Source organism: Pseudomonas sp. FYR_7, from assembly GCF_043106155.1.
In the GTDB taxonomy this organism is placed as follows: domain Bacteria; phylum Pseudomonadota; class Gammaproteobacteria; order Pseudomonadales; family Pseudomonadaceae; genus Aquipseudomonas; species Aquipseudomonas parafulva_B.
This window is the reverse complement of the sequence record NZ_JBICMI010000047.1, coordinates 1-115343: the sequence shown is the minus strand read 5'-3', so window position 1 is coordinate 115343 and position 115343 is coordinate 1. Positions and strand designations below refer to the sequence as shown.

Sequence of the window (115343 nt, the reverse complement as noted above, 5' to 3'; positions counted from 1 at the left end):
GCTCGACCCGCACGGTGGTTTCGACCCCCTGCTGGGCGAGCGCATGCGCCGCGTGCTGCCCTATGTAGGCACAGGGGCCGACGGCACGCGGCGGCGCCTGCGCATCATCACCAACATGGGGGCGGCCAACCCACTGGGCGCGGCCAGTGAAATCCGCCGCATTGCGGCTGAACTCGGTATGCCTGGTATCAAGGTAGCGGCGCTGACCGGCGACGATGTGCTCGCCACCTTGCAGCAACGGCCCGAACAGACCCTCGACAACGGCGCCACCCTGGCTGAGCTCGGCGACCGGTTGATTTCAGCCAACGCTTATGTGGGCGCAGCAGGCATTGTGCAGGCCTTGCAGGCCGATGCCGACGTTGTGGTCACTGGCCGGGTGGCCGATCCGTCGCTGTTTCTCGCGCCGCAGCTGTTCGAGTTCGGCTGGCGCGAGGACGACTGGACGTTGCTCGGGCGCGGCACCCTGGTTGGGCACCTGCTCGAATGCGCAGGGCAGATCAGTGGCGGCTACTTCGCCGATCCCGGTGTGAAGGAGGTGCCCGACCTCGACCGCCTCGGTTTCCCACTGGCCGAAATCGATGCAACGGGCCATGCGGTGATCAGCAAGGTGGCCGGTTCCGGCGGGCGCATTGATACTTCTACCTGTACTGAGCAACTGCTGTACGAAGTCCATGACCCGGCCGCTTACCTTACGCCCGATGTGACCGCTGATTTCAGCCAGGTGGCGTTTCAGGCCCTGGCCCAGGATGAGGTCCGGGTGCAGGGCGCTGATGGGCGCGCGCGCCCGGAGGCGTTGAAGGTGTCGGTGGGTTTTCTCGACGGTTGGATCGGCGAAGGGCAGATGTCCTATGGCGGCCCTGGTGCAGTAGCCCGCGGGCGCCTGGCCGAAGCCATCGTACGCAAGCGACTGCAACTGACCGGTGTGGCCTGCGAGGACATCCGCAGCGATCTAATTGGCGTCAGTGCCCTGCACGGTGATGACCTGGGCCAGCGCGCCCAGGGCGAACCCTGGGAGGTGCGGCTGCGTGTGGTGGCGCGCTGCGTCTCCAAAAGCGATGCGGTGCGCATCGGCAACGAGGTGGAAACCCTTTATACCAATGGTCCCTATGGCGGCGGTGGGGCGAGCAAGTCGGTGCGTCAGGTAGTGGCGGTGGCTTCGCTGTTGCTGCCCAGGGACGCGGTGACCTTGCAGGTGCATCTGGAGGAGATGGCATGAGTACCCCGACAAAACTGCGGGACATAGCCCACAGCCGTACCGGCGACAAGGGCGACACGTCGAACATCTCGGTAATCGCCTTTGATTCTGCTGACTACCCGCGCCTGGCCCAGTGGCTCACGGTAGCGCGCGTCACGGCCCACTTTGCCGAACTTCTGGACCCGGCAGGGCCCCCCGTTCGCCGGTACGAGTTGGCGCAGCTCGGGGCGTTGAACTTCGTGCTGCCCGGGATCCTGCGCGGTGGTGTGACCCGATCGCTGGCGTTGGATGCCCATGGCAAGGCGCTGGGGGCGGCACTGCTGGACCTCGAACTCTGACAAGGGGTTGGCCTGCGGCGTGCGCGGTGATCAAGCTCGGCCCCCGCGTTGCGCACCTTGAGTTGATCAAAAGCTAGGCTGTCATGACTTAATTGACGTGGTCCATGCGGTGTCTGCGACAATATGTCCAGCACTGCGCCACGCTCAAACCGGCGAGCCAGACACCGCGCCCACAAGGCAGCAGGCGTGGCGGCCATCATTGACTGAAATCAGGCCCCTAAATTTCCATCGCGTTAATGGCAGATGGCCTACGCTGTGCTTTGTCTGGGTTGATTCGCGCCTTATCTGCTCTGTGACAGGGACTCCATGAAGGGACATCGCACTCAAGAAGCGCCCAAGCTACTCGGGCTCACCTGGCCATTCATCGCCGTGGTGGTTTTCCAAGTCGCCCTTGGTAGTCTCAGCCTCTACACGCTTTCTGCCGTGCGTGCCTACGTGGCGGGCGAAAGCTTGTGGTCCAAAGCGCAAAAAGACGCCATCTACTACCTCAACCTGTACGCCACCACCCGCGACGAAGCCACCTATGGCCGCTATCAGCAGGCCATCGTGGTGCCCCAGGGCGATCACCGCGCGCGCAAGCTCATGGATCAGTCGAGTCTGGACCTGGAGGCGGTCCGTCAGGCCGTCCTGCAAGGTGGCAACCACCCCGACGACGTGGAACGCATCATCTGGTTCTACCGTCACTTTCGCACCGTCAGCTACCTGCAGACAGCCATCAATTACTGGGACATCGGCGACGACTACCTGGCCAAGCTGAACGTGCTGGCCGGGGAGATGCATCAGCGCTTCGCCAGCGGGCCGGTCGATGAGCAGGTGATCCGTGCCTGGAAAAGCCGCATTGCCACCATCAACGAGGGGGTGACGCCGGCTGCCAAGGCCTTCAGCGATGCCCTGGGCGAGGGGTCGCGTGTCTTGCTGCGGGTACTGCTGATCACCAACCTGCTGACCGCGATGATCCTGATCACCATCGCCTGGCGGCGCTCCAGCAAACTGCTGGCCCAGCGCCAGGCGTTTGCCAACGCGCTGCAGGAGGAAAAAGAGCGGGCGCAGATCACCCTGCAGGCTATTGGTGATGCGGTGATCACCACGGATGTGGAGGGCTTGATCGGCTACATGAACCCGGCGGCCGAGCAACTGACCCACTGGCAGGCCGCCCAGGCGCTGGGCCTGCCGTTGTCTGCACTGTTCACCCTGGTGGACGAGCACGATGTGGACGAGGGCCGCAGCCTGGTGGAACAGGTGCTCAGTGGCAGTTTGAAAGGCGGTGCCGAACATGCGCGGCTGATTCAGCGCCTGGACGGCAGTACGGTGTCGATCAATCTGGTGGGCTCGTCCATCGTCAACGACGGGCAGGTCAATGGCATCGTGCTGGTGCTGCACGACATGACTCAGGAGCGCCAGTACATCGCCAACCTCTCCTGGCAGGCCACGCACGATGCACTGACCGGCCTGGCCAACCGTCGCGAGTTCGAATACCGACTGGAGCAGGCGCTCAATGCGCTGGCGCGCCAGCCTGGGCGGCATTCGCTGATGTTCCTGGACCTGGACCAGTTCAAGCTGGTCAACGATACCTGTGGGCATGCCGCCGGGGACGAGCTGCTTCGGCACATCTGCGCCGTGCTGCAATCGGGCCTGCGTGAAGGCGACACCCTGGCGCGGCTAGGGGGCGATGAGTTTGGCGTGCTGCTTGAGAACTGCCCGTCCGAGCAGGCGGAGCGGATTGCCGAGCAGCTACGCCAGACGGTCCAAAGCCTGCATTTCGTGTGGAAAGGGCGGCCGTTCGTGACCACCGTCAGCATCGGCCTGGTGCATATCGCCCAGGCCCCCGGCACCCTCGAGGCGTCGCTGCGGGCAGCAGACATGGCCTGCTACATGGCCAAGGAAAAGGGGCGCAACCGGGTGCAGGTGTACCACGCCGATGACAGCGAGCTGTCCATTCGTTTTGGCGAGATGGCCTGGATTCAGCGCTTGCACGTGGCCCTGGAAGAGAACAGGTTCTGTCTGTACGCCCAGGAAATCGCGCCGTTGAAGGCCTTCGAGGGGCCTGGCCACATCGAAATCCTGTTGCGCCTGCACGATGAAAGCGGGCGCACCATACTGCCCAATAGCTTCATCCCGGCCGCCGAGCGCTATGGGTTGATTACCGCGCTTGATCGCTGGGTGGTGCGCAACGTCTTCATCATCATCCGCCAATGCCTAGATGCCGGCCACCAGGGGCCGCTATCGACCTGCGCCATCAACTTGTCCGGTGCCAGCATCGGCGATGACAAGTTCCTCGAGTACCTGCAGCGCCTGTTCGCCGAATATGCTATTCCTCCGCGCATGATCTGCTTCGAGATCACCGAAACCAGCGCCATTGCCAACCTGGGCAGCGCCATCCGCTTCATCAATGAGCTAAAAGGCCTGGGTTGTCGTTTTTCACTGGATGATTTCTGTGCTGGCATGTCATCGTTCGCCTACCTCAAGCATCTGCCCGTCGACTTTCTCAAGATCGACGGCAGCTTCGTCAAGGACATGCTGGACGACCCGGTGAATCGAGCCATGGTCGAAGTCATCAACCATATCGGCCATGTCATGGGCAAGCGCACGATTGCAGAATTCGTGGAAACACCCATGATCGAGCAAGCGTTACAGGAAATTGGTGTCGATTATGCCCAGGGCTATCTGATCGAGCGGCCCCTGGTATTTACCTGTGACAGTCTGCATCGCCAACGGATTGCCGCCCGGCCTCTGTTGCAGCGGGCACCTGGCACGTTTCGTTAGTTAGCTGGAAATCACAAGGAACAAGGAGTAGACAGTGATTGATGCATTCGTTCGTATCGGGCCATTGATGGACCCGGCCAGTTACCCCAAGTGGGCCCAGCAACTGCTTGCCGATTGCCATGAGAGCAAGCAGCGGGTGGTTGACCATGAGGTGTATCGACGTCTGCGTGACGGCAAGTTGAAGCAAGCGACCATTCGCCAGTACCTGATCGGTGGCTGGCCGGTGGTGGAGCAGTTCTCGTTGTACATGGCCCATAACCTCACCAAAACCCGGTATGGCCGGCACCCAGGCGAGGACATGGCGCGGCGCTGGTTGATGCGCAATATCCGCGTGGAGCTCAACCATGCCGACTACTGGGTGAACTGGGCCCACGCCCACGGCATTCACCTGCACGACCTGCAGGCCCAGGATGTGCCGCCCGAGCTCAATGGCCTCAACGATTGGTGCTGGCGTGTGTGTGCCACGGAAAACCTGGCCATTGCCATGGCCGCCACCAACTACGCCATCGAAGGGGCCACCGGGGAGTGGTCGGCGGTGGTGTGTTCCACCGACACCTACGCGATGGGCTTTCCGGAAGAGCAGCGCAAGCGGGCCATGAAGTGGCTGAAGATGCACGCGCAGTATGACGACACCCACCCGTGGGAGGCGCTGGAGATCATCTGTACGCTGGTAGGCGAGAACCCGAGCATGGCCTTGCGCACTGAGTTGCGCCGAGCCATCTGCAAGAGCTATGACTGCATGTACCTGTTCCTGGAGCGGTGCATGCAGCTTGAAGTCACCCAGCACGAGCGGGCGAGCCCGGCGTTGGCGGCGGGGTGATTGCGCGGCTGTCGTGATGCAGGCCCCGCCCATCGCTGGCACCTCGGCGATGGGCGGGGAGACGAGTGCACATGCACAACGCTGTGTCAGGTAGGCCAGCCCATCACTGGGCGTTGAATGCCTGCCCGTTCACATCCTTGCTGTCAGGCCCCATCAAGTAGAGGTAGACCGGCATGATTTCCTCAGGCAGCGGGTTGTCCTGAGGGTTCTCGCTCGGGTAGGCCTGCGCGCGCATGGCCGTACGCGTCGCGCCCGGGTTGATGCTGTTGGAGCGCACCGGCGCCACCCCTTCGAGCTCGTCTGCCAGGGTCTGCATCATGCCTTCGGTGGCGAACTTGGAGATGCCGTAGGCGCCCCAATAAGCGCGGCCCTTGCGCCCGACACTGCTGCTGGTGAACACCACCGAAGCATCTTCGGACTGCTTGAGCAGCGGCAGCAGGGTGCTGGTGAGCATGAAGGTGGCATTGACGTTGATGTGCATGACGCGCATGAAGTTGTCGCCCGACAACTGCTCCATGGGCGTGCGTGGGCCGATGATCGAGGCGTTGTTGAGCAACCCGTCCAGGCGCCCGAACTGTTCCTCGATCATGACCGCCAGCTCGTCGTACTGATGGGCGAGGGCGGTTTCCAGGTTGAACGGGATCACCACAGGCTGGGGGTGCCCGGCCGCTTCGATCTCGTCATAAAGCGCATTCAGGTTCGCTTCGGTCTTGCCGAGCAGCAGCACCGTGGCGCCCAGGGCAGCGTAGGCCTTGGCCGCGGCGGCGCCGATGCCGCGCCCGGCACCGGTGACCAGGATGACCCGGCCTTTGAGCAGGTCGGGGCGGGCAGTGTATTCGAACATGTCAGATCCTTAGGCGTTAGCGGTGATCAGCAACCACAGAGGGCGCCGTCGATGACTTTACGCAGGTCCTGCGGGCTGTCCACCACCACATCGGCACCCCAGTTGTTGGGGTTGTCCTCGGGATGGATGTAGCCGAAGCGTACCGCTGCGGTGCGGGTGCCGGCATCGCGGCCGGATTCGATATCGCGCAGATCGTCACCGACGAACAGCACGCTGGCAGGGTCCAGCGCCAAGGTTTTGCAGGCCAGGATGAGCGGCTCGGGGTCGGGCTTGCTGTTCTTTACATGATCCGGGCAGATCAGCAAGGCCGAGCGTTCAGCCAGCCCCAGGCGCTGCATGATCGGCTCGGCGAAGCGCACAGGCTTGTTGGTGACCACGCCCCACAACAGCTTGCCTCGCTCGATGTCCTCCAGCAGCTCGGCCATGCCGTCGAACAGGCGGGTATGCACGGCGCAGTCGCGCTGGTAGCGCTCCAGGAACTCCAGGCGCAAGGCTTCGAAACCTTCGGCCTGCGGGTCCATGGCGAAGGTGGCGGCCACCATGGCGCGTGCACCCCCGGAGATCACGCCCCGAATCAGCGCGTCGTCGACGACCGGCAGGCCTCGATCGGTGAGCATGGCCTGGCAGATGGCGATGAAGTCGGGCGCCGTGTCCAGCAAGGTGCCGTCCATGTCGAAGAGTACCGCTCGCAGGCGCATGCTTATTCCTCGCGCAGGGTCTGGATCATGTAGTTGACGTCCACATCGCTGCTGAGCTTGTAGTGCTTGGTCAGCGGGTTGTAGGTCAGGCCGATGATGTCCTTGACCTCAAGGCCGGCGACGCGGCTCCAGGCACCCAGCTCGGAAGGGCGGATGAATTTCTTGAAGTCGTGGGTGCCGCGCGGGAGCATCTTGAGGATGTACTCGGCGCCGACGATGGCCAGCAGGTAGGCCTTGGGGTTGCGGTTGATGGTGGAGAAGAACACCTGGCCGCCTGGCTTGACCATGCGGTAGCAGGCGCGGATCACCGATGAGGGGTCAGGCACGTGCTCGAGCATCTCAAGGCAGGTGACCACGTCGAAGGCACCGGGCATTTCTTCGGCCAGGGCCTCGGCCGTGACCTGACGGTATTCGACCTCCACACCCGATTCCAGCTGATGCAGGCGGGCGACGGCCAGGGGCGCCTCGCCCATGTCGATGCCGGTCACCGAAGCGCCGCGCAGGGCCATGGCTTCGCTGAGGATGCCGCCGCCGCAACCCACGTCCAGCACGTTCTTGCCAGCAAGGTGGGCGCGCTCGTCGATCCAGTTGACGCGCAGCGGGTTGATATCGTGCAGCGGCTTGAACTCGCTCTCGCGGTCCCACCAGCGGTGGGCCAGCGCTTCGAATTTTGCGATTTCAGCGCGGTCGACGTTGCTCATTGAACAGTCCTCAGAAACGTGGGAATCAGCTTCACGTGGCAAGCTGCAAGGTGCATGACATACAGACGGTGGCGTTGGCCCAAGCGTTCGCACGGCGTCAGGCTTGTCTTGTCAGACGCCATGAGCCTTTTGCCCGCAGAGCTTGCGGCAGCTTTCTGTGCGTGGCCTGGCAGGCCCACGCCAGAGAGCGGGCGTTGGTGGTGCTTCGGCCAGCGGCTCTGTGCCCAACCTTGCTTGTGCTGCCGGGTGTCTGCGGCGCGCAGCTTGCGCTCGAAAAGGCCGAAGTATACCCGAGCGCTCAGGGCGCCGGGTCGCTATAATCGCCGGCTTTTGATACGCGAACGACGGGGAGAGGTGATGCGCGAGCAACTTATGGCGGCCGAGAAGGTGACCGGAATCCGCTGGCAGGGCGGCGTTCTGCATCTGCTCGACCAGCGCCTGCTGCCATCCCAGGAGCACTGGCTGGCCTGCGACACGGTCGCGCAGGTGGCCACCGCCATTCGCGACATGGCCGTGCGTGGCGCATCGGCCATCGGTATCGTGGCGGCGTATGGGCTGGTCCTGGCCGCCGAGGAGCGCCTGGCCGAAGGGGGCGACTGGGAGATGGACCTTGAAGAGGATTTCATGCTCCTGGCCGAGGCGCGCCCTACCGCAGCCAACCTGTTCTGGGCCCTGAACCGCATGCGCGAGCGCCTGCAACGCCTGCGTCCCGGCGAAGATGTGCTGGGCGCACTGGAAGCCGAAGCGCTGGCCATTCACGAAAGCGATCGCGAGGCCAACCTGACCATGGCCCAGCACGGCACCGAGCTGATCCGTCGGCACCAGGGCAATGCCCAGACGCTGCTGACCTATGGCAATGCCGGGGCCTTGGCCAGCGGCGGTTTCGGAACGGCGCTGGGTGTGATTCGCGCAGGCTTTCTGGAAGGGATGGTGGAGCGGGTCTATGCCGGGGAAACTCGCCCGTGGCTGCAGGGTTCGCGGCTCACGGCCTGGGAGCTGGCCAACGAAGGCCTGCCGGTCACCCTGTGCGCCGATTCGGCCCTGGCGCACCTGATGAAGACCAAGGGCATCACTTGGGTCGTGGTCGGCGCTGATTGCATCGCTGCCAACGGAGATGTGGCCAGCAAGATCGGTACCTACCAACTGGCGGTCAGCGCCATGCACCATGGTGTGCGCTTCATGGTCGTGGCCCCGAGCAGCAGTATCGACCTGAACCTGGAAACGGGCGACGACATCCCGCTTGAAGAGCGCGAACCGGATGAACTGCTCGACTATGCCGGCACTCGGGTGGCGCCGCAGGTGGAGGTGTTCAATCCGGTCTTCGACGTGACCCCGGCGGACCTGATCGATGTGATCGTGACCGAGCGCGGCATCATCGAACGCCCGGATACGGCCAAGCTGGCGCAGATGATGTGCCGCAAGCGTTTGCACTGAAAGGCGATACAGCAGTTGCGTTGCGCTCGACTGCCGGGCGTGGCCCTCTGCAGGCGTTTTTCCATGCCTGGGCGCCCCTGCCGGGCACGCTGTCGAACGCGGGCCTGGTGGTGCTCGCGGCTACCTTGCACCACGGCGCGGGCCCCTTGGCCTGGGCATGAATTCGCGGCCCGGCTGGCCGCTTGCCGCATCTCCCACTACCCCTGCCGTTGTGGTAATATCCGGCAGTTTCCAAGACCCCGCTGTGCGGCGGTCTTCATTGCGCAGATCCATGGCACAACTCATTGATTTGTCGTAAGTCGTCGCGGGCGAGTGCACTGCGGCGGCGAGCTTCGTTCGGCCCTTGATGGCGCTGCGAAGTTTCACCAGAAAAAGGAATCAGGCTTCTCATGGGCGAACTGGCCAAAGAAATCCTCCCGGTCAATATCGAAGACGAACTGAGACAGTCTTACCTCGACTACGCGATGAGCGTGATTGTCGGGCGAGCGCTGCCCGATGCGCGTGACGGCTTGAAGCCCGTGCATCGCCGCGTTCTCTTTGCGATGAGCGAACTGGGCAACGACTGGAACAAGCCGTACAAGAAATCCGCCCGTGTGGTCGGTGACGTGATCGGTAAGTACCACCCGCACGGCGACACTGCGGTCTACGACACCATCGTGCGTATGGCCCAGCCCTTCTCGCTGCGCTACCTGCTGGTCGACGGCCAGGGCAACTTCGGTTCGGTGGACGGCGACAACGCCGCGGCCATGCGATACACCGAAGTGCGCATGGCCAAGCTGGCGCATGAGCTGCTGGCCGACCTGCACAAGGAAACCGTCGACTGGGTGCCCAACTACGACGGCACCGAGCAGATCCCGGCGGTCATGCCGACGCGTATTCCCAACCTGCTGGTCAACGGTTCCAGCGGCATCGCCGTGGGCATGGCCACCAACATTCCGCCGCACAACCTGGGCGAAGTCATCGATGGCTGCCTGGCGCTGATCGATAACCCGGACGTCACCATCGATGAGCTGATGCAGCACATTCCCGGTCCTGACTTCCCTACCGCCGGCCTGATCAACGGCCGCCAGGGCATCATCGAGGCCTACCGCACCGGCCGTGGCCGCATCTACATGCGTGCCCGCTCCCAGATCGAAGACATCGACAAGGTGGGCGGTCGCCAGCAGATCGTCGTGACCGAGCTGCCGTACCAGTTGAACAAGGCGCGTCTGATCGAGAAGATCGCCGAACTGGTCAAAGAGAAGAAGATCGAGGGCATCACCGAGCTGCGCGACGAGTCCGACAAGGACGGCATGCGCATCGTCATCGAGCTGCGTCGCGGCGAGGTGCCGGAGGTGGTGCTCAACAACCTGTACTCGCAGACCCAGCTGCAGAGCGTGTTCGGCATCAACGTCGTCGCCCTGGTCGATGGCCGTCCGCGGCTGCTCAACCTCAAGGACCTGCTCGAAGCCTTCGTGCGCCACCGCCGCGAAGTGGTTACCCGGCGCACCGTGTTCGAACTGCGCAAGGCGCGTGAGCGCGGCCACATCCTTGAAGGCCAGGCGGTTGCGCTGTCCAACATCGACCCGGTCATCGCGATGATCAAAGCCTCGCCCACGCCGTCCGAGGCCAAGGAAGCCCTGGTGTCCACCGCCTGGGAATCGAGTGCCGTGCAGGTCATGGTCGAACGTGCCGGCGCCGAGTCGTGCCGCCCGGCCGACCTGCCTGAACAGTATGGCCTGCGCGACGGCAAGTACTACCTCTCGCCAGAACAGGCTCAGGCCATCCTTGACCTGCGTCTGCACCGCCTAACTGGCCTGGAGCACGAGAAGCTGCTGGCCGAGTACCAGGAAATCCTGGAACAGATCGGTGAGCTGATCCGCATTCTCAACAGCGCCGAGCGCCTGATGGAAGTCATCCGCGAAGAGCTCGAAGCGATTCGCGCCGAGTACGGCGATGCCCGTCGCACCGAAATCCTCAATGCCAGCCACGACCTCAACTACGGCGACATGATCCCGGAAGAAGAGCGTGTGGTGACCATTTCCCATGGCGGGTATGCCAAGACCCAGCCATTGTCCGCCTACCAGGCCCAGCGCCGTGGCGGCAAGGGCAAGTCGGCCACCGGCGTGAAGGACGAGGACTACATCGAGCACCTGTTGGTGGCCAACAGCCACGCTACCCTGCTGCTGTTCTCCAGCAAGGGCAAGGTGTACTGGAAGAAGACCTACGAAATCCCCGAGGCGTCCCGCGCTGCCCGTGGTCGCCCGCTGGTCAACCTGCTGCCGCTGGAAGAGGGTGAGCGCATCACCGCCATGTTGCAGGTCGATCTTGAAGCCTTGCAGCAGAACGCCGACCTCGAAGAAGAACTCGAAGACGCCGATGACACCGTGCTCGAAGGCGAGCTGGTCGAAGTGGAGGAAGTGGACGAGGAAGAAGGCGACACCCCCGAGTGGGCGGCAGAGCCTACCGGCGCTTACATCTTCATGGCCACCGCCTCCGGCACCGTCAAGAAGACGCCGCTGGTCCAGTTCGCCCGTCCTCGCTCCAACGGCCTGATCGCCCTGAAGCTCAAGGAAGGCGACACCCTGATCGCGGCGGCCATCACCGATGGCGCCAAGGAAGTCATGATGTTCTCCGACGCCGGCAAGGTCATCCGCTTTGCCGAGAGCGTGGTGCGCGAAATGGGCCGTACCGCCCGTGGCGTGCGCGGCATGAAGCTAGGCAAGGGCCAGCAGATCATTTCGATGCTGATCCCGGAGTCCGGCGCGCAGATCCTCACCGCGTCCGAGCGTGGCTATGGCAAGCGTACCCCGCTGTCCAAGTTCCCCCGTCGCGGCCGTGGCGGCCAGGGCGTGATCGCCATGGGTACCAAGGGGCGCAACGGTTTGCTGATCGGCGCCATCCAGGTGCAGGAAGGTGAAGAAATCATGCTGATTTCCGATCAAGGCACATTGGTGCGTACCCGGGTCGGCGAGGTGTCCAGCCTGAGCCGGAACACCCAGGGCGTGACGCTGATCAAGCTGGCCTCCGACGAGACGCTGGTGGGCCTTGAGCGTATTCAGGAGCCGTCTGAGGAAGAGCTCGATGCGCTCATCGAGCTGGACGAGGAGGGCGTGGAGGCCCAGGCTCCTGACGAGCAAGATGCGGCGGGCGCCGAAGAGGCCCCGCAAGAGTAAGTGCGCTGAACCCGAACGGGGCGACCAAGGTCGCCCCGTTTGACTGATCAAGCCAGGCATTTGGCCTGCAAGGGCCCCAAGCAGGCCTGGGCCACCGAATTACGATGTTGTTCTATTTGGCAGAGCGAGAGTGGATGTGAGCAAACGAGCCTTTAACTTCTGCGCAGGCCCTGCCGCGCTTCCTGATGCCGTGCTGCAGCGCGCCCAGGCCGAGATGCTGGACTGGCACGGCAAGGGCCTGTCGGTCATGGAAATGAGCCACCGCAGCGACGACTACGTGGCCATCGCCGAGAAGGCCGAGCAGGACCTGCGTGACCTGCTGTCCATCCCCTCCAATTACAAGGTGCTGTTCCTGCAGGGCGGCGCCAGCCAGCAATTTGCCGAAATCCCGCTCAACCTGTTGCCAGAAGACGGCACCGCCGACTACATCGAGACCGGTATCTGGTCGAAAAAGGCCATCGAGGAAGCGCGCCGCTTCGGCAACGTCAACGTGGCTGCCAGCGCCAAGCCCTACGACTACCTGGCCATTCCTGGCCAGAACGAGTGGAACCTGACCGCCAACGCGGCTTACGTGCACTATGCGTCCAATGAGACCATCGGTGGCCTGCAGTTCGACTGGGTGCCACAGACCGGCGATGTGCCGCTGGTGGTGGACATGTCCTCCGACATTCTCTCGCGCCCCATCGACGTGTCGCAGTTCGGCCTGATCTACGCAGGTGCCCAGAAGAACATCGGCCCTAGCGGGCTGGTGGTGGTGATCGTGCGGGAAGACCTGCTGGGCCATGCCCGCAGCAGTTGCCCGACCATGCTCGATTACAAGGTCTCGGCAGACAATGGCTCGATGTACAACACGCCTGCGACTTACGCCTGGTACCTCTCAGGCCTGGTCTTCGAGTGGTTGAAGGAGCAGGGCGGCGTGGACGCCATGGAGCAGCGCAACCGTGCCAAGAAAGACTTGCTGTACGGGTTCATCGATGCCAGCGCGTTTTACAGCAACCCGATCAGCGTCAATGCCCGGTCGTGGATGAACGTCCCGTTCCGCCTGGCCGACGAACGCCTGGACAAGGCCTTCCTGGCCGGTGCCGACGCCCGTGGTTTGCTCAACCTTAAGGGCCACCGGTCGGTTGGAGGCATGCGTGCATCCATCTACAACGCCCTGGGCCTGGATGCGGTTGAAGCCCTGGTGGACTACATGGCTGAATTCGAGAAGGAGCACGGTTGATGTCCGAGCATGAACTGCAGGCGCTGCGTGTGCGCATCGACAGCCTCGACGAAAGGATTCTTGAGCTGATCAGCGAGCGTGCTCGCTGCGCTCAGGAAGTGGCCAAGGTCAAGACCGCGTCGCTGGCCGAGGGCGAGGCGCCGGTGTTCTACCGTCCCGAGCGCGAGGCTGCCGTGCTCAAGCGCGTGATGGAGCGCAACAAGGGGCCATTGGACAACGAGGAAATGGCGCGGCTGTTCCGCGAAATCATGTCCTCGTGCCTGGCACTGGAAGAGCCGCTCAAGATCGCTTACCTGGGCCCTGAAGGTACCTTCACCCAGGCCGCCGCCATGAAGCATTTCGGTCATGCCGTGGTCAGTCGTCCGATGGCGGCCATCGACGAGGTGTTCCGCGAAGTGGCAGCCGGGGCCGTGAACTTCGGCGTGGTGCCGGTGGAAAACTCCACCGAAGGCGCAGTCAGTCACACCCTCGACAGCTTCCTCGAGCACGACATGGTGATCTGTGGCGAAGTGGAGCTGCGTATTCACCACCACCTGCTGGTGGGCGAGAACACCAAGACCGACAGCATCAGTCGCATCTATTCCCATGCCCAGTCATTGGCCCAGTGCCGCAAGTGGCTCGATGCCCATTACCCCAACGTCGAGCGTGTGGCGGTGTCGAGCAACGCCGAGGCTGCCAAGCGCGTCAAGGGTGAGTGGAACTCGGCGGCCATCGCAGGCGACATGGCGGCCAACCTGTACGGCCTGACCCGTCTTGCCGAGAAAATCGAGGACCGTCCGGACAACGCCACGCGATTCCTGATGATCGGCAACCAGGAAGTGCCGCCCACCGGGGACGACAAGACGTCGATCATCGTCTCGATGAGCAACAAGCCCGGTGCACTGCACGAGTTGTTGGTGCCGTTCCACCAGAATGGTATCGACCTGACCCGCATCGAGACCCGGCCTTCGCGCAGTGGCAAGTGGACCTATGTGTTCTTCATCGACTTCGTCGGCCATCACCGCGATCCGCTGATCAAGGCGGTGCTAGAGCAGATCAGCCAGGAGGCGGTGGCGCTGAAAGTGCTGGGGTCTTATCCGAAGGCGGTGCTTTGACGCGCAACCTTCCGGGTCGGTGCACGGCCCCGTAAGTCCTCATGGACTGCCTCGATTTTCGTACAGGGTTCATACCAGTGGTAAAAGCAGCAAACACCAAACCCGCCCCGATCATCGACCGCCTGGTAGTGGTCGGCCTCGGTCTGATCGGTGGCTCGTTCGCCAAAGGCCTGCGTGAAAGCGGCCTGTGCCGCGAAGTGGTCGGCGTCGACCTCGATGCGCCGTCGCGCAAGCAGGCCGTTGCCCTGGGCGTGGTCGACCGCTGCGAAGAGGACCTGGCCACGGCCTGCCTTGGCGCCGATGTGATCCAACTGGCCGTGCCAATTCTAGCCATGGAGAAAGTTCTGGCGCGCCTGGCCCGGCTCGATCTGGGTGAGGCCGTGATCACGGACGTTGGCAGTGCCAAGGGCAACGTCGTGCGCGAAGCGCGTTCGGTGCTTGGCGAGCGCTTGTCGCGTTTCGTGCCTGGCCACCCCATCGCTGGCTCCGAGCAGAGCGGGGTGGAGGCGTCCAACGCCAGCCTGTTCCGTCGGCACAAGGTCATCCTCACGCCGCTGGCCGAAACCGACCCTGCAGCGCTGGCCTTGGTCGATCGCCTGTGGCGTACGCTGGAGGCTGACGTTGAGCACATGCCGGTCGAGCGCCATGACGAAGTGCTGGCCGCGACCAGCCACTTGCCACACCTGCTGGCCTTCGGGCTGGTCGATTCGCTGGCCAAGCGCGATGAAAACCTGGACATCTTCCGGTACGCTGCGGGAGGTTTTCGCGATTTCACGAGAATCGCCGGTAGCGACCCGACCATGTGGCATGACATTTTTCTTGCCAACCGCGACGCTGTCCTGCGCACACTCGATACATATCGCAGTGATCTCGACGCCCTGCGCGACGCGATCGCTGAAGGGGACGGGCACCAGCTGCTGGGTGTTTTCACCCGCGCTCGGTTTGCCCGCGAGCATTTCAGTAAAATCCTGGCCCGCCGGGCCTATGTGGACGCTATGAACGCCAACGATCTGATTTTCCTGGCCCAACCCGGTGGCCGCCTGAATGGGCGAATCCGCGTACCGGGCGACAAGTCGATTTCCCATCGCTCGATCATGCTCGGCTCGCTGGCCGAAGGCACCACCGAGGTCGAGGGTTTTCTCGAAGGTGAAGATGCCCTGGCGACCTTGCAGGCTTTTCGCGACATGGGCGTGGTCATCGAAGGCCCTCATCAGGGCCGCGTGACCATTCATGGCGTCGGCCTGCACGGCCTTAAGCCACCGCCTGGCCCGCTGTACGTGGGCAACTCAGGTACCTCGATGCGCCTGCTGTCGGGCCTGCTGGCCGGCCAGTCGTTCGACGTCACCATGACCGGCGACGCCTCGCTTTCCAAGCGCCCGATGAACCGGGTGGCCAACCCGCTGCGCGAAATGGGGGCTGTGGTCGAGACCGGTCCGGACGGCCGTCCGCCGCTGACCATTCGTGGCGGCAGCAAACTCAAGGCGCTGACCTACACCCTGCCGATGGCCAGTGCTCAGGTCAAATCCTGCCTGCTGCTGGCTGGCCTGTACGCCGAAGGCAAGACCACCGTCACCGAGCCTGCGCCGACCCGTGATCACACCGAGCGCATGCTGCGCGGCTTCGGCTATTCGGTCGAAACCAACGGCCCGGTCGCTTCGCTGCAAGCTGGCGGCAAGCTGACCGCGACTCGCATCGAAGTGCCAGCGGACATTTCGTCGGCAGCGTTCTTCCTGGTGGCGGCGTCCATTGCCGAGGGTTCGGAGCTGGTGCTCGAACATGTCGGCATCAACCCCACCCGTACCGGCGTCATCGACATCCTGCGCCTTATGGGTGGCGATATCACCCTGGAAAACCAGCGTGAAGTCGGTGGTGAGCCGGTGGCCGACCTGCGCGTGCGCGGTGCCAAGCTCAAGGGCATCGATATCCCTGAAGAGCTGGTGCCGCTGGCCATCGATGAGTTCCCCGTGCTGTTCGTTGCCGCTGCCTGCGCTGAAGGGCGTACCGTGCTGCGCGGTGCCGAAGAACTGCGGGTTAAAGAGTCCGACCGCATCCAGGTGATGGCCGACGGCTTGATCACCCTGGGCATCCAGTGTGAGCCCACCCCCGATGGCATCATCATCGACGGCGGGCAACTGGGCGGTGGTGAGGTGCACGGGCACGGTGACCACCGCATCGCCATGGCCTTCAGCGTCGCATCGCTGCGCGCTAGCGCGCCGATTCGTATCCATGACTGCGCCAACGTCGCCACCTCGTTCCCCAACTTCCTGTCGCTGTGCGCTGAGGTTGGCATCCGCGTGGCCGAAGAGGATAAGTCGTGAGCACCTTGACGCCGGTCATCACCATTGATGGACCCAGTGGTTCCGGCAAGGGGACCGTGGCCGGTCTGATGGCACGCGAGCTGGGTTGGCGGCTGCTGGATTCGGGCGCGCTGTACCGTCTGCTGGCCTTCAATGCCAGCAACCACGGCGTGGACCTGACCAATGAGGAACTGCTGACCCAACTTGCCGCCCATCTGGATGTGCAATTCATTGCCGCCGAGCCCGGTAAACTGCAGCAGATCATTCTCGAGGGTGAGGATGTCAGCAACGTGATCCGCACCGAAACCGTCGGTGCCGGCGCTTCGATGGTCGCTTCGCTGCCTGCGGTGCGTGATGCACTGCTGGTGCGCCAGCGCGCCTTCCGCGAGGCGCCAGGCCTGATCGCCGACGGTCGTGACATGGGCACGGTGGTGTTTCCGGACGCGCCGCTGAAGGTGTTTCTCACCGCCAGTGCCGAGGAACGTGCCCGCCGCCGTTACCTTCAGTTGAAGGGCAAGGGTGAAGATGTTAGTCTGTCGAGTCTGCTGGATGAGATTCGTGCGCGTGACGAGCGCGACACCCAACGTGCAGTGGCCCCGCTAAAACCTGCGGCCGACGCCATTCAGTTGGACTCAACCGAGTTGTCCATCGAGCAGGTGTTGCAACGTATCAGGAGCGAGCTCGCCTTGCGCGATCTCCTCTGATAACCAGGAAGGCAGGCAGGGGCACCAGTCAACGTCCTGCCCGCTTTCCTTTATCTAAACGAAACCCACATTGTCTGGAATGTGGCGATGGGCGTCTGTTTCGCCCGAATCTACAGGAATTAAAATGAGCGAAAGCTTTGCAGAACTCTTTGAAGAAAGCCTGAAAACCCTCAATCTTCAGCCGGGTGCGATCATCACCGGTATCGTTGTCGACATCGACGGCGACTGGGTTACCGTACACGCTGGCCTGAAGTCCGAGGGCGTCATCCCGCTCGAGCAGTTCTACAACGAAGCTGGCGAGCTGACCATCAAGGTCGGTGACGAAGTGCACGTTGCGCTGGACGCGGTCGAAGACGGCTTTGGCGAAACCAAGCTGTCCCGTGAAAAAGCCAAGCGCGCCGAGTGCTGGATTGTTCTGGAAGCAGCTTTCGCCGCCGAAGAAGTGGTCAAGGGCGTTATCAACGGTAAGGTTAAGGGCGGCTTCACTGTCGACGTTAACGGCATCCGTGCGTTCCTGCCGGGCTCCCTGGTTGATGTCCGCCCAGTGCGCGACACCACCCACCTGGAAGGCAAAGAGCTGGAATTCAAGGTCATCAAGCTCGACCAGAAGCGCAACAACGTTGTCGTTTCCCGTCGCAGCGTGCTGGAAGCCGAGAACTCCGCCGAGCGCGAAGCCCTGCTGGAAACCCTGCAGGAAGGCCAGCAAGTCAAAGGTATCGTCAAGAACCTCACCGACTACGGCGCATTCGTGGACCTGGGCGGTATCGACGGCCTGCTGCACATCACCGACATGGCTTGGAAGCGTATCAAGCACCCATCGGAAATCGTTAACGTTGGCGACGAAGTCGACGTACGCGTTCTGAAGTTCGACCGCGAGCGCAACCGCGTTTCGCTGGGTCTGAAGCAGATGGGCGAAGATCCGTGGGTAGCTATCACTGCCCGTTACCCAGAAGGTACTCGCGTACAGGCTCGCGTAACCAACCTGACCGACTACGGCTGCTTCGCTGAGCTGGAAGAAGGCGTTGAAGGTCTGGTACACGTTTCTGAAATGGACTGGACCAACAAGAACATCCACCCGTCGAAAGTCGTTCAGGTTGGCGACGAAGTGGAAGTCATGGTTCTGGACATCGACGAAGAGCGTCGTCGTATCTCCCTGGGCATCAAGCAGTGCAAGTCCAACCCATGGGAAGACTTCTCCGGCCAGTTCAACAAGGGTGACAAGATCACCGGTACCATCAAGTCGATCACCGACTTCGGTATCTTCATCGGTCTGGACGGCGGCATCGACGGTCTGGTTCACCTATCCGACATCTCCTGGAACGAAACCGGCGAAGAAGCCGTACGTCGTTTCAAGAAGGGCGACGAGCTGGAAACCGTCATCCTGTCGGTCGATCCAGAGCGCGAGCGCATCTCCCTGGGCATCAAGCAGCTGGAAGACGATCCGTTCTCCAACTTCGTTGCTGTCAATGACAAGGGCGCTATCGTCAAGGGCATCGTGAAAGAAGTTGACGCCAAAGGTGCCATCGTCACCCTGGCCGACGACATCGAAGCCACTCTGAAAGCTTCCGAAATCAGCCGTGACCGCGTTGAAGACGCGCGTAACGTTCTGAAGGAAGGCGAAGAGATCGAAGCCAAGATCATCAGCGTTGACCGCAAATCGCGTGTCATCAGCCTGTCGATCAAGTCCAAGGACGACGCTGAAGAGCGTGAAGCCATCCAGAGCCTGAAAAACGCTCCGGAAGCGGCTGCCGATACCACCATGGCTGCGCTGCTGCGCGAAGCAATGGCCAAGCAGAACTGAGTTCTGTTTGATCGGTAGAAAGGGCGACCCTCGGGTCGCCCTTTTTTATGGGCGTTATCTGCGCCTGCTTGGGGTGTGACCCTACGTGTTTCGTGGTTGAACTCGCTTGCCTCAACCCGCTAAGGTCCCGACCTTGATTTTCGAGAGACAACCATGGGCTATCTGATCATCGTCGCGCTTATCCAGGCGTTCTCTTTCAGCTTGATAGGCGAGTATCTGGCCGGTCACGTCGACAGTTATTTTGCCGTGCTTGCCCGCGTGGTGCTGGCGGGCTTGGTCTTTCTGCCGTTGACCCGATGGCGGCAAGTAGAACCGCGCTTTGTGCGCTCGATGCTGCTGATAGGCGCCTTGCAGTACGGCATCACCTACGTGTGCCTTTACTTGAGCTTTCGCGTGCTCAGCGTACCCGAGGTGTTGCTGTTCACCATTCTTACACCGCTGCACGTGACTCTGATCGAAGACGCCATGAATCGGCGGTTCAACCCATGGGCGCTGGTGGCAGCGCTGGTGGCTGTGGCCGGAGCTGCGGTGATTCGCTTCGACAGCATCAGTGGCGAATTTTTCATGGGCTTCCTGTTGCTGCAGTTGGCCAACTTCACGTATGCCGCGGGCCAAGTGTTGTATCGGCATCTAGTTGCCCGGTTCCCCAGCGACCTGCCGCACTATGCACGGTTTGGCTATTTCTACCTGGGGGCGCTGTTGGTGGTCCTACCGGCGTTCGTGTTGTTCGGCAACAGCGCACACCTGCCCAGCACCCCGGTGCAATGGGGCGTCTTGGTGTTTCTGGGGCTGTGCCCCACGGCGCTGGGCCTGTACTGGTGGAACAAGGGGGCTTGCCTGGTATCGGGTGGCACACTTGCCGTCATGAACAACCTGCACGTGCCGGTGGGGCTGCTGCTCAACCTGCTGATCTGGAATCAGCATGAACCGCTTGGACGGCTTCTGGCAGGCGGTGCCATTATTCTGGGATCTGTATGGCTAAGCCGTTTCAGTGGACGGGCACAAGCTCCGATGCCCGGCAAAGCCTGACATGCATACCGTTTTCGTGATTGTTGCACCGATCTTCGCCTTGATCATCGTCGGCTACCTGTGCCGCCGCACCAACAAATTGGGCGACAAGGCGGCGGCCGAAATCAACAAGATGGTGGTCTGGTTGTGCCTGCCGGCCTTGCTGTTCAAGGTCACCGCCACGGCCACCTGGGCCGAAATCTGGCACCCTGGGTTCATCGCCGCATTTGGCGCCGGGGCGCTGGGGATGTTTGCGATTACCCTGCTGTGGCGGCTGCGTGGCGGCCATGGATTAGTGGCGTCGAGCATCGATGGGCTGAGTGCCGGCTACGCCAATACCGGCTACATCGGCATTCCCTTGTGCCTGCTGCTGTTCGGTCAGCCTGGCTTGCAGCCAGCGCTGATTTCGTCGTTGATCGTGGTCTGCCTGGTATTTGCTCTGTCGCTGATGTTGATCGAGATCGGCTTGCAGGATGAGCCCGAGGTCGGCCGCGCCGTGGGCCTGGTGCTCAGGGCACTGGCCAAGAACCCGCTAGTCGTCGCGCCGCTGGCAGGTGCAGCGTGGGCCATGACCGGGCTGGGGCTGGCCGAACCGGTGATGCACTTGCTCGACATGCTCGCATTGGCCACCACGCCCTGTGCATTGGTGTCGCTCGGAGCATTTCTGGCAGAGAAACAGCCGCGCGCACAGGCCAGCCCCTGGCCGCTGGTAGTGTTGAAATTGGTCGGCCAGCCGGCGCTGACGTGGGTGCTGGCCTACAAGGTGTTTCACCTGCCCGAGATGTGGGCCGCCTCGGCCGTGCTGCTGGCCGCGCTGCCCACCGGTACTGGGCCGTTCATGCTGGCGGAGTACTACAACCGGGATGCGGGGTTGATATCCAGGACCATTCTCTGGTCAACGGTAGTCTCGCTGCTCACCTTGACGGCGCTGCTGTACATATTGGGGTATGCGCAGTGAATGAGCGATTCAAACGTTTACAGATTCGGGTCGCGTTCAGCAAGACGCTGGCCGGGCCCAGAACGCTGAGGTGAGGCGCTGGTCCAGAACGCCTCACCGACATCGCTACTGGACCGTCGGGCAGGCCGCTAGCGCGCCAGCAGCCAGATCATGACCACCACGATTACCACGCCAGCCACGATCATCCAGCGGGACCGGCTGTGTTCCCGTGGCTGCGTCTGGGCGTGTGGCCGGGTGTGCGTCTGCGCCTTGTCAGGTTCAGCGAATCGCGCCTGCTGGGCAGGGGCTTGCGGCGCTGCCAGCGGTGCCTCTTCCCCGCGCAACAGTCGCATCAGTCGCGGCCATCCTGCCTGCTCGGCCAATTGCAACGGCGTTTGCCCCAACGGGTTGAGCGCCGAGGTGTCGGCCCCGTGCTCAAGCAGAGCACTCACCACCGGGTAGTTGCCCGCCAACGTCTCGCGGTGCAGCAGCAACCAACCGCCCTCATCGGGATCGGTGACCATGGCAGGGTGTTGCACCAGTGCATCGTGCACCTGCGCCACCATGTTCACGGCCATGGGATGGTCAGCCTCTTCCAGCTGCTTGAGCGCTTGTGCGTCGGCCGGCGTATCCAGAGCCCGCGAGAGCAACACCTGGGATTGCCCTTTGGGCGCCGGTACGAGCGCCACGAAGCCGGGCTCAGCAAATTGCAGGCCCCAGGCCGCATCGTGTTCAGCACGTTCGGCTGCGGGCATCTCGCTGCGCATCGCATCGATGGTGAAGCCTCCATAGACCTCGCCGGCAGACACGTACATCCAGTCGGTGAGCGCCGAAAACGGCAGCGTCACCCGCTGCGATGCATCGAAGCCCGTGGCCCATTCCGGTTCGTTGAGCAGCACGCCGCTGATCGAGACGCCGTCGAACGCCACCTCGCTGAGCCACATGTTCTCCACGGTTGGCAGTTCCGGATCATCACCGTGGACCGGAAAAGCCATCTTCACGGCGGCCATGTCCAGGCCCTTGATAATCCGGCGTGCCTCCCAGGAAAGCTCGCGCCAGAAAAACTTGAACGTGGCCTGCGCATTGGCGATGGCGGTTTGAAGGGCAGGGCTGTTGTCGTCGGCCGGGTAGATGATTTGCTCGGTCATAGGGTACATCCGTGTGAGTGCGTGTTGATGACGTAGGGTATTAAGGTCATCAGACCGAAGAGCACGGGGCTGGTTCGCGCGTCATGCACGCGTGCTCGACGACAGCATCAGCCCTCTGGGTAAACGCCTTTCAGCGCACGTGGGCCCGCACTTTTTCACGGAAGCTGCTTTCATAAGCCTCTTGCTGTCTGACCCTTTCGGCGAGAGTGGGCAGCAAAGTGCGAGCGATGACGATAATGCCGTCGCGGTCCCCGATGATGGCATCTCCAGGGTGGCAGACCACATTACCGCAGGCGACCGGAATGCCCACCTGGCCAGGGCCCCACTTTGAAGGGCCGGCCGGGTTTACCGCCCGGGCGTAGACCGGCAACCCCATGCTGTCGAGTTCTTCGACATCACGTACCGCGCCGTCGATGACCACCGCGGCAACCTGCTTGGCCAGACAGATCTCCCCCAGCAAGTCACCGAACACCGAGCGGTTCACTTCACCGTTGCCATTGATGACCAATACATCTCCGGGACGTGCTTCGTCCAAGGCCCGGTGGATCGCGAGGTTGTCCCCCTCGCGTGTGTTCAGCGGCAAGATGGTGCCGAAAAACACAGGCCTGCCCGCGGTGTGGCGAATCGCTGAAGCCATCATGCCCATGCGCTGGAGCACATCGCCGATGAGTGCCACAGGATAGTGTGAAATTTCCTCTATCAATGTCAGATCAGCCCTTTCCCAACTTGCATTCACACTGATCGACTCATCGGACACATTGATGAACATTGGCTATCTCCAGTTGTAAATAGGCTCAGCTGAACGACTTCGGCACAGGTTGGTTGACCGGGTGCGCAGGCGCTTTGCCTTCGAAGACGGCGGCAATCGCCTCCAAGGCGCTCATGCCGACGCGCAACAGCGATTCCTCCGTCTGGCCGGCCACGTGGGGGGTGACGATCAGGTTTGGTGTGTTGGCAATGTCTGGCGTGACGTGGTCGAACGGTTTGATCATGTCGATGTTCTCCGCAGCGAGGACATCGGTGCCGGCACCTGCAAGCTTGCCGTTGTTAAGGGCATCGATCAGTGCCTGCTCGTCCACCACGCCGCCACGGCTGGTGTTGATCAGTACCGCGCCATCTTTCATCTTCGCGAATTCAGATGCTCCAATCAGGTTGCGCGTGGTTTCCAGCAGGGGTACATGTAGGCTTACCACATCAGCCGTGGACAGCAGGGTATCGAAGTCGACCCAGCGACTGTCCGAGCTTAGGTCGATGCGCGGATCGGTAAAGATCACGTTCATTCCGAAGGCTTCAGCTACGGGTGCAACGCTTGAACCTATGTTGCCAAACCCCACCAGGCCCAGTGTGCGACCCTCGAGCTCGACGCCGGTAAGTGCAAGGCGGTCTTCAGCCCAGACCCGGTTGCGGGTTTGCTCGCAAGCCAGCGGTAGCTTGCGGCACAAGCACAGGAGTAATGCGAAGACATGTTCGATCACGCTGCGCTGGTTTGCCCCTGGGGTGTTCGTGACCCAGACACCATGGTCGGCGGCTGCTTCGTAGTCGACGTTGTCGTAGCCGGCGCCATGGCGCGCAACGATCCGCAGCTTCGGCGAACCCGCGATCATGTCCGCGCTGATGTGCCCACCCCGCAAAAACACGGCATCGACCTGAAGACGAATTTCTTCGTAATCGATGGCATTGGGGCCGTAGCCCAGGCGTACCTCTCCGATGGCCGAAAGGCGGGAGAGGATGGTTTCGTGAATGGGACTGGTGACGTAGATAAGCGGCATGCTGGAGTACTCAGGCGAATTGATGTTTTTTGGCGTCGGCGTTGCCGTGATTGCGGACGGTCCACAACACGACCAGGCCGAGAAGACCAGCGCCGCTCAGGATGAAGGCGGGGGCTGTAGAGTTGCCGGTGGCACCGATCAGCCACGTGGCCATGAAAGGCCCGATGCCGCCGCCGATGACGGCGCCCACGCTGTGACCAAAGGCGACGCCGGTGTGGCGTACGTGTGTAGGGAAGAACTCAGGCATGACCGAATACGTGCCCGCCAGGCAGAGGGCATATGGGATCATCCCTAGGGCCAAACCGGCCATGGCGAGGGTGATCTGGCCTTGTTGCATCAGCAGGAACGATGGCACAGAGAGCAGCGCGTAGCCGAGATAGGCCAAGCGCAGCACGGCTTTACTGCCGATGATCGAGCCCAGGTGGCCTGCCAGCGGGATCATCAGTGCTGCAAAGCTGACCGCCACAAGAACGATGGTGGACGCTTGACCCTTGGAGTAGCCAAGGATCGAGCTGAAGTAGGCGGCGATGAAAACGGTGCCGATATAGGTGCCAATGTTCTGCACCAGGGAGATCATCATGACTTTGGTGAGCGGGCGCATATAGTCACGCACCAGCTCAGCGAAAGGAGCACTGTGGACGTTGTGCTCGTCGGCTTTTTTCGACTCGAACTCCGGGCTGTCCTCGATACCAAGGCGCATCCACAGGCCTATGATTCCCAGCGGCATGGCCAGCAGGAACGGAATGCGCCAACCCCACTCAGCCATCTGCGGGTCGGTCAGCCATGCAGCCGCAAGGCCCGCGATGGCTGCGGCCAGGCCTTTGCCGAACTGGGCAATCGATGGCAGGAAGGAGATGTAGAGTGAGCGACGATGAGTGGGAGCCCACTCGCGGATATAGCTGGCCGCGCCGCCGATTTCTCCACCGGCCGAAAACCCCTGCAGCATACTAAGTACGACGAGAAGGATGGGCGCCCAGACGCCGATCTGTGCGTAGCCAGGCAGCAGGCCGATAAGCGTCGCGGCCGCACCCATCAAGGTAATGCTGGCAATCAGACTCGTTCGACGTCCGACCTTGTCGCCAAGCCAGCCGAACGCCACTGCACCGAGTGGGCGCACGAGAAATGCCGAGCCGAAGACCAGGAAGGTATTGAGCAGGCCGGTGGTCGGGTCGTCCGATGGGAAGAAGACCAAGGCCAAGGTCGCGGCAAGGTAGCCGTAGATGCTGAAGTCGTAGTACTCGACGAATGTGCCGAATACGGCTGCGGCAGTGGCCTTCTTGGCTTTCGTCTTGCGTTCGATGCCAGGCTCGGGCATGGCAACAGGCTCTGTCAGCGTATTGTTGTTATTCATGACGTTACTCCAGTGGAGGATCACTAGTATTTCAAAAAATGGGACAGTGTCCTGTTTTGTTTTTTCAAGAATCCGTGCACTCAGCCTGGTTGTCAACGGGCAGCGATTGCTCTGCAGCTCGAAACCGGCACAAAATGGGGCCTTTCCGATGCCCAGCAAGCCGAACAAATGTCTAACGCGCCTTTTGAACATGCGGCTTCCAGAGCCCCCGCAGCCACGTCCAGTCACGGTCGAGTGATCGAGGTGCTCGATGCGCTGGTCAGACGAGTGGATGGCGAAGCTTGGGGCGTCAGGGAGCTGGCCAGCGCCCTGAAGGAAAGCCGAAGCACCATCAACCGCATCCTGGTGGCCTTGGTTGAGCGGGGCTTTGCGGTTGAGGAAGGGGTGGGAAAGTACCGAGTCGGCCCACGTTTAAAGGTCCTGATGCACGCCTTGAATCACCGCAGTGCACTACTGGATAGGGCGCGGGTCGTGCTCGATGGCTTGGCCGACAGTGCCAGGCGGGCAGCCTTGCTGTCGGTGTATGCCCCACACCTGAACGGCTATTACGTCCTGCACTGCGGCGAGGCGCCGGCAACCCTGTTCTTCAAACCTAGGAACGGCAGCCTTTTTCCTTTGGCGTTCGGCGATATCGGTCGAGCCTTGGGTGAACACCTTTGCAAGCACCCAGGGCAGGGTGATGACTCGGCACGCCCCGCGTCCAAGCACCCGCTGCAAGGCATCGCCGAATCCGAGTTTCCTCCGGCTGCTGCGGTGGTCGTCAGGCAACTGGCACAGGGGCTTGTGATTGCGCTGTCGCTTCACGACCTTGGCGGTGTCGATGATAAGGCGTGGCGTTCTCCAACCACGACGCTTGAAGTGGCTGCCGAGCGCTTGTCACTGGCGTTCACGGAGGCGGACAGCAGTGAACCCGAAGTGCTCACCGACGGCGATACCTCTACCGTTGCCCGACTCGAGAGGCTGTTGCAGTTAGTCTGCGCTGAGCCCAACGGCTACCGATATTCGTCAGGGATGGCCGCGCAACTGCACTGCAATTGGGCAACTGCAAGGAAGATTATCGAATCCGCCTCCTCGCAGTACTTGATTCATACCGATGAAAAAGTGATTTATCCCGGCGCGCGTCTATACCAATGGGCCGCGTTGCTGGGCAGTGAAAAGTGTTCCCCGGTACAGCTCTGCAAGGCCATTGTTGATGCCCTTGTAAAAGAAACGGGAGAGACGATTGCATGCCTCTCGTACGATGGCATCACCTCAAAAGCCCAATTCATGGAGGTGATTCAAGGCTGGCGGCCTATCCAGTACAAACTCGAAACGGGGGTGGATGTTCCGCTTTATGCAGGGGGCGCCGGTAAAGCTGTGCTCGCCTATTTGCCTGCAACGGTCGCTGATGAGTTGAAGTTGGAGAGGATTACCGATGCGACGATTACTTCACACGCCACGTTACGGGCCGACCTGCACTCAATCAGGGCGCGGGGGTGGTCAATGGGTGACGGCGAAAGGGTTCTCGGCGCGTTCGGTATTGGGGTTCCATTCTTCATTGATGGGCAGGTTGCGGGCTCGATCTCTGCCACGATTCCTCAGTATCGAAAAGAGGAATGCGACGTACCGGCCCTGGTAGAGAAAATGAAGGTGGCCTCCAGGCGCATAGGCCAGCTGCTTTCGTTGGTGAAGTAAGCCGAGTCGCCAGGCCCTGTACAGGTATTACGTTTGAAGTGTTCATGCGCGGACTTGGCATGCCGCACCAAGCGGTACGCAGGGATGCGCACCGACTGGTATCAGCCTGATGACCATGGCCAAGCTCAATGGCGTTGCGCAGCAGCTGCGGTCTTATCAAGCCTCGCTCATTTCCTCAACCCGCCGCGACATCGGCGCCTGTACGGGCGCAACATGCCCGGCCAGGCCAACGCGCATATCGTTGCCACTGGGCTGCTGATACAAGCTCAACCCAAACTCCGGCAACACCGCCAGCAGGTAATCGAAAATATCCCCCTGAATGCGCTCGTACTCGGCCCACACCGTGGTGGTGGTGAAGCAGTAGATCTCCAGCGGCACGCCTTCTGCCGTGGTCTGCATCTGGCGGACCATGCAGGTCATGTTCGCGTGTACGTCCGGGTGGTTTCTCAGGTAGGCCAGTGCGAAGGCGCGGAAGGTGCCGATGTTGGTCAGCTTGCGCCGGTTGGCCGAGAGTTCCGCCACCGGCCCCAAGGCTTCGTTCCAGCTTTGCAGCTCCTGACGTTTGCCGGCCAGGTAGTCACCCAGCAGGCGTACCTGACTCAGGCTCTGCTCCTCTTCACGGGTCAGGAAACGGACCCCGGCCGCGTCGATGAACAGGCTGCGCTTGATGCGCCGGCCGCCTGATTGCTGCATGCCACGGTAGTTGCGGAACGATTCGCTCATCAGGCGCCAGGTGGGGATGGAGACGATGGTCTTGTCGAAGTTCTGCACCTTGACCGTGTGCAGGGTAATGTCCACCACATCGCCATCGGCGCCGACCTGGGGCATTTCGATCCAGTCGCCGACGTGCAGCATGTCGTTGCTGGTCAGCTGCACGCTGGCCACGAATGACAAGAGCGTGTCCTTGTACACCAACAGCAGCACGGCTGACATCGCGCCCAGGCCTGACAGCAGTAGCAACGGTGAACGGTCGATAAGGGTGGCGACGATAACGATGGCCGCAAAGATCCACAGCATCATCTTGGCCAGTTGCACATAGCCCTTGATGGAGCGTGTGCGGGCGTGCTCGGTGCGGGCATAGATGTCGAGCAGGGCATCGAGCAGGCACGACAGGGCCATGGTCATGAACAGCAGCGTGAAAGCCAACGCCAGGTTGCCCAGAAAGTGCTGGGCGGTGTCGGACAACTCTGGCACCAGCTTGAGCCCGAACTGCAGGACCAGCGACGGTGTGGTCTGCGCCAGGCGGTGGAAAACCTTGTTGTGCCGCAGGTCGTCGAGCCATTTCAGGGCAGGCTGGCGTGCCAGCAGGCGAGCGCCGTGCAGCACCAGAAAGCGCGCCAGGCGTCCTAGAATCAGCGATATCACCAGCAGTACGGCCAGGCCGATGGCGGCGTGCAGCATGGGGTGTTGGTCGAGGGTACCCCACAGGTCGAGGGAGTCGCGCCAGAAGCGTTGGATGTCCATGGGCTTGCTTACAGTCTTGTTGCCAAACGAGGCGTTATTAGAACGCGGATGGGCAGCCCCATGCCAAAAGAAATTCGGCTAAATCGCTAGAAAACGTTACCCTATGCAGCTGATTTCCGTACTTGCCTGAGGTTACCTCCGTGTTCTCCCAATTCGCCTTGCACGAACGCCTGCTCAAAGCCGTGGCCGAGCTTAACTTCGTCGAGCCTACCCCGGTGCAGGCCGCCGCCATTCCCCTGGCGCTGCAAGGGCGGGACCTGCGTGTCACCGCGCAGACCGGCAGTGGCAAGACGGCGGCGTTCGTTCTGCCGCTGCTCAATCGTCTGGTCGATCTGCGCGAGCGCCGTGTGGAGATTCGCGCGCTGATCCTGCTGCCCACCCGTGAGCTGGCACAGCAGACCCTCAAGCAGGTGCAGCTGTTCTCGCAGTTCACTTACATCAAGTCGGGCCTTGTAACCGGCGGCGAAGACTTCAAGGAACAGGCCGCCATGCTGCGCAAGGTGCCGGACGTGCTGATCGGCACGCCGGGCCGTTTGCTCGAGCAGCTCAACGCCGGCAACCTCGACCTGTCCCACGTCCAGGTGCTGATTCTGGACGAAGCCGACCGCATGCTCGACATGGGCTTTGCCGAGGACATGGAACGCCTGTGCAAAGAATGCGAAAACCGCGAGCAGACCCTGCTGTTCTCGGCCACTACCGGCGGCGCGGCGTTGCGCGACATGATCGGCAAGGTCCTGAAAGACCCTGAGCACCTGATGCTCAACAGCGTATCGCAGCTGGCCGAGGGCACCCGCCAGCAGATCATCACGGCCGACCATGACCAGCACAAAGAGCAGATCGTGCAATGGCTGCTGGCCAACGAAACCTTCGACAAGGCGATCATCTTCTCCAATACCCGCGCCATGGCTGACCGTATCTATGGCCACCTGGTCGCCAAGGACGTCAAGGCATTCGTGCTGCACGGCGAGAAGGACCAGAAAGACCGCAAGCTGGCCATCGAGCGCTTCAAGCAGGGCAGCTCCAAGGTGCTGGTCGCCACCGACGTGGCCGCGCGCGGCCTGGACATCGACGGCCTGGACTTGGTCATCAACTTCGACATGCCACGCAGCGGCGATGAATACGTGCACCGTGTGGGTCGTACCGGGCGCGCCGGGGGCGAAGGCCTGGCGATCTCGCTGATCACCCATAACGACTGGAACCTGATGTCCAGCATCGAGCGCTACCTCAAGCAGCAGTTCGAGCGCCGGGTCATCAAGGAAGTCAAAGGCACCTATAGCGGGCCCAAGAAAGTCAAGGCGTCTGGCAAAGCTGCCAGCACCAAAAAAAAGAAGACGGACAAGAAAGGTGGCGACAAGAAGGCCAGCGCCAAGCGCAAGCCTACGGCCAAGCCAAGGGCCAACGCACCGTTGACCAGCTCCGATGGGCTCGCGCCGTTGAAGAAGCGCAAGCCGTCGGCCGAGTAAGGCCGGGTGCCTGTGCCAGGGCAGCGCTCAGCGCCGCCCTGGCAGCTACCGTCCTGGCGTCATCCTGCCTTTTTTTCGGCCGCTTTCAATTCCTTGATACGCGTGTCGATCAACTGACACTTGTCCGGCAAGTCCTTGCTGGCGGTGCCCAATTGCATGCCTTGCAGTTCCTCATTCATTTCCTTGGCCTTCGTCGGATTCTGTTCGGTCAGTTGAGCCACCAGCCCAGCCAGTTCCTCGCGTTTTTGCGTCGCTTCTTCGGGCGTGCATGCCCAGGCGGGCAACGCGCTGAACAGTGTGACCAGGCATGTGATACGCAGCAGTGGTTTCATCCTTTGCTCCTCCGGCGTGGTTGATGGACGGTTGAGGCGCGGCGAGCCGATTGGTTCACGATCAGGGATAAGTGGCCAGGGTTCGGTGTGGCTTATTGCAGCTAAAGCACGTGACCTCCAGGCCATTTGCGCGGAACGTGCGCAGATTTGAAAGGTCCCACACCTGTGTACATCCTCGACGCACACCAGGAGGTAATCGCATGCGTACCATCTACAACTGGGACCTGATCGAACGCTTGTTGCATGAAGTGCAGAACGGCAGTGGGCAGAATTTCACGCCCCGCCCTTATGCCGAAGCGCACGCCGCTGACCTGGCGGCCAAGGGTGAACCCGTCGGTGACCTGGATCGCCTCAAAAGCCAGGCCTGCGAATACGAGAAGCTGCTTCTGGAGCGAGGCTATATTCAAAGCCGCCCGGAAGAGGAGGGTGGAAACGGCGAGAACTTCGTGCTGACCGAGCGAGGGTCGCGCCTGATGAGCCTGATCGACAGCAGCATTCCAGGCTTCGAACACCCGCGGCAAGTGCTGGATGATCAGGATGATGCGCTGGATGAAAGCACCTTTGAACACGTCTCGTCCAAGGCGCAGATTGCCGGTGGTGCCATTTAAAGCTGGCCAGCGAGGCATGCGTGAATTGATAATCCCGTGTCCCTTTTTTCAGGTGAATCACTGCGCATGCCTTTGCACCGTCTCGAGGTCCGCCGATGAGCGTGGCCCGCAAGAACCCCGATGCCTTTGCGTTTCAGGTCATGGTGGTGCTTTGCCTGATCTGGGGCAGCCAGCAGGTGCTGATCAAAACGGCCGCCGTGGACATTGCCCCAGTGATGCAGGCAACCCTGCGCAACTGCATCGCTGCGGTGCTGGTCGGGCTGATGATACTGTGGCGCGGCGACTGGAAACAGGTAGGGGGGACTTGGCGAGCAGGTGTGTTGGCGGGCGGATTGTTCGGACTCGAGTTTCTGTTCATCGCCGAAGGACTCAAGCTGACCACGGCCGCTCACATGTCGGTGTTCTTGTACACAGCGCCCATCTTCACCGCCCTTGGCCTTCATTTCATGCTGCCCAGCGAACGGCTGAGACTGTTGCAATGGCTAGGCATACTGCTGGCGTTCGCGGGCATTGCACTGGCCTTTGTGGGTGGGACCTCATGGGCCGAGATGGACGGGCGCACCTTGCTGGGGGATGCCTTTGGGGTACTCGCCGGCTTGGCATGGGGCGCGACCACGGTCGTAGTCAGGGGGTCGCGGCTTTCCGAGGCACCAGCAACCCTTACCCTGTTCTATCAGCTAGCGGTAGGTTTTGTCGGCTTACTGCTCATTGGGCTGATCACGGGGCAGGCCGGCGATGTGGTCATGACGCCGCTGGCGATTGGGAGCGTGTTGTTCCAAGGCGTAATCGTCTCGTTCATCAGTTACCTGACTTGGTTCTGGCTGCTGCGCAAGTACCTGGCATCGAACCTGGCTGTGTTTTCATTCATCACGCCCCTGTTCGGCGTCACCTTCGGAGTGTTGATCCTGGGCGAACCGCTGACCGTGAACTTCGTGCTTGGCGCTGTGCTGGTGCTCGTGGGCGTGGTTCTGGTAAGTGCCGAACCCTGGGTACGGCAGCAACTGCGCAAATGGGTCGGGTAAGGCCAGAACCTAGCAGTAACATAGGGAAACGATTGACGATGCCAGGAAATCCCCCAAGCGGCTTGATCGGCGTCACAATCACCCCCATGTGTAAGATCAGACGTAGGCGTCAGCCCATACATGCGGCTATGATCTGTATAAGGCAACGCCAAACTGATTCGCCGATAGGCTTACCCGTAAAGGGGGCATTATGAATAAAGCACTGTACAACTGGCTCCACGACCTCGGGGTTGCCTTGGGTTTGATTCCGCCGCCCTTGCAGCCGGTGCCCATCCCGACTGATGAAAAGCAGCGCCCCCGTCAGCCACGCCGCCGCTGAGCGAGCAAAGGCCGCTCTACCTTTCGGGGCAGAGCGGCTTCTTTGTTCCAATTAGGCGTTTTTGTTCCTTGGCGCACCCGCTCTAGGGCTCTGGCTGTTCATAGCAGCCTTCGGCAGCACTGATCGAGCCCTGCTTCTCCCTCAGTGATATCCCCTTTTCGCCCACTCATCCCCGCCCTTTGCGACCTGTTTCAGCCTGCTGCGACACTGGCGTAAACATTGCGTTGATGTATTTCGTCAGGATGCAATAATTTCCTGCGGCTACGGCCTCCTATTTGAAAGCGCTCTGCTACATATCAACTTTGCGCCTACTTTTCTCCCATTTTCATCCTGCAAGGATCGCCGAAGATGCGCACGAACTTGCCCGTCACCGAGCATGAAAGAACCTTCCCCGGTGACCAGCGCCTGATCTCGACCACCGATCTCGATAGCCGAATCACCTACTGCAACGAAGCGTTCGTGGCCATCAGTGGCTTCACTTATGACGAACTGGTAGGTCAGCCCCACAATTTGGTACGTCATCCGGACATGCCCGCCGCGGTGTTTGGCCATATGTGGGACACCATCAAGCAGGGCAAGCCCTGGATGGGTATCGTCAAAAACCGAGCAAAGAACGGTGACTATTACTGGGTCAGTGCCTACGTCACACCCATCTACGAACAAGGCCGCGTCAGTGGTTACGAGTCAGTGCGTTCAGTGCCCAGCCGCGCGCAGATCGCCCGTGCCGAGCGCCTGTATGCCCGCCTGCGCAGTGACCGTGCGCCGTTGCCGTGGGTAGCACGTGTGGGCCAACGCCTGGGGACTGGCTGGCCGCTTGCCGCCGCCGGAGCGCTATCGGCGTTCGCCTACGCCAGCCTGCCGGCCTACGCTGCACTGGCGGTATTGATGACCAGCCTGCTGCTGGCCTGGTACGTCATCGAGCGCCAGCACAGCCAAGCCATACAGCGCACGTTGGCTGCACACCCCAGGGCCTTCACCAGCCCGCTGGTGGCGCTGACCTATAGCGCCAGCCCCGGGCTGCATGGGCAAATGGATCTGGCCATTCTGAGTGAAGAAGCGCGCTTGCAAACCGCCTTGACCCGGCTTGAGGATGCAGGCGTGGGGGTAAAGGACCGGGCTTCACAATCCTCTAAACTGTCAGACACACAGGCCTTGATGCTTGACCGTCAACGCAGTGAAACGGATCAGTCCGCCACTGCCATCGCCGAGATGGCGGCAACCATCCAGCAGGTCACGCAGAACGTCCAGAGCACGGCCCATGCCGCCGGCGACGCCGATCAATTGGCTCAGCGCGGCAGTGAGCTGGCCCAGCAGAGCCTGCATGCGATGGACAGCATGAGCGATGCGGTCAGTGATATTGGCCAGGCCGTCAACGCACTCGCCCAGCAGACCCAGTCCATCGGCAGCGTGGTCGATGTGATCACAGCCATTGCCGAGCAGACCAACCTGCTGGCACTTAACGCTGCCATCGAAGCGGCCCGTGCGGGAGAGCAGGGGCGGGGGTTTGCCGTGGTGGCCGACGAGGTCCGTTCGCTGGCCCAGCGCACCCGCACTTCGACCGAGGAAATTCATCAGATCATCGCCACCCTGCGCGCGGGCACCGAGCGGGCAGTGAGCTCCGCCGGCCACGGCGAGCGCATCGCGCGCGACAGCAGGCAAAGCGTTGAGGCCGTGCAGAACGCGCTGGTCGGCATCGCCCAGGCGGTCAGCAGGATCACAGGCATGAGCCAACAGATGGCTGCTGCTTCCGAACAGCAAAGCCATGTGGCTGAAGACATCAACCAGCAGATCACGCGCATCGCCCAGTTGTGCGACCAAAGCGCTGGGCAGGCACGGCAAGGCGCGCAGATCAGCCAGGACCTCGAACGCATGGCCGACTATCTCTACGGCCTGGCCGAGCGCTTCAATCGCTGATCGCCCACACCTGCGCGGGGCACGCTTTGGGCTGAAGGCGTGCCGGTTGATCTGCGGTTCTGTGGCACACTGCGCGGCCAAGGAGACCTCATGTCCAGACCCCGCTGCGAGCGCTGCCTGCGCCCCCTCGACCATTGCCTCTGCGCCTTGATACCTGCGATCGGCAGCAGGACCCGCGTGTTGCTGTTGCAGCACCCAAGCGAAGCGTCCCATGCGCTGAACACGGCTCGCCTGGCAGCGCTAGGCTTGATCAATGCGCAGCTGCACGTGGGTGAGGTATTCGACGACCTGGACCGATGGCTGGCAATGCCGGGTTACCGGCCAGTGGTGTTGTTTCCGGGCGAGGGGGCGCAAGCGCTCGGGCCTTACACGCAGACCGACGACACACCGTTGTTGCTGGTCGTGCCGGACGGTACCTGGCGCAAGGCGCGCAAGCTGATGTATCTCAATCCGCTGCTGGCGGCTCTGCCGAAGGTCACCTTGGGGAATGTGACGCCGTCACGCTATCGTCTGCGCAAGGCGCCCGAGGCAGGCGCGCTTTCGACCATCGAGGCGGTGGTGCAGGCCTTGAACGTGCTGGAGTACCCTGCCAGCTTCGACGCGGTGCTGGCGCCGTTCGAGGCCCTGATCGAAGGGCAGATCCAAGCCATGGGTGCCGGCACCTACGAGCGCAATCATCACAAGGATACAGGGGCGCCCTGAGCGACGCCCCGGTCTGGTCAGCGCATCTCGGGCAGATGAGCTTCAGTGCGCACTTCGGTGGCTGCGTAGGCGTCAGGCGGTAGCGAGATGCGCTGCTTGCTCAACAGCTCGCCCATGGTGGCCAGTACCCGGTAGCGGGAATAGGCTTCAGTGTAGCGCACCTCGGTGTAGCGACGGTCCGCGTTGTACAGCTCGTTCTCACTGTCGAGCACGTCCAGCAGGGTACGTTGGCCCAGACCGAACTGGTCCTGGTAGGCGGCGCGCACCCGTTTGGTGGTGTCGGCGTACTCGCGCGCGGTAGGCAGCTGCTTGCTGGCGTTGTTCAAGGCGTTCCAGGCCAGGCTCAGGTTTTCGGTCAGCTCGCGCAGTGCATTGTTGCGAATGTCCATGGCCTGGTTGATCTTGTGCGCGTCGGAGTTCAGGCGGGCCTTGTCGCTGCCGCCGCGGAACAGGTTGTAGTTCATCTCAACGCCTGCCTGCCAGTCGTTGTTGCTGTGGCCTTTTTCACCGCCGGTATTGTTGTTGGCACCGGTGGCCAGAATGGCATCAAAGCGCGGGTAGAAGGTCGACTTGGCAACCTTGTACTGCTCTTCGGCGGCGTTCACGTCCGCCTGGGCCGACTTGATGTAAGGGTTGTTCTGGCGCATGCCTTCGCGTGCTTCTTCCAGCGTTGCTGGCATTTGCACGGCGACCGCTTGCGGATCTTCCAGCTCATCCGGTACACGGCCCACGACACTGAAGAAGTTGGCTTCGGCATCGGCCAGGTCCACCTCGGCGGTATCGAGGTTGTTCTCCGCCAGGGCGCGACGAGCACGGGACTGGTCCAGGTCAGCTGTACTGCCGACACCCCGTTCGTTGCGCAGGCCGATCTGGTCGTTCACCCGCAGGTGGGCTTGCAGGTTGTTCTTGGCCAGGCTTACCAGTTCGCGGCGCTTGAGCACTTCCAGGTACACCTCGATGGCGCGCAAGGCAACGTCCTGAGCCACTGCCTGGGTGTAGTACGCACGGGAGGTGGAGACCGCTTGGGTGCGGCCCACTTCGCTGGAGGTGTTGAAGCCATCGAAGATCATCTGCCGCAGGCGCAGGTCGGCCTGGGAATAGTTGAGGGTTTCCTTGCCACGTCGTCCGTCAGTACCACGCGTGTTGGCGTTGTCCGAGCGCTGGCGACCGTAGCCCGCTACCAGGTCGACGGATGGGTAGTAGCCGCCGCGGGCGAACTTCACATCTTCATCGGCAGACAACTTGCTGTTGCGGTTCGAGCTGACCTGGGGGTGGTAGTCCACAGCGCTTTGGACAGCTTCGGTGATCGACATCGCCTGCACGTGGGCACTTGCCAGAGCCAACAGCAACGCACTGGTGATGGGGTTCAAAAGACGCATGGGTACCTCTCCCTGATCCTGGGTTTTCCTACAAATCGCCAAAAAAATGACTATATTCCGATGCCGTATAGTGTTGCAGGTTTTTAAGCCCACAGCTAAGTACATTCATTGAGATGAGTAAGAAGATTTATTCATATCAACGTGCCATGTTCGACATTAATTGTCTAACGCTGAGAAGGGGAGCTGCTGACTCAGATGCCATCAAGCGCTGTCGAGGGGGCGCAAAGTGGCGGCTGCAAGCAGTTCCAGAACGAATCTAGATAAAAGAATGGTGGGGTAGGCCAAATTGATATTTGGCGACAAATTATTGTCACTTAGGCGGTGTGTAGGTTTTTTGCCGAAGAATGTAGAACGTTACACCCACCGCACTGGCCAGCATGAACAACCGTGCCCAGGGAAACGGAACCAGATAGCAGGAAACGGCGATGCTCAACCACATCAGGCCTATGGCATAGGCCTTGGCTTTGAGGGGCATACCCTCGCCGCCTAGGTAGCCCCGGATCCAGGGCCCCAGGCGAGGGTGGTTGACCAACCAGTCGTGAAAGCGTGGCGAGCTGCGGGCAAAACACGCCGCTGCCAGCAGGAGAAACGGCGTGGTCGGCAGCACCGGCAGGAAGATGCCAACCACGCCCAGCGCCACGCTCAGCCAGCCGATGGCCAGCAGCAGGTAGCGCATGCCCGGCTTAGTGGTGACGGGGCTTGAGCAGGGCCGGTTTCTCTTCCGGGGCATGCAACAACAGGAACAGCGCGGTCAGGGCCTCGGGAATCTGCACGATCATGTCGTCCTGAAGGCTGGCGTTGCTGGCGATGTCGGCAAATTCAGGCTGCTCGTCGAACAGGCCCGAACCGACCATGATCGGCAGCAGCATTTCGCTCACTTCCTCTTCGGCATTCTCGAACCAGGCTTCCTCGCGCAGGAAGACCCCTTCCATGAAACCGATGCACCAGCCGCGCAGGTCGGAGTCGTCAGGGTCATCGCCCAGATCCAGGTCGCAGGGCAGCTCGAACTCGTCATCACTTGCCAACTGGCGCGCGATATGGCCTTTGAGGGCAACCAGCGTGGCCTCGATCTCGACGCGCTGGGCCTCGCTGGCGTAGTGCGGTTCTTCGGCGAACAAGGCGTCGATCCATTCGCGCTCGGGCACCTCTTCGGCGTTGATCGACAAGGCAGTGAGGTAGCCGTGGGCGGCGACATAGTCCAGCGCTTCTTCGTGCAGCTCGTCGGCGTCGAGGAAGGCTTGCAGGCGGGTCAGTTGCTCGGCGAAGGACATTACGGGGCTACCTTGGGAATAAACGATACCGAATTCTAGCACCTTGCAGCGTCAGCGGGGCAAAGACACGCCCATCGCAACGGTGCCAGTGCAGGGAGCGGGTGCGGTATACTTGGCGGTTTCCAGCCCAGGGCCCACCGTTGTCGGGCCGTTGGCAAAAACCGCTTACGCATTCGGCGTGTGCGGCGCGGGTTTTTCGTCCAGCCTGTAGCGGGGTGGTACGGCGTTTTTGGAGTTGCACATGCTCGAACAGGCTCAGCGCGTTCTCAAGGACATCTTCGGCTACGACAGCTTCCGAGGGCGCCAGGCAGCGATCATCGAATGCGTAGCCAATGGTGGCGATGCCCTGGTGCTGATGCCCACAGGTGGCGGCAAGTCGCTGTGTTTCCAGGTCCCGGGGTTGCTGCGCCCAGGCCTGACCGTGGTGGTGTCGCCGTTGATCGCACTGATGGACGACCAGGTCGCCACGCTCGATGAACTGGGGGTGTCGGCCGCTGCCCTGAACTCCACGCTCAATGCCGAGCAACAACGGGAACTGGCTGGGCGCCTGCGCCGCGGCGAGGTGAAGATGCTCTACCTGGCGCCAGAGCGCCTGGTGCAACCGCGCATGCTCGATTTTCTGCGCGACCTGGACATTTCGCTGTTCGCCATCGACGAAGCCCACTGCGTGTCCCAGTGGGGCCACGATTTTCGCCCCGAATACTTGCAACTGGGCCAACTGGCCGAGCTGTTCCCGCATGTGCCACGTATTGCGCTCACCGCGACCGCAGACATGCGTACCCGGGAAGAAATCGTCCAGCGCCTGCATCTGCAAGGGGCCGAGCGCTTCCTCTCGAGCTTCGACCGGCCGAACATCTTCTACCGCATCGTCCCCAAGGAAGCGCCCCGCAGGCAGCTCATGGCGTTTCTGGGCGAACGCCGTGGCAACGCTGGCATCGTCTATTGCCTGTCGCGCAAGAAAGTCGACGAAACCGCTGCGTTTCTCTGCGACCAGGGCTTCCCCGCGCTGCCTTACCACGCCGGCCTGCCGGCTGAGACGCGCTCGGCCAACCAGCATCGGTTCCTCAACGAAGAAGGGCTGATCATGGTCGCGACCATCGCCTTCGGCATGGGCATCGACAAGCCCAACGTGCGTTTCGTCGCGCACCTGGACCTGCCAAAGTCGCTGGAAGCCTACTATCAGGAAACCGGTCGTGCCGGTCGTGACGGCCTGCCTTCGGACGCTTGGATGGCGTACGGCTTGCAGGACATGGTCATGCTCAAGCAGATGCTGCAGAACTCCGAGGGTGACGAGCGCCACAAGCGCATCGAACAGCACAAGCTCGACGCAATGCTTGCCTTGTGCGAGGAGACACGCTGCCGACGCCAGACCTTGCTGGCGTACTTCGATGAGACGCTGGAACAACCCTGCGGGCACTGCGACAACTGTGTCGACAACGTGCAGACGTGGGATGCCACCGAGCCCGCCCGCCAGGCATTGTCAGCAGTGTTTCGCACCGGCCAGCGCTATGGCGTGGGGCATCTGGTGGACGTGCTGCTGGGCAAAAGCACCGAGAAAGTGACTAATTTCGGTCATGACAAGCTGTCGGTGTTCGGCGTCGGCAAGGCGCTGGCCGAGGCCGACTGGCGCTCGCTGTTCCGCCAACTGGTAGCCCGTGGCCTGGTCGACATCGACCTGGAAGGCTACGGCGGCCTGCGCCTGTCGGACAGCTGCCGCCCGCTGCTGCGCGGCGAAGTCACGTTGCAACTGCGCCGTGATCTGAAACCGCAAACCGTAGCCAAGGCCTCGTCTTCTGGCGGCAGCCCGGCGAGCCAGTTGGTGCGTGCAGAAGAACGCGAATTGTGGGAAGCGCTGCGCACCTTGCGCCGCAAGCTTGCCGAAGAGCATCGCGTCCCGCCTTACGTCATCTTCCCGGACTCCACCTTGCTTGAGATGCTGCGCAGCCAGCCGGTGACCCTGAGTGACATGGCGCAGGTCAGCGGTGTCGGCGCCCGCAAGCTGGAACGCTACGGGCAGGCATTCCTGGAAGTGCTCAATGGCAGCGGCGGCACCCCCGAGGCGCCGAAGGTGGTACTGGACTTGCGTCATGAACTGGTCAGCTTGGCCCGCGCTGGCATGACGCCGGCGCAGATCGCCGGTCAGCTCGACTGCACTGAAAAGAACGTCTACAGCCTTCTGGCTGAGGCCTTGGGGCGTCAGGAGCTTAACCTTGAACAGGCGCTGGACCTGCCGGAAGATCTTCTGTCGGAGATCCAGGATGCCTTCCTCGACGGCGAAGGCGAATTGCCACCCGTTTCCACCATTGCGCCGTTGTTCGGATCGCGTGTGCCAGACGGCGTCCTGCACTGCGTGCGCGCCGCCTTGGCGGCTGAGTTCGAGCTGTGACAGTGCGCGCTACCGGCTCGGCCCGAGCGGTTTGCTGATCCGTGTCACGCCAGCGCACATTTACCCTGCAGCAGCGCATCCCCACGGCTTGCCTCGTCGGGCTGCGCATGATTAGCTGCCTAACAATTAGAACTGTTCGACGAGTCGCTTTATGCCCCTGACTGACAATCAACACCGCTTCGGCATGCAGCTTGCCCAGATGTCCCGTGGTTGGCGCGCCGAGCTTGATCGCCGTCTGGCCGGCCTCAACCTGTCACAGGCGCGGTGGCTGGTGCTGCTGCACCTGGCACGGTTCGAGGAAGCGCCCACCCAACGCGAACTGGCGCAGAGCGTCGGCGTGGAGGGCCCGACCCTGGCGCGTTTGCTCGATAGTCTCGAAGGGCAGGGGCTGGTGCGTCGCCAGGCCGTTGTCGAAGACCGGCGGGCCAAGAAGATCCTGCTGTGCCCCCCAGCCAAGCCCCTGATCGAGCAGATCGAGACCATCGCCAATCAGCTACGCATCGAGCTTTTCACAGGCGTCGATGAAGCGGACCTTGAGGTCTGCATGCGGGTCCATGCCAAGATTCTGAGCAACCTGGAAAAGCCCTGATCCACCGTTTGCGAGGCGCATCACCATGACCGAGCCAAAGCCTGAAGTCGTCATCACCTATTGCACCCAGTGCCAGTGGCTGCTGCGTGCCGGCTGGCTGGCCCAGGAGCTACTCAGTACGTTTGGCCAGGACCTGGGGCAGGTGGCCTTGCAGCCGGGTACCGGCGGCGTTTTTCGCATCACCTGCGATGGCGTGCAGGTGTGGGAGCGCAAAGCCGATGGCGGCTTCCCTGAAGCAAAAGTGCTCAAGCAACGCGTACGCGATCAGATCGATCCACAGCGCGACCTGGGTCACAACGACCGCTAACCGCCCCGGCCGTGTCGATATTGTAGGCCGGCGCCTTGGCGTCAGAGGCGCACCTTGCCCAGCAGCACGTCCCTGAACATCGCGAAGTCGCCTAGCAAGCTATAGAAGGGATAGGTGAAGGTCGCAGGCCGATTCTTCTCGAAAAAGTAATGCCCTACCCAGGCCAGGCCGTAGCCGACCACGGGCACCGCCAGCAGCAGCATCCACTCGCCGCTGCCGATGGCGTAGGCCAGCAGGGCAATGACCAGGCTGGTGCCCACGAAGTGCAGGCGGCGGCACGTGGGGTTGCTGTGTTCACCGAGGTAGTAGGGGTAGAACTCGGCGAAGGTTCGGAATTGCGCTGTGCGGTCCATGACACTGCTCCGGAAGATTGACTGGGAATGATAGACACGGCGTGGAGCCTGATTCGAGTCTAGAGTCACTGACGAGGCGTACCAGTGACAATAGGCGCCAATTGAGTATCCTTGGGGTTCACCGCAGGAGCGGTCAGCATAAGAAGCGTGCCATGAGCGAAAGAACCACCTCCGCCAGCTGGGCATCTGGAATCGTCAAGGCGCTGGAGCTCGAAGGGCTCGATTGCCAGGCCATGTTCAAGCAGCTGGGGCTGGATTTCACTGCTCTCGACGATCCGGATGCGCGCTTCCCGCAGGACGCCATGACCCGGCTCTGGCAACTGGCGGTGGAGCTATCAGGCAATGAAGCAATCGGCCTGAACATGGCGCGCGTGGTCAGGCCGGCATCCTTTCATGTGGTGGGCTACGCGCTGATGTCCAGCCGCACGCTGGCCGAAGGCTTCGCACGGCTGGTGCGCTATCAGCGCATCATCGCCGAGAGCTCTGACTTGAGCTTCATCCTCACCCCCGAAGGCTATTCGCTGATCCTGACCGTGCACGGCGACCACCTGCCGCCCACCCGGCACAGTGCCGAGGCGTCGCTGGCCTGCGCCCTGTCGCTGTGCAAATGGCTCAGCGGCCGGCCGGTCCAGCCGCGACGGGTGCTGATACAGGGGCCGCCGCCCAAGCACCTGGAACCCTACAAAGTGGCCTTTCATTCCCCACTGATCTTCAATGCGCCCCATGATGCCCTGGTGTTCGAGCGGGCTGACATGGAGGCGCCACTGCCCACAGCCAACGAAGCCATGGCCGTATTGCACGACCGGTTCGCCGGTGAATACCTGGCACGCTTCTCGGAGACCCGCGTGACCCACCGGGTGCGCCAGGTGCTGTGCCGCATCCTACCCCAGGGCGAGCCCAAGCGTGAAACCCTGGCACAGGCGCTGCACCTGTCCCAGCGCACCTTGCAGCGCCGGTTGCAGGATGAGGGCACCAGCTTCCAGGCGTTGCTCGACGATACCCGGCGCGAACTGGCCGAACAGTACTTGGCCCAGCCCAACATGACCCTGCTGGAAACCGCCTACCTGCTTGGCTTTGCCGACCCTAGCAACTTCTACCGGGCCTTTCGCCGTTGGTTTGGCGTCACGCCCAGTGAGTACCGGGCTCGCCTGGGCACCGATATCGACGGAGTCAGTGACGCCAGAAAGCCGGCATGCACAACACCAGCACGGTGATGATTTCCAGCCGGCCCAGCAGCATGCCGCCGGCCAGGATCCACTTGGCGGCGTCGGGCAGCTTGGCGTAGTTACCCGACGGCCCGATCACTTCGCCAAGGCCCGGGCCCACGCCGGACACCGTCCCGGCCGCGCCGGTCAGGGCGGTCATCCAGTCGACCCCCAGCAGTGACAGCAGCAACGCCATCACGCAGATGGTGATGGCGAAGAAGAATGAAAACGTGAGGATCGAGCGTACGATTTCTTCGTCGAGGCGGTGCCCGTTGTACTTCTGCTTAATCACTGCCCGGGGGTGAATCAACTGGTTGAGGTTGGCCTTGAGCAGGATATAGGCCACCTGAAAGCGGAAGATCTTGATGCCGCCGGCCGTCGAACCGGAACACCCGCCCACGAACCCCAGGTAGAAGAACAGCATCAACGAAAAGTTGCCCCACAGACTGTAGTCACCCAACGCAAAGCCTGTGGTGGTCACGACCGAGGTCACGTTCAGCGCGACGTGCCGCAAGGCATCGAGCCAGTGCAGGTTGGTGGTGTACCAGTACCAGGTGCCCAGGATCACCCAGGTCGCCACCAGCATGCCCAGCAAGCCCTGCACCTGTTGATCGCGGATCAGGGCCCCGCGGTTGCCGCGCAACGTGGCCACGTACAGGGTGAACGGCAGGCTGCCGAGGATCATCACCACCACGGCCACCCAGTGCACGGCGGGCATGTCCCACTTGGCCAGGGACTGGTCGGAGGTTGAAAAACCGCCGGTGGAAATCGCCGACATGGCATGGTTGATCGCATCGAACGGGCTCATGCCGGCCCACCAGAACGCCAGGGCACCGAAGATGGAAAAGCCGACATAGACCCCGACGATGGACTTGGCGACCATGTGCGAGCGCGGCATCACTTTCTCGGAGCGGTCCGAGGATTCGGTCTGGAACAGCCTCATGCCACCGATGCGCAGCAGGGGAAGAATGGCCACCGCCATGGCGATGAAGCCAATACCGCCCAGCCAGTGCAGCATCGAGCGCCACATCAGGATGCCGGGCGACATGCTGTCCAGGCCGCTGAGTACGGTAGCGCCGGTGGCGGTGATGCCCGACATGCTTTCGAAAAACGCATCGGTGTAGCTGATGTGCTGCGTAAGCAGAAAGGGCAGGGCAGCGAACACGCACACCACCACCCAGGAGCACACCGTCAACAGGTACATGTCGCGTGGACGCAGGTGCACGTGTTCCGGCCTGCCGGGCACCACCAGCAGCAGGCCCGCCACGAAGGTGATCAGGCTCGACCAGAGAAAGGACGGCAGGTCGCGGGTGTGTTCGAAGATCACCAGGGTGGCCATGGGGACAGCCATGCCCACGGCGAGCGTGATGAGGAAGATGCCGATGATGAAACCAATGATCCTTAGGGTCGGCAACGCCATGTGTTCTGCTCGGGCTCGAAACGGAAGGGCGCCATTCTACCTGTGGGGCGCAAAGGCTCAAGGCCAAGCTGCATCTTCATGCTGCAGGCCCTGGATGAGGTCGTGCTTGCAGCCTGGCGTCGGCCCCTTGAGAATGGCCGCACATTCATGTTCCAGGAGGGTAGCCGATGGAGGCTCTCGACGCATTGCTCAACCGGGTTTCGGTCCCGCGCCTGACCGACCCTGCGCCCAACGATGCCCAGCGTGAGGCCTTGTTCCAGGCTGCGCTGCGCGCCCCGGACCACGGTCAACTACGCCCTTGGCGCTTTCTGACTATCGAAGGACCGGCACGCGAGCGGTTGGGTGAGCTGTTCGCCAGCGCAGTCCAAAAGCGCGGCGATGCCAGTGAGGCTGCGTTGAGCAAGGCCCGCGCCATGCCGCTACGCGCGCCCTTGCTGATCGTGGTCATTGCCCGGTTGCACAAGCAGCACCCCAAGGTCCCGGTGCTTGAGCAGCAACTGGCGGCAGGGTGCGCGGCCCACGGCATACTGATTGCCGCGCACGCCCAGGGCGTGGGTGCCGTATGGCGCACCGGGGACCTGGCCTTCGATGCCCATGTCCATGCAGGCCTGGGCTTGGCAGACAACGAGGAGCTGCTTGGCTTCCTGTATGTGGGTACGCCCTTGACCGAGCCTCGCACGGCGCCTGTGCTCGCCACTGCCGACTTCGTCAGCGCCTGGGGCGACTGACCCCCGCCGCGTTTGACCCAAGCCGTTGGCCATTGCGCAGACCTGCGCAGTGGCGTTAGTTAGCCGCCAGGCGCTTCCGCCACCGGCAGCTCCAGCGTTGCGACGAAACCGCCTTGTGGATGGTTGGCCAGTATCAGTCGGCCGCCATGGCGCTCTGCCGCCTTGCGTGCAATCGCCAGCCCAAGGCCGTGTCCCGGAGCTTGTTGTCCCGGCGCCCGGAAAAACGGCTCGCCCAGTTGAGCCAGGTGCGCAGCTGCCACGCCGGGGCCCCGGTCACGTACGCACACCCGAAGCATGTCGCCCTCGCGCCACGCGCTCAGCTCCACAGGTTGACCCGCCGGGGTAAAGCGCAGGGCATTGCGCAGCAGGTTGTCCACTGCACGCTCGATCAGGGTTGGCCAACCCTGCAGGGTCAACCCGGGTTGCGCTTCAAGGCGTACATCATGCTCAGGGGCCGTCAGTTGCGCGTCCTTGCGCACGCTGCCCAGCAGCGCGTTGAGATCGACCGTTTCGGCATGGGCTTGGTCGGCGTCCACGCGCGCCAAGGTCAAAATCTCACTGATCAGGTCTTCCAGGCGGTCGCATTCGCGGGTCAGGCGCGGCCACAAGGCCTGACGCTGCTCCGGCTCGGCCCGTTCGGCCAGGGCCAGGGCGATGCGCAGCCGGGCCAGTGGAGAACGCAGCTCGTGGGACACATCGCGCAGCAACTGGCGCTGGCTGGCGATGGTGCTCTGCAGGCGAGCGCCCATCTTGTTGAAATCCTTGGCCAGGACCCCGAATTCGTCGCGCCTGCCGGCCAGTTGCGCCAGGCTGTTCTGCTGGTAGGTACTCTGCCCCAGGTCGTGCACCGCGCCACGCAAGCGGCTCAGGGGGCGGGTGATGGACAGTGTCACGAACAGGCTGAACAAGGTCAGCACCACCAGGGCGATGCCCAGTGCGCTCAGCGGCCAGAGCAGGCTCTCGCGGTGCCAGGCATCGAGGGCGGGGTGGGGGATGCGGTAGATCAGCAGGTAGGACGCATTGCTCTGGGGGCTGGTGTATTCCTCGGTCAGGCGGCGCCACGGCAGGCGCCGGTCATCGTTGTGCTGCCTGGCTTCGAGTGCAGCCGCGCGCCGGGGAAAGGTGCCTGGCACCACAGCGTCGCCACTGTCGTCCAGCACTTGCACGTCGATCTTGTAGCGCGCCTTGCGCCTTTCGAGAAAATGCTGCGCTGCGCCGGGGCCTTCCTGCTCGTAGTGCCTGGCCCATTGGCTGGCTAGCGTGTTCAGCCCCGGATGACGGCTTAGAATCCAGGCGTCCTGGTTGAGCGTGTGCGCCAGCAGTATCGACAGCCCTGCTACCAGGGCGATGGCCAGCCAGAAGCTGGCCAGGATGCGCCAGAACAGTGAACGCACGTAGACCTCCCCAAACGATGAAAGCCCGCCGCGCGCCAGGCTAACCTGGGGCACGGCGGGCGCTGACACTGGAGCTTACTGGGACTTGCCGGCTTTTTCAGCTTTCCAGGCCTGGAACTCCTGCCACTCCGCCTTCTTGGCGGCGCGTTCTTTTTGCAGTTCGTCGAACTTCTTCTGCTGGTCTGGCTTGAGCAGGTTGCGGACCGCAGCGTCGGTCTTGTCGCGGCTAGCTTGCATCTCTTGCTTCATGGCTTTCTGGTCGGCCGCTGGCAGCTTGCCAAGGTAACGCTCGGTGATGTCGTGGCGCTGCTTCATCTGATCGCCCATCAGCTTGCCGATCTGATCGCGCTGTTCGCGGCTCAGGTCCAGCTCGTGGAAGGCTGGGCCACCGCGATGGTGCGGGCCGTCATGGCGCGGGCCGCCGTCAGGCATGGCCATGGCGACGGTAGGCAGTGCGGCGGCGAACAGCAGGGCGGTAAGGGTCTTGCGCATGGTGTCTCTCCTGTCATGGGCCGGTGATCACCGGATGAGCACAGTCTAGGGAGATGATCGTCAAGCGCGGTCAGCGCACGGTAAAGGGAACGTAAAGGCAAGCTCCCTTTCCGGTCATCAGCCTGGCGCAAACGACTACAGGCAGTAGTAGTAGCCGCGGCTGCGCAGGGCGATGATGCGAGGTCGACCGTCGGCGTGCGGGCCGATCTTCTTGCGCAGGTTGCTCACGTGCATGTCCAGGCTGCGGTCGTAGAGCGTCAGCCGCCGACCAAGGCCGATCTGCGCCAGCTCCTGTTTGTCCAGAGGCTCGCCCGGTTGGCGCAGCAATGCTTCGAGAATGCGGCTTTCGGACAGGGTCAGGGTCAGTTCGCGGCCGTCGATGCTGGCCACCCCGCGGGCAGGGCTGTAGACCAGGTCGCCCAGTTCCAGTTGGCTGGTGGCAGGGGCTGGATGGCTGCGGCGCAACACGGCGCGCAGGCGCGCGGTCAGCTCGCGCGGGTCGCACGGCTTGGCCAGGTAGTCGTCGGCGCCCAGTTCAAGGCCCAGGATACGGTCCAGCGGCTCGCCGCGGGCCGACAGCATCACCACGGGCAGGTCGGCATGCTCACTGCGCAGGCGCTTGAGCAGTTCAAGCCCGCTACCGTCGGGCAGCATCACATCCAGTACTACGGCCGCTGGCGCACGGTCGGCCAAGGCCTGGCGTGCAGCCTGGCCATCGTGGCAGGCCCGCACGGTGAACCCTTCCTGGGTCAGCCAGCTGCTGAGCAGCTCGCACAGCTCCTGGTCGTCATCAATCAGTAACAGCTCGCTCATGACTCACTCAATTCAACCATTGACGGCGATGCGTTGGTCCGCCAGCCGCAAAGATACCCCAGTCTTGAGGTCTGCTGCCAACTGGCGATACCGAGCACGCCTTCTAGGCGAGGTGTTTCAAGGCAGCACTTGCTTGAAGGGCTTGACCACGACCTGATCGTAGACGCCTGCAGCGATGTACGGATCGGCATCGGCCCAGGCTTGGGCGGCGCTCAGGGATTCGAACTCGGCCACGATCAGGCTGCCGCTGAAGCCGGCCTCGCCTGGGTCGTTGCTGTCGATGGCTGGGTGCGGCCCGGCCAGTACCACGCGGCCTTGGGCCTTGAGCTGCTGGAGGCGCTCGATGTGGGCCGGGCGTGCAGCCAAGCGTTTTTCCAGGGAGTTGGCGACGTCGCTGGCAATGATGGCGTAGAGCATGTCAGTCCTTGGGTTTGGAGGCAGAGGAGGTATCTTGCAGATGGCGCGACAGGTACAGCCCTTGGGCCACCAGGAACAGCACGGTCATGCCCAGGCTGCCGAACACCTTGAAGTCGACCCAGAACGCCGGGAAGGTAAAAGCGACGAACAGGTTGGCGGCGCCGCAGAACAGGAAGAACGCGATCCAGGCGAGATTCAGGCGGGCCCAGATGGCATCGGGCAAGGTCAGCGCGTGGCCCATGATGCGCTTGATCAGTACCCGGTCGCCTATGAAGTGGCTACCGGCGAAGGCCAGGGCGAACAGCCAGTTCACCACGGGCGCCTTCCACTTGAGGAAGGTTTCGCTGTGAAAGGCCAGGGTCAGGCCGCCAAACACCAGGCAGGCGACCAGCGTCAGCCACTGGCCTTTCTCAAGCTTGCGCTGGCGCAGGAACAATGCGCCGTATACCACCAGCGAGCTGATGATCAGCATGGCAGTGGCACTGTAGATACCACCGAATTCGAAGCTGTGTCCGGCCAGCTCGACAGGCCGTGGATCCAGTTTGTAGACGATGAAGAACAGCAGCAGCGGGATGAAATCGATGAATTGTTTCACAATGGCAGCCAGAACCGGGATGTGACGGCATAATAACAAACATCGAATCCAGCGAAAGCGCTACTCCATGAATGTTGATCTGCACTGTCACAGCACGGCCTCCGACGGCGCCTTGTCGCCTTCGGCCCTGGTCGCCCGGGCCTTCGAGCACGGGGTGCGTACGCTGGCGCTCACCGACCACGATACCCTCGAAGGCCTGGCCGAGGCCCGGCAGGCCTGCCGTGAGCACGGCATGCAATGGGTCAGCGGCGTCGAGCTGTCCTGTACCTGGGGCGGCGCAACCATTCACATACTCGGTTACAACTTTCCCGTGGACGCTCCGCCCTTGCTGGCAGCGATCGAGGCCCTGCACCGTGGCCGCTGGTTGCGTGCCGAGGAAATCGACAGGCGCCTGGCGGCCAAGGGCATGCCTGGGACGCTGGCAGGTGCCCGGCAAATCCAGCAGGCGCTCGGTGACAGTGGCAATGCCCCGGCCCGGCCACACTTTGCCGATTATCTGGTGCGTGCCGGCCACGTCAAAGACCGTGGCGAGGCCTTCCGCAAGTGGCTCGGCGCCGGCAAACTCGGTGACGTCAAGCAACATTGGCCATCACTGGAGGAAACCGTTGCCACCCTGCGCCAGTCCAACGCATGGGTGAGCCTGGCGCATCCCATGCATTACGAGCTGACGCGCAGCAAGCGCAGGCGCCTGATTGCCGACTATATTCAGGCAGGCGGGCAGGCGCTTGAAGTGGTCAATGGGATGATGCCGGCCGAGCAGGTGGGCACTTTGTCCATCCTCACCCGTGAGTTCGGGCTGCTGGCAAGTGCTGGCAGTGACTTCCATGGCCCCGGCACCTGGGGCGAAATCGGTGCCTATCGGCCTTTGCCCGAGGACCTGCCACCTGTGTGGCACCGTTTCAGCCATGAACAGCCATTGCCGGTTTGAACAGGACGACGACGTGAGCCAATTTTTCCAGATTCACCCGGAAAACCCACAGCCGCGGCTGATACGCCAGGCGGTCGAGATCATTCGCAAGGGTGGGGTCGTGGTCTACCCGACCGACTCGGCGTATGCACTGGGTTGCCAGATCGGTGACAAGTCAGCCATCGAGCGGGTGCGCCGTTTGCGTGGGCTGGACAAGACCCACAACTTCACCCTCATGTGCTGCGACATGTCGCAGCTGGGCTTGTATGCCAAGGTCGATACCGGCACCTTCCGGCTGCTCAAGGCCCATGTGCCGGGGCCGTACACCTTCATTCTCAACGGCACCCGCGAAGTGCCGCGCCTGCTGTTGCATGAAAAACGCCGCACCATCGGCTTGCGCGTGCCGGACCATGCCATCACCCTTGCACTGCTTGCCGAGCTGGGTGAACCCTTGATGAGCGTGAGCCTGATCCTGCCTGACGACGCCGAACCCATGACCGATCCCTACGAAATCCGCCAGCGCCTGGAACACCATGTCGACCTGGTGATCGATGGCGGCTACGGTGACCTCAAGGCCTCGACCATCATCGACCTGTCAGGCGATGAGCCCGAGCTGATTCGCGAAGGCTGCGGCGACCCCGCTCCGTTCATGGTCAATGCGTGACCGCCGAGCCATTCACCCAGGCAACGGCTGCGCCTGCCGAGCTGCCAGGCCAGTTGCAGCTGGCACTGGTCTACGGCGAGGCCGTGACCGAGCTGCCGCTGGACTTGTACATACCCCCCGATGCCCTGGAGGTCATTCTCGAAGCGTTTGAAGGGCCGCTGGACCTGCTGCTGTACCTGATTCGCAAGCAGAACATCGACATCCTCGATATCCCGGTGGCAGAAATCACTCGTCAGTACATGGGCTACGTCGAGTTGATGAAAACCGTGCGCCTTGAGCTGGCTGCCGAGTACCTGGTGATGGCCGCCATGCTGGCTGAAATCAAGTCGCGCATGCTGCTGCCGCGCAGCGTCACGGTCGAGGAGGAGGAGGGCGACCCGCGCGCCGAGCTGATCCGACGCCTCCAGGAGTATGAACGCTTCAAGGCAGCCGCCGAGGGCCTGGACGGGTTGCCCAGGGTCGGTCGTGACCTGGTCGTGCCGTGCCTGGAGGCGCCCCAGGCAAAGGTACGTAAACTGTTGCCGCAGGTCAGCCTGCCGGAGCTGCTGGCATCCATGGCCGAAGTGATGCGCCGCAACGACCTGTTCGAAAGCCACCAGATCAGCCGAGAGACCCTTTCGACCCGAGAGCGCATGGGGCAGGTGCTGGAACGCTTGAAAGACGGAGGTTTCGTAGCCTTCATCGATCTGTTCGCTCCCGATGAAGGCAAGCTGGGGGTGGTGGTCACGTTCATGGCTGTGTTGGAACTGGTAAAGGAAAGCCTCGTCGAACTGGTGCAAAATGAAGCCTTTGCCGCCATCCATGTGCGGTTACGCCCTGCTCCTGCTGAAGACGCCCATGAACCTGAATGACCCCCGCGACCTGGCTCCGTTGATCGAAGCCTTTCTGCTGGCCTCCGGCAAGCCACAATCGCTCGAGCGCCTGTACGAGCTGTTCGAGGAGCCCGAGCGGCCCGAGCCGAAGGCATTCAAGCGCGCACTCGAGGTGCTGGGCAAGTCGTGCGCCGGTCGTGCGTTCGAGCTCAAGGAAGTGGCCAATGGTTATCGGCTGCAGATTCGCGAGGATTACGCCCCTTGGGTCGGCCGGCTGTGGGAAGAGCGCCCGCAGCGCTACTCCCGGGCGCTGCTCGAGACCCTGGCGCTGATCGCCTATCGCCAGCCCATCACCCGTGGCGAAATCGAGGACGTGCGTGGCGTGGCGGTCAACAGCAACATCGTCAAGACGTTGGTCGAGCGCGAGTGGATACGCGTGGTGGGCCACCGGGAAGTGCCCGGGCGGCCGGCCCTGTTCGCCACGACCAAGGCGTTTCTGGATCATTTCAACCTCCGCAGCCTGGATGAGCTGCCAGCACTGGCCGAATTGCGCGAGATGGAGCCCGAGCCCTTGCTCGACCCGGACGACGCCCCGGTACCGGCTCACCTGCAGGCCCTGGCCGACGCCAGCCTGGGCGAGGACGAAGAGGCTGAGCCGGTCAAGGACGAGACCAGCTTTCGCAGCCTGCTCGTGGAGCTCGACGCCATGGAGCAGGGCCTCAAGACCGATTTCGACGACGTGCTCCAGCACGACCCTGGTGCCGAAGCATCGCTGGAGGGGGAGCAGAACGAGCAGGCCTGAACGCCGCAACGCCATCTGCTGTGGCCAGGGGCCTGGCCGTCGACCAGGGCCCGCCTGGCAGAAAGTCCTGGCAAGGGGTGTAAAAGCTTCTACCCTCCCATGCATTCATGCGGCGAACCACGTATGATGCGCGGCCTTTTGGCGCGTTCGTTGCCAGAAACCTGTTTTCATTCCTACACCGGGAGGTGCCCAGATGAGTGAGCAAGACCTGCAAGATACCCAGATCACCCCACCTGTTGGCGAGAAGCTGCAGAAAGTCCTCGCGCGCATTGGCGTGGGCTCGCGCCGTGACGTCGAGGCCTGGATCAGCCAGGGCCGCATCAAGGTCAACGGCGTTGCAGCCACCCTTGGCCAGCGCGTCGACCTGCATGACGCCATTGCTGTGGACGGCAAGCTGATCAAGCGTGAAGAGGCGGCCGAGGCGACGCGCCGGGTGATCATGTACAACAAGCCCGATGGCGAGATCTGCACCCGCGACGACCCGGAAGGTCGCCCGACCGTGTTCGATCGCCTGCCACGCCCCAAGGAAGGTCGCTGGATCAACATCGGCCGTCTGGACATCAACACCACCGGTCTGCTGCTGTTCACCACCGACGGTGAGCTGGCCAACCGCCTGATGCACCCGTCGTACGAAATGGACCGCGAATACGCCGTGCGCGTACGTGGGGAAGTGGACGACGAGATGCTCGAGCGCCTGAAGGCGGGTGTCATGCTCGAGGACGGCCCGGCCAAGTTCACCGACATCCAGAAGGCACCAGGCGGCGAAGGCTTCAACCACTGGTACCACTGCGTGGTGATGGAAGGCCGTAACCGTGAGGTGCGTCGCCTGTGGGAGTCGCAGGGCATGGTGGTCAGCCGCCTGAAGCGTGTGCGCTTTGGCCCGGTTTTCCTCAACTCGGACTTGCCCATGGGCCGCTGGCGTGAAATGACCCAGGGTGAAATTGACATCCTGGCGGCCGAGGTGGGCTTGCAGCCCGTGGCGTTGCCGGCCATGAAGCTCAAGGCCAAGGACAAGATGGAGCGCCTGCAGCGCAAATCGTCCCGCCCCCTGGGCCGTGGTGAGCGCGTGCGTAGCCTGCGCCCAGCCCAGGACGGCGCAGCGGCCGGCGAGCGCCCAGCACGCCCGGCGCGCGAAGAGTCGCCGCGCAAAGGCAACCGTGGCAGCGCAGTGGCCGAGCGCCCGAGCGAAATGCGCAAGCGCCCGGCCAAGCCCGAGGGTGACAAGCCAGCTGGCCGTGGTCGCGGCAAGCCGCGCGGCTGAGCCTGCGGGGCCATCATGATGGCCCTTGCCTGTGTACCGACGCTGAACACATTGGGGCTGCTGCGCAGCTCATTGCCGGCAAGCCGGCTTCTGCACTAGGCGAGTAACTCGCGATGAGCAGGAGTCAGTTGGCTGACGATGGGGCGCGAAGCGGCCCCAATGTGCAACCAGCTACCTGAACTGCGCTCCTGTCCAGATGCAACCCACCAGACGGTGCAATTCGGCTGCTCTCGCGCAATTCATGGACCGAGCGTAACCCATTGGGCGAAAAGCCATTTCGTTCGTTTGGCAACTTAGATTGCCAGCTTGTAAGGATTTTTTTACAAGCATCGACCAATTCTCGCAGCAAATCGGAAAACTTCCCCGGGCGTAAAGAAAGCTTGCCGGAGCATGGGTGCTCGATTGCGCCGTCAGCCACATCCCTGTCTTGCCTAAACCCCCCGCCCCAGGGTGTTATAGCCCTCATTGCCCCGTGCAACAGCCCGCCGCAGAGCCGGTTGATAAAACAACAATTGGAGGCGCCATGTACGCCGATCACCTCGCCCACAAAGGCCATTACCTCAGGAACGCTGCGTTTTTTCCGCCGGAAACCACGCAACGCGTTGACGCCTGCGCGCTCGCAGGGTTATACAGTGCGCCGCGTTTTACCTGTGACCCCCTTGCGTACCGCGCACTCCTGACCCCGCCCGGTTGACTCGACCGCGCAGTTGCACCCTCAGGAAACAAGGTGACCACCTTGCCCATTCCGCTGCGCCACGAGCGCGGTGGGTCCGATTCCGTCACAGATAAAAACAATGCAGGTGACTTCGTTCATGAGTGGACACGACAAGCATTCAGGCGAGCTCAAGCGGGGCCTGAAGAACCGCCATATTCAGTTGATCGCCCTGGGGGGCGCCATCGGCACCGGCCTGTTCCTGGGGTCGGCAGGCGTGATGAAATCCGCCGGGCCTTCGATGATTCTGGGCTACGCGATCTGTGGCTTCATCGCTTTCATGATCATGCGCCAGTTGGGCGAAATGATCGTCGAGGAGCCCGTGGCCGGATCGTTCAGCCATTTCGCCCATACCTACTGGGGGGGCTTTGCCGGCTTCCTGTCGGGCTGGAACTGCTGGGTGCTGTACATCCTGGTGGGCATGTCCGAACTGTCCGCGGTGGGCAAGTACGTGCACTACTGGTGGCCGGAAATCCCTACCTGGGTGACAGCCGCTGCCTTCTTCGTGCTGATCAACGCCATCAACCTGATGAACGTGAAGTTCTTCGGCGAAGCCGAGTTCTGGTTTGCCATCATCAAGGTGGTGGCCATTGTCAGCATGATCGGCCTGGGTGCCTACCTGCTGACCAGCGGCAGCGGCGGGCCTGATGCGACCGTGGCCAACCTGTGGTCGCACGGTGGCTTCTTCCCCCATGGAGTCAGTGGCCTGGTGATGGCCCTGGCGTTCATCATGTTCTCGTTCGGGGGGCTGGAGATGCTCGGCTTCACGGCCGCAGAAGCTGACAAGCCCAAGACCGTGATCCCCAAGGCCATCAACCAGGTCATCTACCGTATCCTGATCTTCTACGTCGGCGCCTTGGTGATCCTGTTGTCGCTCACGCCATGGGACACCTTGGTCGCCAGCATCGATGCCTCCGGCGGCAGCTACGGCAGCAGCCCGTTCGTGCAGGTGTTCTCGTTGCTGGGCAGCGATGTGGCCGCCAACCTGCTGAACTTCGTGGTCCTGACCGCGGCCTTGTCGGTGTACAACAGCGGCACCTACTGCAATGCCCGCATGCTGCTGGGCATGGCCGAGCAGGGCGATGCGCCGGCTGCCCTGGCCAAGGTCGACAAGCGTGGCGTACCGGTGCGTTCGATTCTGGTGTCGGCGGCCGTGACCCTGATCGCCGTGCTGCTCAACTACCTGATGCCTTCCAGCGCGCTGGAGCTGCTGATGTCGCTGGTCGTGGCCACCCTGGTGATCAACTGGGCCATGATCAGCTACTCGCACCTCAAGTTCCGCCAGCACCTCAACCGCACGGGCCAGAAACCCCTGTTCAAGGCGCTGTGGTACCCCTATGGCAACTATGTGGTGCTGGCGTTCGTGGTCCTGATCCTGGGCATCATGCTGCAGATTCCGGGTATCCAGGTTTCCGTCTACGCCATTCCGGTCTGGTTGCTCTGCATGTTCGTCGCTTATGCCATCAAGTCACGGCGCAAGGGCGTTGTCCCTGAGGCCATTGGCAGCACCGCCAAATAAGCATCGTACAGCCGCATGCGAAACCCGAAGCGTTGCCCGCTTCGGGTTTCTTCTTTTCTGCGTGTCAGATTTGTTCCAGCAGCCACGCCCTGAACGCCCGCAGCGACGGTAGCGCCTCGTTACGCGGTGGATAGATCAGGTAATAACTGCGCTGACTGGCGAATGCCAGGCCTGGGCTGTACAGCGCTCCTTTGGCCAGCTCGTCTTCCACGAGCACGCGGGGCACCAGGCCCACCCCAATCCCCGCCTGCACGGCCTGAATCAAGTGCGAGGTCAACTCGAAGCTGGGGCCCAGGCGCATGCTTCGGTGGGGCAGGCCGTGGTGCGAGAACCATTCACCCCAGGCATGGGGGTTGTTGGCCACGTTCAACAGCAACTGCTCGCTGATGCGAATGGGGCTCCAGTGCGGTTGTTCGTTGGCGGCCTGCGCCGGGAGAATCACCAGCAGCTCCTCGGCATGCAGGCGATGGCTGATCAGCCCCGGCAGGTCACGGCTGGCCACGCCAATGGCGGCGTCGATCTCGCTGGTGTCGAAGTCGATGGCTTCGATCCGCGAATGCAAGTGTACGAGCATGCCAGGGTGCGCCTTGTAGAAGTCGTTCAGGCGCGGCAACAGCCATTTGGAGCCAAAGGTGGGCAGGGTGGCCAGGCGCAGCGTGCCGACCCCGGACTGGTAGGCCAGCGCCTGGAGGGTCGCGCCCCGAATGCGGCCCAGTGCTTCGCTGAGCTCGCGCTGGTACAGCCGGCCGACGTCCGTCAACCGTACCTGGCGACCCTCGCGGCGAAACAGGGTAAGGCCCAGTTGCTGTTCCAGCGCCTGAACCTGCCGGCTGACCGCGCTCTGGGTCAGCGACAGTTCAGTGGCGGCGCGGGTGTAGCTCTGGTGCCTGGCGGCTGCCTCGAAGGCCAGCAGCAGGGACATGGACGGGGTCAGGTGGCGGTAATTCATTCATGAAAGTCATCGATAGCGGCAGGATTATCCGTTTGCCCCTGGCGCAAAACTACAGGAACATTGCCACATACGTCACTGTTGCCGGCGCCACCCATGCCGCCACGACATCTTTCCCGTGAATCAGCCCTATTCCGAGGCCGTCCATCGATGATCGCCCAGCTGCCTACCGTTGCACCTGACGCCGACTATCCGGCATTTCTCCAAGCCCTGCGTGACAGTGGTTTCCGTGGCCAGATCAGCGCCGACTACGGTACCCGAACCGTCCTGGCCACCGACAACTCCATCTACCAGCGTCTGCCGCAGGCCGCGGTGTTCCCCCTGGACGCCGATGACGTGGCGCGGGTCGCCACGCTGATGGGCGAGCCGCGTTTCCAGTCGATCAAACTGACCCCGCGCGGCGGCGGCACGGGCACCAATGGCCAGTCGTTGACCGATGGCGTGGTCGTGGACCTGTCGCGGCACATGAACGGCATTCTTGAAATCAATGCCGAGCAGCGTTGGGTGCGGGTGCAGGCGGGTGTGGTCAAGGACCAGCTCAACGCCGCCCTCAAACCCCATGGCTTGTTCTTTGCGCCTGAACTGTCCACGTCGAACCGGGCGACCGTGGGTGGCATGATCAACACCGACGCCAGCGGGCAGGGCAGTTGCACCTATGGCAAAACGCGCGACCATGTGCTTGAGCTGCACAGCATCCTGCTCGGGGGGGAACGCCTGCACAGCCTGCCGCTCGACGAAGAGGCGCTGCAGGCTGCGTGTACGGCGCCCGGTCGCGTGGGTCAGGTGTACCGCACGGCCCTGGATATCTGCGATACCCAGGCTGAACTCATCCGCACCACCTTTCCCCCGCTCAATCGCTGCCTGACCGGCTACGACCTGGCGCACCTGCGCGACGAGCAGGGCCGCTTCAACCTCAACAATGTGCTGTGCGGCGCCGAGGGGTCGCTGGGGTATGTGGTCGAGGCCAAGCTCAACGTGCTGCCGATTCCCAAGTATGCCGTCCTGGTGAACGTACGGTACGCAAGCTTCATGGACGCGCTGCGCGATGCCAATGCCTTGATGGCGCAGCGGCCGCTGTCCATCGAGACCGTCGATTCCAAAGTGCTCGGGCTGGCGATGAAGGACATCGTCTGGCACAGCGTGGCCGAGTATTTCCCGGCCGACCCCGAGCGCCCCACGCTGGGCATCAACCTGGTCGAGTTCTGCGGTGATGACACCATCGAGGTCAACGCCAAGGTCCAGGCGTTTATCGATCACTTGCGCGCCGACACCAGCGTCGAGCGTCTCGGCCATACGCTGGCCGAGGGCGCTGAGGCGGTGACCCGCGTCTACGCCATGCGCAAGCGCTCGGTCGGCCTGCTGGGCAATGTCGAAGGCGAAGTGCGGCCGCAGCCCTTCGTCGAGGATACGGCGGTGCCACCGGAAAAACTCGCCGACTACATCGCCGAGTTCCGTGCCTTGCTCGACGGCTACGGGTTGGCGTACGGCATGTTCGGCCACGTCGATGCCGGCGTGCTGCACGTGCGCCCCGCGCTGGACATGAAGGACCCGGCTCAGGCGGCCTTGGTCAAGCCTGTCTCCGATGCGGTGGCTGCGTTGACCCGTCGCTACGGCGGTTTGTTGTGGGGCGAGCATGGCAAGGGCCTGCGTTCTGAGTACGTGCCCGAGTATTTTGGCGAGCTGTACCCGGCACTGCAGCGCCTCAAAGGCGCGTTCGACCCGCACAACCAGCTCAACCCCGGCAAGATCTGCACACCGCCCGGTGCCAGCGAGGGCCTGACCAAGGTCGATGGCGTGACCTTGCGTGGCGAGTTGGACCGCACCATCGATGAGCGGGTCTGGCAGGCCTATGGCAGCGCCGTGCATTGCAACGGCAACGGTGCCTGCTACAACTACGACCCGAACGACGCCATGTGCCCGTCGTGGAAGGCGACTCGTGAACGTCGGCACTCGCCCAAAGGGCGGGCTTCGCTCATGCGCGAGTGGTTGCGCCTGCAGGGTGATGCGGGCGTGGATGTATTGGAGGTGGCGCGCAAGCCGGTTTCATGGATCAAAGAGCTGCCTGCGCGGTTGCGCAACGAGCGGGCGCGGCGCCAGGGTCAGGCTGACTTTTCCCATGAAGTTTATGACGCAATGGCTGGCTGCCTGGCCTGCAAGTCCTGCGCAGGGCAGTGCCCGATCAAGGTCAACGTACCTGATTTTCGCTCGCGTTTTCTCGAGCTGTACCACACCCGGTACCAGCGCCCTCTGCGTGACTACTTGATCGGCTCGCTGGAGTTCACCATCCCCTATCTGGCCCATGCGCCTGGTCTGTACAACGCGGTGATGAGCTCGAAATGGGTCAGCCGCCTGCTGGCCGAGCAGGTAGGCATGGTCGATAGCCCGTTGATCAGCCGTTTCAACTTCCAGGCGACCCTGACACGCTGTGGCGTGGGCATGGCTACGGTGCCGGCGCTGCGCGAACTGACGCCTGCCCAGCGCGAGCGCAGCATCGTGCTGGTGCAAGATGCCTTCACCCGTTACTTCGAGACGCCGTTGCTGTCGGCATTCATCGACTTGGCGCATCGCCTGGGCCACAAGGTTTACTTGGCACCGTACAGTGCCAATGGCAAGCCACTGCATGTTCAGGGCTTTCTGGGTGCCTTCGCCAAGGCCGCCGTGCGCAATGCCGCCCAGCTCAAGGCGTTGGCTGACTGCGGCGTACCGTTGGTCGGGCTGGATCCGGCCATGACCCTCGTCTATCGCCAGGAATACCTGAAAGTGCCTGGGCTCGAGGGGTGCCCCACTGTGCTGTTGCCTCAGGAATGGCTGTTGGGCGCACTGCCCGAGCAAGCGGCAGGGTGCACGTCCACCTTCCGTCTGATGGCCCATTGCACCGAGAAGACCAACGCCCCTGCCAGTACCCGGCAGTGGGAGCAGGTGTTCGAACGCATTGGGCTCAAGCTGATCACCGAGGCCACCGGCTGCTGCGGCATGTCAGGTACCTATGGGCACGAGGCGCGTAATCAGCAGACCTCAAAGAACATCTTCGAACAGTCCTGGGCGCTGAAACTGGATAAGGAGGGGGAGCCATTGGCGACCGGTTATTCCTGCCGCAGCCAGGTCAAGCGCATGGCTGGGCGGCCGATGCGTCATCCATTGGAAGTGGTGTTGCAGTACGCCAGGGGCTGAAGGGAAACTTGCTCGACCGAGCGGTGTGAAAACGTGCTGAAACGCAAGGCGCCATATCAGCCGTTTTCACACAGCCAGTGCGCGCGGTCTAGTCCTGGTCGGCGCTGGTCTGATCGTCACCTTCCTGCTCGAGAGCAGGTGCCGAGTCAGCGTGGGCGGTAACGGTGGGCTCTTCTGGGTTCAGGCTTGGGAAGGGAAGATTCGGGATCTCATGCATCTCGTCGTTCCTCGCAAGTGTGAGTGAAAAGGCTGCGCCAGGCGCGTGTGAAGCTTCAAGAAGCTGGGGCAGGATACACAAGTCTGGATGACAGTTTGGCTTTTTTCCTACGCCCGGTTAGCCCAGCGGATCGATCAACTCAGGTCATGCCGCAGGCTCAAGGCTGTTCTGGCTGCATAAAAAGGCGTGACCGACGGCCACGCCCGTGTGAGCCCCGCGACTGAAGCCCTGGGCAGTTTACTTGCGCCCTTCGGCCGTCTCGGCCACTTTGTCGGTGCGTGCGCACATGATGAAGTCGTTACGGTGCAGGCCCTTGATCGAGTGGCTCCACCAGGTGACGGTCACCTTGCCCCACTCGGTCAGCAGTCCCGGGTGATGCCCTTCGGCCTCGGCAATTTCCCCGACGGCGTTGGTGAACGCCAGGGCATGCTTGAAATTCTTGAACAAGAATACGCGCTCAAGCTCCATGTGGCCGTCACGCACTTCGATGTTCCAGTCCGGAATTTCGCGAATCAGCTCGGCCAGCTCCTGCTCGCTGACTTTTGGTGCATCGGCGCGGCAGGCTTCGCAGTGGGCTTGGTTCAAGGCATTCATACGTTGTTATCCATGTGGCGTTGTGAGTGGCAAGCAGCGTTCAAGCGGCAGCCTTGGGTGGAAACTTTGGCGCGTGCAAGCCTAGCTGCTGGGCTTGCGCGACCATGCCCACGATGTCTTCGTGAGCAAGGTCGAACAGGCGCTTGAGCTGGGGCAGCACGAAGTACACCGGCTGCAGAATGTCGATCCGATAAGGGGTGCGCATGGCCTCGATGGGGTCGAAGGCCTGATGCTCGGGTTCGCCAGACAGGCTGTAGACCGTCTCCTTGGGCGAGGACAGAATGCCACCGCCGTAGATCTTGCGGCCGTTGGGTGTGTCCATCAGGCCGAATTCGATGGTCATCCAGTACAGGCGCGCCAGATAGACGCGCTGCTCCTTGGTGGCGGCCAGGCCCAGCTTGCCGTAGGTATGGGTGAATTCGGCAAACCAGGGGTTGGTCAGCAGCGGGCAGTGGCCGAAGATTTCGTGAAAGATGTCCGGTTCCTGGAGGTAGTCCAGTTCTTCGGGCGTGCGAATGAACGTTGCCACCGGGAAGCGCTTGCTGGCAAGCAGCTCGAAGAAGGTCTGGAACGGAATCAATGCCGGAACCCGTGCGACCTGCCAGCCGGTGGTTGCCCCCAGCACCTTGTTGATCTCACCTAGCTGCGGGATGCGGTCATGAGGCAGCTTCAACTGCTCGATACCGTCGAGGTATTCCTGACAGGCACGCCCTTCGATCACCTTCAGTTGGCGGGTGATCAACGTGTTCCACACGCCATGCTCCTGCTGCGGGTAATCGATGAACCCCTGCGCATCAGGCTCGCGTGCCACATAGTGGGTGTGCTTCATGGAGGTCTCCTGATCAGCTCTTGTCGTTATGTACAGGTAGGCATCAGAAATAACCCGTTAATGCACAGTGCACATCTACTCATGGAGGGGATAGGGCCCAGGCGGGCACGCTATTTTGTAAGGATAATTTTACAAAACCCCTGAATTGTCCCAACATCAAGCTCCTGCAATGATCATCAGCGGTCATTTCGTAAGAATTCCTTTACAAGTTTTCCGCTCAGGCGGGAAGTTTTTGCCAGGCGTATCCCTTATGCGTATCAAAGTGCACTGCCAGAACCGTATCGGGATTCTGCGCGACATCCTCAACCTGTTGGTCGACTACGGCATCAACGTCTTGCGGGGCGAAGTAGGGGGTGACCATGGCAACGCCATCTACCTGCATTGCCCGAACCTCATCAACCTCCAGTTCCAGGCCCTGCGCCCCAAGTTCGAGGCCATCACGGGCGTGTTCGGCGTCAAGCGCGTGGGGCTGATGCCCAGCGAGCGCCGGCACATGGAACTCAATGCGCTGCTTGGGGCGCTGGAGTTTCCCGTGCTCTCGATCGACATGGGTGGCAGCATCGTGGCGGCAAACCGGTCGGCGGCCCAATTGCTGGGGGTGCGGGTCGACGAAGTGCCCGGCCTGCCACTGGCTCGCTACGTGGACGACTTCGACTTGCCGGAACTGGTGCGCAGCAACAAGTCGCGTATCAACGGTCTGCGGGTACAGGTTAAGGGCCATGTGTTCCTGGCCGACATCGCGCCGTTGCAGTCCGAGCACGATGACAGCGAAGCGTTGGCTGGCGCCGTGCTCACCCTGCACCGCGCCGATCGCATCGGTGAACGTATCTACAATGTGCGCAAGCAGGAGTTGCGGGGGTTCGACAGCATTTTCCAGAGCTCACGCCTGATGGCTGCCGTTGTCCGTGAAGCAAGGCGAATGGCGCCGCTGGATGCGCCGCTGTTGATCGAAGGGGAGACCGGCACCGGCAAGGAGCTTCTGGCCAGGGCGTGCCACCTGGCGAGCCCGCGTGGGCAGTCGCCGCTGATGGCGCTCAACTGTGCCGGCTTGCCTGAGTCGATGGCCGAGACCGAGCTGTTCGGCTACGGGCCGGGCGCCTTCGAAGGTGCCCGCGCCGAAGGCAAGCTGGGGCTGCTGGAGCTGACAGCCGGCGGCACGCTGTTTCTCGATGGCGTGGCTGAAATGAGCCCGCGGCTTCAGGTGAAGTTGTTGCGGTTCTTGCAGGACGGATGTTTTCGCCGTGTGGGTAGCGACGAGGAGGTCTATCTGGATGTACGGGTGATCTGCGCCACGCAGGTGGACCTGTCCGAGCTCTGTGCCCGGGGCGAATTCCGCCAGGACTTGTACCACCGGCTCAACGTGCTGTCGTTGCACATTCCGCCCTTGCGCGAATGCATGGATGGTCTTGATGGGCTGGTGCAGTATTTTCTCGATCAGGCCAGTCGGCAGATCGGATGCGCCATGCCTCGCCTGGCGCAAGGGGCGATGCAAAAGTTGGCCAGCTATGATTGGCCCGGTAACGTTCGGCAGTTGGAAAACGTGGTATTCCAGGCGGTGTCGTTATGTGAAAACGGTGTGGTCAAGAGTGAGCATGTGCGGTTACCCGATTATGGCGTGCGACAGCCGTTGGGGGATTTTTCACTGGACGGTGCATTGTCCGATATTGTCGGGCGTTTTGAAAAAGCTGTATTGGAAAGTTTGCTCAAGGAGTTTCCAAGCAGCCGAGCATTGGGCAAGCGCTTGGGCGTATCGCACACGACCATTGCCAATAAGTTAAAAGATTATTCACTTGGAAAATCAGCAGGGCACTGATTGGACTGTACTCAGGGTAGTGTTCTGTCGCTTTTAACTTTCAGTATTACTTGTGTGCAGACGGCCGCGAAGGGGGTCATTCGGCCCCCTTGGTCGCCGCGCTGTCAGCCGTTGGAGCAGCCGTTGCCCATCACGCGGTATTCCAGCACGTGGGTGTGGCCCTGCGAGTCGGCATAGGTCATGCGAGCGGGCACTACGCCGCAGACATTGGGGATTTCACTCATGGAAATGACGTGGTCGATGTCCAGGTGTTGCGAGTAACTGTACTGTTCAACCGGTGCCTGTTCGGCGGCCTGGGCTTCGTCGGCCATGGCCGTCCCGCACAGACTGCCCAGCAGTACTACCATTAAAGCTTTCATGTTTTATCTGCCTATTTAAGGTCGTGACGGTGCGCGCCGTGCGTGAGGCACTACGACAACCGTTAAGGTATTGATCAAGTTTGCAGAGAAGTGACAGTTGCCTTCGTGGGGGCGGTTACAGGTTGTCAATCTTCTTGCCGTTGCTGGCGAGATCAATTCTAGAACTGTGACCCAGGGTGAAACAGTGGGGCTTTTGATAAAGTCTGTTGGTGAAATTGGTAATAATCCACGGCCTGCACCTTGCAAGGCAGCACAATGCCCGCGCTTGAGCGGTTGCGACCCGATCGACTGGCAAATTACTACCAACGTCGAATGGCGGTTATCGCTCTGGTACAGTTACATCGGTCCCATACAAAAACAACTATTACACCGAGGTAAACACGATGAGTGCGGCTCCACTGTATCCCGTTCGTCCCGAGATCGCGGCCACTACCCTGACAGACGAGGCCACCTACAAGGCCATGTACCAGCAGTCGGTGATCAACCCGGACGGCTTCTGGCGTGAGCAGGCCCAGCGCATCGACTGGATCAAGCCCTTCACCAAGGTCAAGCAGACTTCCTTCGATGACCACCACGTGGACATCAAATGGTTTGCCGACGGCACTCTGAACGTTTCCTCCAACTGCCTGGACCGTCACCTGGAAGAGCGTGGCGATCAACTGGCCATTATCTGGGAAGGGGACGACCCCTCCGAGCACCGCAACATCACCTACCGCGAACTGCACGAGCAAGTGTGCAAGTTCGCCAACGCCTTGCGCGGGCAGGACGTGCACCGCGGCGATGTGGTCACCATCTACATGCCGATGATTCCCGAGGCTGTGGTCGCCATGCTGGCATGCGCCCGTATCGGTGCAATCCATTCGGTCGTATTCGGTGGGTTCTCGCCCGAGGCCCTGGCAGGGCGCATCATCGATTGCAAGTCCAAGGTGGTGATCACTGCTGACGAAGGCGTGCGCGGCGGTCGCCGTACACCGCTCAAGGCCAATGTCGACCTGGCACTGACCAACCCTGAAACCAGCAGCGTGCAGAAGATCATCGTCTGCAAGCGCACCGGCGGCGACATTGCCTGGCACCAGCACCGCGACATCTGGTACGAAGACCTGATGAAAGTGGCTTCCAGCCACTGCGCGCCGAAGGAAATGGGGGCTGAGGAAGCCCTGTTCATCCTCTACACCTCCGGCTCGACCGGCAAGCCCAAGGGCGTGTTGCACACCACCGGTGGCTACCTGGTATACGCGGCGCTGACCCATGAGCGCGTGTTCGACTACCGTCCGGGCGAGGTGTACTGGTGCACCGCCGACGTCGGCTGGGTCACGGGCCACAGCTACATCGTCTACGGCCCGCTCGCCAACGGCGCCACCACCGTGTTGTTCGAAGGTGTGCCGAACTACCCGGACATCACCCGCGTGTCCAAGATCGTCGACAAGCACAAGGTCAATATCCTCTACACCGCACCCACCGCCATCCGCGCCATGATGGCCGAAGGGCAGGCGGCGGTAGACGGCGCCGACGGTTCCAGCCTGCGCCTGCTGGGCTCTGTGGGCGAGCCGATCAACCCCGAAGCCTGGAACTGGTACTACAAGACTGTGGGCAAGGAGCGTTGCCCGATCGTCGATACCTGGTGGCAGACCGAAACCGGCGGCATCCTCATCAGCCCATTGCCAGGTGCGACGGCGCTCAAGCCAGGCTCGGCCACGCGCCCGTTCTTTGGCGTAGTACCGGCCCTGGTGGACAACCTGGGCAACCTGATCGAAGGCGCGACCGAGGGCAACCTGGTGATCCTCGATTCATGGCCAGGCCAGTCGCGCTCGCTATACGGTGACCATGACCGGTTTGTCGATACCTACTTCAAGACGTTCCGGGGCATGTACTTTACCGGTGACGGCGCCCGCCGCGACGAGGACGGCTACTACTGGATCACCGGTCGCGTGGATGACGTGCTGAACGTCTCGGGCCACCGCATGGGCACCGCCGAGATCGAAAGTGCCATGGTGGCGCACGCCAAGGTGGCCGAGGCCGCGGTGGTGGGCGTGCCGCACGACATCAAGGGCCAGGGTATCTATGTCTACGTCACCCTCAATGCTGGCGTCGAGCCAAGCGAGCAACTGCGCCTTGAACTGAAGAACTGGGTGCGCAAGGAAATCGGCCCGATCGCCTCGCCGGATGTGATTCAGTGGGCACCCGGATTGCCAAAGACCCGTTCGGGCAAGATCATGCGCCGCATCCTGCGCAAGATTGCAACCGCCGAGTACGACGCGCTGGGTGACATCTCGACCTTGGCAGACCCAGGTGTCGTGCAGCACCTGATCGACACGCACAAGGCCATGAGCCTGGCCACGGCTTGACGGCACTGCGCGCGGTCCGAGATTCAAGCTTGACGGCAAGCTGATTGGGGGCGCGCCGCCAGTGCACCATCGTCCAGCTCAGGCCCCGCCGGGTTAACCGGCGGGGTTTTTGCTTTATAGACCGCTGGGCCTGTTACCCGGCAGTGATCGGTTACTTTTTTGTCACCAGCAATGCGCTATGGCGGGGCGCCTGGAAACACTTGGCGCTGTTTAGGGGCATTTTGGCTGTCTTGTAGAACGCTCCATCACGCTACACTTGCCGTCCCACAAGGGTTTGCCAATAATAGGCCCAGGATTTGCTAGATTCATGGGTTCAATTTCTTGCGCTTTTGCATATTCTGCATTGGCTGTCAACATCGCCCGCAGCGGTTTCAGGCGCTTCTGTAAGTAGTTGTCGCTTTGAAGAAATTTCGACTACCGGGCTGTCGTTAAAATGCCATTCACTCGCTCGTGGTCTGCGACCTTGGTCGAACCCTGCGCGGCTCGCGTTGTAACCATTCGCATATCGGGCAGCTGTTACCTGCCTTGTATTGCCCCGTACCGATGGAGTTACCTGATGAAGAAGCTCGCACTGCTTGGCGCCCTGGCGCTGTCCGTGTTTTCCCTGGTATCGCAGGCCGATGAAAAACCGCTGAAAATCGGTATCGAAGCGGCTTACCCTCCTTTTGCCTTCAAGCAGCCCGATGGCAGCATCGCCGGCTTCGACTACGACATCGGCAACGCCCTGTGCGAAGAGATGAAGGCCAAGTGCACCTGGGTCGAGCAGGAGTTCGACGGCCTGATTCCTGCGCTGAAAGTGCGCAAGATCGACGCCATCCTGTCTTCGATGTCCATCACCGAGGACCGCAAGAAGTCGGTGGACTTTACCAAGCGTTACTACCTCACCCCGGCGCGTCTGGTGATGAAGGAAGGTACCGCGGTCACCGACAGCCTCGATGAGCTCAAGGGCAAGAAGATTGGCGTGCAGCGTGGCTCGATCCACGATCGCTTCGCCAAGGAAGTGCTCGCGCCCAAAGGCGCCACCGTGGTGCCATACGGCACGCAGAACGAAATCTACCTGGACGTGGCGGCTGGTCGTCTGGACGGCACCGTGGCCGACGCCACGCTGTTGGAAGATGGCTTCCTCAAGACCGATGCCGGCAAGGGCTTCGCGTTCGTAGGCCCTGCTTTCACCGACGTGAAGTACTTCGGTGACGGCGTCGGCATTGCCGTGCGCAAGGGTGACAAGGCCAACGTCGATCGCATCAATGCGGCCATCGATGCCATCCGTGCCAATGGCAAGTACAAAGAGATCGAGAAGAAATACTTCAACTTCGACATCTACGGCCCAGACGCGAACTGAGTCAGCCGTCAATCGCTATGCAATGGTGCAAACAGCAGAAGCGCTGAGGTTTGCACCATTTTTCATTCTCTAGGTCGAGGACCTCAACATGTTGAAAGGCTATGGGGCAGTCATCCTCGATGGGGCGTGGCTGACGCTACAGCTTGCCCTTTCGTCGATGGCCCTGGCCATCGTGCTCGGCCTGATCGGCGTGGCGCTGCGCTTGTCGCCCGTGCGCTGGCTGGCCTGGCTGGGCGACCTGTATTCCACGGTCATTCGCGGCATACCGGATCTGGTACTGATCCTGCTGATCTTCTATGGCGGGCAGGACATCATCAACCGCGTGGCGCCGCTGGTGGGCTACGACGACTATATCGACCTGAACCCGCTGCTGGCAGGTATCGGTACGCTGGGCTTCATTTTCGGCGCCTACCTTTCGGAAACGTTCCGGGGTGCATTCCTGGGCATTCCAAAGGGCCAGGCCGAGGCGGGTGTCGCCTACGGCATGAATGCCCGGCAGGTGTTCTTCCGCATCCAGGTCCCGCAAATGATTCGCCTGGCGATTCCAGGCTTTACCAACAACTGGCTGGTGCTGACCAAGGCCACGGCGCTGATTTCGGTGGTCGGCCTGCAGGACATGATGTTCAAGGCCAAGCAGGCGGCCGATGCCACCCGTGAACCCTTCACCTTCTTCCTGGCAGTGGCCGCCTTGTACCTGGTGCTGACCAGCGTCTCGTTGCTGGCGCTGAAGTATCTGGAGCGCCGCTACTCGGTGGGTGTCAAGGTGACCGAATTATGATCTTCGACTACAACGTGGTCTGGGAAGCGTTGCCGATGTATTTCGACGGCCTGCTCACCACCCTCAAGCTGCTGGCAGTCTCGTTGTTCTTCGGCTTGCTGGCGGCCATTCCGCTGGGCTTGATGCGCGTGTCAAAGCGCCCGTGGGTCAACCTGCCGGCCTGGCTTTACACCTACGTCATACGTGGCACGCCCATGCTGGTGCAGCTGTTCCTGATCTACTACGGTCTGGCGCAGTTCGAGGCCGTCAGGGCCAGCGTGTTCTGGCCCTTGTTGTCCAGCGCAACCTTCTGCGCGTGCCTGGCCTTTGCCATCAACACCAGCGCCTATACCGCCGAGATCGTTGCCGGCAGCCTCAAAGCCACGCCCCATGGCGAGATCGAGGCGGCCAAGGCCATGGGCATGTCGCGCATGAAGATGTACCGACGCATCCTGCTGCCGTCTGCGCTGCGCCGTGCGCTGCCGCAATACAGCAATGAAGTGATCATGATGCTGCAAACCACCAGCCTGGCGTCGATCGTGACCCTGATCGACATCACCGGTGCCGCGCGCACGGTCAATGCCCAGTACTACCTGCCTTTCGAGGCCTACATCACGGCGGGCGTGTTCTACCTGTGCCTGACCTTCATCCTGGTGCGCCTGTTCAAGATGGCCGAACGCCGCTGGCTCGGCTACCTGGCGCCGCGCAAGCACTGACCGCTCTGTGAGAATCGACAGCATGTACAAACTCCAAGTCCAAGACCTGCACAAGCGCTACGGCAGCCATGAGGTCCTCAAGGGCGTTTCCCTGGCGGCCAAGGCAGGCGACGTCATCAGCATCATCGGCTCCAGTGGGTCGGGCAAGTCCACCTTCCTGCGCTGCATCAACCTGCTGGAGCAGCCCCATGCAGGCAAGATACTGCTCAACAACGAAGAGCTGAAACTGACCCCCGGCAAGGATGGCGCACTCAAGGCAGCTGATGCGCGCCAGCTGCAACGCATGCGCTCGCGCCTGGCGATGGTGTTCCAGCATTTCAACCTGTGGTCGCACATGACGGCGCTGGAGAACATCATTGAGGCGCCAGTGCATGTGCTGGGGGTCAGCCGCAAGGAGGCACTGGAGAAGGCCGAGCACTACCTTGAGAAGGTCGGGGTTGCCCACCGCAAGGATGCCTTCCCGGGGCACATGTCCGGTGGCGAGCAGCAACGTGTGGCCATTGCGCGCGCACTGGCCGTTGAACCAGAGGTCATGCTGTTCGACGAACCGACCTCGGCCCTGGACCCTGAACTGGTCGGCGATGTGCTCAAGGTGATGCAGGCACTGGCCCAGGAAGGCCGGACCATGGTGGTGGTGACCCACGAAATGGGTTTTGCCCGCGAGGTGTCCAACCAGTTGGTGTTCCTGCACAAGGGCCTGGTCGAAGAGACCGGCTGCCCCCGTGAGGTGCTGGCCAACCCGCGTTCGGAACGCCTGAAGCAGTTCCTGTCCGGCAGCCTGAAGTAAAAGCTGCTTTTTTGCACCACGATAGGGCATGCTGCGTGTCACGCGCAGCCTGACCCGGCGCATCGAATCGAACGATCTCAGGTTTCGGACCTTACCCTATGACCACCCAGCGAATTGGTTTTCTCATCTGGCCCAGCACCCGGCCACTGACCCTGGCGCTGGCCGAAGAAGTCCTGCAGGTGGCGCAGCGGGTCCATCCCGACGTGGTTTACGAAACCCTGTTCCTGCAAGCCGAAGCCCCGGTCGAAGGCAGCTGGCGCATGCCCGGCGAACCTTGGAACGGGCGCCTGGAAGGGTGCCACAAGCTGTTTTTGATGGCCGATGAGGCGCCGGGCAACATCGGGGCTGCGCTGTCGACGGCGCTCAAGCAATTGGCCCGCAGCGGCTGCATGATTGGCGGGCTGTCTGCCGGGGTCTACCCACTGGCCATGCTTGGCCTGCTCGACGGTTACCGCGCAGCCGTGCATTGGCGCTGGCAGGACGATTTTGCCGAGCGCTTCCCCAAGGTCATCGCCACTAGTCATCTATTCGACTGGGACCGTGATCGCCTGACGGCCTGCGGCGGTATGGCGGTCACCGACCTGTTGCTGGCAGTGCTGGCCCGTGACCATGGCGCTGAGCTGGCAGGCGCGGTGTCCGAGGAACTGGTGGTCGAGCGTATTCGCGAGGGCGGTGAGCGCCAGCGCATCCCGCTGCAGAACCGGCTGGGCTCGAGCCACCCCAAGCTCACCCAGGCGGTGCTGTTGATGGAGGCCAACATCGAGGAGCCGCTGACCACCGATGAAATTGCCCAGCATGTCTGCGTGTCACGGCGACAGCTCGAGCGCATCTTCAAGCAATACCTGAGCCGGGTGCCGAGCCAGTATTACCTGGAGCTGCGCTTGAACAAGGCACGGCAGATGCTGATGCAGACCAGCAAGTCCATCATCCAGATAGGCCTGTCGTGCGGCTTCTCCTCCGGCCCGCATTTCTCCAGCGCCTACCGTAACTTCTTTGGCGCCACCCCCCGTGAAGACCGCAATCAGCGACGCAACAGTAGCCCGTTCGAACTGAGCTCCGCGCCGGGTGAAAAAGGTTAGTCGACGTGCCGGCACGCCCGGGCTGCACAACGAGGTGAACACCCGTTCACCCAGCTTCTTCTCTGCCGTACACTGCGCGATTGCGACAGTGTTTGTCGCATTGCCGAAAGCCCGCCCGAATGCCGGTTTTGCGCTGTAACAAGTTGTCGCTTGGCCGCAAGGCCACGCGCTGATCGTTCCTTACAATCCCCCCATCGCTCGCCACTTCCAGGTCAGCGATCCTCTTCAGGAGACTCAGATGTCCGTTGAGCAAGCCCCGGTGCTACGTGCCGATTTCGATCAGGTCATGGTCCCCAATTACTCCCCGGCGGCCTTCATTCCTGTGCGAGGCGAGGGCTCCCGTGTCTGGGACCAGACTGGCCGTGAATTGATCGACTTTGCCGGTGGCATCGCTGTCAATGCCCTGGGCCACTGCCATCCGGCCTTGGTCAAGGCTCTGACCGATCAGGCCAATACCCTGTGGCATGTATCCAACGTCTTCACCAACGAGCCGGCCCTGCGCCTGGCTCACAAGCTGGTTGAGGCCACGTTTGCCGACCGAGCGTTCTTCTGCAACTCTGGCGCCGAGTCCAACGAGGCGGCGTTCAAGTTGGCCCGCCGTGTAGCCCACGACCGCTTCGGCCCTGAAAAGCACGAGATCATCGCAACGCTCAACAGCTTCCACGGCCGCACGTTGTTTACCGTGAGCGTGGGCGGCCAGCCAAAGTATTCCGATGGTTTCGGGCCGAAAATCACGGGTATCAGCCACGTGCCCTACAACGACCTGGAAGCGTTGAAGGCGCGCATTTCCGACAAGACCTGCGCTGTGGTGATCGAGCCGATCCAGGGCGAAAGTGGTGTGGTGCCGGCTGACAAGGCCTACCTGGAAGGCGCGCGCGCCTTGTGCGACCAGCACAATGCCCTGCTGATATTCGACGAGGTGCAGACCGGTGTCGGTCGTACCGGGTCGCTGTATGCCTACCAGCACTATGGCGTGACGCCCGACATCCTGACCAGCGCCAAGAGCCTGGGCGGCGGCTTCCCCATCGGCGCCATGCTCACCACCAATGACTTGGCCAAGCACCTGGCTGTCGGCACCCACGGTACGACCTATGGCGGCAACCCGCTGGGCTGCGCGGTGGCCTGCGCCGTGCTGGACGTGATCAACACCCCGCAGACCCTGGCAGGCATCAAGGCCAAGCATGAGCGTTTCAAGTCTCGTCTGGAGCAGATCGGCCGCGACAATGGGCTGTTCAGTCATGTGCGCGGCGTGGGCCTGCTGATCGGTTGTGTGCTTTCCGAGGCCTGGCAGGGCAAGGCCAAGGACGTGCTCAACGCCGCTGAGAAGGAAGGCGTCATGGTGTTGCAGGCAGGGCCTGACGTGGTGCGTTTTGCACCTAGCCTGGTGGTCGAGGATGCCGACATCGACGAAGGCCTGCAGCGCTTCGAACGTGCCGTGGTCACCTTGACCCAAGGCTGAGCCGGCTCGCAGGGTCGGCGCCGCGCCGGTTGCAACACCGGCCGGTGAGCCCGGATTCCAACGCAGGCGCCTGACGCCTGCCTTTTTTTACGCGCCGCCATTGGCAGCGCGTTTTCCAAGGAGTGACACCATGCTGGTGATGCGCCCGGCGCAAATGGCTGATCTGAACGAAGTGCAGCGAATGGCTGCGGACAGCCCCATTGGTGTCACCTCGTTGCCGGACGACAGCGCTCGGCTGGGCGACAAGATCGCCGCCTCCGAGACCTCCTTCGCCGCCGAGGTCAGCTTCAATGGCGAGGAGCGCTACTTCTTCGTGCTTGAAGACAGCGAGACCGGCAAGCTGGCTGGCTGCTCGGCCATAGTCGCCTCGGCAGGGTATTCCGAGCCTTTCTACAGTTTTCGCAACGAAACGTTCGTCCACGCCTCGCGGGAACTGAAGATCCACAACAAGATTCACGTCCTGTCGCTGTGTCACGACCTGACCGGCAACAGCTTGCTGACCAGTTTCTACGTGCTGCCCGAGCTTGTGGGCAGTGGGTGGGCCGAGCTCAACTCACGGGGTCGCCTGTTGTTCATGGCATCGCACCCCGAGCGTTTTGCCGAGTCGGTTGTGACGGAAATCGTCGGCTTTAGCGACGAGCAGGGCGAGTCGCCCTTCTGGGACGCCATCGGGCGCAACTTCTTCGACTTGAGCTATGCCGATGCCGAGCGCCTGTGCGGCCTCAAGAGCCGCACGTTCCTGGCCGAGCTGATGCCTCATTACCCCATCTATGTGCCCTTGCTGCCTGACGCTGCGCAGGAAGCCATGGGCCAGGTGCATCCGCGGGCACAGATCACCTTCGACATCCTCATGCGCGAAGGCTTCGAAACCGAGCACTACATCGACATCTTCGATGGCGGTCCCACCCTGCATGCCCGTACCTCGGGTATTCGTTCGATTGCGCAAAGCCGCGTGGCGCCCGTGAAGATCGAGCCGGTTGCGGCCCGCGGCACACGGCCGTACCTGGTCTGCAACGGCCAGCTGCAAGATTACCGTGCCGTGCTGGTGGAACTGGACTGGGTACCTGGCAAGCCCGTCAGCCTGAGCCAGGAGGTGGCCGACGCCCTGGGGGTGGGCGAGGGTGCCAGTGTGCGGCTGGTCGCGGCCTGAGCGCCGCCCGCCATCTTGCAGGATTAGCAGAGTTTCGCGCCGGTTGATGCCGCCGCACAAGGAGATAGCATGATCGTTCGTCCTGTACGCAGTAGCGACCTGCCTGCGTTGATCGAATTGGCACGCAGCACCGGCACCACGGGGCTGACCACGCTGCCTGCCAACGAGGAACGCCTGGAGCATCGCGTCGGGTGGGCGGAAAAGAGCTTTCGCGGTGAAGCCGAGCGCGGTGATACCGACTACCTCTTCGTGCTGGAAAACGACGAAGGGCTGGTCGTGGGCATCAGTGCCATCGCTGGTGCCGTAGGCCTGCGCGAGCCCTGGTACAACTACCGCGTCGGGCTTACCGTCAGTGCGTCCCAGGAATTGAAGATCTACCGCGAGATCCCCACGCTGTTCCTGGCCAACGACCTGACCGGCAATTCCGAGCTGTGCTCGCTGTTCCTGCGCCATGACTACCGCTCAGGGCTCAATGGTCGGCTGCTGTCCCGGGCGCGCATGCTGTTCATCGCCGAGTTTCCCGAGCTGTTCGGCCAGAAGATCATGGCGGAGATGCGTGGCATGTCCGATGCCCAAGGGCGCTCGCCGTTCTGGGAGAGCCTGGGCCGCCATTTCTTCAAGATGGAATTCAGCCAGGCCGACTACTTGACGGGGGTGGGCAACAAGTCGTTCATCGCCGAGCTGATGCCCAGGTTCCCGCTTTACACCTGCTTCCTGTCCGAAGCGGCGCGCAGCGTGATCGGCCGGGTGCATGCCGACACCGAGCCGGCATTGGCCATGCTCAAGCAGGAAGGCTTCACTTACCAGGGGTACGTGGACATCTTCGACGCAGGGCCTGCCATCGAATGCGACACGGCCCGCATCCGCGCGGTACGCGACAGCCAGACATTGGTACTGGCCATCGGTACGCCTGGTGAGGATGCCACGCCATTCATCATCCACAACCGTAAGCGCGACGACTGCCGCATCACGGCCGCCCCGGCTCGGCTGGCGGCGGGTACGCTGGTGGTCGACCCGCTGACGGCCAAGCGCCTGCGCATGGGTGCAGGCGACAACGTGCGGGCCGTGCCCCTGTCGGCCGCCCGGGAGGGCCAGTAAATGACCACGCATTACATCGGCGATAACTGGGTAGCAGGGCGCGGCGAGCACTTGACATCGCTCAACCCGGTGAGTCAGGCGACCGTCTGGCAAGGGCAGGGGGCTGATGCAGGCCAGGTACGGGCTGCCGTACAGGCTGCGCGCCAGGCTTTTCCTGCCTGGGCGCACATGAGCCTGCAGGCGCGCATCGAGGTGCTGGAACAGTTTGCGGCGCAGCTAAAACAGCATGCCGACGCGCTGGCCTATTGCATTGGCGAGGAAACCGGCAAGCCCTTGTGGGAATCGGCTACCGAAGTCACCAGCATGATCAACAAGGTGGCAATCTCGGTGCAGAGCTACCGTGAGCGCACCGGCGAGAAGAGCGGCCCTCTGGCTGACGCCACTGCGGTGCTGCGCCACAAGCCCCACGGCGTGGTGGCGGTATTCGGGCCTTACAACTTTCCCGGTCATTTGCCGAACGGGCATATCGTCCCGGCGCTGCTGGCTGGAAACTGCGTGGTGTTCAAACCCAGTGAGCTGACGCCCAAGGTGGCCGAGCTGACCGTCAATTGCTGGATTGCCGCGGGCCTGCCCGCCGGGGTGTTGAACCTGGTGCAAGGTGGCCGTGAAACGGGCGTGGCCTTGGCCGCCGACCCCGGTATCGATGGGTTGTTCTTCACTGGCTCCAGTAGTACCGGCCACCTTCTGCACCAGCAGTTCGCCGGCCGCCCCGACAAGATTCTGGCCTTGGAGATGGGCGGGAACAACGCGCTGGTAGTGGACGAAGTCCAGGACCTTGACGCTGCGGTCTATACCATCGTTCAGTCGGCCTTCATTTCGGCGGGCCAGCGCTGCACCTGCGCACGCCGTCTGCTGGTGCCGCAGGGCCCATGGGGCGATCAGTTGCTGGAACGGCTGGTCCAGGTGAGCTGTACCCTGGCCGTAGGTGCTTTCGATCAACAACCGGCCCCGTTCATGGGGTCGGTGATTTCTCTGCAGGCGGCGCAGGCGCTGCTGACCGCCCAGGCTGAGCTGATTGCAAAGGGCGGCGTCAGCCTGCTGGAGATGACGCAGCCGCAGCATGATGCCGCCTTGCTGACCCCGGGTATCGTCGATGTCACGGGCGTGACGCTGCGCAAGGATGAGGAGTTTTTCGGGCCGCTGCTGCAGGTGCTGCGCTACCCCGATTTCGAGGCGGCCATCGCCGAAGCCAACAACACCCGTTATGGCCTGGCTGCCGGGTTGCTCAGCGATTCCCAGGCCCGCTATGAGCATTTCTGGCTACACAGCCGCGCAGGCATCGTCAACTGGAACCGCCAGCTCACCGGTGCAGCCAGCAGCGCGCCGTTCGGTGGGGTGGGCGCCAGTGGCAATCACCGGGCAAGCGCCTACTACGCAGCCGACTACTGCGCCTACCCCGTCGCGTCGCTGGAGGCCACCAGCCTGACCTTGCCGGCCACCCTGGCGCCGGGCGTCATACTATAACGATGGTCGGAGCCTTGCCGATGAAAGCATACGAAGTGAATTTTGACGGCCTGGTAGGGCCTACCCACAACTACGGTGGCTTGTCCTACGGCAACGTGGCCTCTCAGAGCAACAGCCACCAAGGGTCCAACCCGCGCGAAGCGGCGCGCCAGGGGCTGGCGAAGATGAAGGCGTTGGCCGACCTCGGCTTCAAGCAGGGGGTACTGGCGCCCCAGGAGCGCCCCGATGTGGCCGCGCTGCGCCAGCTTGGCTTCGCCGGCACCGATGCCCAGGTGATCCAGCGCGCCGCACGGGAGGCCATGCCGCTGCTGGTTGCCAGTTGCTCGGCGTCGAGCATGTGGGTGGCCAACGCCGCGACGGTCAGCCCCAGCGCCGATACGGCCGATGGGCGGGTGCACTTCACTGCTGCCAACCTCAACTGCAAATACCACCGCAGTATCGAGCACCCCACTACCAGTCGCGTGCTGGCAGCCATGTTCGGGGACGAGGCCCATTTCAGTCACCATCCCGCCTTACCGAGCGTCGCCCAATTCGGCGATGAGGGCGCCGCGAACCATACGCGGTTCTGCCGCGATTATGGGCAGGCTGGGGTCGAATTCTTCGTCTATGGCCGCAGTGCCTTCGACAGCCGCTACCCGGCACCTCAGAAATACCCGGCCCGGCAAACCCTCGAAGCGTCCCAGGCCGTGGCCCGCCTGCACGGGCTCAGCGCCGACGCGGTGGTCTATGCTCAGCAAAATCCCGCGGTGATCGACCAGGGTGTGTTTCACAACGATGTGATCGCGGTCGGCAATGGGGAGGTGCTGTTCTACCATGAGGATGCGTTGCTCGACACCGAGGCCGTACTCACTGAGCTTCGTGCCAAGCTGGCGGCCAAGGGCGGTGAGTTGCAGGCCATTTGCGTGCCGCGTGCCACCGTTTCGGTAGAGGATGCCGTGCGCTCCTACCTGTTCAACAGCCAGCTGCTCAGCCGCGACGATGGGTCGATGCTGCTGGTGGTGCCGGAGGAGTGCCGCAACAACGAGCGGGTCTGGACGTATCTGCAGCAGCTTACCAGCCTGGGCACAGCGGTGCGGGAGGTGCAGGTGTTCGACCTCAAGCAGAGCATGCAAAACGGTGGCGGGCCGGCTTGCCTGCGCCTGCGTGTGGCCCTGAACGAAACGGAACTGGCGGCGGTGAACCAAGGCGTTATCATGAGCGCCCCGTTGTACGAGACACTGCTGCAGTGGGTCGATCGGCACTACCGTGACCGTCTGGTCGACGCTGACCTGGCCGATCCTCTGTTGCTGCAGGAGTGCCGTACGGCACTGGACGAATTGACCCAGATACTCAAGTTGGGCTCGGTATACCCGTTCCAACGCCAACCTTGAAGAGAGAATTGCAATGACCGACGCCCTGCGCCTGATCCTGGAAGATGAAGACGGCACTCAGCTGGAAACTTCGTGCACGCGCTTTGCCGTGATGTGGCAAGGCAAGGAAGTATGGATCCAGCAGGACGGCCGCGGCCAACTGCTGATCGGGGTGGATGTGGAGGAGGGCGACGCCGAATATGCCAACCTGCTGCTGCGCCCCCTTGCGACCAACCTGGTCAGCCTGCAACTGGAAATGGAGCCGGCCGACGTCGGCGAAGACGACGACCACGTTCACGGTCCGGACTGCGGCCACCATCACTGAGGACGCCCGCCATGCTCGCCCTTGGCAAATTGCTTGAGCTGACCCTCACCGGCCATGAACCGGCCGAGAAGACCCAAGTGACGCCCAGGGGCGTGCGACTTCGCTGGCTGGGGCAGGGAGCTCTGGAAGTGAGCCCCAGCGCCGCTGACGACTGCGGCCTGGACCTGTTGCTGTCTGCAGGTATTCACGGCAACGAGACCGCCCCGATCGAGTTGCTCGAACGTCTGCTGCATGGTGTTGCACGTGGAGACATCGTGCCTCGGGCGCGGGTGCTGTTGCTGTTCGGCAACCCGGCGGCCATCGTCAATGGTGAGCGGTTCGTCGAACAGGACATCAACCGCCTGTTCAATGGTCGCCACGAGCAATCAAGCGGGTCGGAGGCGTTGCGCGCTGCCGAGCTCGAACAATTCGCGCGGGTCTTTTTCAGCAAGCCTGGGCGTAGTCGCTTGCACTACGACCTGCACACGGCCATTCGAGGCTCCAGGATCGAGCAGTTCGCGCTGTATCCCTTCAAGCAAGGGCGCACACATTCCCGGCGTGAACTGGCCCGCCTGGCTGCGGCGGGCATGGAGGCGGTGCTCTTGCAGTGCAAGCCTTCGATCACGTTCAGTGCCTTTACCTACGAGCAGCTCGATGCTGAGTCCTTTACCCTTGAGCTGGGCAAGGCCCGCCCTTTTGGCCAGAACGACGCGGTGAATCTGGACAAGCTCGAAGCACGGCTAGTGCACATCCTTCAGGCCACCGAACCCGATGACGGCGGGTCGTTGGAGGGGTTGCAGTTGTTTCGCGTGGCGCGTGAGGTCATCAAGCACAGCGACGGTTTCCGCTTGCACCTGCCAGCCGACATCAAGAATTTCTCTCCGCTGGACAAAGGCTACCTGCTGGCCGATGACCTGGCTGGCGTGCGCTGGGTAATCGAAGAAGAGGGCGCACGGATCATCTTCCCCAACCCCAAGGTGCGTAATGGCCTTAGGGCGGGGATCATCGTGGTGCCTGATGACGGTGAAAATCTGGCCTGAACCTTAGATGTCGGTACCCGGAGCCGGTAGCAGTACGCCCGGAGCCAAGGCTTCGTATGCGTCCTGCAGCATCCTGGCAAGTGCAGTCAGGCCGTCCAAGCCCTTGGCTTGGTAAGGGTCGTACAGTACAGCGGTGTATTCACCGGGTAGCAAATCGGCGTATTTGGCTGGGATGACGCGGCTCAGGTCGAAGCCTGGTCCCTGTTGCGCCGGGCCTGCATGGCATTGCATGAGCACGATGTCGGGTACGTTGGCGTAGCCTTGACGGGCAGCGTCCAATGCCTTTTTCAAATCAGGGTAGCCCGACAGCAATGCGAGCTGCTCATACACCCGGTTCTGGAACTGCGGAGTGCCGTAGATGAAGAGGTGGTCGATGGCAGTGGTTTCGAAACGCGCATTATCGCTAGCATTGGCATCCACGCGCAGTGTGCCATCGGCGTTATCGGTCAACCCTGCTGGAATGTCCTCGCCGCTGAACAGCAAGTGCACACGCTGATCGGGTGTGGACCTGTTCAGTCTCAGCGACACCCCGTCCACTTCCAGATCCAGGCCGCACTCCTGGCTCAGGCTAACGTTCGCAGTATTGAGCCAGACCTGGATTTCATCGAGAGTGCCAACCTTCACATCGTCGTCGAAAGCCTCGATCAGCCTTCGTTGGATGTTGAACTTGTTAGCCGAATAGAGTTTGTACAGCTCGTAACCAAAATAGACACGAGACCCGAGACGTTCTTCGCCGTCTGTAGCATCGTAGGCTAACGCTTCGTCCATTTCCCCGAAGCTCAAACGCTCGCTTTTGTCGCCGCCGTCGATATTGAAGGTTTGGGTTACTGCAGTCATGGGCATGATCTCCTGTTCAAGAGCATTCAGGCTAAGCCTGCCGGCTTTGCTGGGTGCGGTAGTTATTTAGGCTCAGCCGAAGCTGTATTGAATGGGCCGGTGATCCACCGGAGTCTGTGTCCAATCTTGCCTACGGATAGGTCTGCCGGGCTGGCAGGCCAAGCTCCAAGCGCAGTGCATTCTCATTGAAGGGGAAGGGGTTGCTGGTGTCTGGCGGGGTGACCGGATCGTCGTCGTAGTCGAAGCCTTGTAGCCCCGCCTCCAAACCAACGGCCTGCCGTTCCGGCTCGTCCGTGACGCTGCCGGTGACGAAATTCCAGACATGGCAGAGTTCGTGATAGAGCATGACCACTGAAGGCGTGTCAGGGCGCTGAGCCAGCGGGTTGTAACCGATGCGGCAATTGAGTGCGCGTGCACCGCGCTTGCCGTTGCGAATCGTTGGGTCACCCTGGCCAGGGTCATAGTCAGCATCGGCGTTGTCCAGTGCCTCTATGCTCGAGATGATCACCCGCGCACCGTTGGTCACCAGGTCATGGAGCAATACCGAGGCGGTGGGGCTGGCCCGGAGCAGGTTGAGTTGACGGTTCACCTTCTCGATGTAGTGCGCCTCGCCCTGCACCAGAAACGTCTTGAGGTAGTCGGCGGGCAGAGTTGTCTGGGCAAGGTCATAAAGCACAGGCGCTGTGAAGCCGCCTTCTGGTGTGATAGCGCGAGCGTCACCGTACAAGCGGTCGTCAAGCATGCCGGTAGTGAGGCGGTTATGGCCGTCGAGTGCCTCGATCACGGCCCTGCCTTCGACAACCTTGACGATATCCTCGCCTTCGCCTGCGTAAATGAAGGCATGGGTTGCGCCGCTGTGCACGGTGTCGTTGCCGGCACCGGCATCGATCTCGACTTGCTGCAGGCGCGTGGTTTCGATCAGGTCGTTGCCTGGGCCTGCATCGATCATCACTCGCCCGACGGCGGTGCTGTCAGCAGTGGCCACACCTTCCACTTTAATGATGTCGTCGCCTTCACCGGTTTCCAGCACCACCTGGTTGGCGACCGCGATGGCCACGTGTACACGGTCATCCCCTGAGCCTGTGCGAACGTGAAGGATGTCGTCGCCCATCAGCGCCAGTTCGTAGCGCAAGCCGCTGCTGCGCAGCATCACGCCGCTGGCATGCGCTTCGACAGACAGCGTGACACGGGGTCGCAGCGCCTGCACCCGCACGATTTGATCTTCGCGCGCGATGATGAACGCCTGGTCCTGATAGGGCAGCACATGCTGCTCCACCAGGCCGGCGGGGGTATATACGACAAGATTGGCTTGAGGCATTGGCGATATCCTTCTGGTTTCGAGGAAAGCACCTTAAGCCCCGGCCAGGGCGGCTCAGCGGTAACCGGCTACCGCGTTTGCTTGATGACCCTCGGTGTTCAGGGCGCATGTCGGGTCTACCGTTGGCAGACAGCGGTTTCAGGAGTTGCCAGCCAGGAAGCCAGGGATTTAGCATCAGGCGTGATAAATGATTGATGCGTTTGACGCTGCCAATAGCCGATTCGGCCATTTCAATAGCACAAACTCACTGCACCAAGCCTGCAGGCCCGATATAATGCGGCCCTTTGCCGTCGTTTCGTCGACGCTTTGCCCTGATGGGCCGCCGTTTCCGTGGAAGATCCTATGAAAAGCGCAGAAATCCGTGAAGCCTTCCTTCGCTTCTTCGAAGAACAGGGGCATACCCGAGTCGCGTCCAGTTCGCTGATTCCGAATAACGACCCGACCCTGTTGTTCACCAATGCCGGCATGAACCAGTTCAAGGACTGTTTCCTCGGAGCGGAGAAGCGCGCCTATACCCGTGCTGTCAGCAGCCAGAAGTGCGTGCGCGCCGGTGGCAAGCACAACGACCTGGAAAACGTCGGTTACACCGCACGTCACCATACCTTCTTCGAAATGCTGGGCAACTTCAGCTTCGGTGATTATTTCAAGCGCGACGCCATCACCTTCGCCTGGACTTTCCTCACGTCGGAGAAGTGGCTGAACCTGCCCAAGGACAAGCTCTGGGTCACGGTCTATGCCACCGACGACGAAGCCTACGATATCTGGACTAAGGAAGTAGGGGTGCCCGCCGAGCGCATGGTGCGCATCGGTGATAACAAGGGCGCGCCCTATGCGTCGGACAACTTCTGGACCATGGGCGACACCGGTCCATGCGGGCCGTGCACCGAAATCTTCTATGACCACGGTGCAGATATCTGGGGCGGCCCGCCCGGCTCGCCCGAAGAAGACGGCGACCGTTACATCGAGATCTGGAACAACGTGTTCATGCAGTTCAACCGTACAGCCGACGGCGTGCTGCACCCATTGCCGGCGCCGTCGGTCGATACTGGCATGGGTCTGGAGCGCATCAGCGCCGTGCTTCAGCACGTGCATTCGAACTACGAGATCGACCTGTTCCAGAACCTGCTGTCAGCGGCGGCCACGGCCATCGGTTGCAGCAACGAGGGGCAGGCCTCACTGAAAGTGGTAGCCGACCACATCCGTTCCTGCGGTTTCCTGATTGCCGACGGCGTGCTGCCTTCGAACGAAGGCCGTGGCTATGTGCTGCGCCGCATCATTCGTCGTGCTTGCCGTCACGGCAACAAGCTGGGCGCCAAGGGCAGCTTCTTCTACCAGATCGTCGCCGCGCTGGTTGCCGAAATGGGTGAAGCGTTCCCGGAGCTGGGCAGCCAGCAGGCGCATATCGAGCGTGTGCTTAAAGCCGAAGAAGAACAGTTCGCCAAGACCCTTGAGCAGGGCCTGCGCATTCTCGAGCAGGACCTGGCCCAGTTGCAGGGCGACGTGGTGCCGGGCGATGTGGTGTTCAAGCTTTACGACACCTACGGCTTCCCGATGGACCTGACTGCCGATATCGCCCGTGAGCGCGAGCTCACCATCGACGAGGCCGGTTTCGAACGCGAAATGGAGGCCCAGCGCGAGCGTGCACGCTCTGCCAGCGCGTTTGGCATGGACTACAACAGCCTGGTCAAGGTCGACAGTGCGACCGAGTTCCTGGGCTACGAGGCCACCGAGGCCTCGGCCAGGATCATTGCGCTGTATCACGATGGCCAGTCGGTTGACCAACTGGGCGAGGGCCAGGAAGGCGTGATCGTGCTGGATCGCACGCCTTTCTACGCCGAGTCCGGTGGCCAGGTGGGCGACTCCGGTTACATCCAGGCAGGCTCGGCGCGCTTCGACGTGCGCGACACCACCAAGACCGGTGGCGCCTTCTTGCATCACGGCGTGGTCGCCACCGGTGCGCTGGTCGTAGGCTCTCCAGTGCAAACCAAGGTCGACGCGGATGTGCAGCACGCCACCGCCCTGAACCACTCGGCTACCCACCTGTTGCATGAAGCCTTGCGCCAGGTGCTGGGCGAGCATGTGCAGCAGAAAGGCTCGCTGGTGGACAGCCAGCGTCTGCGCTTTGACTTCAGCCACTTCGAAGCGGTGAAGCCTGAGCAGATCAAGGCGCTGGAAGACATCGTCAACCGCGAAGTACGCCGCAACACGCCTGTGCAGACCGAGCTGACCGACATCGAGACGGCTAAAGCCAAGGGTGCCATGGCCCTGTTCGGCGAGAAGTACGGCGATACGGTGCGCGTGCTGACCATGGGCGGCGACTTTTCGGTAGAACTGTGCGGTGGCATTCATGCCAAGCGCACAGGCGACATCAGTGTCTTCAAGATCATCAGCGAAGGCGGCGTGGCGTCGGGCGTGCGTCGTATCGAGGCCGTGACCGGTGCCGCTGCGCTGGCTTACCTGAACGCTGCCGAGGAGCAGGTCAAGGAAGCGGCGCAACTGGTGAAGGGTAACCGCGACAACCTGATCGACAAGCTGTCGGCTGTGCTTGAGCGCAACCGCCAGCTGGAGAAGCAGCTCGAGCAGCTGCAGGCCAAGGCCGCCAGCGCCGCCGGGGATGATCTCTCCAACGCGGCTGTGGCAGTCAAGGGTGCCAAGGTGCTTGCCGCCCGTGTAGACGGGCAGGATGGCAAGGCCTTGCTCGCCCTGGTCGATCAGCTTAAGAACAAGCTCGGTCAAGCAGTGATCCTGCTGGGCAGTGAGCATGAGGGCAAGGTCGTGCTGGTGGCCGGCGTGACCAAAGACCTCTCCAGCCAACTCAAGGCTGGCGATCTGATGAAACAAGCCGCTGCGGCAGTGGGTGGCAAGGGCGGCGGGCGTCCGGACATGGCACAGGGTGGCGGCGTCGACGTCGCGGCCCTGGACCAGGCCCTGGCGCTGGCCGTGCCGTTCGCAGAGCAGGGACTTTGAGATGAAGGGCAGGGCGGCTTGAGCGCGAACTGCGCTCCTGGCCCCGCTGGGGTGAGTCGTCCTGTCCTTCAGGTTGGATTGTTTTTTGGGGCCCTGTATGGGCTGAGGCACCATTGAAATGGCGTTGATCGTACAGAAATTTGGCGGCACCTCTGTCGGTTCCATCGAGCGGATCGAGCAGGTAGCCGACAAGGTCAAGAAGCACCGTGAGGCAGGCGACGACCTGGTGGTCGTGCTCTCTGCCATGAGCGGCGAAACCAACAGACTGATCGACCTGGCCAAGCAGATCAGCGAGCATCCGGTTCCGCGCGAGCTGGATGTGATCGTGTCCACGGGCGAGCAAGTCACCATCGCGCTGTTGGCCATGGCATTGACCAAGCGCGGTGTGCCTGCCGTGTCGTACACCGGCAACCAGGTACGCATCCTTACCGACAGTGCCCATAACAAGGCGCGCATCCTGCAGATCGACGACCAGAAAATCCGCGCTGATCTCAAGGCCGGGCGTGTGGTCGTGGTGGCGGGCTTCCAGGGTGTGGATGAGCACGGCAACATCACCACACTCGGCCGGGGTGGTTCCGACACCACAGGTGTCGCCCTGGCCGCTGCGCTCAAGGCGCAGGAATGCCAGATCTACACCGATGTCGATGGCGTCTATACCACCGACCCTCGCGTCGTGCCGCTGGCACGACGCCTGGAGAAGATCACCTTCGAAGAGATGCTGGAAATGGCCAGCCTCGGCTCCAAGGTGCTGCAGATTCGCTCGGTGGAATTCGCCGGCAAGTACAACGTCCCGCTGCGCGTGCTGCACAGCTTCAAGGAGGGTCCGGGTACCCTCATTACCATCGATGAAGAGGAATCCATGGAACAGCCGATCATTTCCGGTATCGCCTTCAACCGTGATGAAGCCAAGCTGACCATCCGCGGTGTACCGGACAATCCGGGCGTGGCGTTCAAGATTCTCGGCCCGATCAGTGCATCGAACATCGAAGTGGACATGATCGTGCAGAACGTCGCCCACGATAACACCACCGATTTCACCTTCACCGTACAGCACAACGAGTACGAGAAGGCTCAGAGCGTGCTGCAGAATACCGCGCGCGAAATCGGTGCCCGTGAAGTGATCGGTGATACCAAGATCGCCAAGGTTTCCATCGTCGGCGTCGGCATGCGTTCGCACGCAGGCGTTGCAAGCCGCATGTTCGAAGCGCTGGCCAAGGAGAGCATCAACATCCAGATGATCTCCACCTCCGAGATCAAGGTGTCGGTGGTGATCGAGGAGAAATACCTGGAACTGGCGGTGCGCGCCCTGCACACCGCCTTCGAGCTTGACGCCCCGGCTCGACAGAGCGAGTAAGGCCTTGCCTGGAAGGGCGCGGCTTGCCGCGCCCTTCGCGTTTCTGCTCGTTGCGCAGGCCCCGTCCAGGCCTGCGTATGAAGCACAGCAGCCTGCGTCGACGTCCACGACCGGGCTGAAATTTTAAAGACTGTTATCCCTGAATGTTTTGCGTAAGGAGAAAGCTATGTTGATTCTGACTCGTCGCTGTGCGGAGAGCCTGGTCATTGGCGATGGCGAGATCACCGTGACGGTGCTCGGCGTCAAAGGCAACCAGGTACGTATCGGCGTCAGCGCGCCAAAAGAAGTGGCTGTTCACCGCGAGGAAATCTACCTGCGGATCAAGAACGAGAAGGACGAGGAGCCAAGCCTTTAATTCTTTTGAAGTTTTTTTCAAAAAAAGGGTTGCAGACGAGGAAGAACCTGTTTAATATTCGCCTCGTGTTGCGGTGAGGTGGCCGAGTGGCCGAAGGCGCTCCCCTGCTAAGGGAGTATACCTCATAAGGGTATCGGGGGTTCGAATCCCCCCTTCACCGCCATTATTCGCTTAGGTTGCTGCAAGTTGTAAGAACGCTAAGTAGTTGATTTTAAACGAAAAAGTTCTTGCAAAAATGTTTCAGCAGTCTATAATGCGCGGCAAGACACGGACTCATAGCTCAGCTGGATAGAGTACTCGGCTACGAACCGAGCGGTCGCAGGTTCGAATCCTGCTGAGTCCGCCACTTTTGAAGTGGCTTTGTTATCAAGGCTGTTTCAAGAAACCAGTGGTAATCTGGTCTAAAACTACCAAACGGACTCATAGCTCAGCTGGATAGAGTACTCGGCTACGAACCGAGCGGTCGCAGGTTCGAATCCTGCTGAGTCCGCCACTTTCGAAGTGGTTTTGTTATCAAGGCCGCTTCAAAAACCAGTGGTAATCTGGTCTAAAACTACCAAACGGACTCATAGCTCAGCTGGATAGAGTACTCGGCTACGAACCGAGCGGTCGCAGGTTCGAATCCTGCTGAGTCCGCCATACCCAAACAGAAAGCCCGCTCAATGAGCGGGCTTTTTGTTTTTCCAGCTTTGCGCATTCAATCGCTTACACAGCCACGCCCTAACGCGCAGGCTTTGGTGCTCTGTACCTGCATGCCAGGTGCTTGGCAGGGTGCTCGCACAACCTCGCCCAATGCCATTGCACCGATGGTTTCATGCGTTGTCAGAGCAATGACGCGCAAACGATTGTTATAGCCAAAAATTTAAGCGATCTGTCAGCTTGAGCAGTGTATGATTGCGCCCGTCAGCCCCGCCGGGGCTTGTGGATCACCACCATGGACTTACCCAGTAGTTACTCCCCAAACCGTTTCGTACAGATAGATCTAATCGATTGATTCCCCCGGCGTGCTCCGCGGCTGGGAGTGGAGTTCGCCTATGACGGAAGTAGAAGTAAAGAAAGCGCAAGAAAGCCTCCAGGATCGTCTGTCCCAGGTCGTCGACCTGCTTCAGCGCCAGCGCCTGGTTGAAGATGTCACGCACCGCCAGGAAGGTGCACACAACGACTTAGTAGAAAACCTCGTCCACCGGCAGAATCTTGTCGAGTTGCAACGCAAGCTCGATGATCTGCACCCCGCCGATATCGCCTATATCCTCGAAGCCTTGCCCCTCGAAGACCGCTTGACGGTCTGGCAGCTGGTGCGCTCGGATCGTGACGGCGACATTCTGCTTGAAGTGTCAGACGCCGTGCGCCAGTCCCTGATCGCCGATATGGACGATCACGAGCTGCTTGCCGCTGCCAAGGAAATGGACGCCGACGAACTGGCCGACCTGGCGCCTGAGTTGCCACGGGACGTGGTTCATGAGCTGATGGAGACCCTCGATGCTCAGCAACGCGAGCGCGTACGCTCCGCGCTGAGCTATGACGAGGAACAAGTCGGCGCGCTGATGGACTTCGAGATGGTGACCATCCGTGAAGACGTCAGCCTGGAAGTGGTATTGCGTTACCTGCGCCGTCTCAAGGAATTGCCCAACCACACCGACAAGCTGTTCGTGGTCGATCACGATGGCATTCTCAAGGGTGTGTTGCCGATCAAGCGCCTGCTGGTCAACGACCCGGACAAGCAAGTGGCCGACGTGATGGCCACCGATCCCGTGTCCTTCCATCCCGACGAAGACGCCTACGACGCGGCTCAGGCGTTCGAGCGATATGACCTGGTATCGGCACCAGTCGTGGACAAGAGCGATCGGCTCATCGGTCGTCTGACCATCGACGAAATGGTCGACCTGATTCGCGAAGAGAGTGAGACCGAAGTGCTGAACATGGCGGGTCTGCGCGAAGAAGAGGACATCTTCGCGTCGGTCTGGCGCTCGCTGCGCAACCGTTGGGCATGGCTGGCCGTAAACCTGATTACCGCTTTCGTCGCATCCCGGGTCATCGGCTTGTTCGAAGGGTCCATCGAAAAGCTGGTTGCCCTGGCCGCGCTGATGCCGATCGTGGCGGGCATCGGTGGCAACTCCGGCAACCAGACCATCACCATGATCGTGCGCGCCATGGCCCTTGACCAGGTATCGCCAGGCAATACCTCGCGCCTGATGCGCAAGGAGCTGGCGGTGTCCTTGATCAACGGGTTGATCTGGGGTGGCGTCATCGGCGCGGTGGCCTTCTGGCTTTATGGCAGCTGGTCGCTGGGCCTGGTGATGACGGCCGCAATGACCTTGAACCTGTTGCTTGCGGCCCTGATGGGTGTGTTGATACCGATGACCCTGACCCGCCTGGGGCGCGACCCGGCAATGGGGTCGAGCGTGATGATCACCGCAGTTACCGACAGCGGCGGCTTTTTCATCTTCCTGGGGCTCGCCACCGTGTTCTTGCTCTAACGGCTCGGGGCGTTACGCCGTGCGTGACGTCCGGTTGTCTGGATGATAAAGGCAACGAAGAGACCGCCATTTCAAAACCAAAAAAGCCAGCATCAGCTGGCTTTTTTGTGAATGGCAGCAAAGGTTTGCGTCAGGAAGCGTCAGCAGCCATTTCCACGTCATGGGCAATCAGGGCAACCAGCGCATTCTGCTGACGATGGGACAGCTGGCGGAAGCGCTGCAGCAGCTCGCGTTCGTGCAATGACAGTTCAGGGCTGTCCAGGCGCATGCTCAATTCCTCACCCAGGGCACCTTCCTGGATAAGGCTCTGTTCCAGGCGTGCAATGATCTCCGAGTTCATGCTGCGGTGGTGGTTGCGTGCTACCTCGGCGATGCGCTCACGCATCCCGTCTGGCAGGCGAACGACGAACTTGTCAGCAGTGCGGCTCGAATAAATAGCCTGTTTCATTGGGCGCATATAAATTGACCAGATTTTGGTTCAGGGGAAGCGGTTCTCAAATTGGCCGCGCGGGGTGGAAATACGACCGCCTTATCGCCAAAATGTTCAACCGGTTGTGCAGATGGACGCTCATCTTGCCTCAATGCTGTCGTTTCCTTGGCGTCAATTCTGTGACAAATAGTGATCTGCATAAAGGCTTTATGCCAGTACCAATTGTCTGAAATGAGCACTGGTTAAAATTTTCACACGTTTAGTGGTGGCCTCAAGTCAGACGTATCCCCGCTAATCCTGCAAAAAACCTGAAACCTGCGCCGAAAGTAGCGTCAAACGCACAGGTTCTTAATCAGAGAGCATAGTGGCAATGCACCATGATGCAAGCTGCGCTTCGCCGCTAAAAGGCAGGCTGATTCTGTTGATCGGACCCTCTGGCGCGGGCAAAGATTCATTGATCGACGCGGCCCGCCCGCAGCTGGCAGCCGCGCATGTCGAAATAGCCCGTCGGGTCATCACGCGCTCGCCTGAAGCCACGGGGGAGGCAGCGGTAGGTGTCAGTGTCGAGCAGTTCGAACGTATGAAGCTGCAAGGCGCATTCGCCATGCATTGGCAGGCCAATGGGTTGCAATACGGTATCCCCCGGCAGGTAGATGAGTGGCTGGAGCAGGGCAGGTCGGTGCTGGTAAACGGCTCGCGCGGCCACCTGGCGCAGGCTCGTACTCGCTACCCTGATTTGCTGGCCATCCGTGTGGACGTCAGTCTCGATATCCTGCGTCAGCGCCTGCAGGCCCGTGGGCGGGAGACCCAAAACGAGATTGACCAGCGTCTGGCTCGGCATGTCAGTCTGAGCGATACGGCCGACGATGGCGTAAGAACGGTGGACAACTCGACTACGCTGTCTTCGGCAGTCGAGGCCTTGCTGGCAGTGTTGCGAGAAGAGTGTGTTATCCAGGCGTACTAGGGCTTCGGAAAAGGTTTACGCTCAAATGGCACTGCAACACATGACAAACGGCCGCACGCTGGTTAACATGCACGCCGTCCCGCTGAGCAGCGCCTGCTGCCAGTTGCAGTGTCTCAGTAGCTCAATTGGATAGAGCATCCCCCTCCTAAGGGGAAGGTTGCAGGTTCAATTCCTGCCTGGGACGCCATTTCCCCCCAGTGCCTCCAGCACTCCCTTCTCCTTCGCTCATCGCCCGTTACAAATCTACGCCTTAAGACGTATTTCAGCCCTACGTCCGTACTCCTATGCTTAGTCCCGTTAACGGTTCACCTCACAAGGCGAGCGCCGTCTTTCTTCACCTCAGCAGCCCTTGGACTTGGGGCGTAGTTGCTGGTTATTCAGGAGATTGCATGAACCAGCACGTCATCCCCGTGCCCACGGGTTTTACCCAAGAGCAGCTTCAGACGCTGTTCGACCTGATCAGCGACGGTATCTGGGATTGGGATGCCAACACGGGTTATGTCTATCGCAACCCCGGCTGGTACCTAATGCTCGGCTATACGCCTCACTCCCAGGAAAACTCGGTACTGACCTGGGAGAGGTTGATCCACCCCGACGATTTCCAGCGTGTCATGGTCCACTTCGATGCCTATGTCCACCAGCGCAACGAGCGTTACCTGGTCGAGTACCGGTGCCGCTGTGCCGACGGCACTTACCTGTGGGTCGAGGACAGTGGATACGTGATCGCACGCAACCCCGATGGCTCGGTGGCACGCATGCTGGGTGCCCATCGCAACATCGACAGCGGCAAGCGGCAACTGGCGCAGCTTGAGCGGCGTAACCAATCGCTGGAATGCCTGGTCGCCGAGCGCACGCGCGAATTGTCCTGGGTAAACGAGCAGCTCCAGCGCCAGCTGGACGAGAACCGCGAGCTTGCCGAGCGGGATTCCCTGACGCGTATCGCCAACCGCTATCGGCTGGAGAGTGTGCTGAGGCAGGAGTGCGAGCGGGCCAAGCGCTTTCGGCAGCCACTGTCGGTCATCGCTATGGACATGGATGATTTCAAGCCGATCAACGACCAATACGGGCATGCGCAGGGCGACGCCGCTTTGATTCGTGTGGCCGAGGCATTGCGATTGCGCCAGCGCACAAGTGACTTGCTGGCCCGTTGGGGAGGTGATGAATTTGTCCTGGTCCTGCCCCAGACGAGCCTGGAGCAAGCCTGCGCCTGCGCCGAACAACTGCGCCAGGTAGTGGCGCAGCTGGAGCCCATTGGCGAGTGTCGATTGACCTTGAGCTACGGCGTAGTGCAGTGGCGCGAAGGCGATGACACCCACAGCCTGCTGGCGCGCGCCGACCAGGCGCTTTACCGGGCCAAGGGCGCAGGCAAGAACGCCGTCGCCCAGTGACCAACGACCCCAGGCCGCGCCAGGGGTCAAATGTGCAGTGCGTGGCCCAGCGCGCGCAGGGCGGCCTCCTGCACCGCCTCGCCCAGGGTCGGATGGGCATGAATCGTGCCCGCCACATCTTCCAGGCGCGCGCCCATTTCCAGCGATTGGGCGAATGCGGTGGACAGTTCAGAGACGGCCACGCCCACCGCTTGCCAACCCAGCACGAGGTGGTTGTCGCGGCGTGCCACCACCCGCACAAACCCCGTCCTGGACTCCAGGCTCATGGCCCGACCGTTAGCGGCAAAGGGAAATTGCGCCACGATGCAGTCCAGCCCTTGCGCCACCGCCTGATCAGGGGTCAGGCCAGCGACGACCACTTCCGGGTCGGTGAAGCACACCGCGGCGATGGCGGCCGGCTCGAAGCGACGTGACTTGCCCGCGATGCGTTCGGCGACCATCTCGCCCTGGGCCATCGCCCGGTGCGCCAGCATGGGCTCGCCCGCCACGTCACCAATGGCCCACACGTTGCGCATGCTGGTCTGGCACTGCGCGTCGATGGCAATCGCCGCCCCATTCATGCGCAGGTCCAGGCATTCGAGGTTCAAGCCTTGGGTGCGCGGGCGCCTGCCAGCCGCTACCAGCACCCTATCGGCGTCAAGGCGCAGGGGCGAGCCTTCGCTGTTCCGGGCCATCAGGGTGCCTTGTTCATAGCCTTCCACCTTGTGATCAAGGTAAACGGCGATGCCCAGCTTTTTCAGCGACTCGACCACGGGGGCGGTGAGCTCGGCGTCGTAGGTGGGCAACACCCGCTCGCGGGCCTCCACCACACTCACCTGCGCACCTAGCTTGCGGTACGCAGTGCCCAGTTCCAAACCGATGTACCCGCCACCGACCACCACCAGATGGCGCGGCACCGTAGCGGGCGTCAGCGCCTCGGTCGATGAAATGACGGCGCCCCCCAGCGGCAGCATGGGCAGCTCGACGCTGCTTGAACCCGTAGCCAGCAACAGGTGCTCGCAGCGGATGCGCTGACCGTCGACTTCCACGTGCTTGCCGTCGAGCAGCTTCGCCCAGCCCTGGATGACCTTGACCCCGTGCTTTTTCAGCAGGGCGGCCACACCGGTGGTCAGTCGGTCAACGATACCGTCTTTCCACGCGACGCTCTGACGGATGTCCAGCTCGGCGGAGGCTACGCGGATGCCCAGTGGGGAGCCCTCGGCAAACCGGGTGGCCTGATGGAACTGCTCGGCCACATGAATCAGCGCCTTTGACGGAATGCAGCCGATGTTCAGGCACGTTCCGCCCAGCGCCTGCCCCTCGACCAGTACCGTGGGGATGCCCAGTTGGCCGGCGCGGATGGCGGCCACGTAGCCGCCGGGGCCGCCGCCGATGATCAGCAGCGTAGTTTCGATGATCGGTTGCATGCTCACTCCACAAACAGGCAGGCGGGTTGTTCCAGCAGGCTTCGCACGGCCTGGATGAACAGTGCGGCGTCCATGCCATCGACTACCCGGTGATCGAACGAGCTGGACAGGTTCATCATCTTGCGCACCATAATCTGACCGTCGACGACCACAGGCCGCTCGACCATGCGGTTGACCCCCACGATGGCCACTTCTGGGGTGTTGACCACCGGCGTGCTGACGATGCCGCCCAGTGCGCCGAGGCTTGTCAGGGTGATGGTTGAGCCCGACAGCTCCTCGCGGCTGGCCTTGTTGGTGCGAGCGGCATTGGCCACCCGTGCGATTTCCGCTGCATTGGCCCACAGGTTGCCCGCCTCGGCATGGCGCAGCACTGGCACCATCAGGCCGTTGTCCCCTTGGGTGGCGATGCCGACGTGCACCGCGCCGTGGCGGGTGATGACCTGTGCTTCGTCGTCGTATGTGGCGTTGATCTGCGGAAAGTCACGCAGTGCCACGACCAACGCACGGACCAGAAACGGCAATAGGGTGAGCTTGCCCCGGTCTTGGCCATGCTTGCTGTTGAGCTGCTGGCGCAGCGCTTCGAGGGCAGTGACGTCGATTTCTTCGACATAGCTGAAATGGGCCACGCGACGTTTGGCGTCCTGCATGCGCTGGGCGATCTTGCGCCGCAGGCCGATTACCGGGACTTGCTCGCTGTCGGTGCGCTTGGCGTAGCCGCTGGGGGCCTGCTCACCGGCGCGTTGAGGCTGGCTGAGGAAGGCATCGAGGTCTTCATGCAGGATGCGCCCGGCAGGGCCGCTCCCGTGCACGTAACGCAATTCAATGCCAGCATCCAGCGCGCGCTTGCGCACGGCGGGCGAGGCGAGGGGTTTATCGCTGGCCTGGCGTGGAGCCAGCGGTGCGGCCGGGCGGCTGGCCGGGGGCGTCAAGGCGGCCGGCACGGGTTGTTCCTGTACTGCCTGCTTGGGTGCTTCGCTGGCAGGCGGTGTTTCGGCCGCCTTGGCTTGTGGGGCGTCCACATGGTTGCCGTTGCCTTCGACCTCGATGCGGATCAGCTCGCTGCCGACCGACATCACTTCCCCAGGCTGGCCGCCCAGGGCCATGACCTTGCCGCTGACCGGGGAGGGGATCTCCACCGTCGCCTTGTCAGTCATGACATCGGCCACGACCTGGTCCTCGGCGATCAGGTCACCTACCTTGACGAACCACTCGACCAATTCGACCTGCGCGATGCCTTCGCCAATGTCCGGCATCTTGATGACATGCGTGCCCATTCAGACCTCCATGACCTTTTTCAATGCCGCACCCACCCGCGATGGCCCTGGGAAATACGCCCACTCCTGTGCATGGGGGTAGGGCGTGTCCCAACCCGTGACGCGCTCGATGGGCGCTTCCAGATGGTGGAAGCAATGCTCCTGCACCAGCGCGACCAGTTCGGCGCCGAACCCGCAGGTTCGCGTGGCCTCATGCACCACCACGCAGCGCCCGGTCTTCTTCACCGACGCGACGATGGTTTCCAGGTCAAGCGGCCACAGGCTGCGCAGGTCGATCACCTCGGCATCGACGCCCGTCTCTTCGGCCGCGACCTGGGCGACATAAACCGTTGTGCCATAGGTGAGGACCGTGACGTCGTTGCCGGGCCGGGTCACCACTGCCTTGTCCAGCGGTACGGTGTAATAACCGTCGGGCACGGCGCTTTGCGGATGCTTGGACCATGGCGTCACGGGGCGGTCGTGGTGGCCATCGAAGGGGCCGTTGTACAGGCGTTTGGGCTCAAGGAAGATGACCGGGTCATCGCATTCGATCGAGGCAATGAGCAGGCCCTTGGCGTCATAGGGGTTGGACGGCATGACCGTGCGCAGCCCGCACACCTGGGTGAACATTGCTTCCGGGCTCTGGCTATGGGTCTGGCCTCCATAAATGCCCCCGCCGCAGGGCATGCGCAGGGTCAGCGGCGAGATGAATTCGCCAGCGGAGCGGTAACGCAGCCGCGCCATTTCCGACACGATCTGGTCCGAGGCTGGGTAGAAATAGTCGGCGAACTGAATCTCCACCACCGGCCGCAAGCCGTAGGCACCCATGCCCACGGCCGTGCCGACGATGCCGCTTTCGGAAATCGGGGCATCGAACACCCGTGATTTGCCGTACTTGTTCTGCAGGCCTTCGGTGCAGCGGAAGACGCCGCCAAAGTATCCGACGTCCTGACCATACACGACCACGTTGTCGTCGCGCTCGAGCATGATGTCCATGGCCGAGCGCAGGGCCTGGATCATGGTCATGGTGGTGGTGGCCATGGCGGTTTCCGGGTTGATGCTGCTGTTGTGATCGTTCATTTCAGACCCCCAGTTCCTGACGTTGGCGACGCAGGTGGTCCGGCATTTCCTTGTACACGTCCTCGAACATCGAAGCGGCACTGGGAATGTGTCCGTTGGCGAGGGTGCCGTACTGCTCGGCTTCCTTCTGCGCGGCGACCACGGCAGCCTCGAATTCGGCCGTGGTGGCCTGGTGTTCTTCTTCGGACCAATGGCCAATCTTGATCAAGTGCTGCTTCAGGCGAGCGATCGGGTCGCCCAGCGGGAAGTGGCTCCAGTCGTCCGCAGGGCGGTACTTGGACGGATCATCGGACGTGGAATGCGGGCCAGCACGGTAGGTGACCCACTCGATCAGGCTGGGGCCAAGGCCGCGGCGTGCGCGTTCGGCTGCCCAGCGCGAGGCCGCGTAGACGGCCACGAAATCGTTGCCGTCCACGCGCAACGAGGCGATGCCACAGCCCACGCCGCGGCCGGCGAAGGTGGTGGACTCGCCGCCGGCGATGGCCTGGAACGTGGAAATCGCCCACTGGTTGTTGACCACGTTGAGGATGACCGGGGCGCGGTAGACGTGGGCGAAGGTGAGGGCGGTATGGAAGTCCGATTCAGCGGTGGCACCATCGCCGATCCAGGCCGAGGCGATCTTGGTATCGCCCTTGATGGCCGAGGCCATGGCCCAGCCCACCGCTTGCACGAACTGGGTCGCCAGGTTGCCGCTGATGGTGAAAAAACCCGCCTCGCGTACCGAATACATGATCGGCAACTGGCGACCCTTGAGCGGGTCGCGCTCGTTGGAGAGCAGTTGGCAGATCATGTCCACCAGCGAAACGTCACGGGCGATCAGGATGCTTTGCTGGCGGTAGGTCGGGAAGCACATGTCGGTGCGGTTCAGCGCCAGGGCCTGGGCGCTGCCGATGGCTTCCTCGCCCAGGCTCTGCATGTAGAACGACATCTTCTTCTGGCGCTGGGCGACGACCATGCGGCTGTCGAAGATGCGGGTCTTGAGCATGGCACGCATGCCTTGGCGCAGTATCTGCGGGTCTATGTCCTCGGCCCAGGGGCCCTGGGCATTGCCCTGTTCATCCAGCACGCGCACCAGGCTGCCGGACAAGTCGGCGGTGTCGGCGGCTTCTACGTCGATGGGTGGTTTACGGACCTGGCCTGCGTCGTTCAAGCGCAGGTAGGAAAAATCGGTCTGGCAGCCTGGCCGGCCGGTAGGCTCGGGCACATGCAGGCGCAGGGGGGCGTACTCGTTCATGCTGTTTACGCTCGCTCGGGTATTTGTTTTTGTGAGCTTTGAAGCGGTCGCCGCTGAGTGCCGGCTTGTGACCAACAGGTCAGCGTTAGCTACATGTTAGTTGCCCTGGCGCAGAATATTTCTCTCTAGTTGATTGCCTTTGGTAATCAGGCCAGATAAACATTCCCCATAAACACAATAAACCGGTGATTTTGTCTCATGCGCAAACTCGATCGTACTGACATCGGCATTCTCAACAGCCTTCAGGAAAACGCCCGCATCACCAACGCCGAGCTGGCACGTTCGGTCAACCTGTCGCCTACGCCCTGTTTCAACCGAGTGCGGGCCATGGAAGAGCTGGGCGTCATTCGCCAGCAGGTCACGCTGTTGTCGCCCGAGGTGCTGGGCCTGGATGTGAACGTATTCATCCATGTGAGCCTGGAAAAACAGATCGAGCAGGCACTGCACCGCTTCGAGGAAGAGATCGCCGAGCGGCCCGAGGTCATGGAGTGCTACCTGATGACCGGTGACCCGGACTACCTGCTGCGCGTGCTACTGCCCAGTATCCAGGCGCTGGAGCGGTTTCTGGATTACCTGACCCGCCTGCCGGGCGTTGCCAACATTCGCTCCAGCTTCGCGCTCAAGCAGGTGCGCTACAAAACGGCGTTGCCATTGCCGGCAAACGGGATGACCTTGCGCGAATGACTGCTGTCCAAGCTCGTCGACGCCCTGTGGCCTGGCCTGATCCATTTTTTACCTGGCCATGGGCAAGGGGCCATTCGATTTTGCAGCACGGGGCCTGCAACGCTTGGCGTTAGCCTTTATTCTGCACCTACAACTGCCAGCTCAACCCGGGAGCCGAAGGGATTTATGCGCACTATCTGGAAGCCGTTTCAGTCGTTGTATTTCGCTGCACTGATGATGCTGATCGGCTCGGGCCTGCTCAGTACCTACCTGGCGCTGCGCCTGGCTGCCGACAACGTCGATAGCCTGTGGGTCGGTGCCTTGATGGCGGCCAACTACTTCGGCCTGGCCGTGGGCGGCAAGGTCGGCCACCGGCTCATCGGCCGAGTAGGGCACATACGTGCCTATGCCACCTGCGCCGGTATTGTCGGCGCCGCCGTGCTCGGGCACGGCCTGACCAACTGGCTGCCGGCCTGGGTCGGGCTGCGGATGATCGTAGGCCTGGGCATGATGTGCCAGTACATGGTCATCGAAAGCTGGCTCAACGAGCAGGCGGACGTGAAGTACCGGGGCGCCGTATTCAGCGGGTACATGATCGCGTCCTACCTGGGCCTGGTGTTGGGTCAGCTGATACTGGTGGTGCACCCTGAGCTGGGGCTTGAGCTGCTGATGCTGGTCGCGATGTGCTTCGCCCTGTGCCTGGTGCCGGTGGCCATGACCCGCCGCATCCACCCCGCGCCACTGCGTCCGGCACCCATGGAGCCCAAGTTCTTCATCAAGCGCGTGCCGCAGTCGCTCAGTACGGTGCTGGGTTCCGGGCTGATCGTCGGCTCGTTCTATGGCCTTGCTCCGCTGTATGCCGCCAGTCAGGGTCTTAGCACCGAGCAGATCGGTCTGTTCATGGGCTGCTGCATCTTTGCAGGGCTGGTGGTTCAGTGGCCGCTGGGCTGGTTGTCGGACCGTTACGACCGAGCGGTGTTGATTCGCAGTGTCGCAGTGGGGCTGGCCGTGGCCGCCGCGCCGTTGGCGATCCTGCCCGACGTGCCGCTGGAGTTGCTGTTCGCCATGGGCTTTGTGGTATCGCTGTTGCAGTTCAGCCTGTACCCGCTGGCCGTGGCTTTTTCCAACGACCACGTGGAGAGCGAGCGCCGCGTTTCGCTGACTGCCATGCTGTTGGTGACTTACGGCGTGGGGGCGTGCATCGGGCCGCTGGCTGCTGGCGTGCTGATGAAAGTGCTGGGCGTGCAGATGTTGTACGCCTTCTTCGTGTTCTTTGCCCTGGTACTGGTCTGGCGTATTCGTCCAAAAGCTGTCACCGGCTTGCACCAGGTCCAGGATGCCCCCCTGGGCCACGTCGCCATGCCCGCCGCCGGCTCGCCCCTGTCGGCAGCGCTGGACCCGCGTGTGGATGAGCAGACCGTGCAGGATGTGATGCAGACGCCGGTGGCGGCCGAGGACACGGAGGAGGCCGAGAAAGACGGCGAACCGCCGCTGGAGGAGGTGCAGGGGAATAAGCCGGCTTGAATGTGGCCGTCACGCGCGTTGGAGCACGTGGAGCGTGACGTGTGCCAGGCGACGCATCCCGACCTAGTAATTCCTGTATTTCAGCGTATCGCCTAGGGCCGCTGCGCGGCCCATCGCGGCACGAGGCCGCTCCTACCCGGAAATCGGCTAGCCTTCAGAGGCGGCGCTAGGCCGTTTAGTTCTGCAAAGGCCAGGCCTCCGCTATCTCAGCCAATACAGGACCAAGGTAGATACCGTCTGGATCCTCACCTCGTAAGTGCGATTTGAGGATCAAGACGAGGGTATGTGTGATTTTGGAAGTTTGGGCAGCAACTTGAGCACCAAGTCAGAGACATGGGCTGTGTTGGTCTTGCTTCTAAGCGCACGGTAGCCCAGGCGCCGCAGATCGCGACTTCAGGAGGCCGAGCGCAGGGCTTGCGAAGGGAGGTGACAGGCATGGATGCCTGTCAAGCGCTGGGCCCCAGGATGGGGCCTGCAGCGCGGTCCTCCCGGGAGCTAGCCCGGAGCGAGGGAACCCCGGAGCGTAGCGCAGGGGCCGGATGATAGGAGCAGGCGGTTTTTGCTCACTTTTTGACAAGAAGACAAAAAGTGAGCCGCCGTAAGGGCGGAAAGGTGACTGTACGCCACCCTCGCCAATGAATACCTACACAGGTCCAAACGCCCAAACAATTCCTTCAAAACTACGTGATAGCACCCAAGCTGCTGAAAGGCCGCAACAGCCCTCCCGCCCATTGTAAAAATCAATAATCGTCCTTATCAAACCGCCGCGCTTCACGCTGCAGCTGATACACAAAACTCTCCACCTTGCGCTGGGCAGGCCCACTGAGGTTATGAAAGCGAACCCCAGCAAACGTGGTATTGATCCGCTCTTCATAATGCAGATGGCGCAACTCGACCATGGTATCCACCAACCCAAGCGGTGCGCCGGCCTTGAAGCGTTCATACACCTGACCCAACTGCAGGCGATCCTCGACATTCCCATCAAAGCGCAGCTTGCACCCGGTAGCCGAAATATCCAGCAGTTTGCCACGCAAGGCACCGTTGCCCTTGAGGTGCGTGCCATCGAGCATGATGTCTACCAGCTGCGACAGCTTCAGCGCGGCACGAAATGCGTTGCGGCGCTGGTGATAGGTCATCTCCAACGGCAGCCCGCCACGGTAGCAGCGATGACCGTCCACTTCGCTGATGCGCAGGCCGTGGGTGCATTCCCAGGCAATGCGCACACCGTCGTGGAAGCCTTCCACCCGGAAATGCTCGCCGTTTTCGATGAACTTCTCACCGTCACGGGGGATCAGCTCGTCAAGCGCCAGCACATTGTTTTCCCGATCCACGTCCACCACGTAACTCTGGAAGCGATGGCCTCGGTCATGGAAGGTGATGATCAGGGGGTCGTGGCTGTCCTGGAGCTGCCGTAAATTGGCCGCAATTTCCAAGGGTGTGCTCAGCACCTTGGGCGGTTGCGGGGCATCGGATTCATTGAACACGGCTTGACGTTCTCCAGGCAAAAGCGACACAGGCAATTAACAGCATTTTGCCAGTATGTGCGGTGCCTTGATAGGGAAATCACACTTGGCTGAGGGCGCGCGGCTTGGCCAGGGGTGAGGTGCTGCCACGGCTGTTGTAGAGCGACGGCGAGTCGCCGCCCATGAGGATGCGGACCTGATTATTGGTGACCTGTTGCTGGACCTGAATGATACGGCCATTGGTCGAGTTGACCTGCTGACAGGCGTCCATCAGCTGCGCCAGCGTATCGAGTCGCTCCAGCATCACGTCACCGTGGGGCGATTGCGCCGCCACCACCTGTACGCCGGCGCGGTCTGCGCTCAGGCCCAGGTCGCTCAGCAACTGGCCACGGCGCTGGCCGTGTTGTTCGAGCAGAATGATCAGCGACTGTTTGCGCGCCAGGATCTGCTCAAGCAACTGCATGTCGCGACCGTGCAGCGCGACAGCCTCGTTCTGAAGCAGCTCCAGTAGCTCCTGCATCGGAGCGATGTCTTGTTCGATCAATTGCAGCAGGGTGGTGTCGTGCATGGCTAACTCCCGGTTTTCAAGCGTCCATTGAAGTCAGCGCACCCGACGGTCAACGCTGTGCTTCGAAATCGAGCAGCTTGCTGGCGACACGGCCGGCATCGACCTTGTAGCTGCCATCGGCAATGGCCTGTTTGAGCTGGGCTACCTTGGCGCTGTTGACGACGGGTTCATCGCGCAGCTTGTCGCTGATCTTTTGCAACTGCTGGGCCTCTGGGCTTAGGTGCACGGCTTCTCCGCTTGCACCCGTGCCCTTTACTGTTTCCTGGCTGGCAGCCGGCTTTTCAGTGCTGCCAGGGGCATTGCTGCCGCGTACACCGCCGGTGACGGCCGGGGAATTATTCAAACGACTGAAGTCGATGACCATGATCAGAAAACCTCTGGGTTTATGGACGCTTGCCTTGTTTTCGGCCAACTCACGATAAACTTTAGGCACAAATGCGTGACTGTCTTGAGCGACAGCCTGTTACCCGTTTTCTGACACAGTCTAAAAAAAGCGGTTCCCCGGCGCCAGCGGCTTCCGCCCGCTGGCCTACATGCTCACCTCGACCTGGCCCGGGCCCGTCACCATGGCCTTGACCACGCGTTTGGAATTGAGATTGCGCACCCGAATCTGCTCGCTGATGCCGCCTTTGCTCAGCGCCTCGCCAGGCATGCGCACGCTCAACGTGCCACTGCGGGCAACGATCACCACATGATCGCCCTTGCGCACCACCTCCGCCTGCTCCAGGTGTTGAGGCGTCAGCACCTGATCCATCACCGTCGGGCGCAGCATCTTCATCCCGACCGCCTGGCCCACATCGGTCAGAAACCCTTGGCCCAGCGTGCCGACGTCCCGCTCGCGCAGGGCCACATCGCCTTCGCTCACCACGTTGTCCCGTCGCAGCGGGCGGGTGACCACGACCACCTCGCGGAACAAGCGAACGGTGGCGGGCACGAAAACGGTCCAGGGCGCCGCGCCGTCGCAACGTACACGCACCGTCACCCGCCCCAGCGGCACGCTCGGGCTTTCCAGCGAAGCGTCGAGCGCCTGGCTGCACAAGGGCATGCGCAACCTTGGGTCCAACGGGTTCACCTGGATCTCGTAGCGGCCGGCCGTTTGGGTCGTGGCGAGATAATCTTCGACGGTGAACTCAAGAAACCCTTGGGTGACACCGATAAGCTGTTCAGGCATGGTGAACGCGTCCGCCCAGGTGCGAACCGGTACCAGCAGGCACAATGCGGCCAGCAAGCCAGCCAGCAGGCGCGTCAATCGTCGGGAAACTGTCGTTTTCATGTACATGGCGCTCAAAAAAGCAAAGCCCGTGCCGACTTCTTGAGTAAGTGGCAACGAATGGCTGACAGGTAAGGAGTTCGGCATGGCGGGGGTTATGGATTCGGTCAACCAGCGCACACAGCTGGTTGGGCAGAATCGCCTGGAGCTGCTGCTGTTCCGCCTCAACGGCGAACAGCTTTATGGCATCAACGTTTTCAAGGTCAGGGAAGTGCTGCAATGTCCTGCGCTGACCATACTGCCCAAGGCGCACCCGGTGGTGCGCGGCGTCGCCAACATCCGCGGGGCGACGATTCCGATCCTTGACCTGTCGATGGCCACCGGCCTGCGCCCGTTGCAGGAAGACACGCGCAGCAGTTTCGTGATCATTACCGAGTACAACACCAAGACCCAGGGCTTTCTGGTGCATTCGGTCGAGCGCATCGTCAACATGAACTGGGAAGAAATCCACCCGCCACCCAAGGGGACCGGCCGCGATCATTACCTGACGGCAGTCACGCGGGTGGACAACCGCATGGTCGAGATCATCGACGTGGAGAAGGTGCTGGCCGAGGTCGCGCCGTCTTCGGAGGCGGTGTCGGCGGGGGTGGTGGACGCCGAGGTGCAGGACAAGGCCGTGATGCTGCGGGTGTTGACCGTCGACGATTCGTCGGTGGCACGCAAGCAGGTCAGCCGTTGCCTGCAGACGGTTGGCGTCGAGGTGGTGGCCCTCAATGACGGTCGCCAGGCCTTGAACTACCTGCGCCAATTGGTGGACGAAGGCAAGAAGCCCGAAGAAGAGTTTCTGATGATGATTTCCGACATTGAGATGCCGGAAATGGACGGCTATACCCTGACAGCGGAAATTCGCAGCGACCCGCGCATGCAAAAGCTGCACATCTGCCTGCATACTTCCCTGTCCGGGGTGTTCAACCAGGCGATGGTCAAGAAAGTGGGCGCCGATGATTTCCTGGCCAAGTTCCGGCCGGATGATCTGGCCCAGCGCGTGGTTGACCGAATCAAGGCAGCACATTGAAAGGCGCCGGGGTTCGCCCCGGCCACAGTGATTGAAAAGAGGCGGCAGCAGTGTCTACGGGTAATTTGGATTTCGAACAGTTCCGGGTCTTTCTGGAAAAAGCCTGTGGCATCTTGCTGGGCGAAAATAAGCAGTACCTGGTGTCCAGCCGCCTCAACAAATTGATGGAGCAGCAGGGCATCAAGAGCCTGGGCGAGCTGGTGCAACGCATCCAGGCCCAGCCGCGGGGCGGCCTGCGCGAGCAGGTGGTCGATGCCATGACCACCAACGAAACCCTGTGGTTTCGCGATACCTACCCGTTCGAGGTGCTCAAGAACAAGGTCATCCCCGAGTTTATCCGCAACAACCCCGGCCAGCGCCTGCGCATGTGGTCGGCGGCGTGCTCTTCGGGCCAGGAGCCGTACTCCATCTCCATGGCCATCGACGAGTTCGAACGCAGCAACCTGGGCCAGCTGAAAATGGGCGCGCAGATCGTCGCGACCGACCTGTCGGGCACCATGCTCAACAACTGCAAGACTGGCGAGTACGACAGCCTGGCGATTGCCCGCGGCTTGTCGGCCGAGCGCCTGCAGCGCTACTTCGACCCCAAGGGGCCGGGGCGCTGGGCGATCAAGCCGGCGATTCGCAACCGGGTGGAGTTTCGCTCGTTCAACTTGCTCGACAGCTATGCAAGCCTGGGCAAGTTCGACATCGTGTTCTGTCGCAACGTCTTGATCTACTTCTCGGCCCAGGTCAAGAAAGACATCCTGCTGCGCATTCACAGCACCCTCAAGCCAGGCGGGTACCTGTTCCTGGGCGCATCCGAAGCCCTCAACGGCCTGCCGGACCATTACCAGATGGTGCAGTGCAGCCCGGGCATCATCTATCAGGCCAAATAGGCCCATGCCGTATGTGCCGCTGACCGGGCGATGCCTTGTCAGCGGCTTTCAATGAGTCGGCCCTGTCGCTGACGTCAATTTTTTGTTTTGCCGCTCATGTGCTCTTGTTTTTGCCGCTTGTGGCCATTGGGCCGCGTGCGGTTTGCCGCTTTTCTGGCATAGCGCCCCTTTGAACAGGGCTGCAAGGCCTTGAATACGGGCTTTGCCGATGTTGGCACAAGCCTTGCTAAAACCTTCGGCAACGACATTCTGGTCAACCGCTGAAGGTTTCCCCGACATGAGCATCAGCTTCGACAAGGCGCTTGGTATCCATGAAAAGGCCCTGGGCTTTCGTGCGCAACGCGCCGAAGTGCTGGCCAACAACATTGCCAACGCCGACACCCCCAACTACAAGGCCCGTGACCTGGACTTCGCCTCGGTGCTGGCCGCTGAAAGCGACAAGCAGCACAACGGCGGCCGCTTCGGCCTGGAGCGCACCAACAGCCGGCACATCGAGGCCGACGGCGTGGCGCTGAGCGACGAAGCCCTCAAGTACCGCACGCCGATGCAGCCTTCGATCGACCAGAACACCGTGGACGCGCAAATCGAGCAGTCGAATTACACCGAAAACGCGATTGGCTTCCAGGCCAGCTTCACGTTGCTCAACAGTAAATTCAAAGGGCTGGTATCAGCCCTGCGGGGAGAATGACCATGTCCCTTTCCAGCGTCTTCAACATTGCCGGTTCCGGCATGAGCGCGCAGAACACGCGCCTGAACACCGTCGCCTCCAACATTGCCAACGCCGAGACGGTCTCGTCGAGCATCGACCAGACCTACCGCGCTCGCCATCCCGTGTTCGCCACCACGTTCCAGAACACCCAGGCCGGCACCAGCCAGTCGCTGTTCGAGGACCAGGGCGAGGCAGGGCAGGGCGTGCAAGTAACCGGCATCGTCGAGGACCAGAGCAACCTCGAGGCCCGCTACGAGCCTAGCCACCCGGCGGCGAACAAGGACGGCTACGTGTATTACCCCAACGTTAACGTGGTCGAGGAGATGGCTGACATGATCTCGGCCAGCCGCGCGTTCCAGACCAATGCCGAGTTGATGAACACGGCCAAGAGCATGATGCAGAAGGTGCTGACCCTGGGTCAGTGATAGGACGCCGACATGACCACCACCAATGCCACAGGCGAAGTCGGTAGTAGCTACCTGAACTCGCTGCAGCGAAAAGAAAGCAAGAACGACGAAAAGACCGGCGCCGCCGGCAGTGCCCTGGGCAAAGATGCCTTCCTGCAGCTGCTGGTCACCCAGATGAAAAACCAGAACCCCCTGGACCCGCAGCAGAACGGCGAGTTCGTGGCGCAGTTGGCCCAGTTCAGCAGCTTGGAAGGTATCCAGACCCTGAACAGCTCGGTCGGCTACATCGCCAGTGCGTTCCAGTCGTCCCAGGCCTTGCAGGCGTCGTCGCTGGTCGGACGCAACGTGATCGTGCAGACCGACAAGGCCGTGGTCGACACCAGCAAGGACATGAAGGGCTCGGTGAACCTCACCGGCTCGAGCACCGCCACCTCGGTGGGCGTGTACGACAAGGACGGCAAGCTGGTGCGCACCCTCGACCTGGGCAGCCAGGCTGGCGGCAAGGTGGACTTCACCTGGGATGGCAAGGATGACGCCGGTGAGACCCTGCCGGCCGGCACCTACAGCTTCAAGGCCACCGCCTCGATCAATGGCACGGCCACGGCCATGACCACCAACCTGCCGGCCACCGTCACCAGCGTGACCATGGGCACCAACGGCGGCGAAATGTCGCTGAACCTGGCAGGGCTGGGCAGCGTTCCACTTTCCACCATTCAAAGCATCGGCATCTAGGGCCTAGCGCACATTTTCAGGAGTTAGCGTATGTCTTACAACATTGGCTTAAGCGGCCTCAATGCAGCCAACAAGGCCCTGAACGTGACCGGCAACAACATTGCCAACGTCGCCACCACTGGCTTCAAGTCCTCGCGCGCCGAGTTCGCCGACCAGTACTCAAGCTCCATTCGCGGCACCAGCGCCGGCCGTACCTCCATTGGTACCGGCGTAAGAACCGCCGCCATTTCCCAGCAGTTCAGCTCGGGCAACATCAACGGCACCGGCCAGGCGCTGGACATGGCCATTGACGGCAACGGCTTCTTCGCGCTCAACGACAACGGCTCGAAGATCTATACCCGGGCCGGGGCGTTCTACAGTGACAAGCAGGGCTTCGTCGTCAACGCCGGCGGCGCCAACCTGCAAGGTTATGGCGTCGACGAAAATGGCCAGGTGGTGCAGGGCGTATTGACCAACCTTCAGATCGACACGGCCAACCTCACCCCCAAGGCCACGTCCAAGATCGAGCAGACGGTCAACCTCAAGTCCAGCGATGGCGCGCCTACGGTCACCCCGTTCGACCCAGCCGACGTCAAGAGCTACAACTTCACGTTCTCAAGCGACGTGTACGATAGCCAGGGCAATGCGCACCAGTTGAACCAGTACTTCATCAAGGATGACACGTCCAATTCCTGGAAGATGTACAGCACCATCGACGGTCGCAACCCACAGGACCCGACCTCCACGCAGCCGCTGATCAATGACCTGCCATTCAAGTCCGACGGCACGCTCAACGCCGATGCCCTCACGCCTGGGCCGGTGACCGGTGGCCTGTCGATCAATGCGAACAAGACTTTCAACCTGGACAACTGGATCCCCGCGCAGAAGAACGCTGCCGGCCAGTGGTCAGCCAACGGCGCCAATGCCAACCCCGGCGGCGTCAGCCTCGACATGCTGGGCATGACCCAGTACAACGCCGCCTCGGCCGTGACCGCCAAGGATCAGGACGGGTTCGCTACGGGTGAGCTGTCTAGCCTGTCGGTAGACAAGGGCGGCTTCCTGTTCGCCAACTTCACCAATGGCAAGAACAAAGTCATCGGCCAGGTCGCCATCGCTAGCTTCGCCAACATGCAGGGCCTGACGCCGATCGGCGGCACCAACTGGCAGGAGTCCTTCTCATCGGGTGTCCCGGTGATCGGCGCGCCGGACACCGGCACCCTGGGCCAGATTGCAGGTTCTTCGCTGGAAGATTCCAACGTCGACCTGACCGGCGAGCTGGTGAACCTGATCAAGGCGCAGAGCAACTACCAGGCCAACGCCAAGACGATTTCCACCGAAAGCACCATCATGCAAACCATCATCCAGATGAGCTGATGGCGTGCCGAGGCGTGACACTCAGGGTTTACGAGCAGTGTCGATGAAGCATGTCTGGTTGTTGTCCTTTCTGCTGGTGATAGGGGGCGGTAGTGCCAACTGGGCAGAGGCCGCCCCAAGCCCTTTCTTCCTTTGGCAAAGCCTGGTCACCGGGCGATACATCTGCGTCCAAGGCAACCCGGGTTCAGGCTGGACCCGGTTTGCCGGCCCCTACAAAAACGGCGCCTGCCGCGATCACTGATCCAGGCGCTTTTGATCCGATGCCAACAAACTGACACCGATGGTAAAGCCGTCGCGCTGAAGTGCCCGATTCACCGGGGTGCAAAGCTGGTTCGATTATTGCTAGACCCTGCCTGATGACAGCGCGGTACTGGCGCGCGGAGGAGATGCTGTGGACAAATTGCTTTACGTGGCCATGACCGGGGCTAGCCAGAACGCGCTGGCCCAGAAGGCCCACGCCAACAATCTGGCGAACGTTTCCACCAACGGTTTCCAGCGCGACCTGGAGCAGGCCCGCTCGATGCCGGTCTTTGGCGACAGCTTCCCGGCGCGCGCCTTTGCCCTGACCGAGCGTCCAGCCACCGACTTCAGCGAAGGGCCGATGATCGAAACCGGTCGCGACCTGGACGTGGCTGTGAGCGGCCATGGCTTTATCGCCGTGCAGGCCCCCGACGGCAGCGAAGCCTATGTGCGCACTGGCAGCCTGAATATCGACGCCCTTGGCGTGTTGCGCGCCGGCAACGGCATGCCGGTGATCGGCAACGGCGGCCCGATTGCCATTCCACCTGAGCAGAAGGTGGAAGTAGGTGCCGACGGCACCATCAGCATCCGCTCCATGGGCGAAGACCCGCGGGTGATGGCCGAAGTCGACCGCATCAAGCTGGTCAACCCGGACACCAAGGGGTTGAACAAAGGTGCAGACGGCCTGATTCACACCGCCAGCGGCCAGCCGGCCGATGCCGACGTCAATGTTCGCGTGGTCTCGGGCTTTCTTGAAGGCAGCAACGTCAACGCGGTGGAAGAGATGACCTCGGTGCTGGCGTTGTCCCGCCAGTTCGAGCTGCACGTGAAAATGATGAGCGCGGCCAAGGAAGGCGATGAAGCCATGGCGCGGGTTTTGCAAATCGGCTAATGACATTTGAACGGGTGCCGTAAAACAGGCGCGCGAGGAGAACTTACATGCTTCCAGCTCTATGGGTCGCCAAAACCGGCCTGTCCGCCCAGGACACCAACCTGACGGTGATTTCCAACAACCTGGCCAACGTGTCGACCACCGGCTTCAAACGTGATCGCGCCGAGTTCCAGGACCTGTTGTACCAGATCCGTCGCCAGCCAGGTGCCCAGTCCACCCAGGACAGCCAGCTGCCCTCCGGCTTGCAGGTAGGTACTGGCGTGCGCATTGTCGGCACCCAGAAAAGCTTCGTGGCTGGCAGCCTGCAGACCACCGAGAACCCGCTGGACATGGCGGTCAATGGTCGTGGTTTCTTTCAGATCCTGCAGCCAGATGGCACGGTTTCGTACACCCGTGACGGCACCTTCCACCTCAACTCCGATGGCCAGATCGTCACCGCCAACGGCTATGCCCTGGAGCCTGCCATCGTCGTGCCCAACGACGCGCAGACCTTCACCGTCGGCCAGGACGGTACCGTATCGATCACCACCGCCGGCAACCCGGCCGCCCAGGTGATCGGCAACATCCAGACCGCCGACTTCATCAACCCGGCGGGCCTGCAGGCCATCGGTGGCAACCTGTTCCTGGAAACGGCCGCCAGCGGCGCCCCCCAAGTCGGCACCCCGGGCCTGAACGGCTTCGGTACCACCTTGCAGCAAACCCTGGAGAACTCCAACGTCAGCACCGTGGAAGAGCTGGTGAACATGATCACCACCCAGCGCGCCTACGAGATGAACTCCAAGGTCATTTCTGCCGCCAACTCGATGCTGCAGACCGTTACCCAGCAGCTGTGATCCCAGCAACTTCCGTAGCACCCGTGAGGTATGCATCATGAATCGTCTGTTGTCCGTTTTCGCCCTGGGCGGTGCGGTGTTGCTTGCAGGCTGCGTCGCCCCCGCGGCCAAGCCCAACGACCCGTACTATGCGCCGGTGCTCCCGCGCACCCCTTTGCCGGCAGCGGCCAACAACGGTTCGATCTACCAGGCCGGTTTCGAGCAGAACCTGTATAGCGACCGCAAGGCATTCCGCGTGGGTGACATCATCACCATCACCCTGAACGAGCGCACCTCGGCCAGCAAGAACGCAGGTTCCCAGATCCAGAAGAACAGCAAGGCCAGCCTTGGTCTGTCGTCGCTGTTCGGGGCCAGGCCGAACACCAACAACCCGTTCGGCGGCGGCGACCTGTCGCTCGATGCCGGCTACAGCGGTGATCGCACCACCAAGGGCGACAGCAAGGCCACCCAGGGCAACACCTTGACCGGCTCGGTGACCGTCACCGTGGCCGAAGTGCTGCCCAATGGCATCATCGCCGTGCGCGGCGAGAAGTGGCTGACCCTGAACACCGGTGAAGAGCTGGTGCGCATCGCCGGGCTCATCCGCGCCGACGACATCGCCACCGACAACACCGTGCCGTCCACGCGGGTGGCCGATGCGCGCATCACCTATTCCGGCACTGGCTCGTTTGCCGATGCCAGCCAGCCCGGGTGGCTGGACCGCTTCTTCATGAGCCCGCTTTGGCCCTTCTGAGTACCCTGACCATGCTCAATCTGAGGCAACTGCTCACCGCCACCTTGCTGCTGACCTGCGCCTGCGCCGCTCAAGCCGAGCGCCTGAAGGACATCGCCAGCATTTCGGGCGTACGTTCCAACCAGTTGATCGGCTACGGCCTGGTGGTCGGCCTGAACGGTACCGGCGACCAGACCACGCAAACGCCTTTCACCCTGCAGACGTTCAACAACATGCTGTCGCAGTTCGGCATCAAGGTGCCGCCTGGATCGGGCAACGTGCAGTTGAAGAACGTTGCCGCAGTATCGGTGCATGCCGACTTGCCGGCCTTCGCCAAGCCAGGGCAGGTGGTGGACATCACCGTGTCGTCGATCGGTAACTCCAAGAGCCTGCGTGGGGGCAGCTTGTTGATGACCCCGCTCAAGGGGATCGACGGCAACGTCTACGCCATCGCCCAGGGCAACCTGGTGGTGGGCGGCTTCGATGCCGAAGGGCGCGACGGCTCGCGGATCACCGTCAACGTGCCGTCTGCCGGCCGTATCCCGGGCGGCGCCAGCGTCGAGCGGGCAGTGCCAAGCGGTTTCAACCAGGGCAACACCCTGACCCTGAACCTCAACCGCCCCGACTTCACCACCGCCAAGCACATCGTCGACAAAGTCAACGACCTGCTCGGCCCTGGCGTGGCCCAGGCCGTGGATGGCGGTTCGGTGCGCGTGAGCGCGCCGATGGACCCCAGCCAGCGGGTGGACTACCTGTCGATCCTGGAAAACCTGGAAATCGATCCGGGCCAGGCAGTGGCCAAGGTGATCATCAACTCGCGTACCGGCACTATCGTCATCGGCCAGAACGTCAAGGTATCGCCGGCGGCGGTAACCCACGGCAGCCTAACGGTGACCATCACCGAAGACCCCATCGTCAGCCAGCCGGGCCCGCTCTCCAATGGCCAGACCGCCGTGGTCCCGCGCTCGCGGGTCAGCGCCGAGCAGGAAGCCAAGCCGATGTTCAAGTTCGGCCCGGGTACCACGCTGGATGAAATCGTCCGGGCGGTGAACCAGGTGGGCGCCGCGCCCGGTGACCTGATGGCCATTCTCGAAGCCCTGAAACAGGCCGGCGCCTTGCAGGCCGACCTGATCGTGATCTGAGGACGGCATCGATGAACAGCAAGAGCCTGGTTTCCGGCAGTGTCGACAGCGGTGCCTTCACCGACCTCAACCGCCTCAATGCCCTCAAGCACGGTGATCGCGACAGCGAAGCCAACGTGCGCAAGGTGGCCCAGGAGTTCGAGTCGATGTTCATCAGCGAGATGCTCAAGGCTTCGCGCAAGGCCAGCGATGTCCTGGCCGACGACAACCCGATGAACACCGAGACGGTCAAGCAGTACCGGGACATGTACGACCAGCAGTTGTCGGTGAGCATGTCCCGCGAGGGTGGCGGTATCGGCCTGCAGGATGTGCTGGTACGCCAGCTGACCAAAAGCCGCAGCGCCGCCGCCAATACCAGCCCGTTCCCGCGTGGCCAGGCAGGCCCGGTGTTGTGGGGTAGCAAGGTCGCAGACCCGGTCCACGCCACCCAAGCGGCCAGCACCCGCAACGACGTCGCCGCGCTCAATGCGCGGCGCCTGGCGTTGCCCAGCCGCCTTACCGACCGCCTGCTGGCCGGCATCGTGCCTACTGCGGCCACGGCGCCTGTCGGCGCAGCCCCCGTGCGCGACGGCCAGCAGCCGGCCAAGGCCTTTGCCGTGCCCGAGAACGGGCTGCGCATTACCGGCCGTGCCATTGCCCAGCCGCCGCTGGCACCGAAAAAGGCCTTCACCGACAGCGATTCGTTCATCGCCACCATGCTGCCAATGGCCGAGCAGGCCGCCAAGCGCATCGGTATCGACCCGCGCTACCTGGTCGCCCAGGCTGCGCTGGAAACCGGTTGGGGCAAGTCGGTCATGCGCAACAGCGACGGCAGCAGCAGCCACAACCTGTTCGGCATCAAGGCCACCGGCAACTGGCAGGGCGAGCAGGCCAGGGCCATCACCAGTGAATTCCGCGACGGCCAGTTCGTCAAGGAAACCGCCCAGTTCCGCAGCTACGACTCCTACCAGGACAGCTTCCACGACCTGGTGAGCCTGTTGCAGAACAATTCGCGCTATCAAGAAGCGGTCAAGTCGGCCGATAACCCAGAGCAGTTTGCACGCGAGTTGCAAAAGGCCGGTTACGCGACCGACCCGGGCTATGCGAAGAAAATCATCAGCATCGCCCAGCAAATGCAGAAGACACCGCAATACGCCATGGCTGGCAGCACCACGAACCTTTGAAAGGACTAAATCATGTCGAGCCTGATTTCGATCGGCCTGAGTGGCTTGAGTGCCAGCCAGGCGCACCTGTCGGTCACCAGTAACAACATCGCCAACGCCGCCACCGGCGGCTATTCGCGCCAGCAGGCCATGCAAGTGGCCGGTGCCTCGCAGTACATGGGCGCAGGTTTTCTGGGCAGTGGGACCACGCTGGCAGACGTGCGCCGTATCTACAGTGCCTACCTCGACAATCAGTTGCAGACGGCGACGTCCCTGCAAGCCGATTCCACGGCATTCCGGGACCAGGTGACCGGTGTCGACAAGCTGCTGGCTGACCGGGATACCGGCATCAGCTCGGTACTGACTGCGTTTTTCTCGGCCATGCAAACCGCAGCGGCCAAGCCCGGCGATGTGGCCTCGCGGCAACTGTTGCTGACCCAGGCGCAGACCTTGAGCAACCGTTTCAATGCTGTCAGCACCCAATTGACCCAGCAGAACGACGTCATCAACTCCCAGCTCGATACCTTGGCGGGGCAGGTCAACAAGCTCACCAGCAGCATCGCCGAATACAACAAGCAGATCGTGGCCGCCAGCGGCACCGGCAGCACGCCCAACAACCTGCTCGATGCCCGCAGCGAAGCCGTGCGCCAGCTGAACGAACTGGTGGGCGTGACCGTTCAGGAGCGTGAAGGCAACTACGATGTGATCCTGGGCAGCGGCCAGTCGCTGGTGACCGGGAGCAGGTCCAACCCGTTGTCGGTTCAGCCGGGGGTGGCCGACAAAAGCCAGGCGACCTTGCGCATCAATTACGAGTCGTTCAGCTCGGACGTGACCTCGGTAGCCACCGGCGGCACCATCGGTGGCCTGTTGCGCTACCGCCAGGACGTGCTGACGCCTTCGATGAACGAGTTGGGCCGCGTGGCGCTGGTCGTCGCCGACAGCATCAACAGCCAGCTGGGCCAGGGCCTGGACGCCAACGGGCAGTTCGGCAGCTCGCTGTTCTCCAGCATCAACAGCGCCAGTGCCATCGCCCAGCGCAGCCTGGCCTCGTCGAACAACAGCGCAGGCTCGGGCAACCTCGATGTCACCATTGCCAACAGCGGCGCCCTGAGCACCTACGACTACGAAGTGAAGTTCACCAGCGGCAATCAGTACAGTGTGCGCCGCTCCGACGGCACCGACATGGGCTCGTTCGACCTCAATGCCGACCCTGCGCCGGTCATCGATGGTTTTAGCCTGTCCCTCAAGGGTGGTGCGCTGGCCGCCGGCGACAGCTTCAAGGTGATTCCTACCCGCTCGGCCGCCACCGGTATTACCACAGTACTCACCGATGCCAACAAGCTGGCGTTCGCCGGCCCTGTGAGCGCTGCCGTTGGCAGCGGCAACAGCGGCACCGGCACTATCACCCAACCTAGCCTTGGACAAGCGCTGGATATCTATGGCGGTGCCGACACGGCCCTGACGCAGCAGGCGATCAAGGACGCCATGCCGGTGCGCGTGGTGTTCGACGCAGCCAGCGGTGGGTCCCAGGGCTACAAGCTGTTTGATGCCAAGGGCGCGCAGATCGGCACTGGGACCGTGGTGCCAGGCCAGGACAATAAGCTCTCGCTGTCGATACCGATGCGTGATGCATCGGGCAACCCGATTCTCGACCCCAGCGGCAATCCGCGCACTTTTGCGCTGGAAACCACCATCGGCGGCAGCCCAGCGACCAACGACAGCTTTACCTTGTCGTTCAATGTCGATGGCAAGGCGGATAACCGCAATGCCAATGCCCTGTTGAGCCTGCAGACCAAATCGACCGTGGGGACCAATTCCGGTGGCGGCACCAGTTTCACTTCCGCCTATGCCGCCTTGGTAGAGCGGGTGGGTGCCAAGGCCAGTCAAGCGTCTATCGATACCACTGCAACGGCCGCGGTGCTCAAGTCGGCAAGTGAAAGTCGCAGCGCCGTCTCTGGGGTGAACCTGGACGACGAAGCCGCCAACCTCGTCAAGTTCCAGCATTACTACACCGCGTCGTCGCAGATCATCAAGGCGGCGCAAGAAACGTTCTCGACCTTGATCAACGCGCTATAAGGAGGCTGATCGTGCGAATTTCAACTGCCCAGTTTTACGAAACCAGCTCCAACACCTACTCCAAGAACTATTCGGATTTGGCCAAGATCACGGCCCAGGTGACCTCCAAGTCGCGCATTCAGACCGCAGGCGACGACCCGGTGGGCGCTGCGCGCTTGCTGTTGTTGCAACAGCAAAGCGCGTTGCTCGATCAGTACAGTGGCAACATGACCACCGTCAAGAACGCCCTGCTGCAGCAAGAGAGCGTGCTGTCTACCATCAACGATGCGCTGCAGCGGGCAAGCGAGCTGTCGATTCAGGCGGGTAACGGTGGTCTGAGCGACGCTGACCGCACCTCCATCGCCAGCGAAATCAAGGAAATCGAGGCCAACGTGTTCGGCCTGCTCAATTCCCGTGACGCCAACGGGGACTACATGTTTGGAGGGTCCAAGAATTCGACCCCGCCCTATGTTCGCAATGCCGACGGCTCCTACAGCTATCAGGGCGATCAGACCCAGATGAGCCTGCAGGTATCCGATACCTTGCATTTGGCCATCAACGACAGTGGCTTCAGCGTTTTCGACCAGGCCACCAACAACAGCCGCACGCAGTCGACCTTGCAGGCGCCGACGCCCAACGATGGCAAGGTGCTGCTTTCGGGTGGGTTGCTGACATCGGCCAACACCTACAGCGACAAGTTCGCAGCGGGCCAGCCTTATACGGTTACCTTCACCAGCGCCACTGAATACAGCATCAAGGACGCCGCCGGTAACGACATCACCCACGAAACCGCTGGCAAGGGCAAGTTCGATGTCAATACCGAAGGCGGCAAGATGATCTCGCTGCGGGGTGTGGATTTCGAGGTCAACCTGAACCTTGCCGAGGGTGACGATCCTGATGCCGTGGTGGCAGGGCATGTCTTCACCCTCGAAGCCAAGCCAGATACCCTGACCGCTACTCGCAGTGCAGGTAACCCCTCGACCTCTCAGGTCGTGGGCTCAAGCGTTACCGACCCCGATGCCTATCGCAGTACCTTCCCCAGCAACGGCGCAGTGCTCAGGTTCACCAGCGACACCGAGTACCAGCTTTTTGCGCAGCCCTACGATGCCCAGAGCAAACCGATTGCCTCGGGCACCATGGGGGCGGGTAATGCCGTGACGGTAGCGGGTGTGACCTATCAGTTCAACGGGGCGCCGGCCCAGGGCGATCAGTTCTCCATCAATGCCAACACCCACCGCACGCAGAACCCGCTGGACACCTTGGGGCAATTGCGAAGCGTGTTGGAGAAACCCCTTGATACGCCTGAAGCGCAGGCTGCTCTGAAGGCCGCAACGGACTCGGCGATTTCCAACCTGGCCAGTGCGCGTGATCGCATCGACATTACCCGAGGCTCGATCGGTGCCCGGGCCAATTCGCTTGAGATACAGGCTCAGGAAAACGAAAGCCTAGGTCTTGCCAACAAGAGCACGCAAAGCGCAATTGGCGACACCGACATGGCGACCGCCACGATCCAGCTGACCCTGCAACAGGCGATGCTCGAAGCCTCTCAGCTGGCATTTGCGCGAATATCGCAGTTGAGCTTGTTCGATAAGCTCTAAGTGAACCAGGGGGCGCGGAGCCAGGCTTCGCGCTCTGCTTCGTTGCAACCGACCATGGCTGTGATTGAGTGGCCTTGCTGGGTTGGCGCGCTCAAATGATGGCGCTGGCAGCGACGGGCGCCTCACAAGCGAGCTTGTTTGAAACCTGCGGCTTTGTCCCTCAATGACGGGATATCCCTATGCACGGCGCGTGATGAATTCAACGTGCCACGCCCTCGATACCTGCCTTTCGTTGCATTTCAATGTGACCAATGAGTCAAAACGGTCATCTTCCCTGTATTCTATGCAGCAGCTGTTGCAGCATTTTGTTACCGGTGCGCAGGCAGGCTCTGCTCTATCCCCTCCCCAGGCGGTGACGCTCCGGTTTTTGGCGCCCTCAATCGATCGAGTGGTGGTCTTTGGCTGTTTTCATTGGGAAGCCAGAATGATTGGCATCAAGAGTATCGCGAGTTACGTGCCCACCGCTGGCCTGGACAACTACGTCCAGGGTGCGAAGTTCGGCAAGGACGAAGAGTTCATGTTCGGCAAGATCGGTGCGTCCTTCTTGCCACGCAAGGCCCCGGAGCAGGAAACCTCCGACCTGTGCGTGGAGGCCGCCCGGGCACTGTTCGCCAACAACCCCGACCTCGATCCGCAGTCGATCGACGCGTTGATCGTGGTGACCCAAAATGGCGATGAAGAAGGCCTGCCGCACACGGCCGCCATCGTCCAGAGCAAGCTCGGGCTGTCTACCCGCGTGGCAGCGTTCGACATCTCCCTGGGCTGCTCGGGGTATGTGTATGGGCTGTATGCGATCAAGGGCTTCATGGAGGCGGCGGGTCTGAAGAACGGGCTGCTGATCACCGCCGACCCGTATTCGAAGATCGTCGACCCGGAAGACCGCAATACCACCATGCTGTTCGGCGACGCGGCCACGGCCACCTGGATGGCCGATGGCGCGGTCTGGAAGCTGGGCGAAGCACGCTTTGGCACTGACGGTTCGGGTGCCGAGCACCTGAAGGTGTCCGATGGTACGTTCTTCATGAATGGCCGGCAGGTGTTCAATTTTGCTCTGGTCAAGGTGCCGGCGCATTTGCACGAGCTGCTTGATGCCAGCGGCCTGCAGTCTTCGGACATCGATGCGTTCTGCATCCACCAGGGCAGTGCGGCGATCGTCGATGCGGTGGCTCGGCGGTTCGAGGAGCATCATCCGGAGAAATTCGTGAAAGACATGCTCGAGACGGGCAATACCGTGTCGTCCAGCGTGCCGTTGCTGCTGCAAAAGCACATGCTCGACGGTAGCTGGAAGCGGGTGGCTGTGAGCGGGTTCGGGGTGGGGTTGTCCTGGGCTTCGGCGATTCTTTATCGGGATTGATGGATTTAGACCAAATTCCAGGATCGCCCTGCGGACCAACGCGGCCGGTGCCAACATAAGCGGCGAAGCTGGAATCTTTGGGGCTGCTGCGCAGCCCATCGCGGC

103 protein-coding genes, 5 tRNA genes and 2 pseudogenes (1 of these 110 running past the window's edge) are annotated in these 115343 nt (G+C 61.9%); 74 read left to right on the top strand and 36 right to left on the bottom strand.

What is annotated here, in order from left to right; genetic code table 11:
* The 4 genes from ACF8R3_RS11290 to ACF8R3_RS11275 all read left to right on the top strand — a co-directional run.
* A protein-coding gene (locus ACF8R3_RS11290; RefSeq protein WP_392515612.1) for an acyclic terpene utilization AtuA family protein crosses the window boundary here: on the top strand, positions 1–1216 show its 3' portion. 149 nt of this gene lie to the left of the window's left edge; 1216 of the gene's 1365 nt are visible here — the last part of the coding sequence; its start codon lies off the left edge, out of view; its stop codon occupies positions 1214–1216.
* Positions 1213–1533, top strand: a complete 321-nt coding sequence (locus ACF8R3_RS11285) for a hypothetical protein (RefSeq protein ID WP_058637574.1) — start codon at positions 1213–1215, stop codon at positions 1531–1533. The genes ACF8R3_RS11290 and ACF8R3_RS11285 overlap by 4 nt, the downstream gene beginning before the upstream one ends.
* A gap of 306 nt (positions 1534–1839) precedes the next feature.
* Entirely contained in the window at positions 1840–4296 is a 2457-nt protein-coding gene (locus tag ACF8R3_RS11280) for an EAL domain-containing protein (RefSeq protein ID WP_392515611.1), read from the top strand.
* Between the two features lie 34 nt (positions 4297–4330).
* Positions 4331–5116, top strand: a complete 786-nt coding sequence (locus ACF8R3_RS11275) for a TenA family transcriptional regulator (RefSeq protein WP_058637576.1) — start codon at positions 4331–4333, stop codon at positions 5114–5116.
* A gap of 103 nt (positions 5117–5219) precedes the next feature.
* Here the strand turns inward: ACF8R3_RS11275 and ACF8R3_RS11270 are convergent, their stop codons facing one another.
* Genes ACF8R3_RS11270 through ubiG form a run of 3 tightly spaced genes read right to left on the bottom strand, consistent with a single transcriptional unit; the run spans position 5220 to position 7359 of the window.
* Positions 5220–5960, bottom strand: a complete 741-nt coding sequence (locus ACF8R3_RS11270) for a YciK family oxidoreductase (protein ID WP_078478915.1) — start codon at positions 5958–5960, stop codon at positions 5220–5222.
* A 26-nt stretch (positions 5961–5986) separates the two neighbouring features.
* Positions 5987–6658 carry an N-acetylmuramic acid 6-phosphate phosphatase MupP gene (mupP, locus tag ACF8R3_RS11265; protein ID WP_058637578.1) on the bottom strand — a complete coding sequence of 224 codons (672 nt, stop codon included), beginning with the start codon at positions 6656–6658 and terminating at the stop codon, positions 5987–5989.
* A 2-nt stretch (positions 6659–6660) separates the two neighbouring features.
* Complete coding sequence (gene ubiG, locus ACF8R3_RS11260) at positions 6661–7359, bottom strand: bifunctional 2-polyprenyl-6-hydroxyphenol methylase/3-demethylubiquinol 3-O-methyltransferase UbiG (protein WP_058605610.1); 699 nt, start codon at positions 7357–7359, stop codon at positions 6661–6663.
* A gap of 357 nt (positions 7360–7716) precedes the next feature.
* On the opposite strand from ubiG, the gene mtnA reads away from it, so the two are divergent.
* The 9 genes from mtnA to ACF8R3_RS11215 all read left to right on the top strand — a co-directional run bounded on the left by mtnA (position 7717) and on the right by ACF8R3_RS11215 (position 21032).
* Entirely contained in the window at positions 7717–8793 is a 1077-nt protein-coding gene (gene mtnA / locus ACF8R3_RS11255) for an S-methyl-5-thioribose-1-phosphate isomerase (RefSeq protein WP_392515610.1), read from the top strand.
* A 389-nt stretch (positions 8794–9182) separates the two neighbouring features.
* Positions 9183–11948 carry a DNA gyrase subunit A gene (gene gyrA / locus ACF8R3_RS11250; RefSeq protein ID WP_023533831.1) on the top strand — a complete coding sequence of 922 codons (2766 nt, stop codon included), beginning with the start codon at positions 9183–9185 and terminating at the stop codon, positions 11946–11948.
* A gap of 136 nt (positions 11949–12084) precedes the next feature.
* On the top strand, positions 12085–13170 hold the full coding sequence (gene serC, locus ACF8R3_RS11245; protein ID WP_058637580.1) for a 3-phosphoserine/phosphohydroxythreonine transaminase: 1086 nt from the start codon (positions 12085–12087) through the stop codon (positions 13168–13170).
* On the top strand, positions 13170–14264 hold the full coding sequence (gene pheA / locus ACF8R3_RS11240; RefSeq protein WP_058605607.1) for a prephenate dehydratase: 1095 nt from the start codon (positions 13170–13172) through the stop codon (positions 14262–14264). Before serC ends, pheA begins: the two co-directional genes overlap by 1 nt.
* Before the next feature lie 77 nt (positions 14265–14341).
* Positions 14342–16582, top strand: coding sequence for a bifunctional prephenate dehydrogenase/3-phosphoshikimate 1-carboxyvinyltransferase (locus ACF8R3_RS11235; protein ID WP_392515609.1), 2241 nt, complete (start codon positions 14342–14344; stop codon positions 16580–16582).
* Positions 16579–17265, top strand: coding sequence for a (d)CMP kinase (gene cmk / locus ACF8R3_RS11230; RefSeq protein WP_058637582.1), 687 nt, complete (start codon positions 16579–16581; stop codon positions 17263–17265). Before ACF8R3_RS11235 ends, cmk begins: the two co-directional genes overlap by 4 nt.
* A gap of 124 nt (positions 17266–17389) precedes the next feature.
* On the top strand, positions 17390–19066 hold the full coding sequence (gene rpsA, locus ACF8R3_RS11225) for a 30S ribosomal protein S1 (protein ID WP_003252673.1): 1677 nt from the start codon (positions 17390–17392) through the stop codon (positions 19064–19066).
* A 153-nt stretch (positions 19067–19219) separates the two neighbouring features.
* On the top strand, positions 19220–20095 hold the full coding sequence (locus tag ACF8R3_RS11220; protein ID WP_058637583.1) for a carboxylate/amino acid/amine transporter: 876 nt from the start codon (positions 19220–19222) through the stop codon (positions 20093–20095).
* A 1-nt stretch (position 20096) separates the two neighbouring features.
* Positions 20097–21032, top strand: a complete 936-nt coding sequence (locus ACF8R3_RS11215) for an AEC family transporter (RefSeq protein ID WP_196121850.1) — start codon at positions 20097–20099, stop codon at positions 21030–21032.
* 128 nt (positions 21033–21160) lie between these two features.
* On the opposite strand, the gene ACF8R3_RS11210 is transcribed toward ACF8R3_RS11215, so the two are convergent.
* From ACF8R3_RS11210 to ACF8R3_RS11195, 4 genes are all read right to left on the bottom strand, one after another.
* Entirely contained in the window at positions 21161–22159 is a 999-nt protein-coding gene (locus ACF8R3_RS11210; RefSeq protein WP_392515608.1) for a DUF2314 domain-containing protein, read from the bottom strand.
* A 130-nt stretch (positions 22160–22289) separates the two neighbouring features.
* Positions 22290–22928: an RraA family protein gene (locus ACF8R3_RS11205; RefSeq protein WP_058637585.1), complete on the bottom strand. Its 639-nt coding sequence runs from the start codon at positions 22926–22928 to the stop codon at positions 22290–22292.
* Positions 22929–22953: 25 nt separating this feature from the next.
* Positions 22954–23928: a hydroxyacid dehydrogenase gene (locus tag ACF8R3_RS11200; protein ID WP_392515607.1), complete on the bottom strand. Its 975-nt coding sequence runs from the start codon at positions 23926–23928 to the stop codon at positions 22954–22956.
* Positions 23929–23938: 10 nt separating this feature from the next.
* A complete protein-coding gene (locus ACF8R3_RS11195) occupies positions 23939–25447 on the bottom strand; it encodes an MFS transporter (RefSeq protein ID WP_392515606.1) in 1509 nt (502 codons plus the stop codon).
* A 66-nt stretch (positions 25448–25513) separates the two neighbouring features.
* Here ACF8R3_RS11195 and ACF8R3_RS11190 point away from each other — a divergent pair, with 66 nt between their 5' ends.
* Positions 25514–26953: an IclR family transcriptional regulator C-terminal domain-containing protein gene (locus tag ACF8R3_RS11190; RefSeq protein WP_392515605.1), complete on the top strand. Its 1440-nt coding sequence runs from the start codon at positions 25514–25516 to the stop codon at positions 26951–26953.
* Between the two features lie 156 nt (positions 26954–27109).
* Here the strand turns inward: ACF8R3_RS11190 and ACF8R3_RS11185 are convergent, their stop codons facing one another.
* Positions 27110–28417, bottom strand: coding sequence for a mechanosensitive ion channel family protein (locus tag ACF8R3_RS11185; protein ID WP_392515604.1), 1308 nt, complete (start codon positions 28415–28417; stop codon positions 27110–27112).
* Between the two features lie 140 nt (positions 28418–28557).
* On the opposite strand from ACF8R3_RS11185, the gene ACF8R3_RS11180 reads away from it, so the two are divergent.
* Positions 28558–29880, top strand: coding sequence for a DEAD/DEAH box helicase (locus ACF8R3_RS11180; protein WP_058605602.1), 1323 nt, complete (start codon positions 28558–28560; stop codon positions 29878–29880).
* Between the two features lie 59 nt (positions 29881–29939).
* Here ACF8R3_RS11180 and ACF8R3_RS11175 read toward each other — a convergent pair whose 3' ends face one another.
* Positions 29940–30212, bottom strand: coding sequence for a hypothetical protein (locus ACF8R3_RS11175; RefSeq protein WP_058637590.1), 273 nt, complete (start codon positions 30210–30212; stop codon positions 29940–29942).
* A 200-nt stretch (positions 30213–30412) separates the two neighbouring features.
* Between ACF8R3_RS11175 and ACF8R3_RS11170 the strand changes: the two genes are divergently transcribed.
* From ACF8R3_RS11170 to ACF8R3_RS11145, 6 genes and pseudogenes are all read left to right on the top strand, one after another.
* Positions 30413–30820, top strand: a complete 408-nt coding sequence (locus tag ACF8R3_RS11170) for a hypothetical protein (protein WP_058637591.1) — start codon at positions 30413–30415, stop codon at positions 30818–30820.
* 95 nt (positions 30821–30915) lie between these two features.
* Positions 30916–31842, top strand: coding sequence for a DMT family transporter (locus ACF8R3_RS11165; protein ID WP_196185812.1), 927 nt, complete (start codon positions 30916–30918; stop codon positions 31840–31842).
* A gap of 190 nt (positions 31843–32032) precedes the next feature.
* Positions 32033–32161 carry a PA1414 family protein gene (locus ACF8R3_RS11160; RefSeq protein WP_023533827.1) on the top strand — a complete coding sequence of 43 codons (129 nt, stop codon included), beginning with the start codon at positions 32033–32035 and terminating at the stop codon, positions 32159–32161.
* A gap of 348 nt (positions 32162–32509) precedes the next feature.
* Positions 32510–32791, top strand: a pseudogene (locus tag ACF8R3_RS11155) (PAS domain-containing protein); the annotation flags it as partial.
* 309 nt (positions 32792–33100) lie between these two features.
* A pseudogene (locus tag ACF8R3_RS11150) lies at positions 33101–34075 on the top strand (methyl-accepting chemotaxis protein); the annotation flags it as partial.
* A gap of 90 nt (positions 34076–34165) precedes the next feature.
* Positions 34166–34777 (top strand): tRNA-uridine aminocarboxypropyltransferase, encoded by a 612-nt coding sequence (locus ACF8R3_RS11145; protein WP_196125992.1) that lies wholly within the window; start codon positions 34166–34168, stop codon positions 34775–34777.
* Between the two features lie 17 nt (positions 34778–34794).
* Here the strand turns inward: ACF8R3_RS11145 and ACF8R3_RS11140 are convergent, their stop codons facing one another.
* The 3 genes from ACF8R3_RS11140 to ACF8R3_RS11130 form a co-directional block, all read right to left on the bottom strand.
* Positions 34795–36156 (bottom strand): TolC family outer membrane protein, encoded by a 1362-nt coding sequence (locus ACF8R3_RS11140; protein WP_058637595.1) that lies wholly within the window; start codon positions 36154–36156, stop codon positions 34795–34797.
* A 310-nt stretch (positions 36157–36466) separates the two neighbouring features.
* Positions 36467–36832, bottom strand: coding sequence for a YbaN family protein (locus ACF8R3_RS11135; RefSeq protein WP_153010320.1), 366 nt, complete (start codon positions 36830–36832; stop codon positions 36467–36469).
* A gap of 7 nt (positions 36833–36839) precedes the next feature.
* Complete coding sequence (locus tag ACF8R3_RS11130; protein ID WP_027915890.1) at positions 36840–37427, bottom strand: UPF0149 family protein; 588 nt, start codon at positions 37425–37427, stop codon at positions 36840–36842.
* 241 nt (positions 37428–37668) lie between these two features.
* Here ACF8R3_RS11130 and recQ point away from each other — a divergent pair, with 241 nt between their 5' ends.
* From recQ to ACF8R3_RS11115, 3 genes are all read left to right on the top strand, one after another.
* Complete coding sequence (recQ, locus tag ACF8R3_RS11125) at positions 37669–39813, top strand: DNA helicase RecQ (protein WP_058637597.1); 2145 nt, start codon at positions 37669–37671, stop codon at positions 39811–39813.
* Positions 39814–39964: 151 nt separating this feature from the next.
* Entirely contained in the window at positions 39965–40402 is a 438-nt protein-coding gene (locus ACF8R3_RS11120; protein WP_058605594.1) for a MarR family transcriptional regulator, read from the top strand.
* A gap of 25 nt (positions 40403–40427) precedes the next feature.
* The gene (locus ACF8R3_RS11115) at positions 40428–40709 is read left to right on the top strand and encodes a SelT/SelW/SelH family protein (RefSeq protein WP_058637598.1); all 282 of its coding nucleotides are present in this window, start codon (positions 40428–40430) and stop codon (positions 40707–40709) included.
* Between the two features lie 41 nt (positions 40710–40750).
* Here the strand turns inward: ACF8R3_RS11115 and ACF8R3_RS11110 are convergent, their stop codons facing one another.
* Positions 40751–41062 carry a DUF962 domain-containing protein gene (locus tag ACF8R3_RS11110; RefSeq protein WP_196121845.1) on the bottom strand — a complete coding sequence of 104 codons (312 nt, stop codon included), beginning with the start codon at positions 41060–41062 and terminating at the stop codon, positions 40751–40753.
* A gap of 152 nt (positions 41063–41214) precedes the next feature.
* On the opposite strand from ACF8R3_RS11110, the gene ACF8R3_RS11105 reads away from it, so the two are divergent.
* Positions 41215–42276 (top strand): AraC family transcriptional regulator, encoded by a 1062-nt coding sequence (locus ACF8R3_RS11105; RefSeq protein ID WP_392515603.1) that lies wholly within the window; start codon positions 41215–41217, stop codon positions 42274–42276.
* Here ACF8R3_RS11105 and ACF8R3_RS11100 read toward each other — a convergent pair.
* Positions 42233–43687, bottom strand: coding sequence for a TrkH family potassium uptake protein (locus ACF8R3_RS11100; RefSeq protein ID WP_058605590.1), 1455 nt, complete (start codon positions 43685–43687; stop codon positions 42233–42235). The two genes, ACF8R3_RS11105 and ACF8R3_RS11100, sit on opposite strands and share 44 nt — an antisense overlap.
* Positions 43688–43854: 167 nt before the next feature.
* Between ACF8R3_RS11100 and ACF8R3_RS11095 the strand changes: the two genes are divergently transcribed.
* On the top strand, positions 43855–44415 hold the full coding sequence (locus tag ACF8R3_RS11095) for a nitroreductase family protein (RefSeq protein WP_058637600.1): 561 nt from the start codon (positions 43855–43857) through the stop codon (positions 44413–44415).
* A 59-nt stretch (positions 44416–44474) separates the two neighbouring features.
* Here the strand turns inward: ACF8R3_RS11095 and ACF8R3_RS11090 are convergent, their stop codons facing one another.
* The 5 genes from ACF8R3_RS11090 to ACF8R3_RS11070 form a co-directional block, all read right to left on the bottom strand.
* Positions 44475–45809, bottom strand: a complete 1335-nt coding sequence (locus ACF8R3_RS11090; RefSeq protein WP_058637601.1) for a HAMP domain-containing sensor histidine kinase — start codon at positions 45807–45809, stop codon at positions 44475–44477.
* A 75-nt stretch (positions 45810–45884) separates the two neighbouring features.
* Positions 45885–46301: a Spy/CpxP family protein refolding chaperone gene (locus ACF8R3_RS11085; protein WP_392515602.1), complete on the bottom strand. Its 417-nt coding sequence runs from the start codon at positions 46299–46301 to the stop codon at positions 45885–45887.
* 135 nt (positions 46302–46436) lie between these two features.
* Complete coding sequence (locus ACF8R3_RS11080; RefSeq protein ID WP_144964669.1) at positions 46437–47114, bottom strand: response regulator transcription factor; 678 nt, start codon at positions 47112–47114, stop codon at positions 46437–46439.
* Positions 47115–47231: 117 nt separating this feature from the next.
* Positions 47232–47531, bottom strand: a complete 300-nt coding sequence (locus tag ACF8R3_RS11075; RefSeq protein WP_392515601.1) for a YciI family protein — start codon at positions 47529–47531, stop codon at positions 47232–47234.
* Between the two features lies 1 nt (position 47532).
* Positions 47533–48126, bottom strand: coding sequence for a septation protein A (locus tag ACF8R3_RS11070; protein WP_027915901.1), 594 nt, complete (start codon positions 48124–48126; stop codon positions 47533–47535).
* 67 nt (positions 48127–48193) lie between these two features.
* On the opposite strand from ACF8R3_RS11070, the gene ACF8R3_RS11065 reads away from it, so the two are divergent.
* From ACF8R3_RS11065 to ACF8R3_RS11040, 6 genes are all read left to right on the top strand, one after another.
* On the top strand, positions 48194–49054 hold the full coding sequence (locus ACF8R3_RS11065; protein WP_196136231.1) for a PHP domain-containing protein: 861 nt from the start codon (positions 48194–48196) through the stop codon (positions 49052–49054).
* A 13-nt stretch (positions 49055–49067) separates the two neighbouring features.
* Positions 49068–49697: an L-threonylcarbamoyladenylate synthase gene (locus ACF8R3_RS11060; RefSeq protein ID WP_145255481.1), complete on the top strand. Its 630-nt coding sequence runs from the start codon at positions 49068–49070 to the stop codon at positions 49695–49697.
* Between the two features lie 125 nt (positions 49698–49822).
* Positions 49823–50548 carry a ScpA family protein gene (locus tag ACF8R3_RS11055; protein ID WP_181405494.1) on the top strand — a complete coding sequence of 242 codons (726 nt, stop codon included), beginning with the start codon at positions 49823–49825 and terminating at the stop codon, positions 50546–50548.
* Positions 50535–51311 carry an SMC-Scp complex subunit ScpB gene (gene scpB, locus ACF8R3_RS11050; protein WP_392515600.1) on the top strand — a complete coding sequence of 259 codons (777 nt, stop codon included), beginning with the start codon at positions 50535–50537 and terminating at the stop codon, positions 51309–51311. The genes ACF8R3_RS11055 and scpB overlap by 14 nt, the downstream gene beginning before the upstream one ends.
* A 193-nt stretch (positions 51312–51504) precedes the next feature.
* Positions 51505–52572: a 23S rRNA pseudouridine(2605) synthase RluB gene (rluB, locus tag ACF8R3_RS11045; RefSeq protein ID WP_058605583.1), complete on the top strand. Its 1068-nt coding sequence runs from the start codon at positions 51505–51507 to the stop codon at positions 52570–52572.
* An 812-nt stretch (positions 52573–53384) separates the two neighbouring features.
* Complete coding sequence (locus ACF8R3_RS11040) at positions 53385–54803, top strand: amino acid permease (RefSeq protein ID WP_197844198.1); 1419 nt, start codon at positions 53385–53387, stop codon at positions 54801–54803.
* Positions 54804–54867: 64 nt separating this feature from the next.
* Here ACF8R3_RS11040 and ACF8R3_RS11035 read toward each other — a convergent pair whose 3' ends face one another.
* Entirely contained in the window at positions 54868–55752 is an 885-nt protein-coding gene (locus ACF8R3_RS11035; protein ID WP_197844199.1) for a LysR substrate-binding domain-containing protein, read from the bottom strand.
* A 150-nt stretch (positions 55753–55902) separates the two neighbouring features.
* Between ACF8R3_RS11035 and ACF8R3_RS11030 the strand changes: the two genes are divergently transcribed.
* A complete protein-coding gene (locus tag ACF8R3_RS11030; RefSeq protein WP_392515599.1) occupies positions 55903–58923 on the top strand; it encodes an FAD-binding and (Fe-S)-binding domain-containing protein in 3021 nt (1006 codons plus the stop codon).
* An 88-nt stretch (positions 58924–59011) separates the two neighbouring features.
* Here ACF8R3_RS11030 and ACF8R3_RS11025 read toward each other — a convergent pair whose 3' ends face one another.
* From ACF8R3_RS11025 to phhA, 3 genes are all read right to left on the bottom strand, one after another.
* Positions 59012–59140 (bottom strand): hypothetical protein, encoded by a 129-nt coding sequence (locus ACF8R3_RS11025; protein WP_256675167.1) that lies wholly within the window; start codon positions 59138–59140, stop codon positions 59012–59014.
* 237 nt (positions 59141–59377) lie between these two features.
* Positions 59378–59734: a 4a-hydroxytetrahydrobiopterin dehydratase gene (locus ACF8R3_RS11020; protein ID WP_023533765.1), complete on the bottom strand. Its 357-nt coding sequence runs from the start codon at positions 59732–59734 to the stop codon at positions 59378–59380.
* 40 nt (positions 59735–59774) lie between these two features.
* On the bottom strand, positions 59775–60563 hold the full coding sequence (gene phhA, locus ACF8R3_RS11015) for a phenylalanine 4-monooxygenase (RefSeq protein ID WP_392515598.1): 789 nt from the start codon (positions 60561–60563) through the stop codon (positions 59775–59777).
* 250 nt (positions 60564–60813) lie between these two features.
* Between phhA and ACF8R3_RS11010 the strand changes: the two genes are divergently transcribed.
* Positions 60814–62376 (top strand): sigma-54-dependent transcriptional regulator, encoded by a 1563-nt coding sequence (locus ACF8R3_RS11010; protein WP_326383834.1) that lies wholly within the window; start codon positions 60814–60816, stop codon positions 62374–62376.
* Between the two features lie 104 nt (positions 62377–62480).
* Here ACF8R3_RS11010 and ACF8R3_RS11005 read toward each other — a convergent pair whose 3' ends face one another.
* Entirely contained in the window at positions 62481–62735 is a 255-nt protein-coding gene (locus tag ACF8R3_RS11005) for a DUF2790 domain-containing protein (protein WP_027915912.1), read from the bottom strand.
* A gap of 383 nt (positions 62736–63118) precedes the next feature.
* On the opposite strand from ACF8R3_RS11005, the gene acs reads away from it, so the two are divergent.
* From acs to astE, 13 genes are all read left to right on the top strand, one after another.
* Positions 63119–65080, top strand: a complete 1962-nt coding sequence (gene acs / locus ACF8R3_RS11000) for an acetate--CoA ligase (RefSeq protein ID WP_058605578.1) — start codon at positions 63119–63121, stop codon at positions 65078–65080.
* Positions 65081–65636: 556 nt separating this feature from the next.
* Complete coding sequence (locus tag ACF8R3_RS10995) at positions 65637–66422, top strand: ABC transporter substrate-binding protein (protein ID WP_027915913.1); 786 nt, start codon at positions 65637–65639, stop codon at positions 66420–66422.
* Positions 66423–66510: 88 nt separating this feature from the next.
* Entirely contained in the window at positions 66511–67200 is a 690-nt protein-coding gene (locus ACF8R3_RS10990; RefSeq protein ID WP_023533806.1) for an ABC transporter permease, read from the top strand.
* Positions 67197–67895 (top strand): ABC transporter permease, encoded by a 699-nt coding sequence (locus ACF8R3_RS10985; RefSeq protein WP_023533799.1) that lies wholly within the window; start codon positions 67197–67199, stop codon positions 67893–67895. Before ACF8R3_RS10990 ends, ACF8R3_RS10985 begins: the two co-directional genes overlap by 4 nt.
* 22 nt (positions 67896–67917) lie before the next feature.
* Positions 67918–68682 carry an ABC transporter ATP-binding protein gene (locus ACF8R3_RS10980; protein WP_027915914.1) on the top strand — a complete coding sequence of 255 codons (765 nt, stop codon included), beginning with the start codon at positions 67918–67920 and terminating at the stop codon, positions 68680–68682.
* A 98-nt stretch (positions 68683–68780) separates the two neighbouring features.
* Complete coding sequence (gene argR, locus ACF8R3_RS10975) at positions 68781–69761, top strand: transcriptional regulator ArgR (RefSeq protein WP_197844202.1); 981 nt, start codon at positions 68781–68783, stop codon at positions 69759–69761.
* 238 nt (positions 69762–69999) lie between these two features.
* Entirely contained in the window at positions 70000–71220 is a 1221-nt protein-coding gene (locus tag ACF8R3_RS10970) for an aspartate aminotransferase family protein (RefSeq protein ID WP_196125999.1), read from the top strand.
* A gap of 130 nt (positions 71221–71350) precedes the next feature.
* On the top strand, positions 71351–72370 hold the full coding sequence (aruF, locus tag ACF8R3_RS10965) for an arginine/ornithine succinyltransferase subunit alpha (RefSeq protein ID WP_023533801.1): 1020 nt from the start codon (positions 71351–71353) through the stop codon (positions 72368–72370).
* A 69-nt stretch (positions 72371–72439) separates the two neighbouring features.
* The gene (gene astA, locus ACF8R3_RS10960; RefSeq protein ID WP_023533743.1) at positions 72440–73468 is read left to right on the top strand and encodes an arginine N-succinyltransferase; all 1029 of its coding nucleotides are present in this window, start codon (positions 72440–72442) and stop codon (positions 73466–73468) included.
* The gene (gene astD / locus ACF8R3_RS10955) at positions 73469–74932 is read left to right on the top strand and encodes a succinylglutamate-semialdehyde dehydrogenase (protein ID WP_392515597.1); all 1464 of its coding nucleotides are present in this window, start codon (positions 73469–73471) and stop codon (positions 74930–74932) included. It begins immediately after the preceding gene.
* 20 nt (positions 74933–74952) lie between these two features.
* Entirely contained in the window at positions 74953–76302 is a 1350-nt protein-coding gene (gene astB / locus ACF8R3_RS10950; RefSeq protein ID WP_392515596.1) for an N-succinylarginine dihydrolase, read from the top strand.
* 13 nt (positions 76303–76315) lie between these two features.
* Positions 76316–76606, top strand: a complete 291-nt coding sequence (locus ACF8R3_RS10945) for a type IIA topoisomerase (DNA gyrase/topo II, topoisomerase IV), A subunit (RefSeq protein ID WP_023533754.1) — start codon at positions 76316–76318, stop codon at positions 76604–76606.
* A gap of 11 nt (positions 76607–76617) precedes the next feature.
* Complete coding sequence (gene astE, locus ACF8R3_RS10940; protein ID WP_392515595.1) at positions 76618–77625, top strand: succinylglutamate desuccinylase; 1008 nt, start codon at positions 76618–76620, stop codon at positions 77623–77625.
* A gap of 3 nt (positions 77626–77628) precedes the next feature.
* On the opposite strand, the gene ACF8R3_RS10935 is transcribed toward astE, so the two are convergent.
* Positions 77629–78462, bottom strand: a complete 834-nt coding sequence (locus tag ACF8R3_RS10935; protein ID WP_196121836.1) for a hypothetical protein — start codon at positions 78460–78462, stop codon at positions 77629–77631.
* Positions 78463–78592: 130 nt separating this feature from the next.
* Positions 78593–79780 (bottom strand): M91 family zinc metallopeptidase, encoded by a 1188-nt coding sequence (locus ACF8R3_RS10930; RefSeq protein WP_392515594.1) that lies wholly within the window; start codon positions 79778–79780, stop codon positions 78593–78595.
* A gap of 342 nt (positions 79781–80122) precedes the next feature.
* Here ACF8R3_RS10930 and alaS point away from each other — a divergent pair, with 342 nt between their 5' ends.
* The 8 genes from alaS (at position 80123) to mgtE (ending at position 86933) form a co-directional block, all read left to right on the top strand.
* Positions 80123–82747, top strand: coding sequence for an alanine--tRNA ligase (gene alaS, locus ACF8R3_RS10925; RefSeq protein WP_392515593.1), 2625 nt, complete (start codon positions 80123–80125; stop codon positions 82745–82747).
* Between the two features lie 118 nt (positions 82748–82865).
* On the top strand, positions 82866–84101 hold the full coding sequence (locus ACF8R3_RS10920) for an aspartate kinase (RefSeq protein ID WP_023533761.1): 1236 nt from the start codon (positions 82866–82868) through the stop codon (positions 84099–84101).
* 166 nt (positions 84102–84267) lie between these two features.
* On the top strand, positions 84268–84456 hold the full coding sequence (gene csrA / locus ACF8R3_RS10915) for a carbon storage regulator CsrA (protein ID WP_058637619.1): 189 nt from the start codon (positions 84268–84270) through the stop codon (positions 84454–84456).
* 72 nt (positions 84457–84528) lie between these two features.
* Positions 84529–84619, top strand: a tRNA-Ser gene (locus ACF8R3_RS10910).
* A 106-nt stretch (positions 84620–84725) separates the two neighbouring features.
* Positions 84726–84802, top strand: a tRNA-Arg gene (locus ACF8R3_RS10905).
* Between the two features lie 70 nt (positions 84803–84872).
* Positions 84873–84949 (top strand) — tRNA-Arg (locus ACF8R3_RS10900).
* 69 nt (positions 84950–85018) lie between these two features.
* Positions 85019–85095 (top strand) — tRNA-Arg (locus ACF8R3_RS10895).
* A gap of 395 nt (positions 85096–85490) precedes the next feature.
* Positions 85491–86933 (top strand): magnesium transporter, encoded by a 1443-nt coding sequence (mgtE, locus tag ACF8R3_RS10890; RefSeq protein ID WP_058605568.1) that lies wholly within the window; start codon positions 85491–85493, stop codon positions 86931–86933.
* 130 nt (positions 86934–87063) lie between these two features.
* Here the strand turns inward: mgtE and ACF8R3_RS10885 are convergent, their stop codons facing one another.
* Positions 87064–87390, bottom strand: a complete 327-nt coding sequence (locus tag ACF8R3_RS10885; protein ID WP_027915923.1) for an Arc family DNA-binding protein — start codon at positions 87388–87390, stop codon at positions 87064–87066.
* Positions 87391–87733: 343 nt separating this feature from the next.
* Here ACF8R3_RS10885 and phnN point away from each other — a divergent pair, with 343 nt between their 5' ends.
* From phnN to ACF8R3_RS10870, 3 genes are all read left to right on the top strand, one after another.
* A complete protein-coding gene (phnN, locus tag ACF8R3_RS10880) occupies positions 87734–88327 on the top strand; it encodes a phosphonate metabolism protein/1,5-bisphosphokinase (PRPP-forming) PhnN (protein ID WP_058637620.1) in 594 nt (197 codons plus the stop codon).
* A gap of 110 nt (positions 88328–88437) precedes the next feature.
* A tRNA-Arg gene (locus tag ACF8R3_RS10875) sits at positions 88438–88514 on the top strand.
* A 202-nt stretch (positions 88515–88716) separates the two neighbouring features.
* On the top strand, positions 88717–89715 hold the full coding sequence (locus ACF8R3_RS10870) for a diguanylate cyclase (RefSeq protein ID WP_392515592.1): 999 nt from the start codon (positions 88717–88719) through the stop codon (positions 89713–89715).
* A 26-nt stretch (positions 89716–89741) separates the two neighbouring features.
* Here the strand turns inward: ACF8R3_RS10870 and lpdA are convergent, their stop codons facing one another.
* The 4 genes from lpdA to ACF8R3_RS10850 are packed head-to-tail and all read right to left on the bottom strand — an operon-like array spanning position 89742 to position 94688.
* Positions 89742–91121 (bottom strand): dihydrolipoyl dehydrogenase, encoded by a 1380-nt coding sequence (gene lpdA / locus ACF8R3_RS10865; RefSeq protein ID WP_392515591.1) that lies wholly within the window; start codon positions 91119–91121, stop codon positions 89742–89744.
* A gap of 2 nt (positions 91122–91123) precedes the next feature.
* Entirely contained in the window at positions 91124–92395 is a 1272-nt protein-coding gene (locus ACF8R3_RS10860) for a dihydrolipoamide acetyltransferase family protein (RefSeq protein WP_392515590.1), read from the bottom strand.
* Positions 92396–93454: an alpha-ketoacid dehydrogenase subunit beta gene (locus ACF8R3_RS10855; protein WP_392515589.1), complete on the bottom strand. Its 1059-nt coding sequence runs from the start codon at positions 93452–93454 to the stop codon at positions 92396–92398.
* 1 nt (position 93455) lies between these two features.
* On the bottom strand, positions 93456–94688 hold the full coding sequence (locus tag ACF8R3_RS10850) for a 3-methyl-2-oxobutanoate dehydrogenase (2-methylpropanoyl-transferring) subunit alpha (RefSeq protein ID WP_058605562.1): 1233 nt from the start codon (positions 94686–94688) through the stop codon (positions 93456–93458).
* Positions 94689–94886: 198 nt separating this feature from the next.
* On the opposite strand from ACF8R3_RS10850, the gene bkdR reads away from it, so the two are divergent.
* Positions 94887–95372, top strand: a complete 486-nt coding sequence (bkdR, locus tag ACF8R3_RS10845; RefSeq protein ID WP_023533792.1) for a Bkd operon transcriptional regulator BkdR — start codon at positions 94887–94889, stop codon at positions 95370–95372.
* A 165-nt stretch (positions 95373–95537) separates the two neighbouring features.
* A complete protein-coding gene (locus ACF8R3_RS10840; RefSeq protein WP_392515588.1) occupies positions 95538–96875 on the top strand; it encodes an MFS transporter in 1338 nt (445 codons plus the stop codon).
* A gap of 740 nt (positions 96876–97615) precedes the next feature.
* On the opposite strand, the gene ACF8R3_RS10835 is transcribed toward ACF8R3_RS10840, so the two are convergent.
* The 4 genes from ACF8R3_RS10835 to flgA form a co-directional block, all read right to left on the bottom strand.
* The gene (locus ACF8R3_RS10835; RefSeq protein WP_058639148.1) at positions 97616–98359 is read right to left on the bottom strand and encodes a flagellar brake protein; all 744 of its coding nucleotides are present in this window, start codon (positions 98357–98359) and stop codon (positions 97616–97618) included.
* 79 nt (positions 98360–98438) lie between these two features.
* A complete protein-coding gene (locus ACF8R3_RS10830) occupies positions 98439–98906 on the bottom strand; it encodes a flagella synthesis protein FlgN (RefSeq protein ID WP_197844603.1) in 468 nt (155 codons plus the stop codon).
* Between the two features lie 49 nt (positions 98907–98955).
* Positions 98956–99270 carry a flagellar biosynthesis anti-sigma factor FlgM gene (gene flgM, locus ACF8R3_RS10825; protein WP_058639147.1) on the bottom strand — a complete coding sequence of 105 codons (315 nt, stop codon included), beginning with the start codon at positions 99268–99270 and terminating at the stop codon, positions 98956–98958.
* Between the two features lie 165 nt (positions 99271–99435).
* Positions 99436–100185, bottom strand: coding sequence for a flagellar basal body P-ring formation chaperone FlgA (gene flgA / locus ACF8R3_RS10820; RefSeq protein ID WP_078478895.1), 750 nt, complete (start codon positions 100183–100185; stop codon positions 99436–99438).
* A gap of 76 nt (positions 100186–100261) precedes the next feature.
* Here flgA and ACF8R3_RS10815 point away from each other — a divergent pair, with 76 nt between their 5' ends.
* Together ACF8R3_RS10815 and cheR are read left to right on the top strand one after the other, a co-directional pair.
* Positions 100262–101191, top strand: a complete 930-nt coding sequence (locus ACF8R3_RS10815; RefSeq protein WP_058606139.1) for a chemotaxis protein CheV — start codon at positions 100262–100264, stop codon at positions 101189–101191.
* Between the two features lie 50 nt (positions 101192–101241).
* Positions 101242–102069 carry a protein-glutamate O-methyltransferase CheR gene (gene cheR / locus ACF8R3_RS10810; protein ID WP_023533991.1) on the top strand — a complete coding sequence of 276 codons (828 nt, stop codon included), beginning with the start codon at positions 101242–101244 and terminating at the stop codon, positions 102067–102069.
* A 48-nt stretch (positions 102070–102117) separates the two neighbouring features.
* Here cheR and ACF8R3_RS10805 read toward each other — a convergent pair whose 3' ends face one another.
* Positions 102118–102366 carry a hypothetical protein gene (locus tag ACF8R3_RS10805; protein WP_145255447.1) on the bottom strand — a complete coding sequence of 83 codons (249 nt, stop codon included), beginning with the start codon at positions 102364–102366 and terminating at the stop codon, positions 102118–102120.
* Between ACF8R3_RS10805 and flgB the strand changes: the two genes are divergently transcribed.
* The 12 genes from flgB (at position 102347) to ACF8R3_RS10745 (ending at position 115238) form a co-directional block, all read left to right on the top strand.
* Positions 102347–102757 carry a flagellar basal body rod protein FlgB gene (flgB, locus tag ACF8R3_RS10800; RefSeq protein ID WP_058606138.1) on the top strand — a complete coding sequence of 137 codons (411 nt, stop codon included), beginning with the start codon at positions 102347–102349 and terminating at the stop codon, positions 102755–102757. The two genes, ACF8R3_RS10805 and flgB, sit on opposite strands and share 20 nt — an antisense overlap.
* A gap of 2 nt (positions 102758–102759) precedes the next feature.
* On the top strand, positions 102760–103203 hold the full coding sequence (gene flgC, locus ACF8R3_RS10795) for a flagellar basal body rod protein FlgC (protein WP_023533977.1): 444 nt from the start codon (positions 102760–102762) through the stop codon (positions 103201–103203).
* 12 nt (positions 103204–103215) lie between these two features.
* Positions 103216–103917 carry a flagellar hook assembly protein FlgD gene (flgD, locus tag ACF8R3_RS10790; protein WP_058639144.1) on the top strand — a complete coding sequence of 234 codons (702 nt, stop codon included), beginning with the start codon at positions 103216–103218 and terminating at the stop codon, positions 103915–103917.
* Positions 103918–103947: 30 nt separating this feature from the next.
* Entirely contained in the window at positions 103948–105270 is a 1323-nt protein-coding gene (gene flgE / locus ACF8R3_RS10785; RefSeq protein ID WP_058639143.1) for a flagellar hook protein FlgE, read from the top strand.
* 391 nt (positions 105271–105661) lie between these two features.
* Positions 105662–106402: a flagellar basal body rod protein FlgF gene (locus ACF8R3_RS10780; RefSeq protein WP_023533964.1), complete on the top strand. Its 741-nt coding sequence runs from the start codon at positions 105662–105664 to the stop codon at positions 106400–106402.
* 47 nt (positions 106403–106449) lie between these two features.
* Positions 106450–107235 carry a flagellar basal-body rod protein FlgG gene (flgG, locus tag ACF8R3_RS10775; RefSeq protein ID WP_023533986.1) on the top strand — a complete coding sequence of 262 codons (786 nt, stop codon included), beginning with the start codon at positions 106450–106452 and terminating at the stop codon, positions 107233–107235.
* Between the two features lie 37 nt (positions 107236–107272).
* A complete protein-coding gene (gene flgH, locus ACF8R3_RS10770) occupies positions 107273–107968 on the top strand; it encodes a flagellar basal body L-ring protein FlgH (RefSeq protein ID WP_058639141.1) in 696 nt (231 codons plus the stop codon).
* Positions 107969–107979: 11 nt separating this feature from the next.
* Positions 107980–109089 carry a flagellar basal body P-ring protein FlgI gene (locus ACF8R3_RS10765; protein WP_058639150.1) on the top strand — a complete coding sequence of 370 codons (1110 nt, stop codon included), beginning with the start codon at positions 107980–107982 and terminating at the stop codon, positions 109087–109089.
* Positions 109090–109100: 11 nt separating this feature from the next.
* A complete protein-coding gene (gene flgJ, locus ACF8R3_RS10760) occupies positions 109101–110252 on the top strand; it encodes a flagellar assembly peptidoglycan hydrolase FlgJ (RefSeq protein ID WP_196186001.1) in 1152 nt (383 codons plus the stop codon).
* Positions 110253–110264: 12 nt separating this feature from the next.
* Positions 110265–112307, top strand: a complete 2043-nt coding sequence (gene flgK / locus ACF8R3_RS10755; RefSeq protein WP_392475224.1) for a flagellar hook-associated protein FlgK — start codon at positions 110265–110267, stop codon at positions 112305–112307.
* A gap of 11 nt (positions 112308–112318) precedes the next feature.
* Positions 112319–113884, top strand: coding sequence for a flagellar hook-associated protein 3 (locus ACF8R3_RS10750; RefSeq protein ID WP_392515587.1), 1566 nt, complete (start codon positions 112319–112321; stop codon positions 113882–113884).
* Between the two features lie 424 nt (positions 113885–114308).
* Positions 114309–115238 (top strand): ketoacyl-ACP synthase III, encoded by a 930-nt coding sequence (locus ACF8R3_RS10745; RefSeq protein WP_058606129.1) that lies wholly within the window; start codon positions 114309–114311, stop codon positions 115236–115238.
* The last annotated feature ends 105 nt before the right edge of the window (positions 115239–115343 follow it).

Coding starts and splice junctions, on each gene's coding strand:
- ACF8R3_RS11285 (WP_058637574.1), top strand. CDS start 1,213: ATGAGTACCCCGACAAAACTGCGGGACATAGCCCACAGCCGTACCGGC.
- ACF8R3_RS11280 (WP_392515611.1), top strand. CDS start 1,840: ATGAAGGGACATCGCACTCAAGAAGCGCCCAAGCTACTCGGGCTCACC.
- ACF8R3_RS11270 (WP_078478915.1), bottom strand. CDS start 5,960: ATGTTCGAATACACTGCCCGCCCCGACCTGCTCAAAGGCCGGGTCATC.
- mupP (WP_058637578.1), bottom strand. CDS start 6,658: ATGCGCCTGCGAGCGGTACTCTTCGACATGGACGGCACCTTGCTGGAC.
- ubiG (WP_058605610.1), bottom strand. CDS start 7,359: ATGAGCAACGTCGACCGCGCTGAAATCGCAAAATTCGAAGCGCTGGCC.
- mtnA (WP_392515610.1), top strand. CDS start 7,717: ATGCGCGAGCAACTTATGGCGGCCGAGAAGGTGACCGGAATCCGCTGG.
- gyrA (WP_023533831.1), top strand. CDS start 9,183: ATGGGCGAACTGGCCAAAGAAATCCTCCCGGTCAATATCGAAGACGAA.
- pheA (WP_058605607.1), top strand. CDS start 13,170: ATGTCCGAGCATGAACTGCAGGCGCTGCGTGTGCGCATCGACAGCCTC.
- rpsA (WP_003252673.1), top strand. CDS start 17,390: ATGAGCGAAAGCTTTGCAGAACTCTTTGAAGAAAGCCTGAAAACCCTC.
- ACF8R3_RS11220 (WP_058637583.1), top strand. CDS start 19,220: ATGGGCTATCTGATCATCGTCGCGCTTATCCAGGCGTTCTCTTTCAGC.
- ACF8R3_RS11215 (WP_196121850.1), top strand. CDS start 20,097: ATGCATACCGTTTTCGTGATTGTTGCACCGATCTTCGCCTTGATCATC.
- ACF8R3_RS11210 (WP_392515608.1), bottom strand. CDS start 22,159: ATGACCGAGCAAATCATCTACCCGGCCGACGACAACAGCCCTGCCCTT.
- ACF8R3_RS11205 (WP_058637585.1), bottom strand. CDS start 22,928: ATGTTCATCAATGTGTCCGATGAGTCGATCAGTGTGAATGCAAGTTGG.
- ACF8R3_RS11200 (WP_392515607.1), bottom strand. CDS start 23,928: ATGCCGCTTATCTACGTCACCAGTCCCATTCACGAAACCATCCTCTCC.
- ACF8R3_RS11185 (WP_392515604.1), bottom strand. CDS start 28,417: ATGGACATCCAACGCTTCTGGCGCGACTCCCTCGACCTGTGGGGTACC.
- ACF8R3_RS11175 (WP_058637590.1), bottom strand. CDS start 30,212: ATGAAACCACTGCTGCGTATCACATGCCTGGTCACACTGTTCAGCGCG.
- ACF8R3_RS11170 (WP_058637591.1), top strand. CDS start 30,413: ATGCGTACCATCTACAACTGGGACCTGATCGAACGCTTGTTGCATGAA.
- ACF8R3_RS11165 (WP_196185812.1), top strand. CDS start 30,916: ATGAGCGTGGCCCGCAAGAACCCCGATGCCTTTGCGTTTCAGGTCATG.
- ACF8R3_RS11160 (WP_023533827.1), top strand. CDS start 32,033: ATGAATAAAGCACTGTACAACTGGCTCCACGACCTCGGGGTTGCCTTG.
- ACF8R3_RS11145 (WP_196125992.1), top strand. CDS start 34,166: ATGTCCAGACCCCGCTGCGAGCGCTGCCTGCGCCCCCTCGACCATTGC.
- ACF8R3_RS11140 (WP_058637595.1), bottom strand. CDS start 36,156: ATGCGTCTTTTGAACCCCATCACCAGTGCGTTGCTGTTGGCTCTGGCA.
- ACF8R3_RS11135 (WP_153010320.1), bottom strand. CDS start 36,832: ATGCGCTACCTGCTGCTGGCCATCGGCTGGCTGAGCGTGGCGCTGGGC.
- ACF8R3_RS11130 (WP_027915890.1), bottom strand. CDS start 37,427: ATGTCCTTCGCCGAGCAACTGACCCGCCTGCAAGCCTTCCTCGACGCC.
- recQ (WP_058637597.1), top strand. CDS start 37,669: ATGCTCGAACAGGCTCAGCGCGTTCTCAAGGACATCTTCGGCTACGAC.
- ACF8R3_RS11120 (WP_058605594.1), top strand. CDS start 39,965: ATGCCCCTGACTGACAATCAACACCGCTTCGGCATGCAGCTTGCCCAG.
- ACF8R3_RS11115 (WP_058637598.1), top strand. CDS start 40,428: ATGACCGAGCCAAAGCCTGAAGTCGTCATCACCTATTGCACCCAGTGC.
- ACF8R3_RS11110 (WP_196121845.1), bottom strand. CDS start 41,062: ATGGACCGCACAGCGCAATTCCGAACCTTCGCCGAGTTCTACCCCTAC.
- ACF8R3_RS11105 (WP_392515603.1), top strand. CDS start 41,215: ATGAGCGAAAGAACCACCTCCGCCAGCTGGGCATCTGGAATCGTCAAG.
- ACF8R3_RS11100 (WP_058605590.1), bottom strand. CDS start 43,687: ATGGCGTTGCCGACCCTAAGGATCATTGGTTTCATCATCGGCATCTTC.
- ACF8R3_RS11095 (WP_058637600.1), top strand. CDS start 43,855: ATGGAGGCTCTCGACGCATTGCTCAACCGGGTTTCGGTCCCGCGCCTG.
- ACF8R3_RS11085 (WP_392515602.1), bottom strand. CDS start 46,301: ATGCGCAAGACCCTTACCGCCCTGCTGTTCGCCGCCGCACTGCCTACC.
- ACF8R3_RS11080 (WP_144964669.1), bottom strand. CDS start 47,114: ATGAGCGAGCTGTTACTGATTGATGACGACCAGGAGCTGTGCGAGCTG.
- ACF8R3_RS11075 (WP_392515601.1), bottom strand. CDS start 47,531: ATGCTCTACGCCATCATTGCCAGCGACGTCGCCAACTCCCTGGAAAAA.
- ACF8R3_RS11065 (WP_196136231.1), top strand. CDS start 48,194: ATGAATGTTGATCTGCACTGTCACAGCACGGCCTCCGACGGCGCCTTG.
- scpB (WP_392515600.1), top strand. CDS start 50,535: ATGAACCTGAATGACCCCCGCGACCTGGCTCCGTTGATCGAAGCCTTT.
- rluB (WP_058605583.1), top strand. CDS start 51,505: ATGAGTGAGCAAGACCTGCAAGATACCCAGATCACCCCACCTGTTGGC.
- ACF8R3_RS11040 (WP_197844198.1), top strand. CDS start 53,385: ATGAGTGGACACGACAAGCATTCAGGCGAGCTCAAGCGGGGCCTGAAG.
- ACF8R3_RS11035 (WP_197844199.1), bottom strand. CDS start 55,752: ATGAATTACCGCCACCTGACCCCGTCCATGTCCCTGCTGCTGGCCTTC.
- ACF8R3_RS11030 (WP_392515599.1), top strand. CDS start 55,903: ATGATCGCCCAGCTGCCTACCGTTGCACCTGACGCCGACTATCCGGCA.
- ACF8R3_RS11025 (WP_256675167.1), bottom strand. CDS start 59,140: ATGCATGAGATCCCGAATCTTCCCTTCCCAAGCCTGAACCCAGAAGAG.
- ACF8R3_RS11020 (WP_023533765.1), bottom strand. CDS start 59,734: ATGAATGCCTTGAACCAAGCCCACTGCGAAGCCTGCCGCGCCGATGCA.
- phhA (WP_392515598.1), bottom strand. CDS start 60,563: ATGAAGCACACCCACTATGTGGCACGCGAGCCTGATGCGCAGGGGTTC.
- ACF8R3_RS11010 (WP_326383834.1), top strand. CDS start 60,814: ATGCGTATCAAAGTGCACTGCCAGAACCGTATCGGGATTCTGCGCGAC.
- ACF8R3_RS11005 (WP_027915912.1), bottom strand. CDS start 62,735: ATGAAAGCTTTAATGGTAGTACTGCTGGGCAGTCTGTGCGGGACGGCC.
- acs (WP_058605578.1), top strand. CDS start 63,119: ATGAGTGCGGCTCCACTGTATCCCGTTCGTCCCGAGATCGCGGCCACT.
- ACF8R3_RS10995 (WP_027915913.1), top strand. CDS start 65,637: ATGAAGAAGCTCGCACTGCTTGGCGCCCTGGCGCTGTCCGTGTTTTCC.
- ACF8R3_RS10990 (WP_023533806.1), top strand. CDS start 66,511: ATGTTGAAAGGCTATGGGGCAGTCATCCTCGATGGGGCGTGGCTGACG.
- ACF8R3_RS10985 (WP_023533799.1), top strand. CDS start 67,197: ATGATCTTCGACTACAACGTGGTCTGGGAAGCGTTGCCGATGTATTTC.
- ACF8R3_RS10980 (WP_027915914.1), top strand. CDS start 67,918: ATGTACAAACTCCAAGTCCAAGACCTGCACAAGCGCTACGGCAGCCAT.
- argR (WP_197844202.1), top strand. CDS start 68,781: ATGACCACCCAGCGAATTGGTTTTCTCATCTGGCCCAGCACCCGGCCA.
- ACF8R3_RS10970 (WP_196125999.1), top strand. CDS start 70,000: ATGTCCGTTGAGCAAGCCCCGGTGCTACGTGCCGATTTCGATCAGGTC.
- aruF (WP_023533801.1), top strand. CDS start 71,351: ATGCTGGTGATGCGCCCGGCGCAAATGGCTGATCTGAACGAAGTGCAG.
- astA (WP_023533743.1), top strand. CDS start 72,440: ATGATCGTTCGTCCTGTACGCAGTAGCGACCTGCCTGCGTTGATCGAA.
- astD (WP_392515597.1), top strand. CDS start 73,469: ATGACCACGCATTACATCGGCGATAACTGGGTAGCAGGGCGCGGCGAG.
- astB (WP_392515596.1), top strand. CDS start 74,953: ATGAAAGCATACGAAGTGAATTTTGACGGCCTGGTAGGGCCTACCCAC.
- ACF8R3_RS10945 (WP_023533754.1), top strand. CDS start 76,316: ATGACCGACGCCCTGCGCCTGATCCTGGAAGATGAAGACGGCACTCAG.
- astE (WP_392515595.1), top strand. CDS start 76,618: ATGCTCGCCCTTGGCAAATTGCTTGAGCTGACCCTCACCGGCCATGAA.
- ACF8R3_RS10935 (WP_196121836.1), bottom strand. CDS start 78,462: ATGACTGCAGTAACCCAAACCTTCAATATCGACGGCGGCGACAAAAGC.
- ACF8R3_RS10930 (WP_392515594.1), bottom strand. CDS start 79,780: ATGCCTCAAGCCAATCTTGTCGTATATACCCCCGCCGGCCTGGTGGAG.
- alaS (WP_392515593.1), top strand. CDS start 80,123: ATGAAAAGCGCAGAAATCCGTGAAGCCTTCCTTCGCTTCTTCGAAGAA.
- ACF8R3_RS10920 (WP_023533761.1), top strand. CDS start 82,866: ATGGCGTTGATCGTACAGAAATTTGGCGGCACCTCTGTCGGTTCCATC.
- csrA (WP_058637619.1), top strand. CDS start 84,268: ATGTTGATTCTGACTCGTCGCTGTGCGGAGAGCCTGGTCATTGGCGAT.
- mgtE (WP_058605568.1), top strand. CDS start 85,491: ATGACGGAAGTAGAAGTAAAGAAAGCGCAAGAAAGCCTCCAGGATCGT.
- ACF8R3_RS10885 (WP_027915923.1), bottom strand. CDS start 87,390: ATGCGCCCAATGAAACAGGCTATTTATTCGAGCCGCACTGCTGACAAG.
- phnN (WP_058637620.1), top strand. CDS start 87,734: ATGCACCATGATGCAAGCTGCGCTTCGCCGCTAAAAGGCAGGCTGATT.
- ACF8R3_RS10870 (WP_392515592.1), top strand. CDS start 88,717: ATGAACCAGCACGTCATCCCCGTGCCCACGGGTTTTACCCAAGAGCAG.
- lpdA (WP_392515591.1), bottom strand. CDS start 91,121: ATGCAACCGATCATCGAAACTACGCTGCTGATCATCGGCGGCGGCCCC.
- ACF8R3_RS10860 (WP_392515590.1), bottom strand. CDS start 92,395: ATGGGCACGCATGTCATCAAGATGCCGGACATTGGCGAAGGCATCGCG.
- ACF8R3_RS10855 (WP_392515589.1), bottom strand. CDS start 93,454: ATGAACGATCACAACAGCAGCATCAACCCGGAAACCGCCATGGCCACC.
- ACF8R3_RS10850 (WP_058605562.1), bottom strand. CDS start 94,688: ATGAACGAGTACGCCCCCCTGCGCCTGCATGTGCCCGAGCCTACCGGC.
- bkdR (WP_023533792.1), top strand. CDS start 94,887: ATGCGCAAACTCGATCGTACTGACATCGGCATTCTCAACAGCCTTCAG.
- ACF8R3_RS10840 (WP_392515588.1), top strand. CDS start 95,538: ATGCGCACTATCTGGAAGCCGTTTCAGTCGTTGTATTTCGCTGCACTG.
- ACF8R3_RS10830 (WP_197844603.1), bottom strand. CDS start 98,906: ATGCACGACACCACCCTGCTGCAATTGATCGAACAAGACATCGCTCCG.
- flgM (WP_058639147.1), bottom strand. CDS start 99,270: ATGGTCATCGACTTCAGTCGTTTGAATAATTCCCCGGCCGTCACCGGC.
- flgA (WP_078478895.1), bottom strand. CDS start 100,185: ATGTACATGAAAACGACAGTTTCCCGACGATTGACGCGCCTGCTGGCT.
- ACF8R3_RS10815 (WP_058606139.1), top strand. CDS start 100,262: ATGGCGGGGGTTATGGATTCGGTCAACCAGCGCACACAGCTGGTTGGG.
- flgB (WP_058606138.1), top strand. CDS start 102,347: ATGAGCATCAGCTTCGACAAGGCGCTTGGTATCCATGAAAAGGCCCTG.
- flgC (WP_023533977.1), top strand. CDS start 102,760: ATGTCCCTTTCCAGCGTCTTCAACATTGCCGGTTCCGGCATGAGCGCG.
- flgD (WP_058639144.1), top strand. CDS start 103,216: ATGACCACCACCAATGCCACAGGCGAAGTCGGTAGTAGCTACCTGAAC.
- flgE (WP_058639143.1), top strand. CDS start 103,948: ATGTCTTACAACATTGGCTTAAGCGGCCTCAATGCAGCCAACAAGGCC.
- flgG (WP_023533986.1), top strand. CDS start 106,450: ATGCTTCCAGCTCTATGGGTCGCCAAAACCGGCCTGTCCGCCCAGGAC.
- flgH (WP_058639141.1), top strand. CDS start 107,273: ATGAATCGTCTGTTGTCCGTTTTCGCCCTGGGCGGTGCGGTGTTGCTT.
- ACF8R3_RS10765 (WP_058639150.1), top strand. CDS start 107,980: ATGCTCAATCTGAGGCAACTGCTCACCGCCACCTTGCTGCTGACCTGC.
- flgJ (WP_196186001.1), top strand. CDS start 109,101: ATGAACAGCAAGAGCCTGGTTTCCGGCAGTGTCGACAGCGGTGCCTTC.
- flgK (WP_392475224.1), top strand. CDS start 110,265: ATGTCGAGCCTGATTTCGATCGGCCTGAGTGGCTTGAGTGCCAGCCAG.
- ACF8R3_RS10745 (WP_058606129.1), top strand. CDS start 114,309: ATGATTGGCATCAAGAGTATCGCGAGTTACGTGCCCACCGCTGGCCTG.